This is a genomic window from Chitinophagaceae bacterium, assembly GCA_016713085.1.
In the GTDB taxonomy this organism is placed as follows: Bacteria; Bacteroidota; Bacteroidia; order Chitinophagales; family Chitinophagaceae; genus Lacibacter.
The window spans coordinates 1,211,100-1,326,442 of sequence record JADJPV010000002.1 but is presented as its reverse complement, the minus strand read 5'-3'; the positions used below and the strand labels follow the sequence as shown (position 1 = coordinate 1,326,442).

Genomic DNA, 115,343 nt, shown 5'->3' with positions numbered 1-115,343 from the left:
TTACTACCATCATTGATGTGGCGAAAGCAGATCATAAAACAAGTCTTGGAAGCTTATCTCCCAACTTAACTGAATCAACATTTTGGGTGGTACTGTTTTACGGGTTTTTCATCAATCTGAATAATTTCGGGATGGATCAGAATTATATTCAGCGTTATCATACAGCACAAACATCAAAGCAGGCAAGTAAATCAATCTGGCTTTGTGTATGGATTTATGTGCCTGCTTCTTTTTTATTTTTTGTGATAGGTACAGCACTGTATGCTTTTTATCAAACACAACCCGGATTAATTGATCCGGTGAAATTGCAGGTAGCAGCTGAACGGTTAGGTGTTGCTGCAACATCAGCCGAAGCAAAACAACTCGCTGCATCTTTAACATCTGCTGATTACGGCGATAAAGTATTACCTTTTTTCATGGTGAATAATATTCCAACAGGCTTGGTTGGGTTAATTGTATCGGCCTTATTATCTGCTGCCATGAGTACCATCAGCAGTAACATGAATGCATCGGCAACTGTGTTTACCGTTGATATTTACCAGAAGTATTTTAAACCCGATATTACGGATAAACGAAAGCTGTATCTGCTGCATGTATCAACCATTGCTTTTGGCGTGATTGGTTTGTGTACAGGTTTGGCAATGATCGGTTCAAAAAGCCTGTTAGATATCTGGTGGGAGTTGAGCGGCATTTTCGCAGGTGGTATGCTGGGTTTGTTTTTGTTGGGGATCATCAGCCGCCAAACAAAAAACGCAGCAGCGGTTACCGCAGTTATCATTGGTATTATTGTAATTCTGTGGATGACATTCTCGGGAAAACTGGAAGGAAACTATGCGTTCCTGAGAAACCCCTTACACAAAAACATGATCATTGTTGTGGGAACACTCACCATATTTTTAACCGGTTTAATTATAACAAAACTGAGAAGGAGCACAACTGCTCATCCATCAGCATAAAATATTTTATATGGAAGAAGTATCAAAACAAATTACATTGGTTGCAAGCGGCGATTCAAGACCATCTGCAAATATTACCTGCTGGCCAGCACAGGAGCAAATGGAACAACAGCTTGCAGCTGTTTTATCAAAACTTGGATATAGAGTAAAGAAGGCACATGCTTATGATGCAGAAAAGCAACATGGTTTAATTGATTCACAGAAAATGGGCATGGAAGTTTTTGCCGGTATTGATGAAGATGCCCCATTAATTGTTGCGGAAAGTTTATGGCAGTACAGTCACCATGTACTTGCAGGATTAACAACACACAATGGCCCCATCTTAACGGTTGCAAACTGGAGTGGGCAATGGCCCGGGCTGGTGGGTTTATTAAATCTGAATGGATCACTAACTAAAGCCGGAGTTGCATACAGTACATTATGGAGTGAAAATTTTGATGATGATTTCTTTTTAAACGGATTGAAAGAATGGCTGAATACAGGAAAGATCAAACACGATTGCAGTCATGTAAAAAAATTCGATCTTGTAAAAATTCCGTTGCAGGAAGAGGAAACAGGACGTTCTTTCGCCAAAACATTCAGAAAGAACAAAGCCATCATGGGCGTGTTTGATGAAGGTTGTATGGGTATGTATAATGCCATCGTTCCTGATTCTGTACTGCATAAAACCGGTGTGTTTAAAGAACGTCTCAGCCAGAGTGCTTTGTATGCAGAGATGTTAACTGTAAAAGACGAAGAAGCAGATACAGTATTGAAATGGTTACTTGACAAAGGAATGAAATTTAACTGGGGCACTGATTATGCAACTGAATTAACAAAAGAACAAACACTGGAGCAATGCAAAATGTACATAGCAGCAGTTCGTTTGGCAGATTGGTTTGGATGTGCAACAATTGGTATTCAATACCAACAGGGGTTGAAAGATATTTGTGCAGCAAGCGACCTGGTGGAAGGACTGTTGAATAATACTGAACGTCCCCCTGTATTTGATGCAAATGGAAAGGAATTGTTTGCAGGTAAAGCCATTCCGCATTTCAATGAAGTGGATGAATGTGCCGGTTTAGATGCTTTGCTCACTTATCGTTTATGGAATGAACTTGGTATGAGTGGCGAAAATACTTTGCATGATTTGCGTTGGGGACAGCAATACAAAGATGAAATCATTGATGCGTTTGTTTGGGTATTTTTAATTTCGGGGGCAGTACCCGCTGCACATTTCCCCAATGGATATAAGAGTGCAAGCAGTGAACGTCAGCCACCCATGTTTTTTCCGAAAGGTGGAGGTACATTGAAAGGAAACAGCAACCCCGGCTCAATTGTGTGAGCAGGATCTACCTGGTGGAAGATGAGCTGCATTGCGATCTTGGAGTTGGAGAAGTAGTTGATTTGCCGGAAGCGGAAACACAACGGCGCTGGAATGAAACAACAACGCAGTGGCCCATCATGCATGGAGTCATTAAAGGAGTCAGTCAGAACCAGATGATGGCAAGGCATAAGGCAAATCATATTCATGTGGTATATGTGCCCGATGAAACAACTGCTCATAAAGCATGCAGAATAAAAGCTGCAGCATTAGCTGAACTTGGATTGAATGTACATTTCTGCGGAGATGTTCATTTACAATAACTCAACCGTTAAAAAACAAACTGAATGAAATTATATAAAACTGCAACAGGAATTATTGTTGAAGAAAACGGAAGCTGCTACCTGTTGCCTCAAACAAACTGGGATACACTGATCAATCGGGATGATTTGTTTTCATTTCTGCAAAACAGTCTTTTATCACTGCAACCATCGGGCGATGAAAAATGGTTGCAGCAGCAAACTCTATCTGCACCAATCGGTACACAGGAAGTATGGGCAGCCGGTGTAACTTATCTCAAAAGCAAGACTGCACGGATGGAAGAAAGCAAGGAAAGCGGTGGTGCAACTTTTTATGATAAAGTGTATGATGCTGAAAGACCAGAACTGTTTTTTAAATCAACTGCTTCAAGGGTTGTTGGTTCTGGCCAGCAGGTAAGGATACGAAAAGACAGTACATGGAATGTTCCCGAACCCGAACTGACCCTGGTAATAACATCTTCCAGCAGAATAGTTGGATATTCCATTGGTAACGACATGAGCAGTCGTAGTATTGAAGGTGAAAATCCATTGTACCTGCCACAGGCAAAAATGTATGATGGAAGTGCAGCGGTTGGGCCATGTATTTTGGTAACGGAACATCCAATTTCTCCTCTTACTGAAATTGCCATGCTGATTGAACGAAACGGACAAAATGTGTTTGAAGGAAGTACAACGATTGACAGAATGAAAAGAACACATACAGAGCTGGTTGGATTTTTATTTCGTGAATCAAGTTACCCGGTTGGTTGTTACCTCATGACAGGAACCTGCGTTGTACCCGGGAATGATTTTACGTTACAAAGTGGAGATGTTGTGAAAATCTCCATTGAAGGAATTGGTACACTAGTTAATACAGTTGAATAGTAAACTTGCTATAATAAATGAAATTATGAAAAGTGAAGAAAAGAAGTTTGTTCCGGTAATGATTACTCCTTTCAACCTGAAAGCTGAGGTTGATCTGGATGCTGTAAGTATATTGATCGAGTTTTATATCGCTGCCGGTGTAAAAGGATTTTTCGCCAATTGTCTCAGCAGCGAAATGTTCAGTATTACAGAAGATGAGCGGATTGAATTAACCAGTCATGTAGTGAAAAGGGTAAACGGCCGTGTACCGATTGTTGCAACAGGATCGTTTGGATTAACGATTGCTGATAAAGCAGAGTTCACAAAAAAAATATTTGATACAGGTATTGATGCAGCCATCATGATCACAGGTCATTTTGCCAAGGAAGAAGACAGTGATGCATTATTGCTCAGGAATTTTGAACAGATGTTTCAGCTTACAGGTAATATTCCACTGGGAATGTATGAATGCCCGGCACCGTATAAACGCATTATTGGTGCAGATACATTCAGATCCTTACTTTCAGCCAACAGGTTAATTTATCATAAGGACACATCCATCACACATGAAAATGTAAGAGCTAAACTGGATATCCTGAAAGAAAGCGGTAATGAACTTGAGTTCTATGATGCGCATACGCCGAATGCGATGTACAGCGTACAGATGGGAGCGAAGGGAATGTCATCGATCTCCGGTAATTTTTATCCTGAAGTAATGGTGTGGATGGTGAACAATGCCAACAATCCTGAAAAGCAGGAAGAAGTAAAATGGCTGCAGGAAGAATTGACAAAGGTTGATCCGCTAATTCATATTGCATATCCCATGAGTCCGAAATATTTTTTACAGAAACGTGGATTGCCTGTGCGTACTATCAGTCGTGCAGTGGCAACCAAATTAACGCCTGATCAGCGCAAGACACTCGATGATATTTATGATCGCTTTCAGCATTGGTGTGAAAAATTACAGATTCAGCAGGTGGATATTCCTTCTGTTGTTGGTTTAGGAAATCATCCTGAAAATATTTTTTAAATGATTGGTATGGCACAACTTCCGTTAAAGATATTTTTTCCCGGCAAACTGGTGTTTGGTAATGGAACATTACAGCAACTGGCAGAAGACGTGAAAGAACTGAAGCCGGCAAATGTTTTTATCGGTACAATTGAGCCGCTGCGTTCAGCAATTGAATCATTTGTTAATACACTTAAAGAAAGTAAGATAGAAGTAGTGATTGATACCTCGATTGTTGCAGAGCCATCCTTCAGTGATTTTGAACAGCTGATGAAAAAAGTTACACCGTTTAATCCTGATGTGGTGATTGGTATTGGTGGCGGAAGTGTACTGGATATTGCAAAGCTTGTGGCAGCACAACTGGGAAACAAACAGCAGTTAAGAGATTATGTAGGTATCGGTTTACTCAAAGGAAGAAAAAAGAAACTCATTTGTGTGCCTGCAACATCGGGCACGGGAAGTGAAGTATCCCCCAATGCAATACTGGTAGATGATACCGATAATCAGAAGAAAGGAATCATCAGCCCATATCTTGTTCCGGATATTGTGTATGTTGATCCTTTGCTTAGTGTTTCCGTTCCACCTTCCATTACTGCTGCAACAGGAATGGATGCATTGACTCATTGTCTCGAAGCATACACCAATAAATTTGCTCAGCCTTTTATTGATATGTATGCTTATGAAGGCATGCGTTTGATTGCAGCTAATATTGTAACTGCGGTAAATGATGGAAATAATATTGAAGCAAGGGAGAAAGTTGCTATGGGCAGTTTGCTTGGTGGATTTTGTCTGGGCCCTGTAAACACGGCTGGTGTGCATGCATTGTCTTATCCATTGGGAAGTATGTATCATTTGCCGCATGGTTTATCGAATGCATTACTGCTGCCTTATGTGATGGAGTATAACATAGTTTCAGCAGCAGACAGGTATGCAGATGTTGCTGTTGCACTTGGTTGTAAAAGAGAAGATGATGTTTGGGCAACTGCAAAAGCAGGTGTTGCGAAAATAAAAGAATTGAATGCGGCCTGTGGTATTCCTGCAAGTTTAAAAGAGGTAGGAGTGAAGGAAGAAGCCATCCCACAGTTGGTTACCGAAGCTTTAAAAATTCAACGACTGCTGAAAAATAATCCCAGAGAGATTAATGAGCAGGGAGCAACCGCCATTTTTAAATCAGCATTTTAATGAAGAAGAATAAAAAATTTAAAGGCATCATTGTCCCTGCTGTTACTCCTTTAACTGCATCATTTAAAATTGATGAAGCAGCGGTGGAAAAAATATTCAACCAGTTTTATCAGCATAGTATTTCTCCTTTTATATTTGGAACTACAGGTGAATCTGCATCGTTGCCGGCTTTGGTTAAAGAAGAATATGTAAAGGCAGCAGAAAAAAATAAAAAGCCCGGCTCTGTTTTATATGCAGGGATTTCATCGAATGTATTGAATGAGTCTGTTGAGTTTGCAAAATTCTGTGCTGATCATGGAGTGGATGCAGTCGCTGCAACACTTCCTTCGTATTATTTGTTGACAGAAACGCAGATGAAAAAATATTTCGAAGAATTGGCAGATGCTGTTCCGCTGCCAATGATCATTTATAATATTCCGGCAACAACGCATATGAGTATTCCGTTGCAGCTGATTGATGAATTAAGTCATCATCCGAATATCATTGCCACCAAAGATTCAGAACGCAGCGATGAGCGTTTGCAAAAATCACTGGAGTTATGGAAAGACAGGGAAGACTTTGGTCATTTTCTCGGATGGGCTGCTAAATCAGCAGATGCCCTGATTGGTGGAAGCGATGGATTGATTCCCAGTACAGGAAATCTTATGCCTGATATTTATGATGTGATGTTACAGGCAGTTGAACAGGGTGACCACGCAAAAGCATATGAGATGCAGCGCCTGAGTGATACGTATGGAAACTTATACCAGGGCGGAAAAACATTGGGTGAAAGTTTGTGGGCAGTGAAAGTATTGATGAAGTATAAAGGTTTGTGTGAATCAACAGTAATGCCGCCGTTACAATCATTGAGTTTTTATGAAGAAAATAAATTAATAAAAGCATTTTTAGAATTGCGAAACCCCGTCGGTGGCTAAAGTTCCGACGGCGGTTGTTTCAATAGAACAAACAACAACTTCAAACCGCCGACAGGGTTTTCAACCGCTGTCGGGGTTTGTTTAAACATTTGAAAAATGAGCAAACCGGTTTTAGCAATAACAATGGGCGATCCTGCAAGCATCGGGCCTGAGATTGCTGTGAAAGCATTGCTGCGAAAAGAGATTCATGAAATATGCAAACCGCTTCTTGTAGGTGATGCAGTTGTATTTCAGCAGATCATTGATTTACTGAAGCTGAATGCAAAAGTAAATGCTGTGGCAAAAGTGACTGATGCAAAATTTGAATTGGGAACCATTGATGTGTTTGATCTGGGCATTACTGATATCAATAAACTGGAGTTTGGAAAAATCAATGCCATGTGCGGCGAAGCTTCTTTTCAGGCCGTGAAGAAAGCCATTGAGCTGGCTTTGGCAAAAGAAGTGGATGGAACGGTTACTGGCCCCATCAATAAAAAATCTATTAATGAGGCCGGTCATCATTATGCAGGTCATACAGAAATTTATGCGCATTATACCGGCACAAAGAAATATGCCATGCTGCTGGTGGAAGATCATATCAATGTAATTCATGTAAGTACGCATGTATCGCTTCGACAAGCCTGTGATCTGGTAAAGAAAGAACGCATTGTGCAGGTGATTGAACTGATTGTTGATGGATTGAAACGGTTGGGAAAAACAAATTTGAAAATAGGTGTGGCGGGATTAAATCCGCATGCAGGTGACAGTGGTTTGTTTGGCACTGAAGATGACCAGGAAATTTTACCGGCAGTACTGGAAGCAAAACGGTTAGGTTATGATGTGGAAGGGCCTGTTCCTCCCGATACCATGTTTGCAAAAGCAGCAATGGGAGCATATGGTGGTGTGGTTGCCATGTATCATGACCAGGGACATATTCCTTTTAAACTGGCAGGTTTTAAATGGAATGCAGAAAAACAACAGATGGACAGTGTGAAAGGCGTGAACATTACTTTGGGTCTGCCGATCATCCGTACATCTGTTGATCATGGAACTGCGTTTGAAATTGCAGGAAGGGGAATTGCCAGTCCTGATGCGATGATCTTTGCTATTGAAAGTGCGGTGCAGCTAAGTAAACACAAATAATGAATGATGAGTAATGAGTAGCTCACTCATTTCTCATCACTGATCACTCATCATATGATAGCAGTTGTTGCAGATGATTTTACCGGGGCGGCTGAATTGGCCGGCATCAGTCTGCGTTACGGACTGAAAGTGGAATTGTACACCGGTGAAGTAGTTGCAACCGATGCAGATGTATTGATTGTATCAACCGACAGTCGTTCATTGAAAAAAGAAGCTGCTCTTGAAATTACTGCGGATACATTGAAGCGACTTTTGGAATTAAAACCGGAATTCATTTATAAAAAGATTGATTCGGTTTTGCGTGGTTATGTGCTGGAAGAACTGAAGGTGCAGATGCAATTATCAGGTAAGGCAAAAGCAATTGTTCTGCCCGCCAACCCATCACTTGGACGAACAATTAATAACGGTGAATATTTTATTGATGGTAAAAGAATTACTGAAACCGGGTTTGTGAATGATCCTGAATTTCCGGTAAGCAGTTCTTTTATAAAGAAAATTCTGAATGATGATAGTGTGAAAGTGTTGAAGTATTCTGACTTTCTGCCTGACCAGGGAATCATTGTTGGAGAAGCTGTTACTGTTGATCATGTGAAGCGGTGGGCATCAATTACTGATCAGTCTTTTGTTTTAGCAGGAGCAGGTGATTTCTTTACAGGTATTCTGAATAACAGGTATGCTGTTCGTTTACAGGAGAAAGCGATTTTACAAAAGCCGCTTTTATATGTTTGCGGTACAGCGTTTAATGATAGAAAAGAATTCATCAGCAGAATCAGTAAAGAGCTGGGCTGTGTTTCCTATATGCCGGATGAAATCAATGAAGAATGGCTGAAGAAAACCTGCGGCGTAATAAAAGAAAAAGGCAAAGCTGTTCTTGCAATTGCTGATTCAAACATTTCAGCACTGGAATTAAGAACCGCAATGGCAAAAGCAGTCAAAGAAATTGTGGAAAGAGAAGATGTAAAAGAAATTTTTATTGAAGGAGGTTCAACTGCCGCCGCAATACTGGAAGAAATAAAGATCAAACAGCTTTCACCTGTGAACGAGTTGCAACGTGGTGTGGTAAGGATGAAAGCTAATGACTTACTGATCACTGTAAAACCCGGCAGTTACGAATTGCCTGAGGAAATAAAACGATTATTCACCATTTAAAAACGGCCTTGATTTATCAGGGTCTTAAGCCCCTACTTCGCAGGGGTTTGGGGAGGCCACCAATGAATCATTTGCATGTCATAGATTACTGTATTATACTTTTCGTGTTGGGTATTACTTTGTACCTCGGCTTCAGGTTTGCCAATAAACAAACAACTACTGAAAATTATTTTCTGTCGAAGGGAAATTTTCCGTCTTGGGCTTTGGGTTTATCCTTACTCTCCACACTTATCAGCAGTGTTACATTTCTCGGCTATCCTGCACAGGGATTTACGAGCAACTGGATATTACTTGTACAGGGATTGATGGTGCCGGTAGTATTATTGGGAACCATCTGGTTCATTGTCCCTTTATTCAGGAAAGTTATCGGGCTGAGTACCTATGAATATTTTGAAAAACGTTTTGGCGGCTTTGCCCGTTACTACAGTTCATCTTCATTTATTCTGCGGCAGTTTGCAGGAATGGGAACTGTATTGTTTTTAATTGCTGTAGCTATTAACAGCATGACCAATATCAATCCCTTCATCATTCTTCTTGCAGTTGGTTTTATTCTCATCATTGTAAATCTCAAAGGCGGCATGCAGGCTGTTATCTGGCTCGATGTATTCCAGGGATTCATGTTATTTGCAAGCGGAATTATTTGTTTAGGCGTATTGTTGTTCTCTATTAAGGGAGGAGTTCCTGAAGCAATCAAAGTGGCAACAGAAAATGGACGTGCAGGATTTGGGCCTTACGATATTGATTTTACAAGACTCACTTTAATTGTAATGATCATCAACGGATCATTTTATGCCATTCAGAAATACGGAACCGATCAAACAGTTGTTCAACGATACCTCACTGCCAAAACAGATAAGTCGGCCATCAAAGCATCTTTCATTGGTATTTTATTAACCGTTCCCATCTGGACGATGTTTATGTTTATTGGTACAGCCTTATTTGTTTTCTATCAACAACAGGGCTTGCCTGAAGGAATGAAAGCTGAAGCTGCATTCCCTCATTTTATTATGACACAGTTACCCATTGGTGTAGTTGGTTTCATTGTAGCTGCATTGATATCTGCTGCCATCTGCAGTTTAAGTGCCGATTTAAATTCACTGGCCGCAGTGGGAGTGGAAGATTATTACAAAAAGATCGTTCCCAACAAACCTGACAAACAATACCTGCGTGCAAGCAAAACATTTGTTCTCATCTCAGGTTTAATTTCAATTGGTATCGGTGCCTTGTATTTAAATACGGGGAATGAAGGTGTGTTGGGAGTGGTGTTTACACTCTACGCAATTTTCTCTGGAGGAATTGTTGGTATATTTTTACTGGGATTGTTCAGTGCACGCACCAACAGGCAGGGAATCAATATCGGCATCATTGTCTGCATCCTGTTTACAGCTTATGCATTGCTTACATCAACTCCCATCGGTGTAAAAAATCCAAAACTCCTTGTTGATTTTGGTAAATTTAATTTCACACATCACAAACTCATGCTGGGTGTGTACAGTCACCTCATTGTAATTGTGGTGGGCTATATTGCCAGTTTGTTTTTTCCAAAGCCAGTACTGGCAGATAATTTATTGTACAGCAGCTGGAAATTAAACCGGCATAAATAAATGGATAATTATGAAAAGGATAATTGATATTGTTCCCGGCAGTTATACTTCTATGATGCTTCTGTTGCGTCGCACACTTGTGCGTTCTGTTCACAATTCATCAACCCACCCCAACCCCTCCCAAGAGGGGATAACAGCACACATCCCCCGCTTTGCGAAGAGTTTGCTGTTAATAGTTAGCTTTTCGAAAATTAAAAGATTAATGAATTGCTTTTCTTTTCAACAAGCCAGGGCTGTGCTCAGCCAATCCCCCCTTCGGGGGGTGGGGTGGCTTTTGTGCTTTGTGTTTCTGTGGTTCAACTCGTCTGCACAACTGAATACCGATAACCAATACAGTAAGCCATTAAAAGAAGTCTTGAACGATATTCAAAAAAAATACGGCATTACCATCAAGTATGCTGATAGCATGGTGGCAAATAAAAAAGTAACTTATGCAGAGTGGAAGTTTCGTCCCGATGTGGAAGTAACACTGGATAATATTCTGAAGCCGCTTGAATTAAAAGTAAAAAAAGAAAAGGAGAAGCAATACAAACTCAGTGCATATGAATATTACCGCTGGCCTGTAGAAGAAGGCTGGGCAGAACTTGATCGCATTGCATCACAATACAAAACTCTTGATGAATGGGAAAAACGGAAACAGGATTTAAAACAGTGTATGCTGGAAGCATTGCTGTTATCCAAACTTCCTGCAACGCCCAACAGTAAACCCGTCATCACACCCAAACGGATCTATGATGGATATACAGTAGAAAATATCGCCATTGAAATTTTGCCCGGTGTATGGATCAATGGTTCTTTATACAAACCATTAAAATATAAAGGAAAGATTCCTGTCATCTTAAACCCCGATGGTCATTGGGAAAAACAACGTTACCGTCCCGATTGTCAATACCGTTGTGCAGCATTAGCAAAGATGGGTGCCATTGCTTTCAGTTATGATCTGTTTGCATGGGGTGAATCTTTGCTTCAGTTTAAATTCGAAGATCACCGCAGAAGTTTATCCATGACGATACAGGCATTAGGAAGTATCCGCATTCTTGATTACCTGTTAGCACAAAAAGATGCTGATACAAACCATGTGGCAATAACGGGTGGTTCAGGTGCAGGAAGTCATGCAGTATTAATGACGGCATTGGATAATCGCATTAAAGTATCAGCACCGGTTGTGGCAATATCTTCCTACTTCTATGGTGGCTGTCCCTGCGAAAGTGGAATGGATGTTCACAGTTGTGGAAGCCGTACAGATAATGTGGAGATCGCTGCAATGGCAGCACCCCGTCCGCAGTTACTTGTAAGTGATGGTGGCGACTGGACAGATAAAATGCCGGAGCATGATTTTCCATATTTGCAAAAGATGTACAGCTGGTACGGAAAGAAAGAGAATGTCAGCAATGTACATCTGCCCGATGATAAGCATGATTTTGGTATCAGTAAACGCATAGCCGTGTATGAGTTCATGGCAAAATACCTGAACTTAAATTTAAAAGCCATCGAGGATGTAACCGGTAAAATAGATGAATCAAAAATTACCATTGAACCTGAAAAGAATATGTATGTGTTTGGTGATAACGGTGAGAATCTTCCTGCACATGCAGTAAAAGGATTTGAAAACTTAGAAAAAGTATTTGCAGATGAAATTGAGAAAGCCAGAACAAATCAGCGGTATAAAATTGGGTTGATAGATTTGATGTTGCTTAAACGTCAGAAGCTTGGCGCCATTACTTTAACTGCTCAACTGAAAGCAGATGGAGTGGAAGTGGACATGGGAGGATTGGGCACCCGTGCAACATTCGACAATCAATTACTAACTGACAGTGTACGCAATCAATTCATCAAAACTGCCAAAGAAAATAAAATAGAAATATTCAGTTTGGCCATGACGGGATATTATGCCCAGTCATTTTGCGGAAGAACAGAATATATCCGCAGCATTGAAGATTGCATCAGGACAATGAAACTGATGAATGTAAAAGTGGCTTTTCTTCCATTAGGTGTTCAATGCGATATCAAAAAGAATCCATCTGTACGTGATTCAGTGATAGCCCGGTTGAAAGTGGCGGGTAAGTTGGCTGAACAGGCAGGTGTTGTCATTGGTATTGAAACATCTTTAAGTGCTAAAGAAGAAGTGCAGTTGCTGAAAGAAATCGCTTCGCCGGCTATTAAAATCTATTTCAACTTTTCCAATCCATTGAAAGAAGGAAGAGATTTGATAACCGAAATAAAAACATTAGGGAAAGATCGCATCTGTATGATACATGCAACAAATAAAGACAGCGTGTGGTTACAGAACGATCCGCAGATTGACATGCATAAAGTAAAGAAAACGCTGGATGAAATTGGCTGGATGGGATGGCTGGTGATTGAACGCAGCCGTGATGCAAAGAAACCATCCGATACAAAATATAATTATGGTGCAAATGCGGCTTATTTGAAGAAGGTATTCCAGGAATAGTTTTACCGATCACAAATAGTAAGATTGTCCATCTTTTTAGCGATTCCTCACATTTTTCAGGGTGGACTGTTTGGGTACATTTAATGGCTGATTACTGGGTTTTTCAGTCTAACTTGAATGTATAACAGTTACGAATGAAACGATTGCCTTTTTGCCTGCTGGCTTTATTGCTTTTCCTCAATTTATCTGCATGGGCAGTTGATATTTACGTTTCGCCAAACGGTTCCGATTTCAACGATGGTTCAAAAGACAAGCCATTTGCAACGCTCAACATGGCATTACGTAAAGCAAGGGAACTGCGTCGGTTGAATGATGAAAGTATTAAAGCTGGCATTCATATTATTTTACGGGGTGGTAATTATCAGGTTCTGGAAACCATTGTCATAAAACCGGAAGATAATGGTACCCGGGAAAGCTCCACCTTTATTGAAGCAGCCCCAAATGAAAAACCTGTTTTAAGTGGAGGAGTACAAATCAGCAATTGGAAAAAATTAACAGCCGCTGTCAATGGCTTGCAAAAAAAAGTTCAAAATCAAATTTGGGTGGCCGATGTGCCGCAGGTAAATGGCAATAATTTTAATTTTCGCCAACTGTGGGTGAACGATGCAAAAGCAGTGAGAGCAAAATCTTCCAACGGAGAGGCGATGCCCGCCCGGTCAGGCCATTCGGACAGGCTTCGCATTTTAAACTGGAACAAAGCAGAAGCTGCTTGTGTGATACCAACACTTCCATTTATCAATTTAGATAAGACAAGACAACTGGAATTATTTATTCATCAATGGTGGGAGATTGCCAACCTGCGGGTGAAGAAAGTGCAGGTGATGGGTGACAGTACTAAATTGTTTTTTCATCAGCCGGAAAGTAAAATACAAAACGAACATCCCTGGCCTGCGCCCTGGCTGAGTAAAGAAACCGGCAACTCCGCTTTTTATTTAACCAATGCCATTCAATTTTTAGATGAACCTGGTGAATGGTATTTAGATGTAGTGAATAAGAAAATTTATTACTGGCCACGCAGCAATGAAAATTTAGCAACCGCAAAAGTAATAGTGCCATTTACCGAAACATTGATCAGCGTAGAAGGAACAATTGATAACCCGGTTAAAAACCTGGTGATTGATGGAATTTCTTTTCAGCATACAGGATGGTTACGTCCGTCGCTTCAAGGACATGTGCCGCACCAGATAGGTTTGTATATGACGGAGGCATACCGATTAAAACCTGCAGGTACAAAGGAGAAACCGATGTTGGATAACCAGGCATGGGTTGGCAGGCAAGCTGCCGCAGTTGAAATGAATTACGCTGTAAGAACAAGAATTAAGAACTGCTCTTTTCTTCACTTGGCTGCAACAGGTATTGATTTGAAAAAGGGTGTGCAGGATAACATGACGAAGAATAATTTGTTCAGCGATATTGGCGGCACAGCCATACTGGCTGGTAATTATGGTGATGAAGGAAGAGAAATTCATTTGCCGTTTAATTCGAAAGATGAAAGAGAGAAATGCGATGTTATTTTTATTGAAAATAATTTTATCACGAATGCTACCAATGAAGACTGGGGCACAGTAGGTATTGGCTGTGGTTTTGTGAGCAGAACAAGTATTCGTCATAATGAAATTGAAAACGTATCATACAGTGGTATCAGCTTAGGTTGGGGATGGACACCCGAACAGAATATGATGAAGGGTAACAGGATTGTTGCTAACAAAATTCATCATTACGGCAAATGGAATTATGATTGTGCCGGTATTTATACATTAAGTGCACAACCTAATTCTGTTATTGAAGAAAATTATATCGACAGTATTTACAAATCGCCCATTGCACATTTACCATCACACTGGTTTTATATTTATACGGATGAAGGCTCTTCTCACTTCAGTGTAAAAAATAATTGGACTCCTTCACAAAAATATTTACAGAATGCCAATGGTCCTGGTAATGTGTGGAGCAATAATGGCCCGCAGGTGCACGACAGTGTAAAGCAAAATGCGGGACTGGAAAAACGCTTTCAATATTTAACCGCTAACAAAACTGCAAAGACAGGAGTCATAAACGAAGAGCACAACGAAGTGATTGAATTGGTTGTGAAAGATGGAATGCAATTGAACTTACCCAAGTTGAAAGAACTGCTGGCGAAGAATAATATGGACAGCAATGCTATTTATCATTGGCAGAATCATTATGTCATCTTTGATAAAGTGCAAGACATTGGAGTAATGCAGGGACGCATTGCAAATAATTTTCCCGAAGCTGAAGTAAGAGTCTATCACGATCTATTTTACGAATACAGCAAGAAAAAAACATTGTACTGATAAAACAGTAGCAAAAGAATGGGATCAAATTATTCTTACTGCTAATCTTGTTGCTGATGAAAAGTTGCAGAAGGAATATCTTGATTATCATGCTACACAGTTTGAAAAATGGCCGGAGATATCGAAAGGATTTTGCAATGCAGATTTTCAACAGTTGCTGTTGTTCAGGAATGGAAGGCAGTTGATGTTGATTATCAGCATTCCAAAAGGGGAGAGTTTAGATAAACTCAATCCAAGAACAACTACCAACAACCCAAGAGTAGATGATTGGAATAAGATCATGAAAAAATACCAGGAAGGAATTAAAGGAACGAAGCCGGGTGAGACTTGGGTGTTTCTAAGTCCGATCAATAATGAGTAATGAATGAATAGCCACCGGATTTATCCGGTGGTAATAAAAAATAAATATGTTGACAATCGGAATTTTAGGTTTAGGTGAAGGCCGCAGCACAATGTCTGCTGCATTGCAAAGCAAAAAACTGCATCTCAAAACTATTTGTGATCGCAACGAAGAGTTGTGCAAACAACGTTGTAAAGAATTTGGATTTACAAACTATACAACCAACTACGATGATCTGTTGAATGATGCAGAGATCGATATCATTGCTATTTATACACCTGATCATTTGCATGCCGATCATATTAAACAGGCATTGCTGCATGGCAAACATGTGATATGCACCAAACCATTCATTGATGATTTAAGTCGTGCAAAAGAATTACTTGAACTGCAAAAACAAACCGACAAAAAAGTATTCGTTGGACAAAGCTCCCGTTTCTTCGAACCATACAAACGTCAACGTAAAGATTTTGAAGCAGGAGAAATTGGCGAACTCATTACTATCGAAAGTCATTACAATGCCGATCATCGTTGGTTCCTCGAAAAGAAATGGGCATTGGAAGATTCATTTAAATGGTTGTACGGTGGTTTAAGTCATCCTGTTGATTTTATTCGCTGGTATTTGCCCAACATTGAAGAAGTGATGGGCTATGGTATGATCAGCAGCAATGGGGAAATTGCCGGATTAAAAAATGAAGACACGATGCATTTTATCTTCAAATCAACTGACGGACGTATTGCAAGAGTAAGTGGCAGTTACACCGGCCCAACACAACCGGTGAAAAGAGATAGTGGTATGAGCTGTGTCTTGAGAGGAACAATTGGTGCAAGTCAGGCCGATTATCATGAACTGCGTTATGCTATCACCGATAAAACAGGCGAAGAAAAAATTATTCATTGGGGCGATACTACCTTAAAATATTATTTCCGTTTCGAAGGACAAAGTCATCATGCAGGCGAGTATCAAAACTATTTGGAATACTTCGCCGATTCTATTGAGCAAGGTTTCACTGCTTATCCCGATATGAAAGAAGGTATTGGAACAGTAGCGTTGTTGCAGGCAATGGATAAAAGTTTAAAGACAGGTATGCCGGTGAAGATAGCAGACATAATGAAACAATATGATTTGGCCCCCTAAATCCCCCGGAGGGGGACTTTGTGGCGTGCCATTTATAAAACTATTTAAAGTATCGTAAACGAAAGCCTCCCCTCCGGGGAGGTTTGGAGGGGCTTCATGAACGAAATCTACAATAAACTCACAACGCTTGACTTTGCCATCATCGCAATTTATCTCATTGCATTGCTGGTCATTGGTTATATCGCCAGTTTCCGCAATAAGAAAAAGATGAAACGCTGTTCATGGCAGGCAATTCACTTAACTGGTACAACATTGGTTTCAACATGTGGGGAACAAATGTTGGCCCATCCTCATTGCTTGCATTTGCAAGCATTGGATTTTCGGCAGGTATTGTTGGTGGAAATTTCGAATGGTATGCGTTTGTTTTTTTGCTGTTGCTGGCAATGGTATTTGCACCTCGTTACATTGCAAGTAAAGTCAGCACCATGCCCGAGTTCATGGGCAAACGATATGGAAAAAGCACACAGGATATTTTAGCTGGCTATGCACTCATAAAAATTTTGATCAGTTGGCTGAGTCTTGGTTTATTCAGCGGAGGAATTTTAGTGCGGCAGATCTTAGGCATACCGATGTGGCAATCAACAATAGTGCTGGTTGCATTCTCTGGATTGTTCACTTACATGGGGGGGTTAAAAGCAATTGCAAAAGTGAATGTGTTCCAAATGATCTTATTGATCATTGTTTCATTAGCATTAACGTTTATCGGTTTGCAAAAACTTGGAGGCATCACTGCCTTAATTGATAAAACACCTGGTCATTTCTGGAATTTAATTCATCCAGCATCCGATCCCGGTTATCCATGGCATGCATTGTTGTTAGGTTATCCTGTATCTGCTGTTGCATTTTTTTGTACCGATCAAAGTATGGTGCAAAGTGTGTTGGGTGCAAAGAATTTAAAGCAGGGACAGTTGGGTGTAAATTTTATCGGCTGGTTAAAAGTATTGGCATTGCCCATGTTTATTCTGCCCGGCATTTTGTGTTTTGCATTATACCCCGAACTGACCGATGATAAATTAGCCTCCATGACCATGGTCACCAATTTATTTCCTTCGGGATTAAATGGTTTGGTCATTTGTGTGTTGATAGCTGTATTGGTTGCAACAATTGGTTCGTCATTAAATGCATTGAGTACTGTTTTTACAAAAGATATTTATGTAAACAACATGAATCCGCAGGCAACAATAAAACAACAGATCAATGTTGGTCGCTATACCGTTATTGCTGGTTGCGTGTTAGCTGTGTTAATGGCAATTGCTTTTGATAATATAAAAGGCAAAACACTCTTCGATATTTTTCAATCGATCTTAGGTTACCTCGCTCCACCATTAGCTGTAACATTTTTGTTGAGTGTATTCTGGAAGCGCACCACCAAACTTGCAGTGAATGTAATTTTATCAGCCGGCTCTGCATTTAGTTTGCTTGTTGGTATGCTCAACTTATGGATCTTGCCACCCGATGCTGCAACAGGTGAAAACACATGGTGGCCACATTATTTCCTTATCTCGTTTTACATATTTGCAGTGTTGTTTGTAGCAGCCATCATCATTTCGTTAGTAGATAAAAACAAAATAACGGCAGCTATTGAAACAGCACCCATACCAAAAACAGATAAGCAGGTAAAAATTCTCTTTATTTTATTAGGACTCGTTATACTATCCCTTTACATCATTTTTAACGGACATTAAATACACATATGGAACTTAAAAAAGGAAGCTTAAAAAGTACGATCGCCGTATCGCTTACAAATTATCTGGATGCCGGCGCAATTGTGGCAGGCGCAAGCGGGTTAACTCTTTGGCAAAATTACCTTGGGCTTAACGAAGGGCATCTCGGTTGGCTGAATGCAATCAGCGCCAACGCTTTTGGTGCAGCAATTGGCGCCATTTTCGGTGGTTTTCTGGCCGACAAATACGGACGAAAAACCATTTATACTTACAACATGCTTTTGTATATGCTGGGTATAATCATTATCATGTTCACCGTTAATTTTCCCATGCTGTTGACCGGCTTCCTCGTTACCGGTATTTCTGTGGGAGTGGGTGTTCCTGCCTCATGGACTTATATTTCCGAAAATTCGGAAGTGGGTAACAGAGGTAAGAATATGGGTATTTCACAATTTGCCTGGGGTGTTGGTCCAATGATTATTTTACTTTTGGGAATGCTCCTTGCTCCCGGCAAAGCTGATGCATCAGCCGGTGTTTTATTTAGTTACGTACAAAAAATAGCAACGTTCATTGTTGGTAACGATGCAAGCGTTGAGGCAATCAATGTATTTAGCAGCCGTATTATTTTTGCTTCTTTGTTAGTTGTAGCATTCATTGCATGGACATTGCAACGGAAACTCAATGAATCAAAAGATTGGGAAGAGGCAAAAAAATTGCAAACCAACGAAAAACAACCGGGCGTTTTTGCATCCTTTGGTACGCTGTTTACCAACAAAGTAAATATCCGAACCATGCTTTTCCTGGCAGGTATTTACATTAGCTGGAATATGGTGGCATCGGTAATGGGTTTCTTTCAGCAACATATTTATGAAACCGCAGGTGGTCTTTCCAACGGGGAGGCCAATATGATTACGGCAGTACAATGGGTCATAATTATTGCAGTAACATATTTTGGCTTCGCCATGCTGGTTGATAAAGTGAATCAACGATGGCTTTATGTTTTCGGCACATCAATAGGAATTGTGGCCTGGTGCATCCTTATTTTTATAGGGATAAAAAATCATTTTGCCCTATGGACTTTCACTATGCTTTGGGGCATACATGCAGGAATAAGCGTACAGGCATTTTATGCGCTTTGGGCGTCGGAACTTTTTCCTGCAAAATACCGGGCGGCTGCTCAGGGTATCATGTTCTTTGCGGTGAGAAGCATTGCGGCGGTATGGGGATTTGGTTTTGTAAATATTTATGGCGAAAACGGAGAAGGATTTTACACTGCAGCCTACATTATGATCGGGCTGCTGCTTGTGGCTCTGATCATTGGAACGATTTGGACACCAAAAACCCAGGGCAAATCATTAGAACAAATAACTAAAGAAAGATACAGAGAGGATATTTAGATTATTAAGGCAGCGTCTAAATAACGTAAGCAAGTAACACGAAGTAGATAACAGCGAAGCAATTAACGTGAAGCAAATGATTAACTCTTTTTACCGAATACTTCTTCGGCTCCAACATGGATATGGTATCCCGGCGATTTTGAAATTGTATTGGCTAATAAAGTGCAAAACCGTCGTACCGAACGTGGCACTTTCTTTCCGGTGTTCTGGAAAATAGATAACCATTATGTGTTGATGGATTTTCATAAAGTATTTGATGTGCCTGCACCTGAAACCGTTGATATTTATGTGGAAGGAGAATACAATGTAAAGCTTAATGGAAAAGCATTTGAAGGTAGTCCGAAGCAGATTACTGTTCCTGCTGGTAAACATAAAATCAACATCAAAGTATTTAACCAGGTCAACGTGCCTGCTGTTTTTGTAAAAGGAAAGACAATTGCGTCTGATGCATCATGGTTGGTAACATTTGAAGACAAAGAATGGATTGATGAAACAGGAAAAGCATCCGACATCTCCGCTACCAGATGGGTAAATGCAGGAAGTTCGAATTTTAACTCTCCAACGCAATTGCCTTCGCAATTTATGTTGCCCACAAAAGAGCAATCAGCAGTGTCTGTTACAAAAGACAAGCAATCGATGTTGGTGGATTTTGGCAAGGAAACGTTTGGTTTTATTCAATTGCATGGCCTTGCCGGAAAAGGTAAATTATCGGTGTATTATGGCGAATCAGAGGAAGAAGCATTGTCTATTGAACATTGTGAGACGTTGGATAGAGTGGATGTAGACAACCCTGCAAAGAAAAATGAGATCATGAAGTTGTCGAAAGCCTATCGTTTTGTAAATGTGCAATACGATGAAGGCGTAACGCTTGATTCTGTTTCGATGCTTTATGAATATGCTGATGTAAAAGAACGTGGCAGCTTCACCTGTAATGATGAAAAGATCAATCGTATTTATGATGTAGCGAAATATACATTTGAATTAAATACAAGAGAATTTTTCATTGACGGCATCAAACGTGACCGTTGGATTTGGAGTGGTGATGCGTATCAGAGCTATCTCATGAACTATTATCTATACTTCGATAGTGAAACCGTAAAACGTACAACGTACGCCTTGCGTGGTAAAGATCCGGTAACTGGCCATATCAACACCATCATGGATTACACCTTCTACTGGTTCCTCGGCATTTATGATTATTATCTCTACACCGGGGATAAAAATTTTATTGCACAGAACTATGATCGCATGAAAACGCTGATGGATTATATTTTGGCAAGAAGAAATAAAGATGGGTTGATGGAATGGATGACTGGCGACTGGATCTTTATTGATTGGGCTGAAGGCCTTAGCAAAAAAGGCGAAGTAAGTTTTGAACAGTTGTTACTTGCACGTAGTTTGGAGACAATGGCATTGTGTGCCAACATTTCCAACGATAAAGATGCAGCAACAGAATACAATGCGTTGGCTGCTGATATGCGTAAAAAACTTTTTGATATTTATTGGAATGATCAGAAACAAGCATTGGTGCACAGCCGTGTTGATGGCAAGCAAACGGAAGACGTAACACGTTATGCAAACATGTTCTTCATCTTCTTCGATTATTTCAATCAGCAACAAAAACAACAGGTAAAAACTTCTGTGTTGTTGAATAATAATATTCAGAAGATCACTACACCTTATATGCGCTTCTACGAACTGGAAGCATTGTGTGCTTTGGGCGAACAGTCTTATGTGTTGAAGGAAATGAAGGATTATTGGGGTGGCATGTTGAAGCTTGGTGCAACAAGTTTCTGGGAAGAATACAATCCTGCAAAACAAGGTGCAGAACATTATGCGATGTATGGCAGGGAGTTTGGAAAAAGCTTATGTCATGCCTGGGGTGCAAGTCCTTTGTATTTGCTCGGTAAATATTATCTCGGTGTAAAACCAACTGCACCCGGTTATGCGGCGTACCTTGTTGAATCAAACCTTGGCGGACTTGAATGGATACAGGGTAAAGTGCCAACACCAGACGGTGAAATTGAATTGTATGTAAGTAAAGAGCAAGTGAAGATCAAAGCTGCAACAGGTGAAGGAACCATCCGTTTGAAAAGTAAAACACAACCTTCAGGCAACAATGTGACGGCTGTTGCAAACGGAAATGATGTGTACGATATCATAGTGAAACCCGGAACAGAATATACAATCAACTATAAAGCGCAGTAAGATGAAAAGACGAAGTGCAATTTTGTTGCTGACTGTTTTATTGCTCAATCAAACTTCAGCACAAACAAGTTTGGTCAATACGCAAGGCAGCAGTTATGCAAAGCTTACCGGCGTAGGCATGAGTGATGTGCAATGGACGAAAGGTTTTGGGCCGAGCGTTTTGCTGTTTGCCGTGATGCGATGCTGCCGCAGCTCTGGCAAACCTATACCAGCAAAGACATCTGTTATTCCTTTCAGAATTTCAGAGTGGCTGCCGGTTTAGATACCGGTCGCTTTCGTGGCCCATCTTTTCATGACGGTGATTTTTATAAAACACTGGAAGCGGTAGCTGCCATGTATGCATCAACTAAAAATCCGCAACTGGAGAAATGGATGGATGAAGCAATTAATGTAATTGGCAAGGCGCAGAAACAAGATGGTTATATCTACACCAAGAACATTATCGAACAAAAGAAATCAGGAAAGGATAAAATGTTTGATGATCAGTTGAGTTTTGAAGCATACAACTTCGGTCATTTAATGACAGCGGCCTGTGTGCATTATCGTGCAACGGGAAAAACAACACTGCTGAACATAGCAAAGAAAGCTGCTGACTTTCTTATTGGTTTTTATAGTTCAGCCTCTCCTGAATTGGCAAGGAATGCGATTTGTCCTTCTCACTACATGGGCTTAACAGAATTGTATCGCACAACAAACGATAAAAAATATCTCGATCTTGTTATTCATCTCATCAACATCCGTGGTACGGTAGAAGGTACAGATGATAACAGCGACCGTGCACCGTTCCGTGAAATGAATAAAGTGGTGGGCCATGCTGTAAGAGCAAATTATTTGTTTGCAGGGGTGGCCGATGTATATGCGGAAACAGGTGATGCTACGTTGATGAACACATTGAATAGAATGTGGAACAATGTCATCAATACAAAAATGTATGTAACCGGTGGTTGTGGTGCATTGTATGATGGTGTGAGTGTGGATGGTACTGCTTACAAACCTGATACGGTACAAAAAGTACATCAGAGTTATGGAAGAGATTTTCAATTGCCAAACTTTAGTGCACACAATGAAACCTGTGCCAATATTGGTAATGTGTTGTGGAACTGGCGTATGTTTTTGCTAGCAGGCGAATCAAAGTATGCTGATATTGTTGAGCTTGCTTTGTACAACAGTGTGCTGAGTGGAGTAAGTCTTGATGGTACAAATTTTTTTTACACCAATCCATTGGCATCAACTGCTGATTATCCTTATCACTTGCGTTGGGAAGGTGGACGTATTCCATACATCAGCAAATCAAATTGCTGCCCGCCGAATGTGGTTCGCACTATTGCTGAAGTGAGTGATTATATATACAGCATTGGTGAAAAAGGCTTGTATGTAAATATGTACGGTGGCAGTACTCTTGCTACTGAGTTGCATGATGGAACAAAGATCAAGCTGGAGCAAACAACAAATTATCCTTGGGATGGAAAGATTACTATAACAATCAAAGAAGCAACAGACAAGCCTGTAAATATCTTTTTAAGAATACCCGGATGGTGTAAAGGATATTCTCTCAGCATAAATGGTTCTTATCCAAAAGTAAAAGATAAAGAAGGTGGGTATATAATCGCAGGAAGAAAATGGCAGAAGGGGGATAAGATAGAATTGAATATGAACATGCCTGCAACTCTTATCGAAAGTAATCCTTTGGTAGAAGAAACAAGAAACCAGGTGACGGTGAAACGTGGGCCAATTGTATATTGCCTGGAATCGAGTGATCTGCCCAAATCAAAAATATTTGATGTGGTGATTCCTGCCAACATCAAACTTCTACCTGTGCCAATGAAAATTGATAACGGCAACATGATGGCTTTAACAGGCGAAGCAAGATTGATTGAACAGAATCAATGGAACAACACATTGTACAAAGAAGTAAATACAAAACTGAAACCGGTAACAATAAAACTCATTCCTTATTACGCATGGGCCAACCGTGGAAAAACGGATATGACGGTTTGGTTGCCTTTAATGAGATAACATGGAACGGATAACAGCAACATATTATATTGAAACACCGTATGCGCCGGAAAAGGCAGCTTCGGTATTGGCAGGTGAACAGTCATCAGGAACATTCGTAGCAGTGCCCGGCGAAACCGAAGAACTGAAACAACGTTTTGCTGGAAGAGTTGAATCGGTTGAAGTTTTGGAAACGGTGAATGAACCTGCGATTCCCGGTGCAACAAGCAAGGATGGCAAATATCATCGTGCCATTGTGAAAGTATCATGGAGCATTGAAAACTTTGGGTACAATCTACCTGTGATGGTCTCAACTCTGCAGGGAAATTTATACGAGATCACACAGTTCACAGGATTGAAGCTGATGGATATTGAATTGCCTGAATCATTCGGCCAACAATTCAAAGGCCCTGCATTTGGTATTGAAGGTTGCAGACAATTAACAGGCGTGCAGGATCGTCCGTTAATCGGCACCATCATCAAACCATCGATTGGTTTATCAGTTGAACAAACTTCTTCAATGGTAAAAACATTAGCCGAAGCAGGAATTGATTTTGTAAAAGATGATGAACTGCTTTCTTCATCTGCCAATTCAAATTTTAATGATCGTGTTGATGCTGTGATGAAAGTGATCAATGCACATGCAGATAAAACAGGTAAGAAAGTGATGTATGCGTTCAATATCAGTGGTGAAGTGGATGAAATGCTGCAGCGTTATGAGAAGATCGTCAACAGTGGTGGCACTTGCGCCATGATCAGTATTAACAGTGTTGGTTTGGCAGGAGCAAAGAAAATTATGGATCAGCGACAGTTGGCTATTCATGCACACCGTAATGGCTGGGGAATGATGACAAGACATCCGTTGTTGGGAATTGATTACAAAGCCTATCAAAAAATATGGCGGTTGGCAGGCGCAGACCAAATGCATGTAAACGGCATAGAGAATAAATTCTGGGAGAGTGATGATAGTGTGGTGGCATCGATTGAAGCATGCTTAACAAAGATGTACGATCATAAAACAGTGTTGCCGGTTGTGTCATCGGGCCAATGGGGTGGACAGGCATTTGAAACATACCGAAGAACAAAGACCGTTGATCTGCTATACATGGCAGGTGGTGGTATTATGGCGCATCCAATGGGAGCAGCAGCAGGTGTGGTTGCATTGCAACAGGCATGGAAAGCAGCAGTTGATGGATTAACGCTGGAAGATGCAGCGAAGATGTATCCTGAGTTTGCAGAATCGGTGAAAAAATTTGGATAACCCCGTCAGCGGTTGCAAACCCTGACGGCGGTTGTTGATATAAAGTTGAAGTGAATAACAAACAAAACATATTACTCGCTTTTTATGGCGATGATTTTACTGGTAGTACCGATGCACTGGAATTTATTACACGTGCCGGTGCAAAAGCTGTGTTGTTTATTGAACCGCCAACAGAGGAACAGTTGCAACAGTTTCCGCAGCTTGATGTGATTGGCGTGGCAGGTAAAACAAGATCATTATCGCAGGGGCAGATGAAAGAGATCTTGATCCCTGCATTTGAACAGTTGAAAGCGAGTGGAGCAAAGCAGGTGCATTATAAAGTGTGCTCTACGTTTGATTCATCGCCTGCTGTGGGAAGTATTGGGAAAGCGATTGATTGTGGAGCGGAGGTATTCCAGAATAAATTGATCCCTGTGTTGGGTGGCGCACCATCGCTTGGAAGATATTGTGTGTTTGGTAATTTGTTTGCACGAATGGGGATTGGCAGTAACGGGAAAATTTATCGGTTGGATCGTCATCCATCAATGAGTAAACATCCGGTTACACCAGCTGATGAAAGTGATCTGCGTTTGCATTTGGGTAAACAGACAACAAAGAAGATTGGATTAATTGATATTTCACAACTGGAACAACCCATTGAAAAATGGAATGATGCAGTAACTGATGAAGAGGTGGTATTGGTTGATGCAATGTATGAATCACAGTTGATCAGGATCGGTGAGTGGATGAACGGACTGGGACAAGAGAAAACTTTGTTCAGTGTTGGCGGATCAAGTGTAGAAGCAGCGTTAGGTAATTATTGGAATGAAAAGAAACTATTGAATCCTGTAACTGAATGGAAGCATCCTGGTAAAGCAGAATCACTATTGGTGATATCAGGCAGTTGTTCACCTGTTAGTGCTGCACAGATCGAATGGGCCAAAGCAAATGGTTTTGCAGAAGTGGTGCTTGATGCAGTGCGAATTGTAAATGAGGGCATAATTGACGATGCAATTGCTGAGCATGTTGGGATATTGTTGCAACAGAAAAATGTGATCGTTCATACAGGTGCAAAAGAGCTGGAGAATCTTTCATCAGAGAAATTGGGGAGGGCTTTGGGAAACATTGCAAAACAAGCAGTGATAAATTCAAATGTTAAACGTGTTGTAATAGCCGGTGGCGATACAAGCAGCTATGCTGCAAGAGCCATGGAGATCGATGCAGTAGAAATGATTGCTCCGTTGGTGAGTGGTGCACCATTGTGCAAAGCGTATTCAAGGAATGAAATGATAAACGGACTGGAAGTAAACTTTAAAGGCGGACAGGTTGGTGGAGAGAATTATTTTGGTGTGTTGTTGAACGGAGAGTTGTAGTGGTGAATTGTGAATGGTCAATGGTGAATTGTGAATGATGAATTTGTTCCGTAGGAACATTTGGTGGGTAGAAAAGGTAGTTGAATGCGGTTGCATCCCGTAGGGACGCTTGGTGAATGATGAATAGAAATAATGGACGTACAAGTGAGTGACACAACAGGTGATGACAGTAGTAATATAGTTGGTAAACAAAATAGAAAAAGAAATTATGTCAAATAGTAAAACAACAAACTCCCCTTCAGGGGGTGGGGGTAAAACATTAGGATTGATTCACACATCGGCAACATTAGTGCCTGTGTTTGCAGAGTTGTGTAAGAAATATTTACCGAACGTAAAAGTATTCAACATAGTTGATGACAGCTTGATCAAGAACACCATTGCACGTGGAGAACTTACTCCCGATACTTCGAAAAGAGTAGTGAACTATGCCGCATCGGCACAGGAGGCAGGTGCTGATTATATATTATTCACCTGTTCATCAATCGGGCCTGCAGTTGAAACAGCTGCAACATTAACCGGAGTGCCTGTGTTACGTGTTGATCAGCCAATGGCCGATAAAGCAGTGCAGATGGGAAAACGAATTGGAGTGGTCGCAACATTGTCAACCACTTTAAATCCAACAAGCGATTTGGTGAGAAGAAGAGCTTTAGTTGCAGGAAAAGAAATTGAATTGAAATCTGTTTTATGCGAAGGCGCATTTGAAGCATTGATGAGCGGCGATGCAGCAACACATGACAAGAAAGTAGGAGACGCATTAAAGCAATTGGCGAATGAAGTGGATGTAATTGTGTTGGCGCAGGCAAGCATGGCAAGGGTAGTGGACACATTAACCGAAGCAGAAAAGAAAGTGCCGATACTCGCAAGCCCACCGGTAGCAATGGAATATTTAGCAACGATATTAGCCCCCTAAATCCCCCGAAGGGGGACTTTGAAACACTCTGTATTTGCAACAGGTTTTAACTAATTGAATTTGCTGCATAAAAAATAGAAAGATCAAGTGGTAGATATAATGTTGAATAAAATTTTAAAGAACCGCCTCTTTCCCTCCGGGGAAGAGGAAGGGAGATGGGGCTTATGAAGCAATTTAATAAAATATGTTTAATCATTAGTGCTGTTGCCGCAGTGTTATTGCTGACAGGTATAGTGATGCAGAATGCATCGCTGTACAAACCTGCTGCAATTGCAACAGCGGTTTTCTTTGCGATCGGGTTGGGTTCGGTGCCGTCGTTAAAAGGTTATCAATACACAGCATGGATCATTGCAGCAGTGGTGGCAGGAATGGTTTTCCCGGAAGCGTTTAAAAACTGGGGTGGCGTTAATCTTCGTGATAAAACATTGATCCTTGTCATTATTCAATTGGTGATGTTTGGGATGGGTACACATATGAGCCTGAAAGATTTTAGCGGATTAGCATCAACAGGCAAAGGTGTATTAGTTGGGTTGTTTTGTCATTTCTCCATTATGCCGTTGATGGGTTTGCTGCTGACGAAAGTATTTCATTTTGAACCGGAGATTGCAGCAGGTATTATTTTAATTGGCAGTTGCAGCAGCGGGTTGGCAAGTAATGTAATGGTGTACCTGGCGAAAGCGAATTTGGTGTTGAGTGTAATTGTAACTGCAATGGCAACACTGGTTGCTCCATTACTTACACCTTTATTGATGAAAACACTGGCAGGCACATTGATCGAAATAAGATTTGTGGATATGATGATGGAGATCATCAAAATTGTACTGGTGCCGATTGGTGCAGCACTGTTGCATGATTTTCTGAAACGTGCTTCAGCTGAACAGAAGAAGAAAGTATACCTGCTTGCTGCAATTTCAGCTGTATGGATTTTGACCATTGTATTTGTTCTTCAAAAAATAGTTATTGACCATGGATTGGTACAAAGCATGAATCTCTCCGGTTTCTTTGCCGGTGCTGTCATTGCCGGTTTAGTTTATCATTGGCTGTCTCTGCGGTTTCCAAAACTTGATAGCATGATGCCGTTGATTTCGATGTTTGGCATTATTTATTTTACAACAGTAACAACGGCTGCTGGGAGAGAGAATTTGATGAAGGTGGGTGTGCTTTTATTCATTGCTTCTGTTATTCATAATGCAGCTGGTTATTTCTTTGGTTACTGGCTAAGCCGTTTATTTGGGATGGATAAAAATTCGAGCCGAACCATTGCCTTTGAAGTAGGTTTGCAAAACGGCGGTATGGCCAGCGGCATTGCAGGAAGTATGGGTAAGCTGGGAACGGTTGGATTGGCTCCCGCTGTATTTAGTCCGTGGATGAATATCAGTGGAAGTTTATTAGCGAACTATTGGAGAAGAAGAGCCCCCCAACCCCCTGAAGGGGGAGAAAGAAACGCAACATGAAAATTATTTTTCGACATTCCTTTATGATAAAAATAAAGTTTCAAAAATGAAAAGAATACTTGCTTTACTGTTGTTACTTGTTGCATTCAATGCAAATGCACAGATCGAGTATCCCAAACAAATGGCGGCTACTATTATGAATCAGTACAAAGATTCAATGGTGGTGAAAAAATATGCAAGTCACCTTGAACAGGATAAATTACCAGTGGGTAACCGCCCTGCTAACTGGAATTATGAGATAGGCGTTGTATTGATCGGCTTTGAACGTTTGTGGAAAATGACCAGCGATCAAACCTATATTGATTATACCAAACACATCGTTGATCATTTTATTACTGCTGATGGAAAGATCCGTACGTATGTGATGGATGAATACAACAGCGATAATATTCCTCCCGGCAGACAGTTGTTGCGATTGCATGAATTGTATAAAGAAGAGAAATATAAAATTGCTGCAAAAACATTGCGTGACCAGATCAGCATACAGCCACGCAACAAAGCCGGCGGCTTTTGGCATAAGCTGAAATATCCATCACAAATGTGGTTGGATGGTTTGTACATGATCGAACCATTCTATGCGGAGTATGCAGTTGTAAATAAACAATCACGGGATTTTAATGATATTATCAATCAGTTTGTGTGGATGGAGAAATATGGAAGGGATTCGAAAACAGGTTTGTTGTATCATGGTTGGGATGAAAGTAAACTGCAAGGTTGGGCGAATAAACAAACCGGTGTATCGCCTGAGTTCTGGAGCCGAAGCATGGGTTGGTATATGATGGCACTGGTGGATGTGCTTGATTTTATTCCTGCAACTCATCCAAGAAGAAAAGAGTTGATTACTATTTTGAATCGACTCTCGACAGCTATTGTAAAATTCCAAGATGCAAAAACTGGTGTGTGGTGGCAGGTAACAGACAAAGCAAATAAAGAAAAGAATTATCTCGAATCATCAGGTACAGCCATGTTTGTATTTGCATTGGCAAAAGCTGTACGACTGAAATATTTACCTGCAAGCTTTAATGCTCCTTTACAAAAAGCATACAATGGTATGATCAAAGAATTTGTAACGAAAGATGCAAACGGTCAGTACCATTTCATACAGGCAGTTGCGGGCGCAGGTTTGGGCGGTATTCCATACCGTGATGGTACGTATGAGTATTATGTAAACGAACCGAGAAGAGATGATGATCTGAAAGCAATCGGACCATTTTTACAGGCATGTATTGAAATGGAGTTGTTGAAGCCCCTAACCCCTAAAGGGGGAAATTAAATCGTGTCTTTGGGTAAGACCAGTAAGGTTTTTATTAGAAAAGTTTTTGCCATGAGAAGAAAATTACAAATAATTATGCTGTTCATAAGCCCCTCCTTTTTTTTTGGGGAGGCCTTTATGCACAGTTGGTAGATAAAACACCGGCAGCAATCCCCGTTGCTCCATCTGTTTATAACCGTGAACCTTTTGAAGACCCGTTGGTAAGCGGTATTAACAGGGATCAAGCAAGAGCAACTGCTTATTCATTTGCAACTGTTGCCGATGCATTGAATGGTGACAGAACGAAAAGCGGACGATACATTTCATTAAACGGTGATTGGGATTTCTCCTTTGCATTAAAACCTGCTGATGCGCCGAAGGATTTTTATAAAAGCAAAGTAGGTGGATGGAAGAAAATCAATGTTCCTTCCAATTGGGAAATGCAGGGTTATGATAAACCGATTTATAAAAGTGCAGTATATCCTTTTCGCCCGGTGAATCCGCCTCAGGTACCGCAGGATTATAACGGTGTAGGCTGCTACCAAAAAACATTTACTGTTCCTGCTAACTGGAGGAACATGAATGTGAGTTTGCATTTTGGTGGAGTAAGTTCAGCCTATAAATTATGGATCAACGGAAAGTTCGCCGGTTATGCAGAAGACAGTTTTCTGCCAAGCGAATTTAATATTACACCTTATTTACAGGAAGGAGAGAATGTGATTTCTGTTTGGGTAATTCGATGGAGTGATGGAAGTTTCCTTGAAGACCAGGATCAGTGGCGCATGAGTGGCATTCATCGTGAAGTGTATCTGCACGCAGAACCTTCGTTGCGTATTGCAGATTTCTTTTATCAAACAAAACTGGATAAGGATTATAAAGATGCATTGTTGAGTATTCGTCCACGCATCGAAAATTTAACCGGAAAGGAGATGCCCGGCTATGTGTTGAAGGCGCAGTTGTACGATGCAAACAATCAACCTGTATTACAACAACCACTTTCGAAAAAGACAGATGAGATCATCAACGAAATTCATCCACGGTTAGACAGAGTGAAATTTGGTTTGATGGAAACAAGCATCAGCAATCCAAAAAAATGGAGTCCGGAAGAACCAAACTTATACAAGTTGGTGTTGACATTGGAAGACAGCACCGGTAAAGTATTGGAGGTAAAAACCTGTAAACTTGGTTTTCGTTCCATTGAATTCAGAAAGAGTGACAGCAAACTACTCATCAATGGAAAGTTGACTTATCTCTATGGGGTCAACCGCCCCGATCATCATCCAATAAGAGGTAAGGCATTAACAAGAGATGATATTCTGCAGGATATAAAAACCATTAAGCAGTTCAATTTTAATTGTGTTCGTCTTTCGCATTATCCAAGTGATCCGTATCTGTTAGACTTATGTGATGAGTTTGGAATAATGGTGATTGATGAAGCGAATTTAGAAACACATGGTTTGGGTGGTAAGCTTGATCATGATCCTCAATGGACAGCAGCTTATATTGAACGAGTAAGCCGCATGGCTTTAAGAGATAAAAATCATCCTTCGATTGTAATGTGGAGTTTGGGTAATGAAGCAGGCAGCGGGCCTAATCATGCAGCGATGGCGGCATGGATCAAAGACTTTGATATTACCCGGCCGCTGCATTATGAACCAGCCATGGGCAGCCCGAAAGAAGAAGGGTATATTGATCAGGCTGATCCACGTTATTTAAAAACAAATGATCATTCGCATCGTATTCAGAATCCGCTGGATCAATATTATGTTGATGTGATCAGCCGGATGTATCCATCAGATTATACAGCACCGTTGCTGGTGAATCAACCGAACGGCGATCATCGTCCGATCTTCTTTTGTGAATATGCGCATGCCATGGGTAACAGTGCCGGTAACTTAAGAGATTTCTGGGATCAATGGCGAAGTATACCAAGAGTAATCGGTGGTTGCATTTGGGAATTTAAAGACCAGGGCTTAGAGAAAACCGATTCTGCAGGAGTGAAATATTATGCTTACGGTGGTGATTATGGTGAAAAGTATTTCGACAATTTTACCATCAAGGGAGTTGTTGCGGCTGACGGAAGACCCAAGGAAGCGATGTATGAATGTAAACGTATTTTTCAACCAATACAATGTGAGTGGGCCGATTCAACAAAAGGGTTGATTCGTATCATCAACCGAAGTGAAGTGAAGAATGTAAATGCATACACAGCTTACATTGCTATAAGAGAAGATGGGAAAATTATTTCCAGCCAGTTGATTGGTGGTATTGCTGTTGCACCGGGAACATCAGTTGAATTTCCTGTTTCCAGATGGTTGCCGAAACTAAAATCATCCTCAGAGTATCATGTGGATATGAAATTCCTGGTTCAGAAACCAAGCGGGTGGGCAGAAAGTGGATTTGAAATTGCATCAAATCAACTTCAGCTTAAAAAAGCAAATGCTGTTCCGAGTAAAACAAAATCTTATGGAAAACTGGCGGTAACTGAAAGTATAAATGCTGTTTCTGTTACAGGTAAAAATTTTAACATACGTATTCTGAATACTTTTGGTGGAGGATTATTTTCTTATGTGTACAATGGCAAAGAACAAATTGCTCAACCATTCTTACCACATTTCAAACGTCCACTTACTGATAATGACAAGAGAGGGTGGAAGCCACAGCGAAAAATGAAGCAATGGTATGAGTATGAGTTAAAACAAACCGGAACAACCGTTGGTCGTTCTGCGTCAGGTGATCTGATGATTACAACTAATTTCAGTCTGATCAATGATAGTGCAACCGTAAAAGTTGATTATACAATCAGCGAAAGCGGAATTATTAAAGTGGATTATAAATTGAATGTAAAACCGGGCTTACCTAATATTCCCAAAGTTGGTATGCAGGGGGCAATCAACAGAAGCTATGATCAAATCGAGTATTTTGGCCTCGGCCCGATGGAAAATTATATCGACAGAAAATATGGTTCTGATGTTGGTATCTACAATCAAAACATTTTTGATTTCATGGAACCTTATGTTGTGCCCCAGGAAAATGGAAACAGAACTGATGTAAGATGGATGTACTTAAACAATCCAAAATCAAAAGATGGTTTATTAATTGTTGCTGACAGTTTGCTCAGCATGAGTGCATGGCCTTATACAGAAGAAAATATCCAGAATGCAAAGCACACCAATAAACTAAAAGATGCCGGCTTCATCACACTCAATATCGATCTTATTCAAATGGGTGTGGGTGGTAACGATAGCTGGAGCGATGTGGCAGCACCTTTGGAGCAATACCAGATTAAAGCAAAAAATTATCATTATTCATTTTATCTTGTACCGGTAAATACTTCAAAAAGATCTGTTTCTAGTATTATTAAGAAAATTAAATTTTAATGAAAACTGTTTTTATTGGTTTTTTAACTTTTTTAATTACTACCTCTGCTTTAGCATGTAGTTGCCATACCGAGCCTTTAACAAGCGAAAAAATTTCAACGTATAAATATGTTAGTGTAGTGAAGGTTAAGAAATTATCATCATTTGAAGTAACTGACAATTCAATGAGATATTATCAGTTGGCAGAAGTAGAGTCACTTGAAATATTTAAAGGCGGGGTCATTAGTAAAATTTTGGTTAGCTCTGTTAATACATCTTGTGATATGGGTGTTAAGGAGGGTGAATGCTGGATTATTTTAGCAAACGATTGGAATGGATACCCAACTCTTTTTCCTTGTGGTTATAATCAGCAGTTTCTTGCTGTTGATACAAGTGAGTTGTATTTTTCATGGTCTTATCTTTCAGGAATTTCATCATTAAATTATTTAAGAAATGTATTTACCAAATTACCTAAGAATGGAAAGTATGACGGCAAGTGGCTGAATGGCAAACCGTCTTTTAGTTTAAAGCGAGAAGATGGAAAAATTATTGGTAATCAGATAATGTATGATGAAAATGGAAATAGAATCATCAACTGCAGTTTTAAGGATAGTTTGCTCAATGGTATAAAAACTATCTGGTATAAGAACGGACAGGTTCATAGCATTTCTAATTATAAGAATGATACTTTGAATGGATTTTCTGCTGAATTTTCAATTAAGGAGTTAAAACCTCTGAAACGAATTATTCCAAAGGGGTTTTAATGGGTTAAGGCAGAAATGGGATGAATCAGGAAACTTAATTTCAACTGGTAACTATTTTTATGGAACACCAAAAGATTCAATTTTTAATTGGTATCCGGTTTATTCTTCTCTATCTATGGCTAAGTATGATCCGTTAATTATGTTTGAAAAGGTAAGTGCTGATTCTGCTTTTGAATGGAGCCAGCGAAGGCAGGTGGAATATTTATCCATTTATGATTCAGGTGGAAATCTTCTTCATAAATTTTCTTATTATTTGAACGGAAATTTGCGGGAAGAAACAATTTACGAACCTAATTCGAAGCAATATTTTCAGCATGAATATCATTTTAACGGAATGACTAAGATGTTCATGATTTATTGGATTGCCGGAAAAAATAAATATGGCAGCGATGATATTCGTTATGTATTCGAAGAAACATGTTTTGGAGATGATGGCAAAAGAATAAGAAAGCGTTTTTTTGATGCAGAGGGCAAAAAAGTAATGAAAGCAATTGATCTGGAAAATGGGAAAGAGACAATTGTTTTCCCCAAAAAATGATGATGATATGAAGTTTATGTGGTTGATATTTTTTCTATTGAGTGTTGCGGTTGCAAATGCTCAAAAAGAAGTGCCATCATCTGTAATGCAACAGGTATATGAAGAAGTAAAAACACCTTACAAGTATGGCTTAGTTGTAACGCCTGAAAACGATACAAAGAAGATTGATTGCCCTTCGGTGTTTCGCAAGGGAAATTCTTGGTACATGACCTATATTCAGTTTGATGGTCGGGGTTATGAAACATGGATCGCAAAAAGTAAAGACCTGCTGCAATGGAAAACACTTGGTAAGTTGATGAGTTTTTCTGATACTGCTGATTGGGATAATAACCAGAAAGCAGGTTATATCGGTTTGCAGAATACAAAGTGGGGAGGTAATTATCAATTGGAAAAATTTCAGAAAAAATACTGGATGAGTTATATCGGTGGTAAGGACAGAGGTTATGAATCCGGACCTTTAGCAATCGGCATCGCTAATACAACAAACGATCCAACCAAACCACATGAATGGAACAGGTTAACACAACCGGTATTAAGCTCAACTGATAAAGATGTGCGCTGGTGGGAAAACCGTAAGCTGTATAAAAGCACAGTGATTCGTGACAGGAACAAAACACTCGGGAGTGAATTTATCATGTACTACAATGCAAATGGGGACAGCAGCGGAAACAAACCCAAATGGCGTTGGTTTGAACGTATAGGTATGGCCGTAAGTAACGATATGGTCACATGGAAACGTTACAATGCCGATCCCGTAATGGAACATGGCGTTGGTATTACAGGCGATGCTGTGCTGCAAAAGATAAATGATGTGTGGGTGATGTTCTATTTTGGTGCTTTCTGGGAAAGCCGGCCAAAAGAAACCTTTAACCGTTTTGCCTGCAGTTACGATTTAGTCAACTGGACTGACTGGAAGGGAGAAGATCTCATCAAATCATCCGAACCGTACGATGCCAAGTACGCACACAAGAGTTTTGTGGTGAAATGGAAGGGTGTGGTTTATCATTTCTATTGCGCCGTTGATAATAAAGATCATCGGGGAATTGCCGTTGCTACTTCAGTTGACAAAGGAATGAGTAAATTGCAGTTTGTAAAATAACTAACGGTTCTGTCATATGCGAATAAGGATACTGCTGATATTTTTTTTACTTGCCAGTGTAATTAATACAAATTATCTGTACGGACAGGGAACTCTTGAACAAAATTTTTTGAACCCTCCTGCATCTGCCAAACCATGGGTGTTCTGGTACTGGATGCATGCTGCTGTTTCAAAAGAAGGGATTCCTGCTGACCTTGAAGCAATGAAAGAAGTGGGAATTGGTGGTGCCTATCTCATGCCAATTAAAGATACGGTGCATAAAATTCCATTTCAACCAACAGTACGGCAGTTAACACCTGAATGGTGGGCCATGGTAAAGTTTGCCATGCAGGAAGCAAAACGTTTGGGTCTTCAGTTGGGTATGCATGTAAGCGATGGTTTTGCATTAGCCGGCGGGCCGTGGATTACTCCTGATCTTTCCATGCAGAAACTGGTATGGTCAAAAATGTATATCAGGGATGGGGAGAATGTAGAAATCAATCTTGCGCAACCGGAAGCAAATGAAAATTATTATAAAGATATTGCTGTGTATGCTTATCCTGCCAACAGCGACAATGCATTCAGTGAAGTGGTGATGATTCCATCTGTTACAACCAGCAATGGAACCCGTGCTTCTTTTCTTTCCTTTGCACATGAAGGAACTGAAACATTCAAAAGCGATACGAGTTGCTGGATACAGTATAAATATCCCAAACCATTCTCATGTCGCTCCATTAAAATTCATACCGGCGGAAATAATTACCAGGCACAGCGTTTAATTGTGCAGACAAGTATGAATGGAATTGATTTTAAAACAATCACCCGTCTTGATCCTCCACGGCATGGCTGGCAGGATACAGATGAAGATGTTACCTATTCAATTCCATTGACAACAGCAAAATACTATCGTTTTGTATATGACAAAGATGATTCAGAACCTGGTGCAGAAGATCTGGATGCAGCCAAGTGGAAACCTTCGTTGAAAGTGATGGGTATTTATTTATCTGATGAACCGGTGATTCATCAATATGAATCAAAGAATGGTTCTGTGTGGCGCATCAGTAAGAACACAACAGCAGAGCAGGTGCCTGATCAATCAGCCATTCCGGTTGACAGCATTATTAATATCACCACAAAAATGAATGAAAACGGAAATCTTTTATGGACCCCGCCTCCCGGTAACTGGGTGATTGTGCGAATTGGTCATACATCTAACGGACATACAAATTATACTGGCGGCGCAGCTTTAGGATTGGAGTGCGACAAGTTTAATGCTGCTGCTGTTAAACTTCAATTCAACAGCTGGTTTGCAAAAGCATTTAGTGAAACAGACACTGCACTGGCAAGAAATGTATTGAAACTTTCTCATGTTGACAGCTGGGAATGCGGCAGCGAGAACTGGAGCAGCAATTTTCCTGCTGAATTCAAAAAAAGAAGAGGTTATGATTTGATGCCTTATCTACTTGCAATGGCAGGTATTCCTGTGCAGAGCGCAGCAACATCAGAAAAAGTGTTGCATGATGTTCGTGAAACCATTGCGGAACTGGTGAATGATGTTTTTTATACCACATTAAAAAATGAAGCGCATGCAAAGGTTGCAGCATGAGTGCAGAAGCAATTGCTCCAACCATGATGAGCGATGGATTGCTGCATTATAAGAATACAGATATTCCGATGGGAGAGTTCTGGCTCAACAGCCCAACACATGATAAACCCAATGATATGCGTGATGCCATCAGTGGCGCACATATTTATGGAAAGAAAATTATACAGGCCGAATCGTTTACCACAGTTCGGATGGATTGGAGTGAACATCCCGGCAGTTTAAAAATACTGGGCGACAGAAATTTTGCATTAGGGATTAATAAAATAGTTTTTCATGTATTTGCACAGAATCCATGGATGGATAAAAAACCGGGAATGACACTGGATGGAGTTGGTTTGTATTTTCAAAGAGATCAAACATGGTTCAAGCAAAGCAAAGCATGGATTGAATACTTAACGAGATGCCAGGCAATATTGCAGATGGGTGAACCCGTTGTTGATATTGCGGTGTTTACCGGCGAAGAAGTTCCAAGACGTTCTATATTGCCTGATCGTTTGGTGAATACTTTGCCCGGGATATTTGGCAAAGAAAAAGTAGAAGCCGAGAAAAAAAGATTACAGAATAAAGGAGAACCGCAAAGGGAGATACCTGATGGAGTTACACATTCAGCAAATATGGCTGATCCGGAAAACTGGATCGATCCGCTGAATGGTTATACCTATGATTCATTTAATCCTGATGCATTGATGATGATGCAGGTGAAGAATGGAAGAGTGGTGCTGCCGGGTGGAGCGAGTTATACAGTGTTGGTTTTTCCTGATCAGCAGCAGATGAATCCCAACAATCATGTCATGTCTTTACGGGTGGCGAAGAAAATTCTTCAGTTGTTGAAAGACGGTGCAAAGATTGTGATGAGTAAAGATTATGTAAGTGGAATTGGATTAAAAGATAATGATAGTGATGTAAAGCTTGTCATCAAAGAAATGCTGAAGCCGGGAAAAAAGGGGAAGATGATGCTGACTCCTTATGTTGATGCTGATTTTAAAAAACTGGGAATCGAAAAAGATGTAAAGATCAGCAAGACAGATAACCGCACGCCATTCAAACCAAACAGTATTGCATGGACTCACCGTAAAACAGCTGACGCAGATATTTATTTTATTTCCAATCAGTCAACTGAAATGCAGGGGTTCAATGTTAAGTTCAGGGTTAAAGCGAAAAACCTGGAAATATGGAATGCAGTTTCCGGTAAAATTGGTTATCTCGATTTGGGAGTAAGCGATGGCTCATACGCAATCGGAATAGGCCCGGGGGATTCTTATTTCTATGTATTCAGAAACTCTTCAACAAATAAGAGGGCGAATAATGTATCCGGCAGCAATGAATGGTCAGAAAACGATTTGTCATTAAAACCATGGAAGATTCAATTCGATAAAAAATATGGAGGCCCTGAAAAACCTGTTGAAACAACTGAATTGAAAAGCTGGACACTGTTTGCTGATTCATCAGTAAAATATTACTCAGGTACAGCAGTATATTCTAATACATTTGAGTGGAATGAAGACAGTAATCAGAAGACAGCAACTGTTCAGTTAGATTCTGTTTATAATATTGCCACAGTAAAAGTAAACGGGATTGATTGCGGTACATTATGGGCTTCATTTTTTTCTCTCGACATAACGAAGGCTTTGAAAAAAGGAACCAATACCATTGAGATAGAAGTTGCAAATACATGGCATAACCGGTTGATTGGTGATAATATGTTGCCACAGGAGAAACGAATTACTTTTACAACTGCTCCTTTCAGGTTAAGTGGTAAGCCTTTATTACCTGCAGGTATTGTTGGTAAGGTTAAACTGATTATTAGATAATTAAAAACCGCTGTCGGGGAAAACATCCGCCGACAGGGTTACACAAACCCCGACAGCGGTTGCAAACCCTGTCGGCGGTTAACAGTAAAATAAACAAATGAAGAAATTTATTTTATCCATCTTTCTTACAACAGCTGTTGTTTCACTGTCAGCACAGCAAACAGTAAGTAACTATGATATTACCTGGAACACGCAGAGCAAAAATGCATCTGAATCTATGCCCTGCGGCGGCGGTGATATTGGCATGAATGTATGGGTGGAGAATGGAGAACTGTTCATCTATGTTGCACGCAGCGGCAATTTTGATGAGAACAATGCATTGATGAAGACCGGAAGAATACGGGTGAAACTCTCTCCCAATCCATTCAACGGAGCAAATTTTCAACAGCAATTGCATTTGCAGAATGGGTATGTTACAGTTGAAGGAGAGAACAACGGCATTAAAGCAATTGTGAAAATATGGGCCGATGTATTTCACCCGGTTGCACATATTGATATCAGCAGCAAGCAAATCATAAATGTAGAGGCTTCTTATGAAAGCTGGCGTTACTAGGATAGAATTGTAAAACCCAGAGAAAACTTCGCTAACTCATGGAAATGGGCCGCACCTAAAAATAATGTCTATAAAAAAGATGTGATTGATTTTAGTGGAAACGAAGTTTTATTTTATCATCACAATACCATTGAAACCATTTTTGATGCCACTGTTGCACAACAGGGAATGGAATCAGTAAAGAACGAATTATATAATCCATTAAAACAACTGGCATTTGGTGGTTCATTCAGCGGAAAGAATTTTATCCCTGCCGGAAATATAGAAGGCGTTTATGTCAATACTGATTTCAAAGCATGGAATTTAAAAAGTAAATCAACGGCAAAACAGCATTCATTGAGTTTGTACCTGCATAATGCACAAACAACGGATATCCAAACATGGAAACATTCGCTTGATTCATTACAGCAGATCGTCAGTAAGGATAAAACAGCGTTTCAAAAATCGCAGCAATGGTGGAATCAATTCTGGAGCAGAAGCTTTATAGAAGTTGATCCATTACAAAAAAGCAAAACAGCATGGGAAGCAGGAAGGAATTATCAACTCTTCCGGTATATGCTTGCCTGTAATGCAAAAGGAGAGTGGCCCACAAAATTCAATGGTGGCTTATTAACTGTTGATCCTGTTTATACTGATAAAAATGAATTAACTCCTGATTATCGGAACTGGGGTGGAGGTTTACATACTGCACAAAATCAGCGACTGGTTTATTTCCCCATGATCAAAGCAGGTGATTGGGATATGATGCAATCACAACTCAACTTTTACTTCCGCATTTTAAAAAATGCAGAGTTAAGAACAAAAGTTTACTGGAATCATGGCGGTGCATGCTTTACCGAGCAGATGGAGAACTATGGCTTACCTGATTTTGCTGAATACGGGCAGAACCGTCCGGAGCATTTTGATAAAGGTCTTGAATACAATGCCTGGCTGGAATATGAATGGGATACTGTTTTTGAATTTTGTTTGATGATTCTGGAAGAAGGAACCTATACAGGAAAAGACATCAGTGACATGATTCCTTTTATTATTAGTTGCCTTCAGTTCTTTGATGAGCATTATCAGTATCTCGCCAAACAAAGAGGGAATAAAGGACTTGATGGGAATGGTCAACTTGTTTTGTATCCCGGCAGTGGGGCTGAAACATTCAAGATGGCAACTAATTCTACTTCAACAATTGCAGCGCTGCAAACAATTACTAAACGGTTACTGGCTTTGCCTGAACAATATCTTACTGCAGAAAAGAAATTGAAATTCGAAAGTTTGCTGAAACGGATTCCTGCAATCAGTTATGGAAATTATAACGGTCATACAACAATCGCTCCTGCTAAAATGTGGGAACGGGTAAATAATACCGAATCATCACAATTATATCCTGTGTTTCCATGGGGGATGTATGGAGTTGGTAAACCGGGATTGGATACTGCACTCAACACCTGGAATTATGATACATTGGTGATCAAATTCCGAAGTCATATTGGCTGGAAGCAGGATAATATCTGGGCAGCACGTTTAGGATTAAGTAGTGAGGCATGGCGATTGACTTCGTTAAAACTGCAAAACAGTGAGCGTCGTTTTCCTGCATTCTGGGGGCCAGGCTTTGATTGGGTACCCGATCATAACTGGGGAGGCAGTGCAATGATTGGGCTGCAGGAAATGGTAATGCAGACAGATAATAAACGCATTCTTCTTTTCCCTGCCTGGCCGAAAGAGATGGATGTACATTTTAAATTACATGCACCGTACAATACAACCGTTGAAGCAGAGTTGAAGGATGGAATGATTGTTTCGTTGATTGTTTTGCCGGAAGAAAGAAAGAAAGATGTGGAATTGTTCTTGAAATAGAAGTCAGCATCTGACGCCCTCGTCTGATGCGTTGTTATAAATATAAATCGCTGACGGAGCTATTGAATCTGTCAGCGATTTATTTTCTTCAAACAGTTTAATTTTTTTGAGACCTCTCCTTCGTCGAGGTGACGATACCCTGCAATTGAAAGTAAACCAAACAAACTCGGAGTGCCGTCATGTCGAGGAACGAGACATCTCCCAAACAGTGAACTGTTTAGTTAATAGTAAAATCTAAAGTAACTCACCAATCATCACTCCTGAAACTTGAAACAGGAAACCCTTCCGTACTAAACAAATCGCCCATCACAAAATCTTTAAACGCATAACGAACCGCAACAGGATCTTTCACATCAGGAGAAGAAACAATTATAGTTCCTCCGCTGATAAGAGCTTTTGCAGGACGGAATATTTTGTTTGCTCCCGCTACTTCAAACAAAGAAAGTGTTTTGCCATAAGCAGTCAAACCATTCGGAGCACCACTGAATTTAACAGTAACCGTATTGCCGCTGATGGAGATCGACTCATAATTCGGGCTTTCAAAACCGAAACCTTTCAATCCATATGTTTTCGCCAATGCCATATAAGCTAAACGTTTGCTGCCTGTTGCTTTATCCATTGGATGAATACCGAATTCCTCGCCAAGATCCATTAACACAGCCATACCGCTGTTGGAGATTTTTGCCAAGGCTTTGCGTTGTGCATCCCGTAAATAGGCAGAGTTGTAAGTGGCAGCGTTCACTGCCGAGTAGTTGGTATAATTGTAGGGAGCAATCTGGCAGTAATAAAATGGAAAATCGCCCTGCCCGGTTTGCTGACGGATCTGTTGTACAAATGCCGGGAACAGAGTTTCGTATTGTAATGCACGATCATTATTGCTTTCACCCTGGTACCAGATACAGCCCTTAATTGTAAAACCAAGGAAGGGCTTCAGCATACCATTGTATAAAACAGTTGCCACTCGGTTATTTAGTTTTGCTGTGTCGCTTGCTGATGGTACTTTGATTTCAGGAAATGATTTGAGTGTAGCTTCATCCATAAACGCTTCCACTGGAGAACCTCCATAACTGATATTCACCAATCCAATAGGTACATGCAGCTGTTCGTATAACATCTTGCCAAAATAATAAGCCGTTGCACTGAAGTTGCTTACAGCTTCTGGCTCAGCCTGTTTCCAGGATGATTGCTTGCTGGTATCCTGTGCTGTACGTTGCACAGAACGGGGAACAGTGTACAACCTGATATTACTGTTTGCTGAACTGAAGACTGCCTCATTGCTGCCAAGGATCGGCTGATCCCTGAAACCTTTCATCGGCATTTCCATATTTGATTGTCCGCTGCAAAGCCATACTTCGCCAATCAACACATTTTTCAAAGTAAGAGGTGTCCCATCACTGATTGTAATTGTATATGGACCACCTGCTTCAGGAGTATTTACTTTCAACTTCCATTTGCCGGCATCATCTGCTTTAGCTGAATACTTTGCCTTATTCCAGGATGTAACCACCTGCACAGTACTTCCTGCTTTTGCCCATCCCCAGATGGCTGCGTCTGTTTTTTGCTGTAGCACCATATTGTCTGAAAAGAACCAGGGCAGTTTGATCGCTGCAGATACAGATGAACTGGCAATGAAGATGAGTAAAACGAAGGCTGAGATTTTTTTACCAATGGCTTGAATCATGTAAGACATTTCAGAAGATTTAGATGGTGTCGAAATTACTTGATTCTTTCGGGAGCTGATGATTTAGGCAAAAGAAATTGCTGTCTTTTCGTTGAATGGAAACAGAAGGAATCTGTTTGTAATTTTCTTTTAGTAATTTTCGCCATTCAATCTTATTGCTTGCAGGTTATGGAAGATATTAAAAAAGGTTCTCATAAGAATATCTGGTACGGCCTGGGTCGTCAGCGTATTGAAATTCCCAAGACCATTTTAAAGTCGAGGGTGCATGGAAATACGATGCTGAAACATCTGCATATCTGTTCCATAGGTTACTATCCAAAAGCCAAGGATCATTTTACCTACCGCAAAAAGGGTTTGTCTGAAAATTTCCTGTTTTACTGTGTGGATGGTAACGGATGGTTCCAGTTGGGGAAACAGAAATATGAGGTTGGGCCAAATGAATTTTTTATTCTGCCGCAGAATACAGAACATTCATACGGAAGTAATCCGGATAATCCCTGGACGATTTACTGGATTCATTTTGGCGGAGAATCATTGAAAGATTTGAACGAAATACAGGCCGTACAGAAACATTTTAAACCGGAGTATGTAAAAAATAATGGCGACATCATTCCCATCTTCACCAAAATATACAAGACACTGGAGTTGGGTTACAGTATCGACAATCTCCTGTTTGCTAACATGTGCCTGTCGCATTTCCTGACATTATTTGTTTATAATTCAAGAAATTATTCTGCAGCTTCATCAACAGATAAACTGGATTGTGTTGATACAGCCATTCTTTTTATGCAGGAGCACATCAATGATAATATTTCTTTGAACGATTTGAGTAAACAGTACAATTATTCTGTTTCCCGTTTTTCCAATCTCTTCAAGCAAAAAACAGGCTACGCACCAATCGATTATTTTTTGCAGATGAAAATGCAGAAAGCCTGTCAGCAATTAGATTTCACCAACCGCTCCATCAAGGATATTGCCTTCAGCATGGGTTTTGATGATCCGTATTATTTCTCCAAACGATTCAGAACAATTATCGGTATGTCACCGAAAATTTACCGTACACGTAAGAGTGAGGAATCAAAATATTAACCGGTAATGTGTTTTTAAGGTTAATTATCGCTTTAAATCAGCTTGTTTTTTAGTGTTGGACGTCATGCAGTTATTTTTCTGAAACCCTTTGCTGACAGGCATTTTAGCGTTTCATTCTGAAATTTAAGGCCATAAAAACCACTGAATCCTGTGTTGCATGCTCAATCTGAGCGGCTTACTTTTGTTCTGTCAATGCAATAATTGCAGTTTGATGTAACACATCTCCGAGATTTGACCGACCCTTGCCTGCCAGGCGACACTTGCACATAGAGAAAGATTTTAAATCAGATTCTTAAAAAATTAAAATACAGAAACAATGAAAACAACAATCAAAAGTGCAGCAATCGGACTATTAACTCTATTAGCAGTAACAACCGGTTTTACCGCATCAGCAGCAGAAGAAACTCCAAAAGCAGAATTAAAAGTAGCAGGCAACCTCAACGATCAACCTTTGTTCCAGCTGAACCTGAACAACAAAGAAAACAACAGGTATGCAATTATTATAAAAGATGAACTGGGTGAAGTATTATTTGAAGAAAGAGTTTCAGGAGTTAACATTATCCGTAAATTTCAAATGAATGCAGATGAGTTAACAGGAGTTAATGTAAATATTGAAATCATTAACCTTGCAAATTCAACTTCATCAGTGTTCAACATCAAAAACAACAAAACAGTTACAACTGAAATAGCAAGCAAGTAATTATTCAATCAACAGAGAGAAAAGAAGGGATACAGTAATGTATCCCTTTCTTTTTTAACTAAATTAAATTCCCCACTCAACGTTATCAGATCAGCCCGTTTGGATTGGGGATAAAATGAAGGAACTTATGAAAGTTCTTCTGGTAATGTTTTTTGTCGAGCTTATAATAGAAGGCACCTTTTTTTGAATTTTCTTTATCCTTGTCTTTTTGTTTCAGCAACAGCCCTGTACTCAAAATCTTCCGGCTGAAATTACGTTTATCGAAACTTGTTTCATATACATCTTCAAAAAGGCTTTGCAGGAGCGGTAATGTAAACTTAGGTGGCAACAGTTCAAACAGGATAGGATGGAGAGCAGCTTTATAGCGCAGCTTTTCCTTTGCCATTGCCATCATTTCGTTGTGGTCAAATATCAGGTCAGGAACTTTGTTAAGTGGAAACCACTCCGGGTGATATTCCTCGCTGATCTGCTTTTCGTATTGATTAATATCTATCAATGCAAAATAAGCAACTGACAGGGTACGTTCTATCGGATCTCTGTCAGGACCGGAAAATGTGTGAAACTGTTCCAGGTAAACTCCCTCAAGGCCAGTAAGTATTTTAAGAATTCTGATGGCTGCATTGTCAGCACTTTCATTTGGCTCAACAAAACCACCCATCAGGCTCCATTTATTCCGTTCTGGTTCAAAACCTCTTTTGATCAGCAGTATTTTCAGTTTCTGGCCGTCAAATCCGAAAACGATACAATCGACTGCGACAAGAATGCGGGTTTGCTTTTGATATTTTGTCATACAATGCTAAGAATCAATTAAAGATAAGTAAACAAGTGATTGCATGCGGTAAATACGGTGTGGAAAAGGTTTAAAAAAATAATTGTAAAAAAGACAATTAATAAAAAAAATTTTTTATTTTCGGTTTGGATTTGCTGCTGGAGCTGGTTTTTTTAGAAATCTACTTCACGATTATTACTAACGATTTGCCAAGGTTCATGATGATTGCTGTATGAAAAAGATTGCAACGTATATCTTAAACTTCACAGGGATTGTTCCCTTTCAATCAATGCTGCCATTTTCTACAGCAGGTTTTTTGAGCTTTTTTTCAAACTTTTTTTTCAAACTTCCGGGTATAAATCAACTGCAGATTTACTGTCTGGATATTCTGTTTCAAAACGAATTATTACTGGAGACGAGGTTGCTGTACCCTGTCATTTCAACAAATACTGAAGAAGGGAATAAGCGAAGTGACTTAATATAGAACTCTTATTTATTTTTTTGAAAACTATCTGTATGTAAAGTATTTTTTTTGATTGTTTAATTGTATAAATGACGCTTATTAAAAACTAAAACAACGATTATGAAAGGAAACAAATCCTGGCTGCCAAAAAAAGTAATCCATTTAACGATTGTCTTTTTTGCCTTGCTATTCTCAAATTACCTGTCTGCACAGTCCACAGTTACAGGGACTGTTGCTGACAATGCAGGTAAACCGCTTACTGGTGTTTCTGTAACTGTAAAAGGAACTTCAACAGGTACTGTAACCGGTACCGACGGAAGATTTTCCATTTCTGCATCAGCGAAAGATGTACTTGTTATTTCTTTTGTTGGCTATGCATCACAGGAAATTTCTGTCAGGAGAAAAACATCTGTAGCAGTTGTACTGCAGGAATCTGCCGGCGACCTTGAAGAGGTTGTGGTAGTTGGCTATGGTACACAACGGAAAAAAGATTTAACAGGAGCTGTATCTGTAGTAAATGTTGGCAATGCACGCAAAACTGCCAGTTATGATGTGGCAAAAATGCTCCAGGGTCAAACTCCGGGTGTAAGTGTTCACGGTTCAGGTGAACCTGGTGGTTTTGTTCAGATCAAAATAAGGGGAATCAGTTCACTTGTAAACAACAACCCTTTATTTGTTGTGGATGGTGTAATGATCGGTGCTCCATTTGATCTTAACCCCAATGATATTGAATCGATTCAGATTCTGAAAGATGCTTCTGCAACTGCTATCTATGGTTCAAGGGGAAGTACTGGTGTTGTGATCATCACAACAAAAAAAGGGAAGCCAGGTAAAATGAAAGTGAATTATAATGGATATGCCGGTATGCAGAACATTGCCCGCCGATGGGATGTTACTGATGCTGCAGGGTACAGAAAAATTACCAACCAGGCTGAAGTGAATGCAGGATTAAGCATTGCTCCCGGTAATGACCCGGCCAGTTCTTCTTTTATCAGTAATGTAAATACCAACTGGCAAAAGGAAGCTTTCCGTACAGGGTTTATTCAGGATCACAGTGTAAGTTTTTCAGGTGGTGCAGAAAGTATGACTTATAATGCCTCACTTGGTTATTTTGATCAAAGCAGTACAATTACCGGCCCGCAGGCATATAAACGTTATACTGCAACATTGGGGTTAACAGGAAAAAAAGGAATTTTTTCTTATGGAACAAAAATGTTCTATACCAATTCTCACAAAGTAAATCCTTACAACGGGTCAAACAGCAAAGCCATTTTTGGCGGTGCTGTTACCAGTTTAATAACAACCATTCCTACCATTCCCGTGAAAGATGCAAACCGTTTGGGTGGTTATGGTGGTGCTGACAATACAACACAGCGTGCAATTACACTGAATGTTATTGGATTGAACAACCTGTTGAAAAATGAAACAGACAGAGATCGTTTCCTCGGTAATATCTGGGGAGAAGTTGAGCTTGTAAAAAATCTGAAGTATAAATTAAATGCAAGCTTCGACAGAGGCCAGGAAGTTGGTTTTGCATTTGAACCTAAATATGATCTCGGATGGTATTATCTGAATAACACTTCTTATCTGTACAGAAGAGTAGGTACAGGCACAACTGCTTTAGTTGAAAATACCCTTTCTTATAAACTGACAACCGGTAAACACAATATTGATGTGTTAGCAGGTTATACTTTTCAGAAAGACAAGGGAAATCATTTAACAGGAAGTGGTATTAATTTACGTGAACCTTACTTCTATACTTTTGATGCAATTGCCGCTGCTTCTGATAAAACTTTAACCAGCGGAAGCGATGCTTCAGTGTTGATTTCTTATCTCGGCAGATTAAATTATAATTATGATGACAGATACCTGGTGACTGTAAACTTCAGAAGAGATGGTTCATCAAGGTTCCCTTCTGCAAACAGGTGGGGTAATTTTCATTCATTCTCCGGTGCATGGAATGTGCATAATGAAAAATTCATTCACCTGCCATCAGTTATCAGTACTTTAAAACTGAGAGGTGGTTATGGTCAGGTAGGTAACCAGAATATTGGGAACTATCTCTACCAATCTTATGTTAATACAAATGCAAGCTATGTGTTCAATAATACATTGGCCCCCGGTGTTACTGTTGTATCACTTGTAGATCCCGGTATTAAATGGGAAACTAAAGTAACAACTAACGTTGCAGCGGAAATAGGTTTGTTGAATGAAAGATTGAGGTTTACTGCTGAGTATTTTAAAAACACAAATAAAGATCTGCTGGCTGGAGTGCCAATTTCATTATCAATTGGCTCTTTTCCATGGGATGTAACAACCAATGCTGCATCAATGGAAAATTCAGGTGTGGAAATAACAGTAGGATATAAAGGATCAGTGAAAAATTTCACTTACGATGTAACCTTATCAGGAAATACATTGAAGAATAAACTTGTATCACTTGGTTTGAATGGCGTACCTATTTACGGAAATGCCAGTAAATCAGAACCAGGCCGACCTGTGGGAGATTTGTACGGACACACTATGATTGGAATTTTCCAGAGTGCTGCTGAAGTAAGCAGTTCACCTACTCAACCGAATGCAGCTCCCGGTGATGTGAAGTTCCAGGACACCAACAAAGACGGTAAAATAAATGATGAAGACCGTGTTTATCTGGGCAGATCAATTCCTAATCTCTACTATGGTTTAAATATTAATCTTGGATATAAGAATTTCGATTTCTCTATGTTCTGGCAGGGAAGTGCAGGCAATAAAGTATATAACTCTGTTTACAGTGATCTGATGGGTGGCCAATACAGTAATCATCATGTTGATGACCTGGATTTCTGGACTACAGCACATACCAATACAACTATTCCCCGTCCTGTAATTGGCGATCCTAATGCAAATGGCAGAGTATCGAACAGGTTTGTTGAAAATGGAAGTTATGTACGTCTTCAAAACTTCCAGCTTGGTTATACTTTGAAACCAATGTCAGGATTGAAATGGTTATCAAACGCAAGAGTTTATTTATCAGGACAGAATGTATTTACCATTACGAAGTACAAAGGTCTTGATCCGGATTTTACAGGTGTAGGCAACGATGGTTTATTCAGTCGTGGATTCGATCAGGGTTCATTTCCTAATCCAAGATCCATCTTAGTGGGTGTGCAACTTTCATTGTAATCCATAAAACTGAATCATCAATTCAAAACATCAATTAAAAATCATGAATATGAAAAAAATATTAATAGTTGCTGCAGGATTTCTGTTTACGGTTGGCTGTACCAAACAGTTAGACCAGGTAAATCCCAACGCACAAACCTCAGCAAGTTTCTGGAAATCGCAGGCAGATGCTATTGCAGGTATCAATGCTGCTTACAGCAGTCTTTTACCTGATGGTGGTTACATGCGCTGTACACCTTTAATGCTCGATACCCGTGGTGATGATGCAAAAAGTAACAGTCCCTGGGATCAGATGTACAACACAGGTAAGTTTGCGTTGAACTCCGGAAATATTGCCATTTACGGGTGGACATATGAAACCTATTATCAGGGAGTACTCCGTTGCAACCAGGTACTGGATAATGTACCTGCCATTGAAATGGATGCAGCTTTAAAAGAAAGGGTTCTTGGACAGGCTTATTTTATGCGGGGCTTGTACTATTATCACTTAGTGAATTTCTTTGGACGTGTACCATTGGTATTACATGTACCTGAAATAAATACATTCAGTGAAAAGCAGGCAACAATAGAAGCGGGCTGGGCTCAGGTGATCAGTGATTTTAAAGAAGCAGCAAAAAGACTTCCGGCTAAATACAGTGATGTAACAGGACCGGATAAGAATGACCTCGGACGTGCAACGAAAGGTGCTGCTATGGCATTTCTTGGAAAAGCATATTTATTTAAGCCAACTCCTGATTTTACATTGGCTGCAGAACAGTTTAAAGCTGTTATGGATCTGAACATCTATAACCTGACAACGAATTACAGAGATAACTTTATTGAAGCAACTGAAAACAATGTTGAATCAATCTTTGAAGTTCAGTTCAGCCGTGATGCAGGTGGTGCTGATCTTGGTTGGGGTGGTACTCCACAACCAGGTTGGGGTAAAACTTCTGCAAGAGCAATTACTTATGCTCCACGCAGCTTTGGATGGACAGACGTACAACCTACCCGTTCAGTATTTAATGAATTCCTTGTTGAAAAAACGACGGCTAATACAGATGATCCACGTTTGGAAGCTACCATGTTTTATAACAAACCCGGTATGATGATTTATGGAATTCCTTTTGCAACAAGATTTGCAGCAAATGCTGCAGATTTGAATGACTTATTCTGTCGCAAATACCAGAATGATGGTGTAAAAGCTGATGAGTTTGACTGGCGCTCCGGCATCAATGAACGCATCATGCGCTATGCTGATGTATTGCTGATGTATGCTGAATGCTTGAATGAACTCAACAGAACTGCGGAAGCATATCCATTGATTCAGCGTGTACGCAGCAGGGTTGGACTGCCTGATCTTGCAACAGCAAAACCAGGTATGACACAGGCGCAAATGCGTGATCAGATTGCACATGAACGCTTATTGGAATTCAGCCTTGAAGGCCACCGCTTTGATGATATTCACCGCTGGGGCTGGCTTAATAATGCTGCAAAACTTGCAATACTGAAAGCAAATGATCCGGAATTCAATTCTTATGCAGCAGGAAGGGAGTATTATCCAATTCCGCAGCGTGAAATTGACCTGAACCCCGGTTATACACAAAATTCAGGTTATTAAGGATATCTGGCACTTTAAATAAGATCTTTGCCGCGAGGATTTGGCTTTCTTTTCTTGCAAGTTTCTAAGCCAAATCCTCCGGCTTTGATAAATAGTAAGAATTAAATCATTTAGTTATGATCAGGTATATTTTCAGTATCGCCTTTGCATTACTTACAGCAAACTCATTTGCTCAGAACCAGGTTGTATTAAATGCCGACCAGGGAAAAGAAATAATCAACAAAAATATTTACGGACATTTTGCCGAACATCTTGGTAATTGTATTTACAATGGATTTTATGTAGGAGATACCAATAAGATAATACCTAATACCAATGGTGTAAGGAATGATATTATTGATGCATTAAAGAAATTAAAAGTTTCAAATCTTCGCTGGCCCGGAGGCTGTTTTGCAGATACCTACCATTGGAAAGATGGTGTTGGGCCAAAAGATAAACGTCCTGCCATAATAAACCGCTGGTGGGGTGGTGTAACCGAAGACAACAGCTTTGGAACTCATGATTTTTTAAATATGTGCGAACTGCTGGGAGCACAACCATACCTCGCAGGAAATGTTGGCAGCGGCACTGTTCAGGAACTTACTGACTGGACACAGTATGTAAATGGAAAGCCCAATACAAGTCCTATGAGTACATGGCGTGTGCAGAACGGAAGAAAGGAACCCTGGAATGTAAGCATCTGGGGTGTTGGTAATGAAGCATGGGGATGCGGTGGTAATATGAAACCGGAATACTATGCAAATGTTTTCAGACAGTATGCAACTTATATGACCGACTGGTCGAACAGCGATAAACTTTTTCGTGTTGCTTCAGGGGCGAATGTAGATGATTACAACTGGACTGAAGTACTGATGCGTGACATTCCGCATAACATGATGGAAGGTGTGGCACTCCATCATTATGCAAATGTAAAATGGAGCGAAAAAAGGTTCTGCAACTGATTATACCGAGCAGCAATACTTTGCTACCATGAAATCTGCACTCCGTATGGAAGAGCTGGTAACAAGGCATTCAACCATAATGGATAAGTATGATCCGAAGAAAAAAATTGCGTTGGTGGTTGACGAATGGGGAGGATGGTATGAAGTGGAAAAAGGAACCAATCCCGGATTCCTGTATCAGCAAAATACAATGCGTGATGCAATGATTGCAGGTGTTACATTAAATGTTTTTCACAATCATTGCGATCGGGTAAGAATGGCCAACCTTGCACAGACAGTAAACGTATTACAGGCCGTGATTCTTACCAGTAAAGAAAAAATGATTATAACACCTACATATCATGTGCTGGAAATGTACAATGTACACCAGGACGCAACCATGCTTCCTGTAACTCTTATAACAAATGATTATGTACTGGGTAATGAAAAATTACCTGCAGTTTCTGTTTCTGCATCAAAAGACAAAGATGGTGTAACTCATATTTCACTGGTGAATATTGATGCTTCTAAATCACAAAGCATCAGTATTAATATACGTGGTGCAAAATACAGTTCTGTTTCAGGAAGGATTCTTACTTCAAAAAAATTGCAGGATTTTAATTCTTTTGATCAGTCAAATAAAATTCAACCGGCTGCTTTCAAAGAAGCAAAACTTTCTGCTGATTTACTGCAGGTACAGTTGCCTCCTTTTTCAGTAGTTGTATTAACGCTTAAATAAGCACTTTGGAAACAAGTCGTCAATAAAATATTTTTTTTACTTGTACTGGCAGCATCAATCTCTTCCTGCAAAAAAAACAAGAGTGCCGGAGAAGATCCTCCGTATGTGCCGCCTGTAGTTCCTGCATTTGATATCAATTCAATTAACGATACGTATGCTGCGCTGGCTCCTTTTGCCAATTATCTTAAATGGGGTTCGTATAATGTACACGATCCGGCAATCATTAAAGTAAATGACTACTATTATTCTTACAGTACCGATGTTGGATATGGTATTGATGTAAGAGCAGGCTTACAGATCAGAAAATCAAAAGACCTCGTAGAATGGAGTTATGTTGGCTGGGTATTCAACGGCTTACCAACACTTGGATCAGGTTTTATTACACAGGGTGGAGGCACAGCGTTTAATTCATTATGGGCACCCTGCATTGTGAAAGCTGGCAGTGAGTTCCGTCTTTATTATTCTTTATCCTGTTCATTGCCAAGATTGAGTGTTATTGGATTGGCAACATCCACTTCACCTGAAGGCCCATGGACAGAAAAAGGGCTGGTGGTAACATCTAAAAATGATAACAGCGTACAGACAAATGCAATTGATCCTTCTGTTGTTGTTACACCTGGTGGCGAACACTGGATGGTGTATGGCTCGGCATGGGATGGGATTTATTCGTTGAAGTTAGATCCTGCAACAGGTTTTGCTTCCAGTGCCGGCGACAAAGGGAAACGTATTGCTAACAGAGGTTTTACTGCCGGAAAATATAATGGAAATATTGAAGGTGCTGATCTCATCTATAACTCACAGCTCAACAAATATTTTTTGTTTATAGCTTATGACTGGTTACAAACAAAATATAATGTGCGTGTAATGAAAAGTGATAAACCCGATGGATCTTTTTATGATTTTAATGGAACTGATGCCAATACAAATATTGATCATGGCCCAATGATTATTGCACCCTATAAATTTTCAGGCCACAGCGGCTGGCAGGGTGTGGCACATTCCACAGCTTTCAGTGATGGTAACGGGCAGTATTTTATTGCCCACCAGGGAAGACCGGGAGCTGACAGTTATTATATGAATCTGCATGTGCGTAAATTATTCTGGACAGCAGATGGGTGGCCCGTTGCTTCGCCTGAACGTTATGCCTGGGAAAAAGATTCATTGATTTCACAAACAGATATTTTGGGCGATTGGGAACAGATCGTTTTGGGGTACAATATTGTGCCGGGCTATTCTGCAGAACAAACGTCACCTGATTTCCAAAACTCTGTTAACTTAACCATTGCTGCAAACGGAACATTGAATGGAAGCAGTTCCAATACATGGACCTACAATGCTCCCTGGCTTGAACTGAAATGGGCAAATGGTTTTACAGACAAAGTATTTGTGCAGAAGGGAAGAGATTGGGAAAATAAAAAGAACACAATTATCTTTTCAGGTTTAAATAACCAGGGAACAGCCATCTGGGGAAAGAAAAAATAAGGGAATGAAGATGGTATTCCATACAGGATTCTACAGGATAACCAAACAGCAAAACTTAAATAAATTGAGTCGTTTTATGAAACTGAATAAGTCTTTTCTTGCCATTACTGCACTAATGATGCTTGTTGTTTCTTCTTTTGGTCAACCAAAAAGAGTATTGACTGTAAAAGCAAATCAACCGGTTGCCGATGTTCAGCCCACCATGTGGGGGGTGTTTTTTGAAGATATTAACCTCGGTGCAGATGGAGGTATTTATGCAGAACTGATCAAGAACCGATCCTTTGAATTTTTAAACCATTGATGGGCTGGAAAGTGGAACAGAAACCATTTGTTGAAGGTGCAGTAACGGTTCAGAACAGGCCTGACAATATTTCCAATCCCAGATTTCTGCGGGTACTGTTAAATAATGCAGTAAAGGGAAACCTGAGTATGACGAATGAGGGTTTTCGTGGAATGGGCATTAAAAAGGATCTGCGTTATGATTTTTCTGTATTGTATCGTACATCGGTGAGCGGAATAAAAATTCATCTTGAATTACTGAATGCAAAAAATGAAATCATAGGTTCAATAGTAACAGAAGTTGCATCAACAGCAAATAACTGGAAAAAACAGGCAGTAAGTTTTAGTGCAACAGAAACAGAATTAAAAGGTCAGTTCAGAATTTGGTTTGAAGGAACAGGAACAATTGATATGGATATAGTTTCACTGTTTCCGTCCGATACTTGGAAAGGCAGACCCGGCGGTATGCGTGCTGATATGATTCAGATGCTGGCCGATATGAAACCCGGCTTTGTACGTTTTCCCGGCGGTTGCATAGTAGAAGGCTTTGATCTGTCGAACCGTTATCAATGGAAAAAAACAATTGGCCCCGTTGAAGAGCGCCAGCTCATCATCAACCGCTGGAACATTGAATTTGCACATCGGCCCACACCGGATTATTTTCAAACATTCGGTTTAGGTTTCTTTGAATACTTTCAGCTGGCTGAGGATATTGGTGCAGAGGCATTACCTATTCTCAACTGCGGAATGGCCTGTCAGTTTAACTCAGCTGAACTGGTTCCTCTTGATCAGCTCGATCCTTACGTGCAGGATGCATTGGATTTAATTGAATTTGCCAATGGCGATGTAACAACTGTATGGGGAAAGAAAAGAGCAGAAATGGGACATGCCGCTCCATTTAATTTAAAATTTCTTGGTGTAGGTAATGAAAACTGGGGCCCGCAATATATTGAGCGTTTGAAAATTTTTCAAAAAGCAATCAAAGAAAAATATCCAGATATCAAACTGGTTACAAGCTCAGGTACTGATCCTGATGGTGCCCGTTTTGATTTACTTAATACTGAATTAAGGAACATGAATGCGGATATTATTGATGAGCATTATTACCGCCGCCCTGAATGGTTTTTACAGAATACAAGACGTTATGATAATTATCCACGTAACGGATCAAAAATATTTGCAGGTGAATATGCTGCACAGAGCGACAGAACTGTAAGCGTTAATAACCGCAACACCTGGTTAACTGCCATCAGTGAAGCGGCGTTTATGACAGGGTTGGAAAGAAATGCAGGTGTCGTAAGTATGGCCTCATACGCACCGTTGTTTGCGCATATTGATGGCTGGCAGTGGACTCCTGATTTAATATGGGTTGACAATCTCCGTTCTTATGGCACGCCTGATTATTATGTACAGAAATTATTTTCGCTGAACAAGGGTTCAAAAGTAGTTCCCATTACACTCAACAATGATGTGGTTGCGGGGCAGGATAGCTTGTATGCTTCAGCAGTTATTGATGCAGCAACAAATGAAGTGGTGATTAAAATTGTCAACGCATCCGGTATTCAGCAAACAAGCATATTATCTTTTGAAGGAATAAAAAAACTTGCAACCGTTGGTAAGTTAACCGTGATGCAGAGTACTGACCTGAATCAGGTAAACTCCTTTGATCAGCCGTTGGTCGTTTCACCGAAAGAATCTACCATTGCCGTAAAAAGTAAAAAGTTTGAATATACAGCAGCACCTTATTCTTTCACTGTATTAAGAATAAAAATGCTGTAGCAGAATTTGATGAGAAGTTTATTGACGATAGGATTTGCAGTATGTATATTATTGGTTTCGGCTCAGGGACGACCTGATTCTGTAGGTACTGTAAAACCCGCCCGTCAAACCTCTGTTCATGATCCCGTTATGATCAAAGAGGGAAATACCTATTACCTGTTCTGCACAGGTTTTGGAATTTCTGTTTTCACCTCATCTGATTTAAAGAACTGGAAAAAAGAAAAACCTGTTTTCGCTGCTTCACCAAAATGGGCAGTTGAAGCTGTACCGGGTTTCAGAGGGCATATCTGGGCACCTGATATCAGCTTTCATAATGGAATGTATTATCTCTATTATTCAGTATCTGCTTTTGGAAAAAATACATCCTGTATTGGTGTCACGGTAAACAAAACATTAGATGCATCTTCTCCCGATTATAAATGGGAAGATCAGGGTAAGCTTATACAATCCGTTCCCGGCAGGGATATGTGGAATGCCATTGATCCCAATCTCATCGTTGACGAAAACAATATTCCCTGGCTGAGCTTTGGCTCTTTCTGGAACGGTATAAAACTGGTAAAACTTAACAGTAACCTGAAATCAGTTGCTGAACCGCAGGAATGGCGTACTGTTGCAAGCCGTCCTAGAAACTTTACCAGCACCGATACGTCTGCGGGTGATGCGGCAATCGAAGCTCCGTTCATCTTTAAAAAAGGCGAATACTACTACCTGTTTGTTTCATGGGATTATTGCTGCCGTGCCGAAAAAAGTGATTACAAAGTGGTAGTGGGGAGAAGTAAAAAAGTAACAGGCCCTTATCTTGATAAAAATGCTGTATCTATGGCATTTAATGGCGGGTCATTGATTGTACAGGGCGACGGTAAAGAGTGGTTTGGTGCAGGTCATAACTCAGTTTATAACTTTAACGGAAAAGATTACATCATTTATCATGGATATGATGCATTGGATAAAGGAAGATCAAAACTTATTATCAGTGAATTGGAATGGGATGATGAAGGATGGCCACGTTTAAAAAACAATCATTAAAAAACGAAAGCAAAACATCAAATATGAAAAGTTTAAAAAAGATGACAATGATTACACTGATGGCAACAACAGCATTTGCCGCCTGTAATACAGGCGATGAAAAAAAAGGCGAAGATGCCGTGAATAAAAAAGTTACACAGGTTTCCTGGGGCGAAGCAGATGGCAAACAGGTAAACTTATATACTTTAACCAACAGCAATGGTGTTGAAGTAAAGATTACCAACTATGGTGGTACTGTTACATCATGGGTTACACCTGATAAGAATGGTAAGAAAAGCAGTGTCGTACTCGGCTTCGACAGTTTGAGCGGATACCTTGCCAAGCCGCCATTTTTTGGAGCACTTATTGGCCGTTATGGTAACCGTATTGCAAAGGGTACATTTAAAATTGATACAGCTACTTATAAATTAGCGACCAACAATGGTGAAAATCATTTGCATGGTGGTAATAAAGGATACGATAAAGTAGTTTGGGATGCAACAGCAGCAGACAGCACAGCTTCTTTAACATTAACGTATTTAAGTAAGGATGGAGAAGAAGGTTACCCCGGTAATTTAAAGATCACCGTTGTTTATACATTAACAGATGATAATGAACTGCTGATTGATTACTCAGCTGAAACAGATAAAACAACAGTTGTGAATTTAACCAATCACAGCTATTTCAATTTAACTGGTGATGTAACCAATACAATTCTTGATCATCAGTTGCAGGTAAATGCTGATAAGTATACCCCTGTTGATGCTGGATTAATTCCAACAGGCGAACTGAAAGATGTAAAAGGAACTCCTTTTGATTTCTTACAGCCACATAAAATCGGCGAACGCATTGCATCTGTAGAGGGTGGATATGATCACAATTTTGTATTAACACGTAAAGGAAGCGATCTTGAACTGGTTGCCACTTTAACCGATTCAGTAAGCGGAAGAAAATTGGAAGTGTTTACTACTGAACCCGGCTTACAGTTTTACTCAGGTAATTTCCTGGATGGCACATTCAAATCAACAGATGGCAAAGCCATTCAGATTCATACAGCACTTTGCCTGGAAACACAGCACTTTCCTGATTCACCCAATAAGCCGGCTTTTCCAACAACGCTGTTAAAACCGGGAGAGAAATATCATACAGTAACAAAGTATAAAGTGTCAGTGAATTAATTAGTTTATTTGTTGAAAGAAAAAAATATCAAATGGAATTACAGGAATTAAAAACTACAGCATCGCAGATACGCCGTGATATCGTTCGTATGGTGCATGCATGCCAATCGGGACATCCCGGTGGTTCATTGGGTTGTACAGATTTAGTAGCAGCTCTTTATTTTAATGTGATGAAGATTAATGAAAAGAAAGGCAGTGATGGCTTTCTCGAGTTTTCACGTGAAGGTGCAGGAGAAGATCTGTTCTTCTTATCGAACGGTCACATCTCTCCGTTATTTTATTCCGTGCTTGCAAGACGTGGATACTTTCCCGTTAGTGAACTCTCGACATTTCGTAAAATCAATTCACGTTTGCAGGGACATCCTGCAACACATGAACATCTGCCCGGTATCCGAGTTGCATCGGGTTCATTGGGACAGGGACTTTCTGTTGCATCAGGTACGGCTTATGCCAAGAAACTGAAAAAAGATGACAGTACTGTTTTTGTGTTGATGGGTGATGGTGAACAGCAGGAAGGACAGGTGTGGGAAGCAGTACAGTTTGCACCGCATTATAAATTGGATAATCTGATTGCTATTGTTGACTGGAATAAACAGCATCAAGGCCAAGTATGAAGCATTTGGCTGGGCAACTGTTGACCTTGGCTGATGGAAACGATTTGCAGCAGGTTTTGTATGCAATTGCAAAAGCAAAACAATTAAGAGGTCAGGAAAAACCAATTGTGATTTTAATGAAATCAGAAATGGGTGCCGGTGTTGATTTTATGATGCACACACATAAGTGGCACGGAACTGCACCAAATGATGAACAGCTTGCAAATGCACTGGGACAACTGCCTGAAACATTGGGCGATTATTAAAAACTTGAAGAACAAAAATCAGAATGAAAAAATACACATTCACTGAAAAAAAAGATACCCGTTCCGGTTTTGGTGCCGGCATGGCAGAGTTGGGAAAATCAAATCCTAATGTAGTAGCACTTTGTGCTGACCTGGTTGCCTCTTTAAAATTAGATGCATTTATAAAAGATAATCCTGAACGTTTTATCCAATGCGGGATTGCGGAAGCAAATATGATTGGTGTGGCTGCAGGTATGGCCATCTCCGGTTATATTCCTTACGCAACAACATTTGCCAACTTTGGATCAGGAAGAGTTTATGATCAGATTCGTCAGAGTGTTGCTTATTCCGGAACCAATGTAAAAATTGCTGTATCACATGCAGGATTAACATTAGGCGAAGATGGTGCAACGCACCAGATTCTTGAAGACTTAGCCATGATGCGTGCAATGCCTGAGATGACAGTAATCAATCCATGCGATTACAATCAAACAAAAGCAGCAACGATTGCAGTTGCAGATTACAAAGGACCTGTGTACTTACGCTTTGGCCGTCCTGTTGTTCCTGTGTTTACCGATGCGGATCAAAAATTTGAAATTGGTAAAGCATGGATGGTGAACGAAGGAAAAGATGTAAGCATTATTGCAACAGGTCATCTGGTATGGGAAGCAATTCTTGCCGGTGAAATTTTAGAAAAAGAAGGCATTGATGCAGAGATCATCAATATCCATACTATCAAACCACTCGATGAAGAAGCGATTCTGAAATCAGCAGCAAAAACAAAATGTGTAGTTACTGCAGAAGAGCATCAGTTGAATGGTGGATTGGGAGATGCAGTTTGTCAACTGTTGAGCCGCAACACACCAACACCTGTTGAAATGGTTGGAGTAAACAATTCATTTGGCGAAAGCGGAACACCTGCACAACTGATGGAGAAATATGGTTTAAATGCAGCAAGCATTGTTGAGAAGGTGAAGAAGGTAATGAGCAGAAAATAAAAACAAGAAGGGCACAAAATTTTGAATAGTTATGAGTAACGAAGCATCTTATGTGATTGGTGTTGATTACGGATCAGATTCTGTAAGAACAATCATTGTTAATGCAGCAAACGGAAATGAACTGGCTTCTTCCGTGTTTTATTATCCAAGATGGAAAGAGCAGTTGTACTGCAATATGAATGAAAACCAGTTCCGGCAACATCCCCTTGATTATGTAGAAGGACTGGAAGCAACGATTAAAGAATGTGTGGCAAAAGTTGGCCCTGCAATAGCAGCCAATATAAAAGCACTGTCTGTTGATACAACCGGTTCAACACCTGTTGCTGTTGATAAAGCAGGAACACCATTATCATTGTTGCCCGGGTTCGAAAATAATCCCAACGCCATGTTTGTATTGTGGAAAGATCATACAGGAGTTGGTGAAGCAGCAGAGATCAATGCACATGCAGAAAAATTTGATACGAATTATTTACAGTTTGTTGGCGGCATTTATTCATCAGAATGGTTCTGGGCAAAACTGCTGCATGTACTGCGTGCTGATGAAAAAGGAAGAAATACTATTTATTCTTTTGTTGAACCATGCAACTGGATTCCATTCTTATTATCAGGTGGAACAGATGTACATGCTATGAAACGTGGCGTATGTTCTGCAGGTCATAAAATATTATGGGCAAAAGAATGGGGCGGACTTCCTCCCAATGAATTTTTTGCTTCATTAGATCCGGTTCTTGATGGATTTACAGATCATTTATTCAAAGACACTTTCGCAGCTGATCAATCAGTTGGTACAATCACGAAGGAATGGGCAACACGTTTAGGTTTACCTGAAACAACAGTAATTGGTGTGGGCGCTTATGATGCACATATGGGTGCAGTGGGCGGACAGATTGAACCATATTATTTAAGTAAGGTAATGGGAACTTCTACCTGCGATATGATGGTGGCTCCTGTGAAAGATGTGGAAGGAAAATTAATTAAAGGAATTTGCGGACAGGTTCCCGGTTCTGTTATTCCGGGTATGATTGGACTGGAAGCAGGACAATCTGCATTTGGGGATGCCTATGCATGGTACAAACGTTTACTTACATGGCCATTGCAACAGATACTTTCAAAGTCATCAATCATTGATGAAGCAACAAAAAATAATCTCATCAAAGAAACAGAAGATGCCATTATTCCGGCATTGAGTAAACAAGCCGAACTACTGGAAATAGATGAACACAGTGAACTGGCAGTTGACTGGTTCAATGGAAGAAGAACACCTGATGCTAATCAACTACTCACAGCTTCAATTACCGGACTTGATTTGGGAAGTGATGCAGTGCGAATGTTCAGGGCAGTTGTTGAATCAACCTGCTTCGGTGCAAAAGCAATTGTTGAACGTTTTATTGAACAGGGAATCCCTGTAAAAGGACTGATTGGATTAGGTGGTGTTGCAAAAAAATCTCCATTCATTATGCAGATGATGGCTGATGTAATGAATATGCCGATCAAAATTCATAAATCAGAACAAACCTGTGCATTGGGTGCAGCTATGTTTGCTGCAACCGTTGGTGGTGTTTACAGTAAAGTGGAAGATGCCATGAAAGCTATGGGCCAGGGTTTTGATGCAGAATATCAACCTAATCCCGAACGTGTTGCTGTTTACCAAAAACGCTTTGAAAAATATAAAGAAGTTGGAGCGTTCATGGAAGAACAAACAAAAGAAAAATTAACTGTAGAATCTTTAACAGCATAAAAAAATGAGTCAGTATAAACGTATACAGGAAGAGGCATACGAAGCAAACATGGATCTGCCCAAACTAGGGCTTGTGTTATTTACATTCGGCAATGTAAGTGCGGTAGACAGAGATTTAAGCGTATTTGCCATTAAACCAAGTGGTGTTCCTTACGAAGATTTATCACCCGATAAAATGGTGATTGTTGATTTTGATGGGAATACTGTCCAGGGTTCCCTTCGCCCATCATCTGATACAAAGACACATGCCGTGTTATATAAGCATTGGGAAAAAATTGGTGGCATTGTTCATACACATTCAACTTATGCAACTGCATGGGCACAATCGCAGAGAGATATTCCCATCTTCGGTACAACACATGCCGATTACAATACAGTTGATATTCCCTGTGCCGCACCAATGAGTGATGAAATGATCAAAGGAAATTACGAACATGAAACAGGTTTCCAGATCATGAATTGTTTTAAAGAAAAAGGATTGAACTATGAAGAAGTGGAAATGATCCTTGTTGGTAATCATGCACCCTTTACCTGGGGAAAGAATGCACATAAGGCCGTTCACAACAGTGCTGTGCTGGAATTCATTGCAAAAACAGCTTTGTTTACTGAACAGATCAATCCATCTGCACCTCGATTGAAAGAATCCATCAAACGGAAGCACTGGGAACGTAAACACGGACCAGACAGTTATTACGGTCAATAATAAATGAGACAAAAGAGATGAAAAATATATTTTCGGTTGCTGCTTTAATGTTTTGCCTTGGGCTATCTGCGCAGCAAAGAGATTATCCTTATACAGCAGTTTCATTCACAAGTGTGCATCTTTCAGACAATTTCTGGTTACCCCGTATTAAAGTCAATCATAACATAACTATTCCTGCTTCATTTGAACGTTGTGAACGTACAGGAAGAGTGAAGAATTTTGAAATGGCTGCGGTACAGAGCGGAAAGTTTTGTACCATTTTCCCTTTTGATGATACAGATATTTATAAAACAATTGAAGGTGCTTCTTTCTCACTCAGTCTATTCCCTGATAAAAAATTAGAAGCGTATATCGATTCACTGATAGATAAAGTAGCAAAAGCACAGGAGCCGGATGGTTATTTGTATACAGCAAGAACTATTGATCCGTTGCATCCGCATGCATGGTCGGGGATGAAACGCTGGGAGAAAGAAAGAGAACTCAGTCACGAACTTTATAACTCAGGACATTTATATGAAGCAGCAGCAGCACATTTTGCAGCAACAGGAAAAAGAAACCTGCTGAACATTGCATTAAAGAATGCCGATTTGGTTTGTTCTGTTTTTGGTAAGGACAAGCTGCATGTGGCACCGGGTCATCAGGTAGTTGAAATGGGCCTGGTAAAATTATTCCGTATCACTGGCAAGCAGGAATATTTATCAACAGCAAAATATTTTATTGAAGAACGTGGTCATTTCAACGGTTATGATGCAAAGAGTAAAGACCCCTGGAAAAGCGGTTCTTATTTTCAGGATCATATTCCTGTAGTTGATCAGAGAGAAGCAGTCGGGCATTCAGTTCGTGCAGGATATCTGTATGCAGCTGTTGCTGATATAGCAGCCTTAACAGGCGATCAGCAAATGCTTGCAGCAGTTGATTCCATCTGGAACAATCTTGTATCAAAGAAAATGTATGTGCAGGGTGGTGCAGGAGCAATTCCTTCAGGTGAGCGATATGGTGATAATTATGAATTACCCAATGCAACTGCATATAACGAAACCTGTGCAGCCATTGCAAATGTGTACTGGAATCAACGCATGTTTCAATTGCATGGTGATTCAAAATATATTGATGTACTTGAAAAGATTTTATATAACGGTTTGATCTCCGGTGTTGGATTAGATGGGAAATCGTTTTTCTATACCAATGCCATGCAGGTGAAAAATAATTTTCATCACAACAGTTTAGAACCTGAGCGTGCTGGTTGGTTTGATTGTTCCTGTTGTCCAACCAACATGACAAGACTTCTTCCATCTCTTCCAGGCTACATGTATGCGCAGAAAGGCAAGGATGTATTTGTGAATCTTTTCATCAACAGTAATTCATCATTGACGATAGATGGAAAAGCAGTAGAGCTTGTACAGCAGAATAGTTATCCATGGAATGGCGATTTGAAGTTTATTATATCACCAAAGAAAGGAGTGGTGCCTTTCACTTTAAAAGTGCGTATTCCCGGCTGGGCTGTAAATGAGGCTCTTCCTTTGGATCTTTATTCATTTCAATTAAAATCTGAAACAAAAGTAATTGTTACTGTAAATGGAGAAGCTGTTCAGTATGCGATTGAGAATGGGTATGCAGTATTGAACAGGAGCTGGAAAAAGAATGATGTGGTGGAAGTGAAATTGCCAATGGAAGTGCGGCGTGTAACAGCAAATGAAAAAATAAAAGATGATATAGGCAAAGTGGCTCTGCAAAGAGGCCCGTTGATGTATTGTGCAGAATGGCCCGATAATAATGGCCGTACTTCCAATATTGTGTTACCGGCGTCAACTGTTTTTACAACCGAATATCAACCTGCATTGCTGAACGGTGTCATGCTGTTGAAAGCAGATGCAAACGCAGTGATCGTAAAAGATGATCAGGTAAATACAGTGAAACAATCTTTTGTTGCCATTCCTTATTATGCATGGGCCAACAGGGGTAAGGGAGAAATGATGCTGTGGTTCCCTGAAAAAATTAAGGATGTAGACATTATCGCAAAATAAAAAGCAAACAATCAATTGAACACTAATATCTATTTAAAATGAAATCGTTAAAAGAACTTGAAGTATGGTTTGTTACCGGCAGCCAGGATTTGTATGGTGAGGAAACATTGAAGCAGGTGGCTGTTCATTCGCAGCAGATCGCAGCATCATTAAACAGTGCTGAAGTAATACCTGTATCAGTTGTATTTAAACCCACTGTAAAATCACCCGAAGAAATTTATGCTGTATGTGCGGAAGCAAACGCATCAGCAAAATGTATCGGCATCATTACATGGATGCATACATTTTCTCCGGCAAAAATGTGGATCAGGGGTTTGAGCATTCTCAATAAACCATTGCTTCATCTCCATACACAATTCAACCGTGATATTCCATGGGGTGAAATTGATATGGATTTTATGAACCTTAACCAGAGTGCTCATGGCGACAGAGAATTTGGTCATATCATGAGTCGTCTCCGTTTAAAAAGAAAAGTGGTTGTTGGTCACTGGCAGGATCCAAATGTACTTGACCGCATCAATGCATGGACAAGAGCAGCTGCAGGATGGAACGACTGGCAGGGAGCAAGATTTGTTCGCTTTGGTGATAACATGCGTTATGTAGCAGTAACTGATGGTGATAAAGTAGAAGCAGAAAGAGTGTTTGGTTACAGTGTAAACACACATGGCATTGGCGATCTCGTAAAAGTGATCAATGAAGTGAGTGATGCAGATGTTGAAAAATTAATTGCTGAATATAATGATCAGTACAATGTTGTTGCAAGCCTGAAGAAAGGTGGCACACAATATCAATCGTTGATTGATGCAGCTAAAATTGAACTGGGCTTAAAGTATTTTCTTGAAGCAGGTAACTACAAAGGTTACACTGATACATTCGAAGACCTGCATGGCATGAAACAATTGCCAGGTATCGGTTCGCAACGAATGATGGCACATGGATATGGTTTTGGTGGTGAGGGTGACTGGAAAACTTCAGCACTTGTACGGGCCATGAAAGTAATGGGCACAGGTTTGAAAGGCGGTAACAGTTTTATGGAAGATTATACCTATCATTTCGATCCTGCCAATCCGTTAGTGCTGGGTTCACACATGCTGGAAATTTGTCCAAGTATTGCTGATGGAAAAGCGAACTGCGAAATTCATCCGCTTGGAATTGGTGGTAAAGAAGATCCTGTTCGTCTTGTATTTAATTCCGCTGCAGGTCTTGCTTTGAATGCATCTGTTGTTGATATGGGTAACCGCTTCCGTTTACTGGTAAATGAAGTGGAAGCTGTTGCACCGGTTGCTGATTTACCAAAGCTTCCTGTTGCAAGAGTATTGTGGAAACCATATCCAAATATGAATGATGGTTGTGCTGCATGGATTTTAGCTGGGGGTGCACATCATACCTGTTACAGCCAGAATCTTTCATCTGAACACATGGAAGATTTTGCAGAAATGGCGGGAATTGAGTATGTACGTATTGGCAAAACCACCGATCTGTATCAGTTCAAAAATGAACTTCGCTGGAGTGAAGTGTATTATAAATAAACATACCTTTCGAACAGATAAATTTATGTCAAAATCATATGGTGATTTGAAAGAGCAATTTACTTTCAACACTTTACTTTTACAACCATTAATTATTAAACATTATGAATGCCGGATTTACAACTATTGATTATGCCATCTTTATTGCTTATGCAATATTGATTGTAGGCTTAGGCCTTTGGCTTTCCAGAACAAAGAAAGGCCATCAGGAAGATGCTAAGGATTATTTTTTGGCAGGCGGAACTCTTTCCTGGTGGGCAATCGGAGCTTCATTAATTGCAGCAAATATTCCAGCCGAACATTTTATCGGCATGTCAGGCTCAGGTTACGCTATTGGACTTGGGATCGCTGCTTATGAGTGGTTAGCAGCAATTACATTGATTCTGGTTGCAAAATTTTTACTGCCACAAATGATTGAAAAGAAGATTTTCACAATGCCGCAATTGGCAAAAGAACGGTATGGTGAAGGTGTAAGCTTTTTCTTCTCATTCTTCTGGTTGCTGGTTTATGTGTTTGTAAATCTTACATCTGTTGCGTGGTTGGGTGCAATGGCAATGGATCAGATATTAGGAATCCCAATGTCTTATGGTGTTCCGGGATTATTAATCTTTGCCGGTATCTATTCTATTTATGGAGGGTTAAAAGCTGTTGCATGGACAGATGTGGTACAGGTAATATTTTTAGTGGGCGGTGGCTTAATCACAGCCTGGTTTGCATTAGCGGCTGTAAGTGATACAGGAAGTGCCATTGATGGTTTTGGAAAAGTGTTAGGTGCTATCCGCTCAGATGCGAGTGATCTGCATTTTAATATGATTATTAAAGAAGGCGTTACTTCTATTCCTGATGGATCTGGTGGGGTGAAAGATCCATACATTGATTTGCCAGGTTTGGCTGTTATATTTGGCGCAATGTGGCTTACGAATATTGGATACTGGGGCTTTAACCAGTATATTATTCAAAAAGGGCTGGCAGCTAAAAGCTTAGCTGAAGCAAAGAAAGGGTTGATCTTTGCCGGTTATTTAAAAATTCTGATTCCATTAATTGTTATCATTCCCGGTATTACAGCTTATGTATTGTTTAAGCATCCTGAATTAAGATCAACAATGACAAACCTAAGCGGAACAATTGACAAAGCTGATCAGGCTTATCCCTGGTTACTTCGCAATTTTGCTCCAGCGGGTGTTCGTGGTTTAGCATTTGCCGCCCTGGTTGCAGCTGTTGTTTCTTCTCTCGCTTCTATGCTTAATTCAACATCTACCATCTTTACACTTGATATTTATAAATCACATATTAACAAAACAGCTGATGATAAAAAACTGGTATATGTTGGCCGTATAACAGCCATGGTTGCACTTGTAATAGCAATGATTGCTGCTAAGCCATTACTTGGCGGTCTCGATCAGGCATTCCAGTATATTCAGGAATATACCGGCTTTATTTATCCCGGTGTTGTTGTTGTATTTGGTATGGGTATTCTCTGGAAGCGTGCAACAAACCGTGCAGCATTGTGGACTACAGTTGCAACATTGCCTGTAGGAATATTGATGAAAATTGCATTGCCCGACCTTCCTTTTATTATCCGTATGGGATATGTTTGTATGATTTTGATTTCAATGGCCGTTATTCTTTCACTGACAGATTCTAAAAAAGTGAAGACAGAACCTGTAAGTAATGATAATCGTAAAAAATTACTCTCAGCAGGAAGGGCTTTTGCAATAGGAGCTGTTATTACACTGATTGCAGGTCTTGTATGGGGTACTGATCTGTTTGGCATGAGTATGGTTAGTCTTGGTTTTCATTCTATTTTCATGATGACATTCCTGTTGACTTTCCTGTCAATAATAATGTATACAAATGCAAACAGCACCACTAAGGATGTTAAGGCATATGATTTCAATCCTCAGTTGTTTGAAACAGATAAGGGTTTCCTGATTGGAGCAATGGGAATTGTTTTGATCATTGTGGCACTTTATGCTTACTTCGGGTAGTTGAATTATAAAGAAAACACCTGCTTCAAACAAGCAGGTGTTTTTTTATTGTAAAAGATGAAAAATGATGACATGGAATATTGATTGATTCTTCATGTTCATTTCAGAAACAGGAGTTTCAAAAAAATAAATAGAGTTTGTATGGCAATTTTAGTACTTATCGTTTTTGTTATTGGTTATGCTGCCATAGCAATGGAACATTCAATCAAGCTGAATAAAGCAGCATCTGCTTTGTTAACCGGTGTACTTTGCTGGGTGCTGTATATGTTTGCGGGAAATGGAAAAGAAGAAGCAGGGGAAAAACTGATTCATACCATAGGAGAGATATCTTCCATTCTTTTCTTTCTTCTTGGGGCTATGACAATCGTTGGTCTTATTGACAGCCATGATGGGTTCACCATTATTACGGATAAAATAAAAACCAGAAGTAAGGTCAGGTTACTTTGGATCATTACATTTATTACGTTTTTTCTTTCGGCTATACTGGACAATCTCACCACTACAATTGTAATGGTTTCTGTAACTGCCAAAATACTGAGTGGAAGAAATGACAGGCTTTGGTTTACTTCCATGATCATCATTTCAGCAAATGCCGGAGGAGCTTTTTCACCCCTGGGTGATGTAACAACAACTATGCTCTGGATAGGTAATCAGATATCTGCTGTAAATATTATCAAAGAACTGTTTCTGCCAAGTTTAACTGTAATTGTTATACCCTTATTAATTATCAGCCCGAAATTTCGAAACCAGACTTTTACTTATACTGGTAAGGAAGATATCAATGTTGACAGAAAAGATGCAAATATTGTGTTGATTTCAGGGATATTTCTTTTAATGCTTGTTCCTTTTTTTAAGATGGCAACACATTTACCTCCAGTGATGGGTATGTTATTTTCTTTGGGGATTTTGTGGATCATTGTATCAGTAATTCATTCCAGGAAACCATCTGAAGAGAAACATCGTTTTTCAGTTAGTCTTGCTCTTCAAAAAATTGACACACCCAGTATTCTTTTTTTCTTTGGAATTTTGTTAGCTGTATCGTCATTAGAGTCTTTCGGATTGTTAAACCAGCTTGCTGTTTTTTTTGATAAAACGTTAGGGAATATATACCTCACAGGTACTTCACTTGGTATCATCTCTGCTATTATTGATAACGTACCACTGGTTGCTGCTGCTCAGGGTATGTATGATTTAAGTATCTATCCAACAGATCATCATTTTTGGGAACTTATAGCACTTACATCGGGTACAGGAGGAAGTATTATTATCATTGGGTCTGCGGCAGGAGTTGCAGCAATGGGGATAGAAAAAATCGATTTTATGTGGTATCTGAAGAAGGTAAGCTGGATTGCTCTTCTCGGTTTTTTGTCAGGTATTTTTATTCTAATACTTGAGGCGAAAATATTCTGATGCAGATAACAGGTACTTCCCGTTTTTTTATGCGCTATCCCGTTTCTTATTATGAATAAAAAAGCTTTTTTGTTTGATTTGAATGGAACAATGATTGATGATATGCAGTATCATATCAAAGCATGGCACAGAATATTGAATGAACTGGGTGCCAATCTTTCACTGGAGCGGATGAAGGAAGAATGCTATGGTAAAAATGATGAGCTGCTTGAACGCATGTTCCCCGGAAGATTTACAGAAGTTGAAAAGAAAGAAATGAGCCTGGAAAAAGAACGGCAGTATCAATCTCAATTCAAACCTCATTTAGCCTTGCTTCCAGGACTGAATGAATTCTTAAGCCGGGCAAATAAACAGGAAATACAAATGGCAATCGGCTCTGCTGCTATTATGTTCAATATTGATTTTGTGCTTGACAATCTTTCTATCCGTTCTTACTTTGATGCAATTGTAAGTGCAGATGAGGTGAAAATTAGCAAGCCTGATCCTGAAACGTATTTGTCCTGTTCCTCATTGCTGAAAGTTGATCCTGCAGATTGTATTGTTTTTGAAGATTCGCCAAAAGGAGTGGAGTCTGCATTGCTGGGGGGCATGAAAGCAGTGGTTCTCACAACAATGCATGAAGCACATGAGTTTGATGCATACAGCAATGTGCTGATGTGTGTGAAAGATTATACTGATGCAAAGATGGAGTCATTATTTGTGTAATTGCATTAACGTTTGTTGTTTTACGAAAGCACTATTTTCTCAGAATTTAATGATCTTTATATAAATAGCCATTGATGCATAAACTCCTGAAACGTTTTCTGTTTGCAGTACTGATCATTCTTTCCATCTATTTACTGTTACTCATTCCTGTTCCTTCCAATGAGCATAAGATACAGGCGCATCAGCAGCCATTCAGCTGGAGCAGTGATTCTTTATGGAACAAACTGGAAGCTGATTTCTCAGAGAGCAGAAAGCTGGACACAGCAATTCTTCATATAAAAATTGATTCAGTCTTTCGCATTGAAGAAAAACTTTGCAGTGAAATGGAAAGCAGCACTATTGCATTGAATGATTCAGTTTACAATGCCGTCCTCTTTCATTTTTTTTCACTATCGGCATTGGTTGCAGCTCAGCCACAATATGCTCATCAGTTGAATGTACTTTATGGCAGAATACGAACTGCTGTGAAGTTTCAATCGCAACAGGTGGATATTAACAGTACAGCTGTAAGAAACAGCTTGTACAAAATGCTGTATGGATTAAGAGCCGCAGTTGAAGAAGTAGCTTTACAGGCTGACTCAACCGAACATATTCTTTTTGGAAAGGAAGAGCATTCCGCAACAGCATCAACCAACATCCTCGGCATAACAGTTCATAGTGGTGATTTGCTTGTTTCCCGTGGAGGGGCAGAAGTATCTGCATTTATTTCAAGAGGAAACGATTACCCCGGTAATTTTTCACATGTGGCATTGGTATATATTGATGCATCAGCAAATATCCCTTACCTCATTGAAGCGCATATTGAAAAAGGAGTAGCCGTATCATCTGTTGCAGATTATGTGAAAGATAAAAAGCTGCGGTTTATGGTATTACGTCCACGGTTTGATTTGCCACAATTGAAAACTGATTCAATGCTGCCTCAAAAAGTGGCCCTTTATGCGTTTGATGAAGCAGCTAAACGTCATATTCCTTATGATTTTAAAATGAACTATGATGATTCTTCGGCAATGTTCTGTTCAGAAGTTGGGTCTTATGCATACAGGAAAAATGGTTTGCAGTTATGGAAAGCAGTTTCAACCATTTCATCGCCGGGCGTGGAGAACTGGCTGCATTCATTTGGTGTAGAACATTTCGTAACACAAATGCCTTCTGATCTTGAGTATGATCCGCAGCTTACGGTTGTTGCAGAATGGAAGGATGGAGAAACATTATTTAAGGATCATCTTGATAATGCTGTGATGGATGCACTGCTCACTGAAGCAGATAAAGGAGCAGAGATTGGATACAATACATGGAAACTGCCTGTTGCAAGAGTATTGAAAGCTTATTGTGTTGTATTGAACCTGTTTGGGAAGGTTGGCAAAATTCCTGAAGGGATGTCAGCCGTGCAGGCAATGAAGAACCTTGAATTTGTGAACATATTCCAGCAGGTAAAAAAATCAGTTGCTTTACAGGCTGAAACTTTTACAGGTGTAAAAAAATACAAACCACCTTACTGGCAATTGGTAAAAATGGCGAATGCAGAGGCTCAGAACTACTTTACCAAACGGTAAAATAATCCATCAGTTTCATAATATCTTCCATTGAATATCTGTTCATTCTGTTCTATTTTTAGATTTTATTAGTTGTTATGCAGTTTTCAGAGCCATTATTGGTATTGTCAGATACAGGTAACGGCAGGACGCCTGATTATTGTCTGAATTCTATATTTACAGCCATGCTTAAACAGGATTAGTTTATGGTTCGAATGCCATTAAAAAAATGAACGATTGAACTTGCATTACATGAAAATAGTCTCCTCCTCTTTCTTGTTAATTGAGATTGATTCCTCAGTTTGTTTACATCGAAACAATACAGTAGAAGAACGAAAGACATCCGCATCGAAAACTACTGTTACTATATTTCCATCTTTTCATTCAGTTAAAGAAATTATATGAAGGCATTACTGTGTCAGCAACCGGGTTCGTTTGAATATATCAAAAAAGATCCACCCGAAATTCAGGAAGGCAGGGCAATCTTAAAAGTAAAACGTATTGGTATTTGCGGAACTGATCTGCATGCATTTGAAGGTACGCAGCCATACTTTGTTTATCCACGCATACTCGGACATGAACTGGGTTGTGAAATTATACAGGTTGATTCTTCCACAGGTTTTGAAGTAGGCGAAAAAGTTACACTCATCCCTTATTTTCATTGCGGTGAATGTATTGCCTGCCGTAACGGTCTTCCAAACTGCTGCGCAGCCATCAATGTATTTGGTGTGCATGTAGATGGCGGTATGATGGAATTTATTTCTGTTCCGGTTTCAGCATTACTGCATGGCGGCGATATGAGTTTTGATGAACTGGCATTGGTTGAACCATTGGCAATTGGCGCACATGGTATCAGAAGGGCTGGAGTAATGCCGGGTGAATTTGTTTTAGTTGTGGGTGCCGGACCAATTGGCTTGGGTGTAATGGAATTTGCCCGCATTGCAGGTGGTCGTGTTATTGCTATGGATGTAAATAATACCCGTCTGCAATTTTGCAAGGATAAACTGAAAGTGGAACATACCATTAATCCATTAGAGGAAGATGTATTGCAGAAATTGAAAGAAATTACCAATAACGATATGCCAACAGTAATTGTTGATGCATCGGGAAATCAGAGAGCGATCAACAGTGCTTTTTTGTACATGGCACATGGAGCAAGATATGTGCTTGTGGGTTTGCAGAAAGGCGAGTTAATTGTCAGTCATCCTGAATTTCATAAAAGGGAAGCAACATTAATGAGCAGCCGTAACGCAACATTAGCCGATTTTGATTTTGTGATGAGTTGTATGCGAAAGAAACTGGTTGATCCCGCCACTTATATCACACACCGTGTAACGTTTGATGAAGTGAAAGCAAATTTCGAAAGCTGGTTGAACCCGGCCAATGGAGTGATCAAAGCAATGGTGGAAGTATAAGCATAATTCCTGCAGAAGATTCTTATCTTATTGTTGCTGATGAGTTATCTTAGATGATACAGACATAAGCTGATCATTTTACAGTTGACAATGGTCGTTATTTTTAGAGTGAGTTGATTATTTATTTGAAAATCAATTGAATCATGTTTCAGTTACAGCAAAAAACAGCAGTTATAACAGGTGGTGGCAGCGGCATCGGCCGTGCAATTGCCAAGCTCTTTGCAAAGCAGGGAGCAACGGTTTATATTTTTGATATTGATGAAAAAGGATCGCAGCAAACAATAGAAGAAATTGCTGCAGCAAACGGATCGGCCAAAAGCATTCTTTTAAATATTTCCGATCAGCAACAGGTAAAAGATGCGGTACAGCAGGTTGTAAAAGAACAGGGGACAATTGATCTGCTGGTGAATAATGCAGGTGTGGCTCATGTAGGTACTGCCGACAGTACAACAGAAGAAGATTTTACCCGTCTTTTCAATATCAATGTAAAAGGCGTGTACAATTGTTTGCATGAAGTAATTCCGGTGATGAAAGAAAAGCAGAAAGGTGTTATCCTTAATATGTGTTCCATTGCCGCATCCGTTGGTATTACAGACCGTTTTGCTTACAGTATGAGTAAAGGTGCGGTGCTGGGAATGACTCTGTCTGCTGCACGGGATTACCTGTCAAGCAATATCCGTTGCAATTGTATTTCGCCTGCAAGAGTGTTAACACCTTTTGTAGAAGGATTCATTGCAAAAAACTATCCCGGAAAGGAAGAGGAGATTTTTGAAAAATTATCAAAGAGTCAGCCGATTGGCAGGATGGGTACAACAGAAGAAGTGGCACATCTTGCCTTGTATTTATGCAGTGATGAGGCTGGGTTTATTACGGGTTGTGATTACCCGATTGACGGGGGCTTTATAAAATTGAATAACTAAATAAACATAATAAAACAGTACAGATGAAATTGATTCGTTTTGGAGAAGCAGGAAAAGAAAAACCGGGTGTAATCTTAATCAGCAAATGTTATGATGTATCTGCATGGATAACTGATTATGATGAAGCTTTTTTTGAAAATGATGGCTTGAAAAAATTAGAAAAAATTGTGGCAACAACAACATTGCCTGTTGTGGATGTGAAACGATATGGTTGCCCGGTAAAGCGTCCTTCAAAAATTGTATGTATCGGATTAAACTACAGTGATCATGCAAAAGAAACAGGAGCAACACTTCCTGCAGAGCCGGTTATTTTCTTTAAATCAACAACAGCCATCATTGGCCCAAATGATGAAGTGATGATTCCAAGGGATTCAGTAAAGACAGACTGGGAAGTGGAACTAGCCATTGTGATTGGTAAAAAAGCTTCTTATGTAGAAGAGACTGATGCATTAAATTATGTTGCAGGTTATTGTTTGCATAATGATATCAGCGAACGTGAATTTCAGCTCGAACGTGGTGGTACCTGGGATAAAGGAAAAGGCTGCGATACATTTGCACCAATCGGGCCATGGCTGGTTACAAAAGATGAAGTTGCTGATGTTCACAACCTGCGTTTATGGCTTACCGTAAACGGACAGAAGATGCAGGACGGAACAACAGCTAATTTAGTGTTTAATGTGCCGCATCTTGTTTCCTATGTAAGCAGATTTATGACCCTGTTGCCGGGAGATATTATTTCAACTGGTACACCTGCCGGTGTTGGATTGGGAATGAAACCGCCTGTTTATCTCAAGCCAGGAGATGTAATGGAGCTGGGTGTTGATGGACTCGGAACATCCAAACAAACTGTGATTGCATTTAAAAAATAACAACCGATTCGCTGCCATGCCAAATCAAAAAAATCAACCGTATCTCTTTGCATTTATTCTTGTAACCTGTTTGTTTTTCCTGTGGGGATTTGCACATAATCTTGACCCGATTTTAATTCCCCACCTGAAAAGATCATTTACGTTAACAACAACGCAGTCAACATTGATTGATTCAGCTGTATTCATCGCTTACTTCGTGATGGCTTTACCGGCAGGTTATATCATGAAGCGGTTTGGTTATAAAATGGGAATCATTATTGGTTTATTATTGTTTGCTGCAGGTTCCTTTTTGTTTTTACCTTCTGCCGATTATCAATCCTATAATTATTTTTTGATTGCTTTGTTCATCATTGCATGTGGCTTAACTATTCTTGAAACAGCTGCCAATCCTTATGCTGCTGCACTGGGCGATCCGGCAACATCAACACAACGTTTAAATTTTGCACAGTCATTTAATGGGTTAGCTGCAGCATTGGCCCCGGTAATTGGGGCAAGAATTATTTTAACCAAAGGTCATACTGATACAGAATTAAATTTAATGACAGATGCGGCCAGGAAGATGGCATTGGCTTCAGAAGCTGCATCAGTTAAAATGCCTTATGCCATTTTGGGAATTGTACTAATTGTAGTAGCTATTCTTTTTGCCATTACACATTTGCCGAAAATCCAGCAATCCACCGGACATACTGCCAGTAAAAATATTTTCCATGCATTTAAGCATAAACATCTAAGCTGGGCAGTAGCTGCACAGTTTTTTTATGTTGGCGCACAGGTTTCTGTTTTTAGCCTGTTCATTTTATATGCTGTGAAATCTGCATCCATTGATCAGGTAACAGCTGCGGATTATTTAGGTGCCTGTGGTATTGCATTCCTGATTGGCCGTTTTTCAGGAACATTCCTGATGAAATATATCAAACCGGAAAAACTGCTGGCTTACTATGCTGCTGTTAATATATTGCTGAGTGTTGTTGCAATGATGGGGACCGGTATGATTACTGTTTATGCAGTAATCGCTATTTGTTTCTTTATGTCAATCATGTTCCCGACAATTTTTTCTTTAGGGATTAAAGATTTAAAAGGAGATACAGAGTATGGGAGCAGCTTAATTATTATGTCAATTGTCGGAGGTGCCATCATGCCACGCTTTTTTGGAATGATCAGCGACTGGAGCGGAAATATTCAGCTGGGATATATTGTGCCACTTATTTGTTTTATTGTAATCATGCTGTTTGGCTGGAAGGGGTACAGAATTACTAATGTTGAAAATTAATTCTATGCATCGCTATTGTTTAGCAGTTGATTTAAAAAATGACAAGCAGCTCATTATTGAATACGAGCAATATCATGAACATATCTGGCCTGAGATCAAAGCTTCCATCAAAGATGCAGGAATCATTCATATGGAAATTTACCGGGTTGAAAACCGTTTGTTCATGATTATGGAAACCACTGCTGATTTTTCATTTGAACAGAAATCAGCAATGGATGCTTCGAATACCAGAGTGCAGGAATGGGAAGAATTAATGTGGAAGTATCAGCAGGCTTTGCCAACTGCCAAAAAAGGCGAGAAGTGGATACTGATGAATAAAATATTTGATTTAAAAGAACAGTGATGAAGATCATTGATACACACCAGCATTTCTGGAAATACGATCCGTTTGTTTATGACTGGATAACAGAAGATATGTCTGTGATACGGAAAGATTTTCTGCCAATTGATCTTGCCGAAGTATTGAAAGCAGAAAAAATAGAAACATGTATTTCTGTGCAGGCAAATCAAACAGAAGCAGAAACCGAATGGCTTGTAAAGATGGCTGATGAAAATGATTTTATTGCAGGTGTGGTTGGTTGGGTTGATCTGCGCAGTAATTTGATCGAAGAATGGTTACAGTATTTCAAACAATACAAAAAACTGAAAGGCTTCAGACATGTATTGCAGGGTGAAGAACCTTCTTTTATGTTGCTGGAAAGTTTTCTGCATGGCATCAGCAAGCTGAACGAGTATGGGTATACTTATGATATCCTCATTTTTCCGCATCATCTTGAAGCTGCATTACAACTGGTGAAAAAATTTCCGGATCAGCGTTTTATAATTGATCATATTGCTAAGCCATCTATTAAAGATGGAAAGATTGATGAATGGAAAGCCGACATGAAGACAATCAGTAAACAGCAAAATGTTTATTGCAAACTGAGTGGTATGGTAACTGAAGCTGATTGGAAAAACTGGTCAAAAGAAAATTTAACTCCTTATATAGATACAGTTGTGAATTGTTTTGGAACAGACCGCATCATGTTTGGCAGCGACTGGCCGGTTTGCCTGGTAGCTTCATCGTACGAAAAATGGCTGAATGTGATCAAAGAATATTTCGCATCATACACAATGGAAGAACAGGAGAAAGTTTTCAGCAAAAATGCAATCAGGTTTTATAACTTATAAATGATAGAATATGAATCTCCAGTTACAGGATAAAGTGGTTATTGTTACCGGTGGTGCCAAGGGAATTGGCAAAGGGATTGTTGAAGTGTTGGCAAAAGAAGGTGCAATTCCAGTTATTGTTGGCCGCAGTGCAACTGATAATCAATTAGTGGTTGATGAAATTGAAGCAGCAGGTGGTAATGCATGGCAGGTGTGTGCAGAACTGTCAATACCCGAAGAATGTGAGAAAGCGGTTAATACTGTCATTGAAAAGTTCGGAAGAATTGAAGGGCTCATTAACAATGCAGGAGTAAATGATGGAGTAGGTTTGGAAACAGGCGATTACAAACGGTTTATGGAAAGCCTGCATAGAAATGTAGTGCACTATTATTTGATGGCACATTTTGCATTGCCTGAGCTGAAAAAATCAAAAGGAAGCATTGTAAACATTACTTCCAAAACTGCAGAAACAGGACAAGGAAATACTTCAGCTTATGCAGCAGCAAATGGTGGCAGAAATGCATTAACCCGTGAGTGGGCAGTGGAACTTGCAAAATATTCTATTCGTGTAAATGCGTTGGTTGTTGCTGAATGTTATACTCCATTGTATGATAAATGGATTAAGACTCTACCGAATCCTGAACAGAAATTAAAAGAAATCACTTCTAAAATTCCATTTGAACAGCGGTTTACCACTGCAGAGGAAATTGCCAACATGACTGTATTCTTGTTGTCACCGGTATCAAGCCACACAACAGGTCAATTGATTTATGTTGATGGCGGATATGTTCACCTTGATCGTGCTATGGCAAATGCATAAGCAGTAACAGAATAAGTCAATTCAAATGTATTTCATTCAGAAAATCATTCAGAGTTTGTTCTGTTGGTAATTGTAATTTCTTTCTGAGGCGGTAACGGCTGATTTCAACACCCCGTACAGAAATATTCATAAGCTGGGCAATTTCCTTGGAAGATAGTTTTAACTGCAGGTAAGCACACAGCTTTAAATCAGTGTTGGTTAAGCTGGGGAATTTCAACTTTAATTTTTTCAGAAAGTCATTGTTGATTTCATTGAAATGTGTGGCAAACTGTTCCCAATTTGAATTGTTTTTTTCAATATCATGAACAAGCTGAATTGCTTTTTTTACATCATGATTGCCGCCTGTTTTTTTATACAGCTGCTGTAATTCATCTTTCACTTTTATGAGCGCATCGCTTCTTTCAACTAAATGCATGCTTGCATCGGCAAGCTCTTTGTTTTTATAAGTAACCTCGTTAGATAGTTTTTCAATTTGAAGCTGAATAATTTCTTTTTCATTTTTCTCTACTTCTAACTGGTGAATGTACTTAAGCTTTTTCTGCTCCTCTTCATATTTAAGCTGCTGATGGTAGAACTTTCTTTTTTGCAATTTATCAACTATATATAAACCGAAAACAAAGAGAGCTGTATATAACAGGTATGCCCAGATTGTTTTATACCAGGCAGGCTTTACAACAAAACTATAACTTACAGGTTCAGATTCATTGCCGAGATTATCATGTGCTTTTACTTTAAACGTATAGGCTCCATTCGGCAGGTTGGTATAATCTTTTCAGTTTTCAATGTCCAGGCCGACCATTTGCTTTCATACCCTTCCAGCTGATAACTGTATTCAATATTGTTTTGCAGGCTGAAAGCAGGTGAACTGAATTCAAAGTGAAAGGAATTATAGTCTATAGGAAAGTGTAAAACGGATGATTTGGCTTGAATGTTTTTCAACACATCGTTTAATGGAAAGTGGCCACCAAAAATTACACTGTCATTTTTTCCGATAATTTTTACCTGTGTCAGTAAGATTTGCAAAGTCGGGTTTCTGCCGATGTACTTTTCATAGTTAAGGTGAAGTATTCCATTTTCAGATGCAATAAAAACATTTTCTTTACTGTATGGGTATATATTTTCAAAGCCGGCTAAAACTTTCCCTGTGAGTTCAGGGAAATAAGTCAATACAGGGCTGTTTTCTGTACCGGTGAAACGGGCAACACCAATTTTTTTCCACTGCAAAACCAAATATTTCCATCAGCATCTTCATTCAGATATTGAACACCTGTATTTGCAAATACCTTGTATAACAGGGGAGAAGCAATGAATTTTTCTGTTGGCGGATCGTATTCATAAACACCTTTTTCAGTAGCAAACACAACCCTGTTTTTTATCCGGAAAACATTGTTTCTGAAAGTTGATGGTAATCCATCTTTATCTGTAAACAACCGGGCAGTATATGATTTATTATCTTTTGATAATTGTATTTTATAAATGCCCCTGTACGGATGCGACGCCCATATTTCGTTATTATTATCAATTGCAAGAAAGCGCAGCGATTCATTTAAGCCACTCAGTTTTTCCCTTTCATGAATTTTGTTTCTGCAAATTCAAACATTGTCAAACCGAAATATGTTCCTGAAAGAACATTCTTTGCAGGGAAGATTGATGATGTTGGAACAAACAGCCACACACCACCATCATGCGTCAATTGCAATGCCTGGTTATTACTGATTAAATACGAGCCGTTGTGATGGCCCATGAACAACTGTTTATTTACTTCATCAAGCCGCCATACCTGCCCGTTACTGTTGTTGATCAGTTCAAAATTCCCTTTAGCAAAGCTCAGATCCTTATTTGAGTTTGCAATGGGAGCAGAATAAGCCCCATCGGAAGTGCCAATGTAAAGGCGGTTATTAAAAACATAGGAAGTATACCCTGATTGTTCATTGCTTTTACTCGGTTTAATGTATTTAATGGCAGAGTTGTAGGCAATAAAACTGATTCCGTTGTTTAATCCGGTCCATAAGTTATTGTCTTTATCAAGAAATATACTGAGTACTGTATTGTTTTGAAGACCTTCAGGCCGCCCGATTTGCTGAACAATTTGCCCGGCAGAATTAATAATTAAGCAGCCTTCAGATGTAGTGCCCGTCACAAATTCTGTACTGTTGATTTTTTCGAAAGAATAGATCTGGCTTTTAAGAAAATTGTTATCGGCTGCTGTACTCTTTTGGGTTAAGATGCCGTTGTAAAAAACATATAAGCCATTGAGGAGAGAACTGATGAGCAGGCTGTCATTACCCAATGCAGCTATTCCGGTAATATAAATATCCGGGAACGGGTTAGCGGTTGAAAGGGGTTGCCATTGATTATTAATAAACTGGAAAAGTCCTTTTTTAAGGTCCTGTGCAATCAGTTTATTGCCGGCTACTTTTATACTCTGCCAGCCGTTAATAGCGGGGTGAACCTGCATGGTTTCATTCTTCAGCTGACAAATCCGATCCCTGGTGCGACAAAAACCAGATTCCTTATATACCTCTATGTCCCATCTGTCTTCAAACTTATTTTGAGAGTCCGGAATCAGTTTTTTCAAGGATGTGTATAGAAGGGTGCCATTTTCATCGGGTGAATAGTAGCCAATCTCATCCTGACCACCTGCATACACCCGGTTTCCAACTAGGGCTATTGACCGTAATATCGTTTTGTTGGGTTGGGGGTAAACCTTCCAGTAAGCACCATCAAATGTTACAAGTCCCTCGTTATTGGCAAAGTACATGCGACCCCATTTGTCCTGCTTAATATCCCAGGTTTGGGTGCCTGCATGAAAGTCTGTGTTCTTATAATTTACTATTTGCGGCAGCCCTATCGTATTCTGTGCAACAGATAAATTTCCAAATAGTACAACCAAAAGAAAGGGAGCAAGCAATTTCATGAAATAAAGATAAAAAGATAAGTGATGTAGTAAAGATGAAATTTAAAACTATTGATAATCATATAGTTGAACAATAGTGATGTAGTGGAGATGTAGTGGAGAATGCCTTTGCAAATTTTTGTTTGACATAATTTTACCCCTCGATTGATATTGATTAAAACTAAACAAAAAACTTGCGTATGAAAAAAGTCATTCAGGGAATGTTCTTTATTCTCTTATTGTTTGCCACAAACATAAGTTGGGCACAAAACAAAACCGTTACCGGTAAAGTAACCGGTGAAAAAGGAGAAGGGGTTTCCAAAGCCTCCGTAGTTGTAAAGAATTCAACAATTGGTACAACTACAAATGAAAAGGGCGATTTTACAATATCGGTTCCTTCAACAGCAAAAACCTTAGTAATTACGTCCGTTGGCTTCGAATCAAAAGAAGTGGCTATTACAAATGGTCCTTTGGAAATTACTCTTACTGAAGCTGTTTCCAAATTAGCAGAAGTAGTGGTTGTTGGTTATGGTACTCAAGGGTAACGAAAGTATCCGGTGCCATTTCAACAATAAAGAGTGCTGAAATTGAAAAGTTACGGCCTGTACGTGTTGAAGAAGTGTTACAGGGCAAGGCTTCCGGTGTAAATGTGATTCAAAGCGGTTCACCCGGTTCAAAACCTACTGTTCTGATCAGGGGTATTCCTTCTTTTTCAGGAACTGATCCGGTTGTAATTATAGATGGTGTTCCTCAAACACTCACTGATTTTAATTCTATTAATGCTTCCGATATCGAGTCAATCAGCGTTTTAAAGGATGCTGCAACAACCGCCATTTATGGTGTGAAAGGTGGAAATGGTGTTATAGTTGTAACAACCAAGTCGGGTAGAAAGAATCAAAAAACAGAAATTACCATCAGCAGTAATTATGGTGTGCAGGAAGTAATGAACACCATTGGTGTATTAAATGCTACTGAATATGGAGCCATTATTAATGAAGGAAGTACTGTAGCAGGTGGAAATGTTATTTTCCCTGATTTATCTGTTTTGGGAGTTGGTGTTGACTGGCAGAAACAAATTTTCAAGAAGGCAACACTGCAATCACATAATATTACTGCCCGTGGTGGTGGCGATAGAATGTCTTATTTCCTTTCAGGTGGTTACTTGAACCAGGGAGGAATTGTAGGAGGAAATGATAAATCTAAATTCGACAGGGGAAACTTTACTGCCAACCTGAATTTCGATCTTTCCCGTAAATTAAAATTCATTGTCAATACTACCGGGGTTATCCTTAATTCAAAAGGTATTCAGGAAAATTCATTTAACAGCGTTATTGGCAGTGCATTGAATTTTGATCCTACTGTACCTGTTTATAACACAACACCAAATACTGTAGGTAAATATGGATACAGTAACCTGTTGTTATCAGAAATATTTAATCCGCTTACAAAGCTGGATAACACGTATAATAAAAACATCTGTACAAAACTGTACGGCAAGTTTGAACTGCAGTATGATGTACTGAAAAATCTCAAACTCACTACACGTTTTGGATATACAAAGTATGACGGTAATTCCAAGAGCTTTACACCAAGTGTATTTTATGGTCCTTTAAATGTTGAGAATTCAATGAATGCTGATGGTTCTGCTGTTGTCGGCAAGCACAATAGTGTTTCACATGACAAAGTGAGCAACTTTAATTATACCTGGGAAACTTTCGCCAATTATAATTTCAGAATTAAAGAACATCATAATTTTGAAACAGTTCTTGGTTTTTCAATGGCGAGAACTTCAGGAAATGCAGCCGGTGCAACCAGGCAGGATGTTCCTTTTAACTCATGGGAATTTGCTGATTTTACTGCAGCAGTTGGAAACAACACTGCAACCAATACCAATGCACTTACCGGTTACTATTACCAGTATTTCAGAAGGAATCTTTCTTATTTCGGCCGTATCAATTATGATTACAAGGAGAAGTATTTAGCATCTTTTACTGCACGCCGTGATGGTTCTTATGCGTTTGGTACAGATAATAAATTTGCCAACTTCTTTTCCGGTTCATTGGGCTGGGTAGCTTCCAATGAAGATTTCTTCCATTCTGATTTTATTGATTACTTAAAAATCAGGGGAAGCTATGGATCAATCGGTAATGAAAATGTAGATCCTCAATATGTAGGTATTGTTACCGGCGGACCAAGCTATGGTTCAACTGCCAACAGTAATGGTTACACATTTAGTGATGTATTTTATCCGGGCTCTACAGTAGGGTCTGCTGCCAACAATGCTTTGCGTTGGGAGAAACAATTGCAGGCAAATGCCGGTTTTGATATGACCTTCTATAAGAAGAAATTTTCTATATCAGCTGATTACTTCCAGAAGAAAGTGGATGGTTTGTTATTTACACCTTCTGCTTCTTTATATCTTGGTACAGTTCCTATTCCTACTGCCAATATCGGTTCAACAAAAAGCAGTGGTGTTGATCTCTCCCTGAATTATACTGAAGTAATCGGGAAAGATTTCAGACTGACTACAGGTCTTACATTCACCACTTCAAAAAATGAAGTAACCGCAACAAACAGCGATGGTACTGCAAAAATTTACGGTGGTGGGTATTTTAATGGCCAGTCACAAACAGTAACTGTTTTTGAAAAAGGCTTTACACCCGGTTATTTTTATGGATATAAAACAGATGGCTTATTTCAAAATGCGGGAGATCTTACCAAAGGTGCAACACAAACAGGTGCCCAACCCGGTGATATCCGTTTTGTGGATGTAAATAACGACGGAGTTATAAACGCACTGGATCAAACAAAGATTGGAGATCCATTCCCTGATTTCACTATTGGATGGAGTCTGAACCTGGAGTATAAAAACTTTGATTTCAACGCCTTTACTTATGTATCGAAAGGAAATGATATCTACAGTGCGTATGAAAGAAATGCTAACTACAGCAACAAGTTCCGTTCTGTACTGGGCAGGTGGACTGGGGAAGGTTCAACCAATGATGCAAGAACTCCAAGATATTCCTTTACTGATGCCAACAGTAATATCCGTGTATCAGACAGGTATGTTGAAGATGGTTCATTTATCAAAATTAAAAACCTGCAGTTAGGTTACACATTACCAGCATCTGTTACAAAAAATATCTTCAGTAAACTGAGAGTTTATGTACAGGTAAAAAATGCATTCACCTTTACCAAGTACACAGGATTTGATCCTGAAATATCCGGTGGTATTTTAAATTCAGGTGTTGATCGTGGTGCATATCCTCAGGCAAGGATTTATTCTGTAGGTCTTGACATTAAACTTTAACACTCCAATCAAAAAAAATATTACAATGAAGAAAATAACTATAATAAGCCTGGTACTGATCGTAACCATGCTTGCTTCGTGCAAAAAATGGGTGGATTATAATCCACATGAGGATTTCAGGATTACAGAACTTGATTATTTGAAATCAGAGACTGATTACCGTACAATGGCAATCAGTGTGTACACTCCCATACAATGGCTGAATCAAACAGTACCTGTTGGTGATATTGCATCTGACAATGCTGTTAGCGGTGGCGAAAATGCATCAGATGTATTGTCTCTGCAACAGATCGATGATTATACACACACTTCTGTTAACTCAACCCTGACTGAAATATGGCAGGCCGCATACGAAGGAATTAACCGTGCCAATTACATGCATCAGTATAAAGCCGCAAATCTTGCCGGTGAAACTGTTGACTTTGCAGGTAAAGATGCATTGTATGGTGAAGTTTATTTTTTGAGAGCTTACTATTATTTCACTTTAGTTAAGTTCTTTGGCGATGTTCCATTGTTTACAGACAAACGCCTTGGACTAACAGATTCAAAGTCCTTAACAAGGGCGCCGAAGGCTGATGTGTACAAACAAATTGAAGCAGATTTAACTGCTGCAATTACTGTTTTACCGGCAATACAAACACAAAAGGGACGCATCACAAAATATGCTGCGCAGGCTTTATTGGGTAAAGTTTATTTGTATCAGAATAAGTTTGATGCTGCCGCAACTGTATTGGAAAGTGTAATTACAGCCAATGCATTCAGCCTCGTCACAAACTTTAGTTCAATGTTTTTAGCTGCCGGTGAAAATGGTCCTGAGTCTGTATTTGAAATTCAGTATTCCAATACTTCTCCTTATTATAATTGGGGAGGTGTTACAAGAGGACAGGGAAATCTTTCAGTTCAACAATGTGGCATCAGAGGTTTAAATGGTACTGCTGCTATGCCATATGCAGCAGGCTGGAGTACAAATTTACCAACCCAAAATTTAGCAGCTGCATATACTGCCGGTGATCAACGAAAATCAGCAACAGTACTTGATATTGAAGCTTATAAAACCTCAAACCCTTCTTTCAATATTACTTACCAGGTAGCTCCTTATAAAAATACCGGTTTGTATAATCAGAAGTATCTGCCAAGAAAAGGTGAAACATCCGGACAGATTGAATTGAACTTCCTGAATAATTTCAGAACAATCCGTTATGCTGATGTTTTGTTAATGGCAGCAGAAGCAAACAGCAAAGCAACAGCTCCAAATACAACAAAAGCACAAACCTATCTGAACCTGGTTCGTCGCCGTGCTTTCGGTGATAATCTGCATGATATTACATCAACAGGTACTGCTTTATACCAGGCAATACTTGATGAACGCAGACTTGAACTTGCAATGGAAGGAGAGCGTTTCTTTGACCTTGTTAGAACAGGACAGGCTGCAGGAAAAATCACCGGTTTTACAGCAGGTAAACATGAAGTGTTCCCGATTCCGCAACTGGAAATAAATATTTCCGGTTTAACACAAAATACCGGCTATTAATCAATCAACATTAAAAAGATAGTTATGTATACATCAAAATATTTATTCAGCCTGTTGTTTTTACTTCTTGTTATAACAGGATGTAAAAAGACAGTAAACGATGATATCGCCTTTGGAGAAAATGCCGCACTGCCAGATAAGCTTTCGGCCATGTTCGACATTACACAGGATAATACCGGGTTGGTAACCATTACTCCTAATGGAGAAGGAGGAACCACTTATGATGTTTATTTCGGTGATGCAGCTGCAACGCCGGTAAAAGTTTCAGCAGGCGGTAATGCAAAGCATGTGTATGCTGAAGGAGTATATAACGTAAAAATTATTGCTCATAACATTTCAGGAAAAACAACCGAAGCAACACAGAAGCTCACCGTTTCATTCAAGGCTCCTGAAAATTTAGAAGTTACAGCAGTTGTTGATCCGACAAATAATTACAAAGTGAATGTTTCAGCAAAAGCTTTGTATGAAACACTGTTTAAAGTATACTTTGGTGATGTTGCTAATGAAGTTCCAAAGTCATTTTTGGAAGGTGAAACAATCAGCCATGTGTATGCTGCAGTAGGAACTTATACTGTAAGAGTAGTTGCGTTAAGCGGTGGTGCTGCAACAACAGAAATTACAAAAACGATTAACATTGTTGATCCCGTTTTGTTGCCAATCACCTTTGAATCACCAACTGTAACCTATGCCTTTAATAATTTTGACGGCGGCGGAGTTACAGTAGTAAGCAATCCTCAATCGGGTGGTATTAATACAAGTGCGAAGGTTGGTAAAATGATAAAGAGTGCCGGCCAGGTTTGGGGCGGCAGCTGGATTGGTCTTGGAAGTTCGATTGATTTTTCTGCTAACAAAATTTTCAGAATGAAAGTATTTTCTCCAAGAGTGGGAGCAAAGGTTTTACTGAAAGTTGAAAACGCAGCCAACAGTGCACTCAATTTTGAAAAAGAAGTGGCTACAACTGTTGCCAACGCATGGGAAGACATGGTGTTTGACTACAGCGCAATCAACACAGCAAATACCTACGAGCACATTGTTCTCATCTTTGATTTGGGAACGCAGGGCGATGGATCTGCTAATTTTACCTGGTTGTTTGATGACATCAGGTTAACAAACACAATTCCGTCTTCACAGGTTAATTTACCACTTACATTTGATGAAGCAGGTGTTAACTATACAGTAGTTGATTTTGGAAACAATATTACAGTAGATGCAGTTGATCCGGAAAATGCAGCGAATAAAGTAAAGAAAACAACCAAACCAAGTGGTGCTGAAACATGGGCAGGAACAACCATGAGCACATCAGCAGGGTTTGCTTCTAAAATACCTTTTTCTGCTACAGCAACACAAATGACAGTAAGGGTATATTCACCTGCAGCAGGAATTCCTGTTCGTTTAAAAGCAGAAGATCATACCAACAATACAAAATCAGTTGAAACAGAAGCGGTAACTACAGCGGCAAATGCATGGGAAACATTGACATTTGATTTTGCCAACCAGGCAGCGGGTACAGCAGCAATCAATTATGCTTATAACTATGATATGGCTTCCATCTTTTTCGACTTTAATACTGCAGGTAATGGAAAAATATTTTACTGGGATGATGTAAAACATCTGGCTGTAAACCCTCCACCGGCAGGGCCTTCACTTCCTCTTACATTCGAATCAGGTACGTTTACGTTTACTGATTTTGATGGTGGCAATGCAACAGTTGTTACAAATCCAAATTCAGGTGGAATTAATGCAAGCAGTAAAGTTGGTAAGATGATTAAGAATGCAGGTCAGCCATGGGGTGGAAGCTGGATTGCTTTATCATCTGCAATTGATTTTTCAGTGAAAAAAACATTCAAAGTAAAAGTGTTCTCACCAAGAATAGGAGCCAAGTTACTGCTGAAAGTTGAAAATCAAACAAATGGTGCACTTAATTTTGAAAAAGAAGTAGCTACAACTACTGCCAATGCATGGGAAGAGTTAACCTTTGATTTCAGTGCCATCAATACAGCAAATTCCTATCATAAGATTGTATTGATCTTTGATCTTGGAACAATGGGCGATGGATCAGCCAACTTCACTTTCCTTTTTGATGATATTTCACTTAATTAATTTTTAAACGGATAACAATCATGATAAATAATATAAAATCAATTGCTGTTCTTTTTGTTGCAATACTGATTGGTTTCAGCAGTTGTAAACAGGAAAGCTATTCCTTTGGAGATATTAAGACTCCTTCGGCACTTACTTTAACTGCTGTAGTAGTTGGAACAGATGTTGCCAATCCCAACGGAAATGGAACAGGAAGGGTAACCATTACCACAACAGCAGCAAGTGCATTAACGTACAAAATCGATTTTGGCGATGGTAAAAGTGAAGTTGTTCCCGGTGGTGCGTTGACATATAAGTACACCAATCCCGGAACTGCCGAATACACCATTACAGTAAATGCCGTAGGAACCGGTGGAGCCATTTCAACCATCAGCAAAAAGGTGAAAGTATTTGTTGCTTTTGAAATTCCTGCTCCGATTATTGCAGCATTAACAAACGGATCAAGCAGAGTATGGGTTTCTGACAAAGATGCCAACGGACATTTTGGTGTTGGACCGGCCGATGCGTTTGCTCCAATCTGGTATGCTGCAGGACCTAATTCAAGAGATGCCTGTTCATATGACGATGAGATTACTTTTTCAAAAGACGCCAATAATAATATATCAATGGCGATTGATAACAAAGGTCAATCTTTTTCTATTGGAGCTGCAACAGCATTTTACGGATTCAGCGGTGGTGATGCATGTATAAATCTTGGTACAACAGGAACAAAGAAACTGGCATTTATGGATGCAACTTCAGCATCTACCAGTGCTAATTCAACAAGAATTCAGTTTACTGTTCCCGGAAATGGAATGATCATTTTTGGTACAGGTGGAACAACGTATGAAATCCTGGAACTGTCAGCAACAAACATGACGCTGCGTAGTATTGGAATTGATGGTAACTCCTGGTATCAAAAATTAAAAGTGAAATAAGTATGAGATATTTATCAGTTCTGTTATTATTTATACTGGTGATGGGCTTTTCCTGCAAAAAGAAAAGTTCACCGACGGTTGATATAGCACCGACAAATCTCACTCTGAACGCAGTTGTAAATACTGATAACAGCGGTAATGTTGCTTTTACAGCTTCTGCCAGCAATGCAGTTACATACGATTATGATTATGGTAACGGGATTTTCCAAACCGTTGTTTCAGGTATTGTAACATATAAGTACCCGGCTTCGGGTACTTATACTGTTAATGTGATTGCGAAAAGCAGCACAGGAAAAACGATATCTAAATCCATTCAGATTACTGTTACGGTTGCTGTTTCATTAATATGGTCGGAAGAATTTGATGTGCCTGGTGCACCTAATCCGGCAAAGTGGGGTTATGATCTTGGTGCTGGCGGTTGGGGAAATGCCGAACAGCAGAATTATACCAACAGAGCTGATAATGTAATTGTATCGAATGGCACATTAAAAATTACAGCAAAGGCAGAGAGCTATAACGGCAGCGCTTATACATCTGCAAGGTTATTATCGAAAGATAAATTTTCATTTAAGTATGGTAAGGTTGAAGTCAGAGCAAAGTTGCCAATAGGTTTGGGTACGTGGCCAGCTATCTGGATGTTGGGAAATAATGTTTCAACTGCCGGATGGCCCGCCTGTGGTGAGATAGATATTATGGAACATATCGGAAATCAGCAAAATAAAATATACGGTACATTACATCACCCAGGACACTCCGGTGGAAATGGAGATGGTGGTACGGTTACTATTCCAAATGTTTCAACAGAGTTTCATAAGTATTCCTTAGACTGGTCGGCAGCAACAATAAAGATTTCTGTAGATGATGTTCCTTTTTTTACGTTTAGCAACAACAGCAGTTTGCCATTCAATCAGAATTTTTTCATCATACTGAATGTTGCAATGGGCGGAACTTTTGGAGGAACAATTGATCCTGCTTTCAGCAGTTCAACATTGGAAATAGATTATGTAAGAGTTTATCAATAGACTAAATAGATATACAGCACACAATCGAGTATTTATAATCAATGGAGGAGTGAATCGTATCGGCTTTTTCTGGTTAATACCATTCACTCTTTTCTGGTTTGTCTTTCGTACAAACAATTAAAACACTACAGCAATGATTCTCAAAAAATATACGTTGTTTTTTTTCATGTTACAGCTCTTTGTTTTTTGTGATGCAACTGCACAGACCTCTTTTACAAAGCTGGTGTGGTCAGATGATTTTAATCAACCTGGATTGCCCGACAGTTCAAAGTGGGGCTATGATAAAGGAAGAGGATGCCCTGACAATTGCGGATGGGGCAATAAGGAACTTCAATTTTATACACATGATCGCCTTGAAAATGCCAGGGTAGAAAACGGTCACCTGGTTATTGAAGCAAGAAAAGAAAATTTTTCTGATGCAAAATATACTTCAGCAAGATTGGTTTCGAAAAATAAAGGCGACTGGAAATACGGACGCATTGAAGTCCGTGCAAAACTTCCTGCAGGTACAGGTATGTGGCCTGCCATCTGGATGTTACCTACTAAGTGGGAATATGGGGGCTGGCCTAAAAGCGGTGAAATTGATATTATGGAAAATGTTGGGTACTGGCCCGATTCTGTTTTAGGCAGTGTGCACACAGGTGCATATAATGGAATGCTTGGCACACAAAAAACAAATGGGATAAAACTTACTGATCTGTCAACAGCATTTCATGTGTATTCTATTGAATGGACTGCAGATGTGATTTCTTTTTTAATTGATAATAAAAAGTATTACGAGTTCAGGAACGAAGGAAAAGGGAGCGAAACCTGGCCTTATGATAAAGAGTTTCATTTGCTGAAGAATATTGCAATAGGAGGAAACTGAGGCGGTAAGGTTGGAGTGGATGATAAAATCTTTCCTCAGCGAGTGGTGATTGATTATGTAAGAGTTTATCAGTAAATCGGGCGACAGGTAAACAATTTATATAATAGGGTTTTCATCATCCTTGCACTACATTGCTTAAATTGGTAATCAGGATTGTGAGAAGCCTTTTTTATTTTTAACAGATCGGCTTTGGCCTTATTTGATTGATTCTTTTAGAATTGTTTCATTAGTAATATAAATGCCATGTTTAAAAACTACTTTCTTGCAGCTGTTCTGCTGCTCTTGTCTATCAGCCAGCTTGTAACTGTTGCTGCACAGAAAAAAACAATCAGTCAGAAAGTTGATTCCGTTTTAAAGCTGATGACACTGGAAGAAAAGATCGGCCAGATGAATCAGTATAATGACGATCATGTAGCAACCGGACCGGTAACGCCGGATAATAATAAAATAGGACAAATAAAAAATGGCCAGGTTGGTTCTTTATTAAACACAGTTGGTGTTGAACGTACAAGAAGCTGGCAGCAGATTGCCATGCAATCCCGTTTAAAAATCCCTTTACTGTTTGGACAGGATGTAATTCATGGATACAAAACAACGTTTCCAATTCCTTTGGCAGAAGCATGCAGCTGGGATCTTAATGCAATTCAACTGACTGCCAGAATTGCTGCAACAGAAGCAAGTGCTGCCGGTATTCACTGGACATTTGCACCCATGGTTGATATTGCCCGTGATCCACGCTGGGGAAGGGTTATGGAAGGTGCTGGTGAGGACACTTACCTCGGGTCGCAGATCGCCTATGCAAGAGTAAAAGGTTTCCAGGGAAATAAGTTAGGCGATATAAATGCTGTGATGGCTTGTGCCAAGCACTTTGCTGCTTATGGGGCAGCTATTGGTGGCAGAGATTATAATTCTGTTGACATGAGCGACAGAATGTTATGGGAAACATATCTTCCTCCATTCAAATCTGCATTAGATGCAGGTGCTGCTACTTTTATGAATTCATTTAATGATCTGAATGGAGTGCCTGCAACGGGAAATAAATATTTGCAAAGGGATATCTTAAAAGGCAAATGGGGCTTCAAAGGATTTGTTGTGAGTGATTGGGGGTCAATTGGAGAAATGATCAACCATGGTAATGTAAAGAATCAGTATGAAGCTGCATTGTCTGCAATTACCGCAGGCAGTGATATGGACATGGAAAGTCGCTGTTATAAAAACAGTTTGGTGCAATTGATTAAAGATGGTAAAGTGCCGATGGCTTTGATTGATGATGCAGTAAGAAGGATTCTGCGTAAGAAATTTGAACTCGGTTTGTTTGATGATCCGTATAAATTCTGTAACGAAGCAAGAGAACAGGCAGCATTAAATAATCCTGCGCATGTAAAAGTGGCTAGGGAAGCAGGAGCAAAAAGTATTGTGCTGCTGAAAAATCAAAATAACTTATTGCCTTTATCAAAGAACACAAAAACAATTGCATTCATCGGGCCATTGGTAAAAGCGGTGAAACAGAACAAAGGTTTCTGGGATGTGGAGGTACCCGGTGTTGATTCGAATTACATTGTAACACAATGGGAAGGGCTGCAGAATAAAGTGGGTTCGGGCACAATCTTATTGTATGCAAAAGGATGTGATATTGAAGGGACCAACAAAGATGGTTTTGCAGAAGCTGTTGCAATAGCAAAACAGTCAGATGTTGTGATCCTCAGCATTGGTGAAAGAAGAGATATGAGTGGTGAAGCAAAGAGCCGCAGTAATCTCAGTATTCCCGGTGTGCAGGAAGATTTACTGAAAGAATTACTGGCAACCGGTAAACCCGTTGTTGTACTGATCAATGCTGGCCGTCCGTTAGTATTTAATTATACAGCTGATAATGCACCGGCTATTTTATATACCTGGTGGCTGGGCAGTGAAGCAGGAAACGCTATTGCAGATGTTTTGTTTGGAGATTATAATCCTTCTGCAAAACTGGCCATGACTTTTCCACGCAGTGTTGGACAGATCCCGATTTATTACAGCTATTTTAATACAGGCCGTCCGGCAACAAACGACAGTAACCGGCATTATAATTCTTCTTATAACGATGAATCTATTTTTCCAAAGTTTGAATTTGGATATGGTTTAAGTTATACCAGCTTTCAATACAGCAATCTGCAGATGAGTAAGAGAAAAATGAAAGCCAATGAACAGATTGAAGTGTCTGTAACCATTACCAATACAGGAAAATACGACGGAGAAGAAATCGTTCAGTTGTATTTAAGAGATAAGGTTGGTTCAATCGTTAGACCAATCAAGGAGCTGAAGGATTTTCAGAAGATCAGTTTAAAGGCAGGTGAAACAAAAACCATCAAGTTTGTCATCAGTAAAGAAAAACTATCGTTCTATAATCAGCAACTGCAATGGGTAGCCGAACCCGGCGATTTTGATGTAATGATCGGTGCCTCATCAAGGGATATCAGGCTGAACGACAAATTTGAGCTGATTAAATAATAAAGCCGTAAACGTTTGCAGAACTCTCTTTTATGAGGAGGAAATAGAGTCGGCTTGAGTTTCTTTGTACAGGAAGGTAACTACCTGATTACTATTAGCCGGAAAGAGCATCATTGTGGCCTTTTTTTGCCTAAATTACCGCCCAATTCTTGCATATGAAGATTCAGTTTTATCTCCGCTTCTTTACTAAGTATGGCCAAAGCCTGTTTATTACGGGGAATTGTGCCCAGCTGGGTAACAACGATTTGTCCGCAGCCATACCCATGCAATACCTTACAGACGAATTCTGGACGGCTACCACTGAGTTAGGTAAAGACTTTGAAAACGAACTGCAATATAACTACCTGCTTAAAAATGAAAATGGTGAAAGCATCCTTGAATGGGGCGATGACAGAATAGTTGAAGTAATGAAATTAGCAGTTGATGAAGTAACCCTGATTGATACATGGAATCATGCAGGCGAATTTGAAAATGCGTTTTACACACAGCCTTTCCAGGAAGTGTTGCTGCCAAAAGCAGCACCCGTCAAACCGCATTCACTTAAATCTGTTACACATATTTTTAAAGCAAAAGCTCCATTACTGAAAGAAGATGAGGTGCTTTGTATTGCAGGGAGCAATGCAAGTCTCGGCACATGGAAAACAGAAGAGCCTGTATTAATGCAGCGTGAAGGAAACTGGTGGACAGCTAAACTTAACTTATCAAGCGAAAGTTTTCCTGTTGCTTATAAATATGGAGTGTTTAATATCAAAACAAAAACCTTTGTACTTTTTGAAACAGGCAACAACCGTATCTTATATGACAGCTACGGCAAAAAGAAAATCAGTATTCTGCATGATGGTTTTGCCCAATTGCCGAATAACACATGGAAAGGTGCCGGAGTAGCCATTCATGTTTTCAGTTTACGTACACAAAAAAGTACTGGAGTTGGTGAGTTTACCGATATCAACGCATTGGTTGACTGGGCGAAGAAAGTGGGCATGAAAGTGATCCAGATTCTTCCTGTCAATGATACAACAGCAACCAACACCTGGATGGATTCTTATCCTTATGCTGCTATCTCAGCGTTTGCATTGCATCCAATGTTTGTGAATCTTGAAGAAATGGCTGGCGATGCCAATCATAATGCCATTAAATCAATCAGAAAAAAACAGAAGGAACTGAATGAGTTGCCTGAGATGGATTATGAAGCAGTGATGAAATTGAAATGGGCAGTGATCAAAGAATTGTATGCTTTGCAAAAAGATGAGATGCATGAGGATCTGAAGTTCTTCGAGTTCTTTGATCTTAACCGTCACTGGCTGGTGCCTTATGCTGCATTCAGTTATCAGCGTGATAAATATAAAACACCCGATTTCAATCAATGGAAAACACTCAGTGTTTATAGTGAAGAGGAAATACAAAAGTTTGTTGCCCCCGGACAAAAGCATTACGATGAAATTGCCATTCATTATTTTGTACAGTATCATCTGCATCTTCAATTAAAAGATGCTGCAGAATACGCACATCGAAACAGTGTGATTTTAAAGGGTGATATTCCTATTGGTATTTACCGTAACAGTTGCGATGCATGGGTTGAACCTGAATTATACAACATGAGCATGCAGGCTGGTGCACCTCCTGATGATTTTGCAGTGAAAGGACAGAACTGGGGCTTTCCCACATATAACTGGCAACGGATGATGGATGATGATTTCAGATGGTGGCGCAGAAGGTTTGAGCAGATGAGTAATTACTTTGATGCATTCCGTATTGATCATATTCTTGGTTTCTTCCGCATCTGGAGTATTCCGATGCATGCTGTAGAAGGTATTCTCGGATACTTTGTACCGGCTACACCTGTTCATATCAGTGAATTCAGTCAGAAGGGATTGTGGTTCGATTATCAACGTTTATGCCGTCCGTATATCAATGATTCTGTATTGGCTGAAGTAATGGGAGGCGATACAGAAATATTGAAACCATATCTGAATCATATTGATAACGGATACTTTGAACTGAAAGAAGAATTCAATACACAGCGCAAAGTAGAAGCCTGGTTTGAAAAACAGGAAAAGGATGAAGTGAACAACCGCATCAAAATAGGATTGTATGATTGTATCAGCAATGTGATTTTGTTTGAAGTGGAAGGAAGCCAGGCGCAGCAGTTTCATTTCCGCATCAGCATGAGTTCAACCATTTCATTCAAACATCTTGATGGGGATACAAAAGCAAAACTGGAAGATTTATATGTAAACTATTTCTTTAAGCGCCAGGATGAAGCATGGAGAAAAGAAGCTATTGCAAAATTGCCTTATCTCAAACGTTCCACCAATATGCTCATTTGTGGTGAAGATTTGGGTATGGTGCCTGATTGTGTTCCTGATGTAATGAAACAACTGGGTATGCTGAGTCTGGAAATTCAGCGCATGCCAAAAGACCCGAAGAAACAGTTCTTCCATCCCGCAGATGCACCTTACTTAAGTGTAGTTACACCAAGTACACATGATATGAGTACGATTCGTGGCTGGTGGGAAGAAGACAGGGCACAAACACAGAAATTTTATAACAGTGAATTGGGGCAGTTTGGTGAAGCTCCTTATTTCTGTGAACCATGGATTGTTCAGAGTATCATTGCTCAGCATTTGCAGTCACCTGCTATGTGGAGTATTTTCCAGGTACAGGAATTGCTGGGCATGAGTGAAAAGCTGCGGAGAGAAAATCCGAATGATGAACGCATCAATGTACCAGCCAATCCAAAACATTACTGGAGATATAGGATGCATATTTCACTGGAAGATCTGATCAAAGAAGATGAATTCAATGATGAGTTGAAAAGATATGTGGTGTTGAGTGGGAGAGGATGAAATGCAATTTGAAGATTTGGAGATTTGATGATTTGAAAATTTCTTTATTCGGTTATTCTTATTATTTCAAACAGAAAGAAACTTAGAACGTCACCTCGACGAAGGAGAGGTCTCATGATATTTAAACTGCGTAACTATCGGCAGAAACACCGTTACTTTTATGATGGGTTGATTTATTTTACACAACAATTATTTTTACTTGAATATTCGGTATAAAAAAACAGAGCTCCCTTTTCGATATCCTTTCACTATTTCGAAGGGAACAAAAACACATCAGCCGGCATTTGTCGTTGAGCTGGAAAACCGTGGGGCAAAGGGTTACGGCGAAGCGCCTGCCATTGCTTATTACAATATTCCCGTTGAGAAAATGATGGAAGACCTTGAACGCAAAAAAATGTTTGTTGAAAAATTTGCGTTCATGGAGCCAGAACGTTACTGGCATTACTTACATCATTTATTTCCACAAAATCATTTTCTTGTTTGTGCATTGGATATTGCTGCATGGGATATGTATGGAAAACTCCGCAACAAACCATTGTATCAACTCTGGAATTTAGATTTCAGCAAAGCACCCATCTGTGATTATACCATAGGCATCGATACAGTTGAAAAAATGGTGGAGAAGATGAAAGAAAAGCCATGGCCCATTTATAAAATAAAAGTAGGTGTGCCCGGCGATGTTGAATTGGTAACCGAATTACGAAAGCATACAGATGCGGTGTTTCGTGTTGATGCCAATGCTGGCTGGACTTTGGAAGAAGCCCTTCAGAAAATTCCTTTACTAAAAGAGCTGGGAGTAGAATTTGTAGAACAACCTCTTGCAAAAGATAACTGGGAGGGAATGAAAGTTTTGTATAAAGAATCTCCGTTACCATTAATTGCTGATGAGGCCTGCGTGTATGAAAGCGATGTAGAAAAATGTCAGCATCATTTTCACGGCATTAATATTAAACTCACTAAATGCAGCGGAATTACTCCTGGCTTACGAATGATCAGCAAGGCAAGGGAACTGGAGATGAAAGTCATGATTGGTTGTATGAATGAATGCACAATCGGTTCAGCAGCTATTGCACACCTTGCTCCATTGGTTGACTATATTGATATGGATGGACCTCTATTACTTGCAGAAGATCTTGCAACTGGTATCACATACGATTATGGCAAAGTAGGAGTGAGTGATAAACCCGGTTTGGGAATTGAACTCAACGAACCGTTTTAATATAACAATACAGAGTAACAGAGAATTGGAGATACACAGAGAATACAGTGAATGTATTTGATCTCCGTGTATCTCAGTTACTCCTTCACTCTGTGTTGAATGATTTCCTTACCAGATTTTCACTCTTGCACTGTCAGCCACATACATGGCATCACTCGGTTTTACATTAAAGGTTGTATAGAAATTATCCATACTTACAAATGGTCCGTTCACTCTCCATTTAGCAGGAGAATGTACATCTGTCAGCAGGCGGTTTTTCAATGATTCATCTCTTGTATGCCCCAGCCATCCCAATGCATAACCAAGATAATAACGTTGAGCAGGTGTTAAACCAGCCAGCTTTTCATTCTTTTTATACTGTTCTGTTTTTATAAAAGCATCCCAGCCCAATAAACTACCACCAAGATCAGCAATGTTTTCACCAAGCGTAGCTTTGCCATTAATGTTATATCCTTCAAATGGTTTGTATGCTGAGTATTGCTTCACCATCACATCGGCTCGAACTTTAAATTTTGATTCATCATCTTTTGTCCACCAGCTTTTCAGGTTTCCTTTTTCATCAAACTGTCTTCCTTCATCATCAAAGCCATGTGTTATTTCATGCCCGATAGTTGTTGCACCTGCATAACCATATACCAATGCATCATCCAGTTCTTCATCACGATAACCCGGAACCGTAAAGATGCCCGCAGGCAAAACAATTTCATTATTGCTTGCATTGTAATAAGCATTATAAGTTTGTGGGCTCATCGACCATTCATCTCTGTCAACGGGTTTACCTAATTTATTAATGTAGTAATTCGTCCACCAGGTATTTGCGTTGATCAGGTTGTCAGTATAACTTTCAGCGCCAATTTTCATTGCTGAAAAATCCTTCCACTTGTCAGGATAACCTACTTTCTTTTTCATGGTTGACAGCTTCACATAAGCTTTTTGTTTGGTACTGTCGCTCATCCATGGCAGTGTTGCTATCCGTTCTTTCAATGCAGTACGGATTGCCTCAACCAGATCTGTGTATCTTTTCTTTGCTGTTTCCCCGAAGTATTCTTTTACATACAGCTGTCCGAGTAATTCACCCATGATATCTTCTTCAGTCTGCAACACTCTTTTCCACCGTGGTTTTCTTTCTTTGGCACCATTCAGCAGTTTATTATATTGAAAAGCTTCATTACCATACGCATCAGGTAAAGTGCCTGCAAAGCTGCTGATGAGCCGGAAACGAAGTAATAATTTCCATGTGTCGAGAGAAGTTGTTTGCAAAATACTTTCCAGTTCTTTATAGTACTCCGGCTGACCAACAATAACTGAATCAACAGAAGGTATTCCTGATGTTTTGAAATAACCTTCCATATCAAGTGACGGTGTAAGTTTGTAAAAATTGGCCGTGCTCATTTTGTTATAATTGGAATAAGGATCTCTCAAGTCTTCAATCTTGCGGTGAACTTTAGCAATTTTCATTTCGATGTTCATGATGTCAGCTGCAGATTTTTCCGCAGTTGCTGCATCAATGCCACTCATGGTTAACGTGTTGGCTAAGTATTTTACATAGGCGTTGCGGATTTTGATTGTGGCTGAATCATTCTTGAAATAGTATTCTCTTTCAGGCAATCCCAAACCAGTTTGCCAGAATTGTAAAGCAATCACATCACTGTTTTTAGCATCCTGCCCAATATAATTTCCAATAATGGAAGATGCCCCAATCTTATCCAGCTGTGCAATTACATTACTTAAACTTTTCAGATCGTTAATGCTGTTTATTTTTTCGAACCATGGCTGCAATGGTTTCAACCCGTTTTTTTCGATTGATACTGTGTCCATCGCTGTCTTCCAGAAATCACCAATCTTTTGACTGGTAGAGCCGGGAACTGCCTCTTCTTTTGCTGCATTTTCATTGATGGTTCTGAGTCTTGTTCTGTTTTCTTCTATTACCAGGTTGCCAATTCCCCAGCTGCTTTCATCAGCAGGTATGGGGTTCTTTTTAATCCAGCCACCATTGGCGTATAAAAAGAAATCAGTTGCCGGATTAACCGTTGTATCCATGTTTGATGCAAGTGCATCTGTTTTCGGTTTATTCTCTGTTTTGCAGGAAATGAAAAGTAATGTGGTTAACAAAACCAAAAGAGTTGAACGCATAGTATGTAAGTTTAAAGTTTCAATTTACTCAATCAAAGCATTTAGTGGATAAGAAATTGACAGACGGAAAAAGAAAAGGCGGCCATTGGCCGCCTTTCAGTATCAGCAGTAAAAAAATTACCATACCAGTGCACTCGCTCCAAGAATAGCAGCATCTGCTTCTTTCAGTTCACTGTAAATAATTTTTACTTTGTTTTTAAAGATCTGGATGAGGTTTGCTTCCATTGCCTGAACAGTTGGTTTCAAAATCAGATCGCCTGCTTTTGTTAAGCCACCAAACAAAACAATTGCTTCAGGTGAAGAAAACATCACAAAGTTTGCTAATGCCTCACCAAGAATCTGTCCGGTAAATTCAAAGATCTGGTTGGCAACAGTATCACCCTGCTCTGCGCATTTAAATACTGTTTCACTTGTTAAATCATCAATGGAATAATTACGTAACAGGCTGGTAGTTGATGGATTTTCAGTCAGCATTTCAATCGCCGTTTCTCTCACTCCTGTAGCTGATGCATAAGATTCTAATGAACCACGCAAACCGGTTCCTTTATGCAATCTTCCGCCGGGACGGATGATTGTATGTCCCAGTTCACCTGCAAATCCATCATGTCCCAATACAATTTTTCCATCAATTACAATCCCGCTTCCAACGCCTGTTCCAAGAGTGATAGTAATAAAATGTTTCATTCCTTTTGCAGCACCATACTTCATTTCTCCAACTGCAGCAGCATTTGCATCATTGGTAAGTCTGGTAGGAAGCTGAAATTTCTTTTCCATGAGTTCAGCTATTGGAATAATCCCTTTCCATTTTAAGTTTGGAGCGTATTCAATTGTACCGGTGTAATAATTTCCATTAGGAGCACCAACACCAATTCCATGGAAATTCTGCGTGCCGCCATGCGAGGCAATCATTAAACTCAGTTCACCATACAATTCTTCAATAAAATCTTCTGCATTTTCATGTGCATCTGTACGGATACGTCCCTGTTCAAGGATAGTTCCTTTACTGTCAACAATACCGAATTTTGTATTGGTACCGCCTACATCAATGCCTATAACATATTCCTTTGCCATAATAGGTAGTCATTTAAAATTTGTTGTTACATGCTTAGTGACTTCCGCCGCTTTGTAGTTTATCGAAATCAATACCCTGTGCTTTTAAAACAGTTTTTGCACGGAGAGCATAATAAGCCAGGTAAGCAAAACAGGCTACGCCAATAATATAACTGTAATGAATTCCGATTGAATCGGCCAATACACCCTGTAACCAGCTTACAATACCTCCTCCCATAATCATCATGATCAACAGACTGCTTCCCTGGTTCGTATTCTTGCCAAGTCCTGCTACTGCAATGGTAAAAATACAAGGCCATAAAGTGCTGCAGAACAAGCCCACACTTGTAAACGCATAGGCACTTACAAGACCTGATGAGAACATACCTATCAGTAAAGCTGCAATACCCGCCAGCGAAAACAGCAGCAGCATTCTTACCGGATTGCCTTTACTTGCAATGTCAAAAACAATCATTACTGCAATGATAACTGCATAAATATAAAACTGTGAAACATCATGTTTTGCAATGGCATTAACCAGCAGAAAAACTGCAAATGCCAGGTAAGGCATCAGGAAGCTTAAGATTTGTTTAGCCCCCTTGCTTACATCAAAAGCACCAACAGCACCTGTCCATCGGCCAATCATTAAACTTGCCCAGTATAAAGAAATATAAGGAGCTACATCTTTTGTTTCTACTCCCAGGAATTGCTCTAAATACGCAGGTAAATTGCTGGCTGTAGATACTTCCACACCTACATAAACAAAGATGGCAATCATACCCATCACAAGTTGCGGATATTTAAATGCGGAAGTACGTTGTAATAATTTCCCGCCTTCCTCTGTTTCACTTTTTGCGACTTCTTCCAAATCGATTTTATTGGGAACGGAAGAGAATTTAATAAACACCGCTACAACTAAAAAAGCAAGACCCAAAATAAGGTAGGGGATCTTCACACTTTCAATACTTGCGTCAGGATTGGCAGATGCAACGCTTCCAAAAATAGCAAAGCTCACCAGCAAAGGCCCGATGGTTGTACCAAAATTATTTACACCACCAGCCATTGTAAGCCTCTGTGAGCCTGTTTTCGGATCACCCATTACAATTGCCAGCGGATTCGCTGCAATTTGCTGTAAAGAAAAACCAAGACCTACAATAAACAAACCTGAGATCATCAATGTAAATGAACCGGTATTTGCTGCAGGATAAAATAATAAAGTTCCCAATGCTGAAATGATGAGACCGATTGCAATACCATTTTTATAACCGATTCTGTTCAGCAGATCTCCACCCAAAACTTTGGAAATACCTACATAAATCAATGAACCAACTGTATAAGCAACATAAAAGGCAACAGATACCAACTGGCTCTGACTCTGGGACAGATCAAAAGCCTTTTTAAAAACCGGGATAAGGATATCATTGCTGGCAGCAACAAAGCCCCAGAAAAAAAACACTGAAACCAGGGTGCCGAATTGTGCCCATTTGGTTTTTAGGTGCGGATTAACTCCCGTAATCACATCTTTAGGTTGACCGGGCTTAGTTTGTTGAGACATAAGTAATCGTTTGTTTAGTAAATAAGGGGCTGAAGGTATAAAAGAAATGAACTTGGTAAAAATTATTTGTTGTTTGATGCGCTGTATTTAAACTCTTGCTATATTGAAGCATTATTTTCTTAATCTCTCCAGAATGGAAATTCTTCATGTCAGTGCAGAGTGTTACCCAGTTGCCAAAGCAGGCGGATTAGGGGATGTAGTAGGAGCTCTCCCCAAATATTTACAGGAAGCCGGACATATTGCCAAAGTGGTAATGCCCATGTACCGTACAAAATTCCTTGTAGCCAACGAATGGGATGTGGTGCATAAGGGCCATACCAATCTTGGCGATTATTTTTTTGATTATACAATTATTAAAGAGAAAACGGATAAACTCGGTTTTGGTCTTTACTTAGTTGACATTAATGGTTTGCTCGACAGAGAAAAAATTTATGGCTACGATGATGATCCGCAGCGCTTTACTGCTTTCCAGATAAGTGTGGTTGACTGGCTTTCATCCTGGGAGTATAAACCCGATGCTGTTCACGTACACGATTACCATGCAGGGCTTGTTCCTTTTTTAATGCAGCATTGTTACAGGTATAAACACCTGTCGGAAATACCAACTGTTATCACTATTCACAATGCACAGTACCAGGGACAGATGGCTTGGGAAAAAAGTACCTACCTGCCTCCTTACGATTCATGGAAAAGCGGAATGCTTGAATGGAACAATGCCATCAACCCGTTGGCCAGCGGTATTAAATGTGCAACAAAGGTTACAACGGTGAGCAATAGTTACCTCGATGAACTGAAGTACATGAGTAATGGTTTGGAAGCTTTGTTTGAGTATGAGAAAGGAAAATGTGTCGGCATCTTAAACGGAATTGATGCAGCAGTATGGAATCCTGCAGCAGATAAATATATTGAAAACGATTTCAGCACTGAAACAGTTGAAGAAGGCAAGGCAAAAAATAAAGCACTGCTTTGTGAAACATTCGGACTGGATATTAATAAACCTCTCTTTGTTTTTATTGGAAGATTGGTAGGAGAGAAGGCAGCTGATCTGTTGCCGGCAGTTGTAGGCGATTCGTTTTTTTATATCGGCCGCAGAATGAATTTTTTAATACTGGGCAGTGGTGAACCCGAAGTGGAAGGTCAGTTGAATGCAATGAACGCTGCATCACAATCTGATTACAGCTGTTATATCGGTTACAATGAAGCACTCAGCCATTTAATGTATGCAGGTGCAGATTTCCTGTTAATGCCAAGCCGTGTTGAACCATGCGGCTTAAACCAAATGTACGCCATGCGTTACGGAACAGTACCTTTAGTGCGGAATACCGGCGGGTTGAGAGATACTGTAAAAGATATTGGTGAAGAAGATGGATATGGTTTGGTATTTAATAACGCAGTTGTTGGCGATATTTGCAATGCCATCTGGCGTGCCTGCAATTTATACAGCAATAAAAAACAATTCAATGCTGCAAGGGAGTACATGATGAAACTTGATTTCAGCTGGGAAAACAGTGTGCAGCGATATGTTGATCTTTACAAAAGTCTTAAGTAAATTTAATTATAAACTCAGTTAACGATAAAACTTTTCATATGCTTAAACTACCAGCAAAAAACACATTAGCATTAATTCTTGGCGGCGGTGCAGGTACACGCTTGTTTCCTTTAACAGCGGCCCGCAGTAAGCCTGCAGTTCCTATTGCAGGTAAATACAGATTGGTGGATATTCCTATTTCCAACTGTATGAATTCCGGCATCAACCGCATGTTCGTTTTAACGCAGTATAATTCTGCTTCCTTAAACAAGCATATCAAGAATACCTATCACTTCAGTATGTTCAGCAGTGCATTTGTTGATATTCTTGCTGCAGAGCAAACACCCGATAACCAGGGATGGTACCAGGGCACGGCTGATGCTGTGCGTCAGTGTTTACGTCATGTTGAACAGCATGATGCAGAATATGTACTGATACTTTCAGGTGATCAGTTATACCAGATGGATTTTCAAAAAATGCTGGAAGATCATGTAGAACATGGTGCTGATATCAGCATTGCCACAATCCCGGTTGCAGAACGTGAAGCACCTGAGTTTGGTATTCTGAAATCAGATGCAAATCATAACATCACTTCTTTTATTGAAAAGCCTAAAAAAGAGCTGTTGCCTGAATGGGTGAGTGATACAGGAAATGAAATGAAGGGTATGGGCCGTATTTATTTAGCATCGATGGGTATTTATATTTTCAATAAGCGTTTGCTCATTGATATGTTGCAGGATGAATTTAAAGCAGCAACTGATTTCGGTAAAGAAATTTTACCTGCTTCTATTGAAAAGTACAAAGTAACCAGTTACCAGTATGATGGTTACTGGACAGATATCGGAAACATTTATTCATTCTTTGAAGCCAATCTTGCATTGACTGCTGAAATCCCCGATTTCAATCTGTTTGATAATTCAAAGCCGGTATTTACACGTGCACGTATGTTGCCACCTGCAAAAATCAGCGGCACTACATTGGAAAAAACAATCATTGCTGAAGGTTCAATTATCATGGCCAGCCGCATTGAAAACAGTGTGATTGGTATCCGCAGCAGGATTGGCCTGGGTTCTACCATTGTAAGCTGTTATATCATGGGTGGAGATTATTATGAAACACTGGAAGAGATGGTGCGTTCAACTGAACGTGGTATTCCGAAAATTGGTATTGGTGAACGTTGTTATATAAAAAATACCATCATTGATAAGAACTGCAGAATTGGAAATGACGTTCGTATTAATGGCGGCAGTCATTTATCAAATACCGATCATGCATTGTACACTGTAAAGGATGGTATTGTCGTGGTAAAGAAAGGAGCAATCCTTCCTGATGGATTTGTAATTTAATGTTGTAAGTTTTTTAGATAGAATCGATTATTGACCTAAACCAGCCCCGGGAGGGCTAAACGATTGTTATGGCAGTATCAGGCAGTTCTTCGTCGTCTTCATCTCCATTAAAACCATCTTTGAACTTCTGGCAAATCTGGAATATCAGTTTTGGATTTTTAGGAGTACAGATTGGATATTCTTTGCAGAATGCGAATACAAGCCGTATCCTCTCTGCCATCGGCGCAGATCCGCATCATTTAAGTTTATTCTGGCTGGCAGCACCTGTTGCCGGTTTAATTGTTCAGCCCATTGTTGGCTTGTCGAGCGATAAAACATGGACACGTTTGGGTCGTCGTATTCCGTTTATTCTTGGTGGTGCAATTGTATCTGCTTTAGCGATGTTTTTCATGCCAAACTCAGAACAGTTTGCAAGTTTACTGGCACCATTGGTATTTGGTGCTACTATGTTGCTGTTCATGGATACTTCCTTTAATGTAACCATGCAGCCGTTTCGTGCATTGGTAAGCGATATGGTGCCCGATAGCCAAAGGAACAAAGGCTACGCCATACAAAGCTTCCTGATTAATACCGGAGCTGTACTGGGTTCTTTACTACCTTTTATCTTAACATGGATTGGTGTGGCAAATGAACCAGCTCCCGGTGCTAAAGTTGCTCCAACTGTTATCTGGTCGTTTTATATTGGCGGTGCAGTTTTATTGCTCACTGTTATCTGGACTTCGTTCCGAACAAAAGAATATCCGCCCAAAGAGTATGCTCAGTATAATAATATTGATGAGGTAAAAGAGAAAGTGAAGTTTGTTGATTTGCTGAAAAATATTCCACCTGCTATGTGGCAGTTATCCATCACACAATTTTTTTCCTGGTTTTCCTTATTCCTGATGTGGGTATTTACAACCCAGGGTATTGCGCAAAATATCTGGAACACAACTGATGCAACATCAAAAGCATACAACGAAGCAGGAAACTGGACAGGAGTAATCTTTGCTGCCTACAGTGTGTTTGCTGCTTTATTTTCATTGGCAATTACACCTCTTGCCAATAAGTACGGAAGAAGAAATACCTACGCACTTTCTTTACTTGCAGGAGGAATAGGGTTGCTGTCAATGATCTTTGTAAAAGACAAATATGTTCTGTTTATCTCTATGATCGGAATTGGTATTGCATGGGCTGCAATCCTTGCATTACCTTATGCTATTTTATCTTCTTCCTTACCCCCAAAACAAACCGGTGTTTACATGGGCATTTTCAATGCAACCATTACCATTCCGCAGATTGCTGCAGGTCTTGTTGGCGGCATTGCACTTACAATGCTGGGAGGTAATGCAATCAATGTAATTGGTTTAGCCGGTGCTTCTATGTTTATTGCAGGTATTTGTGCCTGGCTGGTAATTAAGCAAGGCCAATAGACTTGTTTATTTTTCAATTTATTATTATGAAAACAAGAATGTTTCAATTTCTGCTGCTGTTTTTTGTAACAGTAAGCAGTGTGTGTGCACAGGAGTATGAACTTTACCCTGCCAACTGGTGGATAGGGATGAAGTATAATAAACTTCAGATCATGATCCGTGGAAATGATGTTGGTGAGCATACAGGCTTCGCCATTAATTATCCCGGTGTTACTCTTACAAAAGTCAATAAGTTTCAGAATAAGAATTATGTAATACTGGATGTTACAGTAGGCACAACTGCAAAACCGGGAACGGTTGGTATCAAATCAAAGAAAGGAACTCAATCAGTAAATTTTGAATTCAATTTACAGAGCCGCAGACCGGGCAGGGGATTGGCTTTTGCCAATGGAGCAACCTCACAGGATCTCATGTATCTTATCATGCCCGACCGCTTCAGCAATGGTGATCCATCCAATGATCGTGTTGCTGGAATGAAAGATCAAACACTTCGCCGTGATACAGTGTTCAACCGTCATGGTGGCGATCTGAAAGGAATTGAAAATCATTTAGACTATCTGCAGGACCTTGGCGTAACAGCTTTATGGTTAAACCCGGTGATTGAAAATGATATGAAGAACCGCACAGAACATGGTTATGCATTTACCAATCATTACCGTGTTGATCGGAGAATTGGTGGCGACAAGGCGTACAAAGAATTAATTAATGCTGCACATGCAAAAGGAATAAAAATCATCCAGGATGCAGTGTATAATCATGTTGGTATCGATCATATTTTGTTTCGTGATCAGCCAGACAGTACATGGTTTCACCGCTGGCCTAAATTCACACAAACAAATTATAAGGATCAGATTATGTTCGATCCGTATGCAGCAACAGCGGATAAAAAAATCATGAGCGATGGATGGTTTGTACCGTCTATGCCCGATTGGGATCACAGCAATGCATTTGCTGCTAACTTTTTAATTCAGCATGCTGTATGGACAGTAGAAGAATATGGAATCGACGGATGGCGCATTGACACTTATGCATACAATGATCTTCCATTTATGAACCGTTGCAATAAAGCATTGTATGATGAGTATCCCAACATCAGCATTTTTGGTGAAACATGGGTGCATGGTGTTCCTAACCAGAGTTATTTCTGCGAGAACAATTACAATATTCCGTTCAAAAGTAATATGCAGGCAACAACTGATTTCCAGACTTTATTTTATGGTATTCAGCCTGCATTAACACAGCCCTTTGGCTGGACTGAAGGAGTGAATAAATTATACACTACCGCCGCCCAGGATTTTGTTTATAAAAACCCCATGCGCCAGGTAATCTTTTTAGATAATCATGATCTGCCAAGATTTTATTCTGTATTGGGAGAAGATACAGCAAAATATAAAGTAGCTTTTTCATGGCTGTTGACATTCAGAGGTATTCCTCAAATGTATTATGGCAATGAAATATTGATGACAGGATTAACTTCTCCCAATGATGGTTATGTGCGCCAGGATTTCCCCGGTGGATGGGAGGGCGATGCTGCCAATAAATTTACCGAAGCAGGAAGAACAGTAAAAGAGAATTCGATTTTTAATTACATAAAGAAACTCGCCAACTTCCGTAAAACATCATCAGCTATTAAAACGGGAAAGATGATGCAGTTTTATCCCATTGACGGCGTATATGTTTATTTCCGCTATGATGCCAATCAAACCATCATGTGCATCTTGAACACCAATGATAAACCAATGACCATTGATCTTGCACGTTTTACAGAAAGGTTAAAAGGTTTTCAGCTTGCTTATGATGTGGCAGCAGGTCAGCAGTTTCAATTAGAAAAAACAATGACGCTGATGCCGATGTATAATTTGGTGCTGGAGTTGAAGTGATGCCGCCCCGGTCGGTGTCTTCACCGAACGGAATAAAAGAGTGAAATAATTGTGAAGAGATACAAAAAAAGTGACAGTTTTGAGTAAAAGCTGTCACTTTTTTTGATGAATAACAAGGCTGTGACAATGCCCGTATTTTCCGGTATTTGCGAAGATTTTTTGTGAGTATATTCGTATATAATATTGTTAGCAGCAATTAATGCAGACCTTATAATGGCAGACAGAATAATAAAAGACATTCGATATTACGAAAGCAATACTACAAATAGTGACGGCAATTCCATGCCTCATGATTTAGGGCAATTATTTCAGCCTACGATAGACACCAATTACATCGGCCAAAGAATTGCACGAAAATTACATGAGCTTAAATTTTGCTATGGCGAGTTTGATCATATTTATATAAACCTGACGACAACACTTAACGAAAATGACCTTGTAATTTCAAATAGAAATAGTGACAATAGAATAAAATATATTGACTTTGGTTTATCTCCGACAAGCTATAATTCTCTTTCAGATATTGACAAAAATCATTTGCTGAAATCAATAACTTTTAAAGTTTTAAAACACATCAGTCTTGCCGACCACTTAAATATGAAACGGGTCAGTCAAGTCGAACTTTTAATTGCTAAGTTGGACACAGAAATTAGGATTAATTATAAAACAAAAGAAACGAGTAAATATAAAATTGAAATAAGCTATCAAATCAACCCAATCAGTTCTTCAACCAGAGCAATCGTAGAATATTTAGACAAGAAAGACAATTCTAAACGTCAAGGTTATATTCCACTTCAATTTTACGAGGACATATATCCTTTAATTGACACCATTATTTTAAAGGAAGATATACTGGTTTTCAATCCTAAAAAATCATTTAGGGCAGACTTATATAACAACAGATATAAGACACCAATAAAGTTGATCATCTCTGACTTAGAAAGACTATAGCTGCTGTTTACATTTAGTTTTGAAAACATGTTCATTCCAAAATTGTTTTGAATAGGAAAAATGCATAACATTGTTCTTAATCAAAACCAAACTGTATGGAAAAACATGAATCTAATTACAACATGATCGATTGGTGGAAAAAAGTTGTTCTCAAAAACTACGCTAATTTTCAGGGCCGTGCAAGAAGGTCTGAATATTGGTATTTCGTGCTCTGTAATTTATTAGTTATTATCCCGCTTTATGTTATTGCAATTGTTGGTACGGCAAATGAATCAACAGTTATTTCAACTCTTGGGTTTGGTCTTTATGGAATTTATGCTTTAGGAACGATTGTTCCAGGCCTTGCCGTAACAGTAAGACGTTTGCATGATACCAACAGAAGCGGCTGGTATTATTTTATTGGTTTAATCCCTCTTGTAGGCGGTATTCTTCTCCTAGTGTGGATGTTTACAGAAGGAGACCGCTTTCAAAATAATTATGGTGATGATCCAAAGAATCCGGGTATTCCCGAATTGGAGTTTACAGGACAATAAATTTCTGCTCAGCTTTAATTCAAACCTGTTAACAAAAAATGAGAAGGGCTTACAGTATAATTCTGTAAGCCCTTCTCATTTCAATATTATAATCAATTACAGCAAACTGTTCCACATCACTTTTGCTCCATATTTCCCCCAATCTTTCATCGCCTTGTTCAAATCTTTCTGGTAAACTTCCCAATTAACGGCTTTCCCTTTTTGTTTAGGGTTTAGCATTACTTCTGTTGGTTCTTTGATGTCAACTTTTGTTGCAAACCAGGTTACCTGCAAACGGGGTACAGCCAGTCCCAAGATCATACCGGGCAGGCCGCCAAAACTTTCAGGGCCGCTGCTTACAATAATCTCATCCGTATAAAAGGCAACAATATAAACAGAGTCGCAGATTTTAGTGACTGCTTTTTTACATTCAAATCCCGCAATCAATCTTGTTTCATTGCTGATCTTCCATTCGTACTTCTGTAAGCTGTCTTTTACTAAATAGGTTTGTTCAAAGATGTCACGCTGTAAGGAAATCTGGTTATTCTTTACATCTTTAACAGTTACATCTGTTTCACTTGGCTTGCGTCCCCACATATATTTTACATCTGTGTTTTCCTTGGCCAGTTTAAACACCGATTTGTTTTCATTAAAATCGAGGAAATAAGTTTCACTTACCATTTTAGGAAATACTTTTTTCATTTCAACTACCCAGGGAGCTTCATCATCTTCCTTATCGTAATATGAAAACTGATTGACTCTTTTTTCATACTCAATATGCCCGCTGCTGATAAATTTTACCTGTGCAGAAGAACCTGTATGAAGACTGAAAAGGATGCTTATAAGAACGATGTATTTCATGTGTTTATTTTTATTTTTTTATTGGCCACATAGTATATCCATAAAAATTATCATCGCTGTTGGTATAAATTAGCTCGAGAATTTTTATGGATATTTCATAATTAGAAGTTTGAAGGTTTGCCGTTTTTTGTAAAGTTCCAGGAAAGAGTAAGCAATGCATAGCGGCGGATATTCTGGAAGGTATTTTCAGAAATAAAGTTGCTGCTGATATTACGCTGGATACCCTGGTTCTGATTGAAAAGATCATTCACTGAAAGTATGAGTTCAAATGCATCCGTTTTTGTAAAGGTTCGTTTGATGGAACTGTTGATGATAAACACATTTCGCTGATTCTGAAATGCAGTTGTTTTCTGGTAAAAATTCAGGTTGCCATTCAGATCAAAATACAACTTCTGTTTTTTGAATTTCATGGATAGATAAGGGTAGGCATTCACCGTCCAGTATTTTGTAACCAGCCCTTTATTGATGGACGATTTTGAAAAATTGTATGCCGGTTCTATATTGAAATTAAAACTGATCCATTTATCGCTCCATTTACCAATACCTGTTCCAAATCCTATCCTGTAATTATCGCTAATGTTTTTCTGACCATTTACAATATTCACAAAACGACTCACAGAACTTTCAGAAGTAAAATTCAGATTAACAGAAGGGGCAATTTCGAATCCATACATGGCCCATGCCGAACCATTGTAATTTCCATTGACATTAACTGCCTGGTTAACTCTGATTCCCGAATCAATTTTATTTGAACTGCTGATGGCATTATTCGTGAAAGAAAAATTCCCCGACAGATAAAAATTCCTGCTCTTAATGATTTTATAATCATTCATGTTGATAGAAAAATTATGCCGGAATGCCTGTTTTAGTTTCGTGTTACCAACAGTAAGATTTAACGGGTCAATATTATCGATAATGGGATTGATCTGCTGTAAGGTTGGGTTTTGTGTATTGCCCGAATAGGTAAGGTTAAAACTTTTCTGTTTTTTAGGTGTAAACCTGATGGATGCTCTTGGTAAGAGATTGGTGAAACCAATATTCCGTTTGTCGGCTTTTGTTATTTCTTCCAGTCCAAAATTGGTACGGCCAACAGATGTACCAATTGAGAACATGTATTTTTTTTCTGTAAACCGGAAAGAGAACCCACCGCTGTGATCATCGGCCCTGTAAAGGAAATGGTTACTCAGGGTATCAACCATTGACGAATATTTGTCACTGCTCAGGGGTTTTTCAAATGTGTTACGTTCTGCATTGTTCCGGTTAAAGTTATTTTTGTATGTCAACTCAAGGAACAATTTTTTGCTAAGCGGTTCGGTGTAGACAACACTATTTTGAATCACCTGCTGACGCTCATTGTTTGTTTTATTCTGATCAAGCTCCTGCAGCCTTGTTGGCTGGCCGGTAACATCAAAAAATTCAGTAGTGGAAAACAGGAAACCATTTCCTGTTTTTGCATTGTTGCTCCAGTTACCGGTATAGCTGATGGTTCTTCCTTTTTTGTTGAGACGTTTGCGCCAGCTGATTTCAGAAGTGAAATCCTGGTTTTCTGTTTTGCTCGTTAGTGTGCGGTCAATTTTATTGATGACTATATTGTCTTCGCTAATTGATTTACCCAAATAATCACTTCCCTTTTCACCATTTACAACGGAGCCACTTGCTTTTATCTTTAAGGTGCTGCTTGAATCAATCTGCCATTCATAATTGGCACTCAATTTATTTCTTCTGCGGAAATTGGTAAAGTTCTCAACCGTATTGTTAGAGAAACTGCTGTCGGGCAAAATGGTTTGTGTAAAACTTGTATTCCGTCCTGTTACATTCTGATCGTTAAACTGGTAACTGCCGTTGATGCTGTTCTTATCCTTGTTCCATTTGTTAATGTAAACAGCCCCTGCAGTAGTTGATTGTGGCAATCCCTGTCCACGGCTGAAATCATCGCCCTGGTTCCAGAACATCATGCCGCCGTCATCGGTTACTTCCATGTTGCTGTTTGAGTTGGATCCGTAGTTCCGTTGTTCATTCCAGTTCAATCCTTCAAAGGTTGTGTTATTATTGGTGATATAAGCTGCAATTTTTTGTTTCTTTTTAAAGGCATTGATCATGGCTTTGGCAGTATGATACCGGTCGAAATCGGTTCCTGCTTCCAGCTTTCCGAAAAAGCCTTTCTTTTTATCATCTTTTAATTCAAGGTTAATGGTCTTGGTTTTTTGTCCGTCATCAACACCGGTAAACTCTGCCTGCTCACTCTTTTTATCAAATACCTGTACTTTGTCAACCACATCTGCCCGCAGGTTTTGCGATACTACTGCAGGATCATCACTAAAAAATTCTTCCCCATCAACCAGTATCTTCTCCACTTTCTGCCCTTGTGCCGTTATTTCTCCTTTTGCATTTACCTGCAAACCGGGTAATCGCTTCAGCAATTCCTGTACATTGGCATTAGGGCCAACTTTAAAACTGTCGGCTTTATATTCTGTAGTATCTCCTTTAATCCGTATAGCGCTGACTTTTTGCTGTATAATAATTTCTTCCAGCAATTTCGATTTGGGAATTATGGTAATTTCTTTTTTATAAACAGTAGCACCTTTCACTTCAATATCATCCACAAATTCAGCATAGCCGGGATAGCTTACCACCAGGAAGTAACTTCCATCCGGGATCCCTTTTATTTCGAAAGAACCCTGTTCATTGGTACGGGTAAATTTGGAGAGTACAGTGTCTTTAGAACGGATCACTGAAATAACCGCATTGTTTAATTTCTTACCGGAACTGGTATCAGTAATAGTGCCGCTTACTGAGCCTGATTGAGAATAGGCTGTTACTGTTGATAACAAAGCGAAGCAAAGGATAAAAAACTGTTTAGGTGATATCATTAGCTTTGGTTGATGATGATAATATTTTGCGATATTAAAATGTTTTGGTTACAGTTTTTGCAATGAAGATGTTAAAGTGTTATATTTCCATATGAATGGCAAATATTTATTTTACCGCAGGGCCAAATTAAAAAAGGGTGCTGATAATACAGCAGGAACAAAATCAATAACTTCCATGCAATCATCAAACATATAACGTGAGTACTACCATGAAATACGAGGATTTTCATTTCGTTGATACAACAAAACCTGTTTGGAATTATTCCCGTTTTGAAGGCGATGATATTGCCAATTTTCAGAACGGAACCAATTACCGCTGTTATGAATTATTCGGATCGCACCAGATGGAGGTGAGTGGAGTAACAGGCTATTATTTTGCAGTATGGGCACCGAATGCAACATTCGTTTCTGTTTTCGGAGCTTTCAATGATTGGAACAAAGAAAGTCATCCGCTTTTTGTAAGGCTCGACAGTTCGGGAATCTGGGAAGGCTTTATTCCCAATATGGCAAAAGGTACTTCCTACAAATATCATATTCATGGATATGCAGGATTGAAATTAGATAAAGGTGATCCATATGCAAACTATTGGGAGGTTCGCCCCAACACTGCATCTGTAACCTGGCAAATGGATCATGAATGGCATGATACAGAATGGATGCAGGTAAGAAAGGAACACAACAAATTGGATGCACCCTGGAGTGTGTATGAAGTGCACCTTGCCAGCTGGATGCGTCCTGATAAATTCAATGAAGAAGTTTATCACAGTTATGATTTTTTCGTGAACGTTTAGTCCCATACGTAAAAGAGATGGGGTTTACCCATATTGAATTAATGCCCATTATGGAACATCCCTTTGATGGAAGCTGGGGTTACCAGGAGCAGGTTATTTTGCAGCAACATCACGTTACGGAACTCCGCAGCAGTTTATGCAACTGGTGGAAGCATTTCACAACGAAGGGATAGGAGTGATTCTTGATTGGGTTCCATCACATTTTCCATACGATGCACATGGACTGTTTATGTTTGATGGTTCGCATACATACGAGTATGCAGATATGCGGAAGGGATATCACCCCGACTGGAACAGTTATATTTTTAATTATAAACGTGGCGAAGTAAAATCATTTCTCATCAGCAGTGCCATGTATTGGCTCAAGGAATTTCATATTGACGGGATGCGTGTTGATGCGGTATCATCATTGCTGAAATTAAATTATTCAAGAACAGCAGGGCAATGGGAACCCAATGAATTTGGTGGTGATGGCAACATTGAAGCCATTGCTTTTATTAAAGATTTAAACGAAACTATCTTCCGTGACTTACCCGATACGCAAACCATTGCTGAAGAAGCAACTGATTGGCCGGGTGTAAGTAAACCTACATTTGCTGAAGGATTGGGTTTTGGTATGAAGTGGATGATGGGCTGGATGCATGATACACTGAAGTATTTTAAACAGGATCCGCTGTTCAGGCAATACCAACAGGATCAGTTTACATTCAGCATGGCTTACTATTATGATGAAAACTTTATGTTGCCTCTGAGTCATGATGAAGTGGTGCATGGCAAAAGTCCCATGCTGTATAAAATGCCCGGCGATGA

Annotated in this window: 68 protein-coding genes and 12 pseudogenes (2 of these 80 cut by a window edge); 69 read left to right on the top strand and 11 right to left on the bottom strand. The window is 39.6% G+C overall.

Annotation, left to right across the window (positions count from 1 at the left end; translation table 11 throughout):
• The 27 genes and pseudogenes from IPK31_18695 to IPK31_18565 form a co-directional block, all read left to right on the top strand.
• Positions 1–956: the 3' portion of a sodium:solute symporter gene (locus IPK31_18695; GenBank protein MBK8089781.1), read on the top strand. Its footprint begins 616 nt before the window's first position; the window shows 956 of its 1,572 coding nt (coding positions 617–1,572); its start codon lies off the left edge, out of view; the stop codon is at positions 954–956.
• Between the two features lie 10 nt (positions 957–966).
• Positions 967–2,582, top strand: a pseudogene (locus tag IPK31_18690) (fucose isomerase).
• A gap of 24 nt (positions 2,583–2,606) precedes the next feature.
• The gene (locus IPK31_18685) at positions 2,607–3,443 is read left to right on the top strand and encodes a fumarylacetoacetate hydrolase family protein (GenBank protein ID MBK8089780.1); all 837 of its coding nucleotides are present in this window, start codon (positions 2,607–2,609) and stop codon (positions 3,441–3,443) included.
• Positions 3,444–3,468: 25 nt separating this feature from the next.
• The gene (locus IPK31_18680) at positions 3,469–4,452 is read left to right on the top strand and encodes a dihydrodipicolinate synthase family protein (protein MBK8089779.1); all 984 of its coding nucleotides are present in this window, start codon (positions 3,469–3,471) and stop codon (positions 4,450–4,452) included.
• A gap of 9 nt (positions 4,453–4,461) precedes the next feature.
• A complete protein-coding gene (locus IPK31_18675; protein ID MBK8089778.1) occupies positions 4,462–5,613 on the top strand; it encodes an iron-containing alcohol dehydrogenase in 1,152 nt (383 codons plus the stop codon).
• On the top strand, positions 5,613–6,527 hold the full coding sequence (locus tag IPK31_18670) for a dihydrodipicolinate synthase family protein (protein MBK8089777.1): 915 nt from the start codon (positions 5,613–5,615) through the stop codon (positions 6,525–6,527). Before IPK31_18675 ends, IPK31_18670 begins: the two co-directional genes overlap by 1 nt.
• Before the next feature lie 96 nt (positions 6,528–6,623).
• Positions 6,624–7,649, top strand: a complete 1,026-nt coding sequence (pdxA, locus tag IPK31_18665; protein ID MBK8089776.1) for a 4-hydroxythreonine-4-phosphate dehydrogenase PdxA — start codon at positions 6,624–6,626, stop codon at positions 7,647–7,649.
• A 54-nt stretch (positions 7,650–7,703) separates the two neighbouring features.
• Positions 7,704–8,798 carry a four-carbon acid sugar kinase family protein gene (locus IPK31_18660; protein ID MBK8089775.1) on the top strand — a complete coding sequence of 365 codons (1,095 nt, stop codon included), beginning with the start codon at positions 7,704–7,706 and terminating at the stop codon, positions 8,796–8,798.
• 62 nt (positions 8,799–8,860) lie between these two features.
• Entirely contained in the window at positions 8,861–10,402 is a 1,542-nt protein-coding gene (locus IPK31_18655) for a sodium:solute symporter (GenBank protein ID MBK8089774.1), read from the top strand.
• Between the two features lie 1,549 nt (positions 10,403–11,951).
• Positions 11,952–12,854: a sugar phosphate isomerase/epimerase gene (locus tag IPK31_18650; GenBank protein MBK8089773.1), complete on the top strand. Its 903-nt coding sequence runs from the start codon at positions 11,952–11,954 to the stop codon at positions 12,852–12,854.
• Between the two features lie 134 nt (positions 12,855–12,988).
• Positions 12,989–15,530: pseudogene (locus tag IPK31_18645) on the top strand (L-rhamnose mutarotase).
• A gap of 46 nt (positions 15,531–15,576) precedes the next feature.
• On the top strand, positions 15,577–16,647 hold the full coding sequence (locus IPK31_18640) for a Gfo/Idh/MocA family oxidoreductase (protein MBK8089772.1): 1,071 nt from the start codon (positions 15,577–15,579) through the stop codon (positions 16,645–16,647).
• Positions 16,648–16,743: 96 nt separating this feature from the next.
• Positions 16,744–18,332, top strand: a pseudogene (locus IPK31_18635) (sodium/solute symporter).
• Positions 18,333–18,340: 8 nt separating this feature from the next.
• A complete protein-coding gene (locus IPK31_18630; GenBank protein MBK8089771.1) occupies positions 18,341–19,708 on the top strand; it encodes an MFS transporter in 1,368 nt (455 codons plus the stop codon).
• Between the two features lie 162 nt (positions 19,709–19,870).
• The gene (locus IPK31_18625; protein MBK8089770.1) at positions 19,871–21,916 is read left to right on the top strand and encodes an alpha-rhamnosidase; all 2,046 of its coding nucleotides are present in this window, start codon (positions 19,871–19,873) and stop codon (positions 21,914–21,916) included.
• Between the two features lies 1 nt (position 21,917).
• Positions 21,918–23,932: pseudogene (locus IPK31_18620) on the top strand (glycoside hydrolase family 127 protein).
• 1 nt (position 23,933) lies between these two features.
• Positions 23,934–25,172 carry a ribulose-bisphosphate carboxylase large subunit family protein gene (locus IPK31_18615; protein ID MBK8089769.1) on the top strand — a complete coding sequence of 413 codons (1,239 nt, stop codon included), beginning with the start codon at positions 23,934–23,936 and terminating at the stop codon, positions 25,170–25,172.
• Positions 25,173–25,222: 50 nt separating this feature from the next.
• Positions 25,223–26,524: a four-carbon acid sugar kinase family protein gene (locus tag IPK31_18610; protein ID MBK8089768.1), complete on the top strand. Its 1,302-nt coding sequence runs from the start codon at positions 25,223–25,225 to the stop codon at positions 26,522–26,524.
• A gap of 208 nt (positions 26,525–26,732) precedes the next feature.
• The gene (locus tag IPK31_18605; GenBank protein ID MBK8089767.1) at positions 26,733–27,434 is read left to right on the top strand and encodes an Asp/Glu/hydantoin racemase; all 702 of its coding nucleotides are present in this window, start codon (positions 26,733–26,735) and stop codon (positions 27,432–27,434) included.
• Positions 27,435–27,598: 164 nt separating this feature from the next.
• A complete protein-coding gene (locus IPK31_18600) occupies positions 27,599–28,888 on the top strand; it encodes a bile acid:sodium symporter family protein (GenBank protein ID MBK8089766.1) in 1,290 nt (429 codons plus the stop codon).
• 46 nt (positions 28,889–28,934) lie between these two features.
• On the top strand, positions 28,935–30,161 hold the full coding sequence (locus IPK31_18595) for a glycoside hydrolase family 88 protein (GenBank protein ID MBK8089765.1): 1,227 nt from the start codon (positions 28,935–28,937) through the stop codon (positions 30,159–30,161).
• A gap of 62 nt (positions 30,162–30,223) precedes the next feature.
• Positions 30,224–33,520 (top strand): DUF4981 domain-containing protein, encoded by a 3,297-nt coding sequence (locus tag IPK31_18590; protein ID MBK8089764.1) that lies wholly within the window; start codon positions 30,224–30,226, stop codon positions 33,518–33,520.
• The gene (locus IPK31_18585; GenBank protein ID MBK8089763.1) at positions 33,520–34,263 is read left to right on the top strand and encodes a hypothetical protein; all 744 of its coding nucleotides are present in this window, start codon (positions 33,520–33,522) and stop codon (positions 34,261–34,263) included. Before IPK31_18590 ends, IPK31_18585 begins: the two co-directional genes overlap by 1 nt.
• Positions 34,264–34,378: 115 nt before the next feature.
• Positions 34,379–34,801 (top strand): hypothetical protein, encoded by a 423-nt coding sequence (locus IPK31_18580; protein MBK8089762.1) that lies wholly within the window; start codon positions 34,379–34,381, stop codon positions 34,799–34,801.
• 7 nt (positions 34,802–34,808) lie between these two features.
• Positions 34,809–35,900 (top strand): glycosylase, encoded by a 1,092-nt coding sequence (locus tag IPK31_18575; GenBank protein MBK8089761.1) that lies wholly within the window; start codon positions 34,809–34,811, stop codon positions 35,898–35,900.
• Between the two features lie 16 nt (positions 35,901–35,916).
• Positions 35,917–39,296 (top strand): annotated as a pseudogene (locus IPK31_18570) (DNA-binding protein).
• Between the two features lie 97 nt (positions 39,297–39,393).
• Positions 39,394–41,694, top strand: a pseudogene (locus IPK31_18565) (hypothetical protein).
• 244 nt (positions 41,695–41,938) lie between these two features.
• Here IPK31_18565 and IPK31_18560 read toward each other — a convergent pair.
• Complete coding sequence (locus IPK31_18560) at positions 41,939–43,375, bottom strand: sialate O-acetylesterase (protein ID MBK8089760.1); 1,437 nt, start codon at positions 43,373–43,375, stop codon at positions 41,939–41,941.
• Positions 43,376–43,543: 168 nt separating this feature from the next.
• Here IPK31_18560 and IPK31_18555 point away from each other — a divergent pair, with 168 nt between their 5' ends.
• Both IPK31_18555 and IPK31_18550 read left to right on the top strand, forming a co-directional pair.
• Positions 43,544–44,464, top strand: coding sequence for an AraC family transcriptional regulator (locus tag IPK31_18555; GenBank protein MBK8089759.1), 921 nt, complete (start codon positions 43,544–43,546; stop codon positions 44,462–44,464).
• A gap of 316 nt (positions 44,465–44,780) precedes the next feature.
• A complete protein-coding gene (locus IPK31_18550; GenBank protein MBK8089758.1) occupies positions 44,781–45,164 on the top strand; it encodes a hypothetical protein in 384 nt (127 codons plus the stop codon).
• 85 nt (positions 45,165–45,249) lie between these two features.
• Here IPK31_18550 and IPK31_18545 read toward each other — a convergent pair whose 3' ends face one another.
• A complete protein-coding gene (locus tag IPK31_18545; GenBank protein ID MBK8089757.1) occupies positions 45,250–45,954 on the bottom strand; it encodes an NUDIX hydrolase in 705 nt (234 codons plus the stop codon).
• Positions 45,955–46,516: 562 nt separating this feature from the next.
• Here IPK31_18545 and IPK31_18540 point away from each other — a divergent pair.
• The 24 genes and pseudogenes from IPK31_18540 to IPK31_18425 all read left to right on the top strand — a co-directional run bounded on the left by IPK31_18540 (position 46,517) and on the right by IPK31_18425 (position 78,451).
• Complete coding sequence (locus IPK31_18540) at positions 46,517–49,561, top strand: TonB-dependent receptor (protein MBK8089756.1); 3,045 nt, start codon at positions 46,517–46,519, stop codon at positions 49,559–49,561.
• Between the two features lie 49 nt (positions 49,562–49,610).
• Positions 49,611–51,161, top strand: coding sequence for a RagB/SusD family nutrient uptake outer membrane protein (locus IPK31_18535; GenBank protein ID MBK8089755.1), 1,551 nt, complete (start codon positions 49,611–49,613; stop codon positions 51,159–51,161).
• A gap of 116 nt (positions 51,162–51,277) precedes the next feature.
• Positions 51,278–52,820, top strand: a pseudogene (locus IPK31_18530) (alpha-N-arabinofuranosidase).
• 27 nt (positions 52,821–52,847) lie between these two features.
• A complete protein-coding gene (locus IPK31_18525) occupies positions 52,848–54,302 on the top strand; it encodes an arabinan endo-1,5-alpha-L-arabinosidase (protein ID MBK8089754.1) in 1,455 nt (484 codons plus the stop codon).
• Positions 54,303–54,378: 76 nt separating this feature from the next.
• Positions 54,379–56,360: pseudogene (locus IPK31_18520) on the top strand (alpha-L-arabinofuranosidase).
• A 9-nt stretch (positions 56,361–56,369) separates the two neighbouring features.
• Positions 56,370–57,386, top strand: a complete 1,017-nt coding sequence (locus IPK31_18515) for an arabinan endo-1,5-alpha-L-arabinosidase (GenBank protein ID MBK8089753.1) — start codon at positions 56,370–56,372, stop codon at positions 57,384–57,386.
• Between the two features lie 23 nt (positions 57,387–57,409).
• Entirely contained in the window at positions 57,410–58,543 is a 1,134-nt protein-coding gene (locus tag IPK31_18510; GenBank protein ID MBK8089752.1) for a galactose mutarotase, read from the top strand.
• Between the two features lie 32 nt (positions 58,544–58,575).
• Positions 58,576–59,402: pseudogene (locus tag IPK31_18505) on the top strand (transketolase).
• Positions 59,403–59,425: 23 nt separating this feature from the next.
• The gene (locus IPK31_18500; GenBank protein ID MBK8089751.1) at positions 59,426–60,379 is read left to right on the top strand and encodes a transketolase family protein; all 954 of its coding nucleotides are present in this window, start codon (positions 59,426–59,428) and stop codon (positions 60,377–60,379) included.
• Between the two features lie 31 nt (positions 60,380–60,410).
• Positions 60,411–62,117 carry a ribulokinase gene (locus IPK31_18495; GenBank protein ID MBK8089750.1) on the top strand — a complete coding sequence of 569 codons (1,707 nt, stop codon included), beginning with the start codon at positions 60,411–60,413 and terminating at the stop codon, positions 62,115–62,117.
• A 4-nt stretch (positions 62,118–62,121) separates the two neighbouring features.
• Positions 62,122–62,820, top strand: coding sequence for an L-ribulose-5-phosphate 4-epimerase (locus IPK31_18490; protein ID MBK8089749.1), 699 nt, complete (start codon positions 62,122–62,124; stop codon positions 62,818–62,820).
• A 17-nt stretch (positions 62,821–62,837) separates the two neighbouring features.
• The gene (locus IPK31_18485) at positions 62,838–64,844 is read left to right on the top strand and encodes a glycoside hydrolase family 127 protein (protein MBK8089748.1); all 2,007 of its coding nucleotides are present in this window, start codon (positions 62,838–62,840) and stop codon (positions 64,842–64,844) included.
• 38 nt (positions 64,845–64,882) lie between these two features.
• A complete protein-coding gene (gene araA / locus IPK31_18480; GenBank protein MBK8089747.1) occupies positions 64,883–66,373 on the top strand; it encodes an L-arabinose isomerase in 1,491 nt (496 codons plus the stop codon).
• 104 nt (positions 66,374–66,477) lie between these two features.
• A complete protein-coding gene (locus IPK31_18475; protein MBK8089746.1) occupies positions 66,478–68,361 on the top strand; it encodes a sodium/solute symporter in 1,884 nt (627 codons plus the stop codon).
• A 141-nt stretch (positions 68,362–68,502) separates the two neighbouring features.
• On the top strand, positions 68,503–69,771 hold the full coding sequence (gene nhaD, locus IPK31_18470) for a sodium:proton antiporter NhaD (protein ID MBK8089745.1): 1,269 nt from the start codon (positions 68,503–68,505) through the stop codon (positions 69,769–69,771).
• Between the two features lie 51 nt (positions 69,772–69,822).
• On the top strand, positions 69,823–70,476 hold the full coding sequence (locus IPK31_18465; GenBank protein ID MBK8089744.1) for an HAD family phosphatase: 654 nt from the start codon (positions 69,823–69,825) through the stop codon (positions 70,474–70,476).
• 74 nt (positions 70,477–70,550) lie between these two features.
• Positions 70,551–72,029: a hypothetical protein gene (locus tag IPK31_18460; GenBank protein ID MBK8089743.1), complete on the top strand. Its 1,479-nt coding sequence runs from the start codon at positions 70,551–70,553 to the stop codon at positions 72,027–72,029.
• A 380-nt stretch (positions 72,030–72,409) separates the two neighbouring features.
• Positions 72,410–73,423: a zinc-binding alcohol dehydrogenase family protein gene (locus IPK31_18455; protein ID MBK8089742.1), complete on the top strand. Its 1,014-nt coding sequence runs from the start codon at positions 72,410–72,412 to the stop codon at positions 73,421–73,423.
• A 143-nt stretch (positions 73,424–73,566) separates the two neighbouring features.
• Positions 73,567–74,343: an SDR family oxidoreductase gene (locus tag IPK31_18450; GenBank protein ID MBK8089741.1), complete on the top strand. Its 777-nt coding sequence runs from the start codon at positions 73,567–73,569 to the stop codon at positions 74,341–74,343.
• Between the two features lie 23 nt (positions 74,344–74,366).
• Entirely contained in the window at positions 74,367–75,212 is an 846-nt protein-coding gene (locus IPK31_18445; GenBank protein ID MBK8089740.1) for a fumarylacetoacetate hydrolase family protein, read from the top strand.
• A 16-nt stretch (positions 75,213–75,228) separates the two neighbouring features.
• On the top strand, positions 75,229–76,482 hold the full coding sequence (fucP, locus tag IPK31_18440) for an L-fucose:H+ symporter permease (GenBank protein ID MBK8089739.1): 1,254 nt from the start codon (positions 75,229–75,231) through the stop codon (positions 76,480–76,482).
• Between the two features lie 4 nt (positions 76,483–76,486).
• Positions 76,487–76,825, top strand: coding sequence for an L-rhamnose mutarotase (locus IPK31_18435; protein ID MBK8089738.1), 339 nt, complete (start codon positions 76,487–76,489; stop codon positions 76,823–76,825).
• A complete protein-coding gene (locus IPK31_18430; protein ID MBK8089737.1) occupies positions 76,825–77,652 on the top strand; it encodes an amidohydrolase family protein in 828 nt (275 codons plus the stop codon). Before IPK31_18435 ends, IPK31_18430 begins: the two co-directional genes overlap by 1 nt.
• Before the next feature lie 10 nt (positions 77,653–77,662).
• Positions 77,663–78,451, top strand: coding sequence for an SDR family oxidoreductase (locus IPK31_18425; protein ID MBK8089736.1), 789 nt, complete (start codon positions 77,663–77,665; stop codon positions 78,449–78,451).
• A 16-nt stretch (positions 78,452–78,467) separates the two neighbouring features.
• Here the strand turns inward: IPK31_18425 and IPK31_18420 are convergent, their stop codons facing one another.
• From IPK31_18420 to IPK31_18405, 4 genes are all read right to left on the bottom strand, one after another.
• Entirely contained in the window at positions 78,468–79,208 is a 741-nt protein-coding gene (locus IPK31_18420) for a hypothetical protein (GenBank protein ID MBK8089735.1), read from the bottom strand.
• On the bottom strand, positions 79,178–79,675 hold the full coding sequence (locus tag IPK31_18415; protein ID MBK8089734.1) for a hypothetical protein: 498 nt from the start codon (positions 79,673–79,675) through the stop codon (positions 79,178–79,180). Before IPK31_18415 ends, IPK31_18420 begins: the two co-directional genes overlap by 31 nt.
• Positions 79,615–79,812: a hypothetical protein gene (locus IPK31_18410; protein MBK8089733.1), complete on the bottom strand. Its 198-nt coding sequence runs from the start codon at positions 79,810–79,812 to the stop codon at positions 79,615–79,617. Before IPK31_18410 ends, IPK31_18415 begins: the two co-directional genes overlap by 61 nt.
• Before the next feature lie 194 nt (positions 79,813–80,006).
• Positions 80,007–81,368 (bottom strand): hypothetical protein, encoded by a 1,362-nt coding sequence (locus IPK31_18405; GenBank protein ID MBK8089732.1) that lies wholly within the window; start codon positions 81,366–81,368, stop codon positions 80,007–80,009.
• A gap of 179 nt (positions 81,369–81,547) precedes the next feature.
• Between IPK31_18405 and IPK31_18400 the strand changes: the two are divergent.
• The 9 genes and pseudogenes from IPK31_18400 (at position 81,548) to IPK31_18360 (ending at position 97,647) form a co-directional block, all read left to right on the top strand.
• Positions 81,548–84,657: pseudogene (locus tag IPK31_18400) on the top strand (TonB-dependent receptor).
• Between the two features lie 25 nt (positions 84,658–84,682).
• Complete coding sequence (locus IPK31_18395; GenBank protein ID MBK8089731.1) at positions 84,683–86,188, top strand: RagB/SusD family nutrient uptake outer membrane protein; 1,506 nt, start codon at positions 84,683–84,685, stop codon at positions 86,186–86,188.
• Positions 86,189–86,212: 24 nt separating this feature from the next.
• Entirely contained in the window at positions 86,213–88,288 is a 2,076-nt protein-coding gene (locus IPK31_18390) for a hypothetical protein (GenBank protein MBK8089730.1), read from the top strand.
• A 20-nt stretch (positions 88,289–88,308) separates the two neighbouring features.
• Positions 88,309–89,205: a PKD domain-containing protein gene (locus IPK31_18385; GenBank protein ID MBK8089729.1), complete on the top strand. Its 897-nt coding sequence runs from the start codon at positions 88,309–88,311 to the stop codon at positions 89,203–89,205.
• Positions 89,206–89,207: 2 nt separating this feature from the next.
• Positions 89,208–90,227, top strand: coding sequence for a family 16 glycosylhydrolase (locus IPK31_18380; protein ID MBK8089728.1), 1,020 nt, complete (start codon positions 89,208–89,210; stop codon positions 90,225–90,227).
• A gap of 133 nt (positions 90,228–90,360) precedes the next feature.
• Positions 90,361–91,170: pseudogene (locus tag IPK31_18375) on the top strand (glycoside hydrolase family 16 protein).
• 168 nt (positions 91,171–91,338) lie between these two features.
• Entirely contained in the window at positions 91,339–93,582 is a 2,244-nt protein-coding gene (locus IPK31_18370) for a glycoside hydrolase family 3 C-terminal domain-containing protein (GenBank protein MBK8089727.1), read from the top strand.
• A gap of 155 nt (positions 93,583–93,737) precedes the next feature.
• Entirely contained in the window at positions 93,738–96,428 is a 2,691-nt protein-coding gene (locus tag IPK31_18365) for a 4-alpha-glucanotransferase (protein ID MBK8089726.1), read from the top strand.
• 199 nt (positions 96,429–96,627) lie between these two features.
• Positions 96,628–97,647 (top strand): dipeptide epimerase, encoded by a 1,020-nt coding sequence (locus tag IPK31_18360; protein ID MBK8089725.1) that lies wholly within the window; start codon positions 96,628–96,630, stop codon positions 97,645–97,647.
• 108 nt (positions 97,648–97,755) lie between these two features.
• On the opposite strand, the gene IPK31_18355 is transcribed toward IPK31_18360, so the two are convergent.
• The 3 genes from IPK31_18355 to IPK31_18345 all read right to left on the bottom strand — a co-directional run bounded on the left by IPK31_18355 (position 97,756) and on the right by IPK31_18345 (position 102,385).
• Positions 97,756–99,780 carry a M13 family metallopeptidase gene (locus IPK31_18355; protein MBK8089724.1) on the bottom strand — a complete coding sequence of 675 codons (2,025 nt, stop codon included), beginning with the start codon at positions 99,778–99,780 and terminating at the stop codon, positions 97,756–97,758.
• A 117-nt stretch (positions 99,781–99,897) separates the two neighbouring features.
• Entirely contained in the window at positions 99,898–100,851 is a 954-nt protein-coding gene (locus tag IPK31_18350; protein MBK8089723.1) for an ROK family protein, read from the bottom strand.
• Positions 100,852–100,885: 34 nt separating this feature from the next.
• A complete protein-coding gene (locus tag IPK31_18345; protein ID MBK8089722.1) occupies positions 100,886–102,385 on the bottom strand; it encodes an MFS transporter in 1,500 nt (499 codons plus the stop codon).
• Positions 102,386–102,518: 133 nt separating this feature from the next.
• Between IPK31_18345 and IPK31_18340 the strand changes: the two genes are divergently transcribed.
• The 6 genes from IPK31_18340 to IPK31_18315 all read left to right on the top strand — a co-directional run bounded on the left by IPK31_18340 (position 102,519) and on the right by IPK31_18315 (position 110,032).
• Positions 102,519–103,934 (top strand): glycogen synthase, encoded by a 1,416-nt coding sequence (locus tag IPK31_18340; GenBank protein ID MBK8089721.1) that lies wholly within the window; start codon positions 102,519–102,521, stop codon positions 103,932–103,934.
• Positions 103,935–103,972: 38 nt separating this feature from the next.
• Positions 103,973–105,259 (top strand): glucose-1-phosphate adenylyltransferase, encoded by a 1,287-nt coding sequence (locus IPK31_18335; protein ID MBK8089720.1) that lies wholly within the window; start codon positions 103,973–103,975, stop codon positions 105,257–105,259.
• A gap of 68 nt (positions 105,260–105,327) precedes the next feature.
• The gene (locus tag IPK31_18330; GenBank protein ID MBK8089719.1) at positions 105,328–106,668 is read left to right on the top strand and encodes an SLC45 family MFS transporter; all 1,341 of its coding nucleotides are present in this window, start codon (positions 105,328–105,330) and stop codon (positions 106,666–106,668) included.
• 26 nt (positions 106,669–106,694) lie between these two features.
• Complete coding sequence (locus tag IPK31_18325) at positions 106,695–108,548, top strand: cyclomaltodextrinase C-terminal domain-containing protein (GenBank protein ID MBK8089718.1); 1,854 nt, start codon at positions 106,695–106,697, stop codon at positions 108,546–108,548.
• Positions 108,549–108,761: 213 nt separating this feature from the next.
• The gene (locus IPK31_18320; GenBank protein ID MBK8089717.1) at positions 108,762–109,499 is read left to right on the top strand and encodes a hypothetical protein; all 738 of its coding nucleotides are present in this window, start codon (positions 108,762–108,764) and stop codon (positions 109,497–109,499) included.
• 122 nt (positions 109,500–109,621) lie between these two features.
• Complete coding sequence (locus tag IPK31_18315) at positions 109,622–110,032, top strand: DUF805 domain-containing protein (protein ID MBK8089716.1); 411 nt, start codon at positions 109,622–109,624, stop codon at positions 110,030–110,032.
• A gap of 96 nt (positions 110,033–110,128) precedes the next feature.
• Here the strand turns inward: IPK31_18315 and IPK31_18310 are convergent, their stop codons facing one another.
• Together IPK31_18310 and IPK31_18305 are read right to left on the bottom strand one after the other, a co-directional pair.
• Positions 110,129–110,872 (bottom strand): GLPGLI family protein, encoded by a 744-nt coding sequence (locus IPK31_18310; protein MBK8089715.1) that lies wholly within the window; start codon positions 110,870–110,872, stop codon positions 110,129–110,131.
• A 101-nt stretch (positions 110,873–110,973) separates the two neighbouring features.
• Complete coding sequence (locus IPK31_18305) at positions 110,974–113,742, bottom strand: outer membrane beta-barrel protein (protein ID MBK8089714.1); 2,769 nt, start codon at positions 113,740–113,742, stop codon at positions 110,974–110,976.
• 209 nt (positions 113,743–113,951) lie between these two features.
• On the opposite strand from IPK31_18305, the pseudogene glgB reads away from it, so the two are divergent.
• A pseudogene (gene glgB / locus IPK31_18300) lies at positions 113,952–115,343 on the top strand (1,4-alpha-glucan branching protein GlgB); it runs 543 nt beyond the window's last position.

What these genes read in the sequence shown, in the direction of transcription:
- IPK31_18315 (MBK8089716.1), top strand. Translation starts at nt 109,622, where the DNA reads ATGATCGATTGGTGGAAAAAAGTTGTTCTCAAAAACTACGCTAATTTT.
- IPK31_18350 (MBK8089723.1), bottom strand. Translation starts at nt 100,851, where the DNA reads ATGGCAAAGGAATATGTTATAGGCATTGATGTAGGCGGTACCAATACA.
- IPK31_18445 (MBK8089740.1), top strand. Translation starts at nt 74,367, where the DNA reads ATGAAATTGATTCGTTTTGGAGAAGCAGGAAAAGAAAAACCGGGTGTA.
- IPK31_18455 (MBK8089742.1), top strand. Translation starts at nt 72,410, where the DNA reads ATGAAGGCATTACTGTGTCAGCAACCGGGTTCGTTTGAATATATCAAA.
- IPK31_18370 (MBK8089727.1), top strand. Translation starts at nt 91,339, where the DNA reads ATGTTTAAAAACTACTTTCTTGCAGCTGTTCTGCTGCTCTTGTCTATC.
- IPK31_18325 (MBK8089718.1), top strand. Translation starts at nt 106,695, where the DNA reads ATGAAAACAAGAATGTTTCAATTTCTGCTGCTGTTTTTTGTAACAGTA.
- IPK31_18535 (MBK8089755.1), top strand. Translation starts at nt 49,611, where the DNA reads ATGAAAAAAATATTAATAGTTGCTGCAGGATTTCTGTTTACGGTTGGC.
- IPK31_18460 (MBK8089743.1), top strand. Translation starts at nt 70,551, where the DNA reads ATGCATAAACTCCTGAAACGTTTTCTGTTTGCAGTACTGATCATTCTT.
- IPK31_18575 (MBK8089761.1), top strand. Translation starts at nt 34,809, where the DNA reads ATGAAGTTTATGTGGTTGATATTTTTTCTATTGAGTGTTGCGGTTGCA.
- IPK31_18425 (MBK8089736.1), top strand. Translation starts at nt 77,663, where the DNA reads ATGAATCTCCAGTTACAGGATAAAGTGGTTATTGTTACCGGTGGTGCC.
- IPK31_18495 (MBK8089750.1), top strand. Translation starts at nt 60,411, where the DNA reads ATGAGTAACGAAGCATCTTATGTGATTGGTGTTGATTACGGATCAGAT.
- IPK31_18450 (MBK8089741.1), top strand. Translation starts at nt 73,567, where the DNA reads ATGTTTCAGTTACAGCAAAAAACAGCAGTTATAACAGGTGGTGGCAGC.
- IPK31_18320 (MBK8089717.1), top strand. Translation starts at nt 108,762, where the DNA reads ATGGCAGACAGAATAATAAAAGACATTCGATATTACGAAAGCAATACT.
- IPK31_18515 (MBK8089753.1), top strand. Translation starts at nt 56,370, where the DNA reads ATGAGAAGTTTATTGACGATAGGATTTGCAGTATGTATATTATTGGTT.
- IPK31_18545 (MBK8089757.1), bottom strand. Translation starts at nt 45,954, where the DNA reads ATGACAAAATATCAAAAGCAAACCCGCATTCTTGTCGCAGTCGATTGT.
- IPK31_18475 (MBK8089746.1), top strand. Translation starts at nt 66,478, where the DNA reads ATGAATGCCGGATTTACAACTATTGATTATGCCATCTTTATTGCTTAT.
- IPK31_18605 (MBK8089767.1), top strand. Translation starts at nt 26,733, where the DNA reads ATGTCAAATAGTAAAACAACAAACTCCCCTTCAGGGGGTGGGGGTAAA.
- IPK31_18585 (MBK8089763.1), top strand. Translation starts at nt 33,520, where the DNA reads ATGAAAACTGTTTTTATTGGTTTTTTAACTTTTTTAATTACTACCTCT.
- IPK31_18650 (MBK8089773.1), top strand. Translation starts at nt 11,952, where the DNA reads ATGTATGTGTTTGGTGATAACGGTGAGAATCTTCCTGCACATGCAGTA.
- IPK31_18465 (MBK8089744.1), top strand. Translation starts at nt 69,823, where the DNA reads ATGAATAAAAAAGCTTTTTTGTTTGATTTGAATGGAACAATGATTGAT.
- IPK31_18510 (MBK8089752.1), top strand. Translation starts at nt 57,410, where the DNA reads ATGAAAAGTTTAAAAAAGATGACAATGATTACACTGATGGCAACAACA.
- pdxA (MBK8089776.1), top strand. Translation starts at nt 6,624, where the DNA reads ATGAGCAAACCGGTTTTAGCAATAACAATGGGCGATCCTGCAAGCATC.
- IPK31_18390 (MBK8089730.1), top strand. Translation starts at nt 86,213, where the DNA reads ATGTATACATCAAAATATTTATTCAGCCTGTTGTTTTTACTTCTTGTT.
- IPK31_18310 (MBK8089715.1), bottom strand. Translation starts at nt 110,872, where the DNA reads ATGAAATACATCGTTCTTATAAGCATCCTTTTCAGTCTTCATACAGGT.
- IPK31_18500 (MBK8089751.1), top strand. Translation starts at nt 59,426, where the DNA reads ATGAAAAAATACACATTCACTGAAAAAAAAGATACCCGTTCCGGTTTT.
- IPK31_18560 (MBK8089760.1), bottom strand. Translation starts at nt 43,375, where the DNA reads ATGATTCAAGCCATTGGTAAAAAAATCTCAGCCTTCGTTTTACTCATC.
- IPK31_18660 (MBK8089775.1), top strand. Translation starts at nt 7,704, where the DNA reads ATGATAGCAGTTGTTGCAGATGATTTTACCGGGGCGGCTGAATTGGCC.
- IPK31_18330 (MBK8089719.1), top strand. Translation starts at nt 105,328, where the DNA reads ATGGCAGTATCAGGCAGTTCTTCGTCGTCTTCATCTCCATTAAAACCA.
- fucP (MBK8089739.1), top strand. Translation starts at nt 75,229, where the DNA reads ATGCCAAATCAAAAAAATCAACCGTATCTCTTTGCATTTATTCTTGTA.
- IPK31_18655 (MBK8089774.1), top strand. Translation starts at nt 8,861, where the DNA reads ATGAATCATTTGCATGTCATAGATTACTGTATTATACTTTTCGTGTTG.
- IPK31_18335 (MBK8089720.1), top strand. Translation starts at nt 103,973, where the DNA reads ATGCTTAAACTACCAGCAAAAAACACATTAGCATTAATTCTTGGCGGC.
- IPK31_18380 (MBK8089728.1), top strand. Translation starts at nt 89,208, where the DNA reads ATGAGATATTTATCAGTTCTGTTATTATTTATACTGGTGATGGGCTTT.
- IPK31_18675 (MBK8089778.1), top strand. Translation starts at nt 4,462, where the DNA reads ATGGCACAACTTCCGTTAAAGATATTTTTTCCCGGCAAACTGGTGTTT.
- IPK31_18630 (MBK8089771.1), top strand. Translation starts at nt 18,341, where the DNA reads ATGGAACTTAAAAAAGGAAGCTTAAAAAGTACGATCGCCGTATCGCTT.
- IPK31_18490 (MBK8089749.1), top strand. Translation starts at nt 62,122, where the DNA reads ATGAGTCAGTATAAACGTATACAGGAAGAGGCATACGAAGCAAACATG.
- IPK31_18540 (MBK8089756.1), top strand. Translation starts at nt 46,517, where the DNA reads ATGAAAGGAAACAAATCCTGGCTGCCAAAAAAAGTAATCCATTTAACG.
- araA (MBK8089747.1), top strand. Translation starts at nt 64,883, where the DNA reads ATGAAATCGTTAAAAGAACTTGAAGTATGGTTTGTTACCGGCAGCCAG.
- IPK31_18345 (MBK8089722.1), bottom strand. Translation starts at nt 102,385, where the DNA reads ATGTCTCAACAAACTAAGCCCGGTCAACCTAAAGATGTGATTACGGGA.
- IPK31_18305 (MBK8089714.1), bottom strand. Translation starts at nt 113,742, where the DNA reads ATGATATCACCTAAACAGTTTTTTATCCTTTGCTTCGCTTTGTTATCA.
- IPK31_18595 (MBK8089765.1), top strand. Translation starts at nt 28,935, where the DNA reads ATGAAAAGAATACTTGCTTTACTGTTGTTACTTGTTGCATTCAATGCA.
- IPK31_18580 (MBK8089762.1), top strand. Translation starts at nt 34,379, where the DNA reads ATGGCTAAGTATGATCCGTTAATTATGTTTGAAAAGGTAAGTGCTGAT.
- IPK31_18640 (MBK8089772.1), top strand. Translation starts at nt 15,577, where the DNA reads ATGTTGACAATCGGAATTTTAGGTTTAGGTGAAGGCCGCAGCACAATG.
- IPK31_18340 (MBK8089721.1), top strand. Translation starts at nt 102,519, where the DNA reads ATGGAAATTCTTCATGTCAGTGCAGAGTGTTACCCAGTTGCCAAAGCA.
- IPK31_18395 (MBK8089731.1), top strand. Translation starts at nt 84,683, where the DNA reads ATGAAGAAAATAACTATAATAAGCCTGGTACTGATCGTAACCATGCTT.
- nhaD (MBK8089745.1), top strand. Translation starts at nt 68,503, where the DNA reads ATGGCAATTTTAGTACTTATCGTTTTTGTTATTGGTTATGCTGCCATA.
- IPK31_18365 (MBK8089726.1), top strand. Translation starts at nt 93,738, where the DNA reads ATGAAGATTCAGTTTTATCTCCGCTTCTTTACTAAGTATGGCCAAAGC.
- IPK31_18355 (MBK8089724.1), bottom strand. Translation starts at nt 99,780, where the DNA reads ATGCGTTCAACTCTTTTGGTTTTGTTAACCACATTACTTTTCATTTCC.
- IPK31_18550 (MBK8089758.1), top strand. Translation starts at nt 44,781, where the DNA reads ATGAAAACAACAATCAAAAGTGCAGCAATCGGACTATTAACTCTATTA.
- IPK31_18385 (MBK8089729.1), top strand. Translation starts at nt 88,309, where the DNA reads ATGATAAATAATATAAAATCAATTGCTGTTCTTTTTGTTGCAATACTG.
- IPK31_18685 (MBK8089780.1), top strand. Translation starts at nt 2,607, where the DNA reads ATGAAATTATATAAAACTGCAACAGGAATTATTGTTGAAGAAAACGGA.
- IPK31_18680 (MBK8089779.1), top strand. Translation starts at nt 3,469, where the DNA reads ATGAAAAGTGAAGAAAAGAAGTTTGTTCCGGTAATGATTACTCCTTTC.
- IPK31_18670 (MBK8089777.1), top strand. Translation starts at nt 5,613, where the DNA reads ATGAAGAAGAATAAAAAATTTAAAGGCATCATTGTCCCTGCTGTTACT.
- IPK31_18430 (MBK8089737.1), top strand. Translation starts at nt 76,825, where the DNA reads ATGAAGATCATTGATACACACCAGCATTTCTGGAAATACGATCCGTTT.
- IPK31_18600 (MBK8089766.1), top strand. Translation starts at nt 27,599, where the DNA reads ATGAAGCAATTTAATAAAATATGTTTAATCATTAGTGCTGTTGCCGCA.
- IPK31_18485 (MBK8089748.1), top strand. Translation starts at nt 62,838, where the DNA reads ATGAAAAATATATTTTCGGTTGCTGCTTTAATGTTTTGCCTTGGGCTA.
- IPK31_18555 (MBK8089759.1), top strand. Translation starts at nt 43,544, where the DNA reads ATGGAAGATATTAAAAAAGGTTCTCATAAGAATATCTGGTACGGCCTG.
- IPK31_18405 (MBK8089732.1), bottom strand. Translation starts at nt 81,368, where the DNA reads ATGAAATTGCTTGCTCCCTTTCTTTTGGTTGTACTATTTGGAAATTTA.
- IPK31_18435 (MBK8089738.1), top strand. Translation starts at nt 76,487, where the DNA reads ATGCATCGCTATTGTTTAGCAGTTGATTTAAAAAATGACAAGCAGCTC.
- IPK31_18615 (MBK8089769.1), top strand. Translation starts at nt 23,934, where the DNA reads ATGGAACGGATAACAGCAACATATTATATTGAAACACCGTATGCGCCG.